Below are 115,343 nucleotides of genomic sequence, written 5' to 3' on the forward strand. Positions count from 1 at the left end.
CCTTCAAGATCGGCCAGCTGATCTACCGTGATACCTGCCGAATTCAAGCTCTCCAGAGGGGGCAAGTCCGCCTCAGTCTGGACACCCGCTACCAGCGGATATTCATAGGTTTGACCGGCAAAATACTGCTGAGCCACCGGGGAGAGCAGGAAATTGATGAACTTAAGGGCATTTTCCTCATTTTTACTGGTGGCAAGTCTCCCAATTCCCGAAACCATCACCAGCGAGTCCGGTCCGCCGTTGTTCATGAAGTGGTTGCGGGCTGGGAACGAATTGCCTTGCTCTCTCAAAAAGCGGTAAAGATAATAATGATTGACAAACCCCACTTCAATCTCTCCGCTACCGACTGCTGCTACAACCGCTGTATTCCCATCATATACAACCGGCTGGTTTGCCAGAATACCCACCAGCCATTGGCGGGTCTTCTCTTCGCCCCACATCTGACGCATGGCCGTCACCATCGCCTGAAATGAAGCATTGGTAGGAGCCCAGCCGATCTTGCCTTTCCAACGCGGCTCGGTAAAACCGAACAAATCGGCCGGTAAATCCTCCGCCTTCAGGAGCTGGGTGTTGTACACCACCACCCGTGCGCGGCCGGAAATACCGACCCACAAACCCTGAGCGGAACGGAAACGGCTTTCTACTTTGTCGAGCGTTTCATTGGGCAATTCAGCCAGCAAGCCCGCATTGGCAACTGCACCCAATCCACCCGGATCCTGGGCATAAAACACATCTGCCGGCGAATTTTTTCCCTCTTCCAGCAGGGTAGCCGCCAGCTCGGAGGTATTCCCATACCGCACCTCCACCTTGATTCCGCTGGCCTGAGAAAACTGTTCGATGATCGGCGCAACCAGACTTTCGCTGCGCCCGGAATAAATCACCAGCCGGCCGGCATCCTGAGCTTGGGAAGAAGCCGAAAACGATGCACAACCTGCCAGAATTGCTGCCAAAAGCAGCAGAGTCAACCAATATCTGGTCTTAATCATTCAATCACTCCTTGAATGGGTAAGGTTAGGGTTGGGACGGGCTATATATACCCAATAAGGTGATTTTTGTCAATATTTTAGAAAAAATTCATATAAATTACCGGGGTAGCCCTGAAATCAACCTGTGCAAATATGCAGCAGGGAACCTGCGGCTATCCCGCAGCGTCTTGAAATATAAGAATGAAAATGACCATGAGGACGATCTGACAGACCAACCAGTGGAGGAATTGAGCCATGCCAAAAAGCTGGATTCTGATAGTGATAAGTAGTTCCATTTTGCTGCTTGCTGCCTGCGCACCTGCCGCTGTACCGACTACGCCGTTGCTGCCCGCTCAGGAGCAAACCCAACCCCCTGCAACTGAACCAACTTTCCCGCCAATCCCGGAGCAGGTTACCCCCCTCCCCACCATCGGTATAATCATAGATCAGGAAGAGGCTGATATGATTTTTGAAAAAGTGCGCCCCCTGATTGCTGAACAAATCGGGGTGACACCCGAAGCGATTAAACTGATCGAGATGACACCGGTTGAATGGCCGGACGGCTGCCTCGGTCTGGCATCTCCCGATGAGATGTGCCTTCAGGTCATCACGCCCGGTTACCGCTTATTGATCGAGGTCAACGACAGCACGCTTGAAGTACGCACCGATCAAAAAGGTAATCAGGTGCGGGTCAATCGGGGTACGGTGCTGCCCGATGTCCGCGTATCAGAAAAGGAAGTTCCCGCTCGCTGCCAGCAGGAAGGCATGAAAACCCTTGTGGATTTTACGGATGGTTATTGCTTTGCCTACCCGGATGATTTTATCGCCGATTCCCGTGGGTTGGCAGCAGTCTACGCTCAAACCGAAAACTCCGCCAATCCAGAAGCGGTTGTCGCCCGCCTGGATGTTTTCAGCAGCCCGGCAGCACCGGACGCCACGCTACAAAAACTGGTCAGCGAGTTCCGCAAACAATTTGAAGGGCTAAATCCGCCGGTCAACCTGCGCCAGACGCAAATAACGCTGAACGGACAACCTGCCGAGGTATTGGAACCGGTGCCCGGACGGCTGAGTTCGCGGATGGTCTTTGCCCTGCATAATGGGTTTTTCTATCAATTGATTTTCTTCCCAATTGACGAACCCAGTGTCGAATCCGATCTCAACCGGCTATACGAAGCAGTTATCTCCACCTTCACCTTCATCCCCTGAATGGTGAAGCCAGCCTCCCGCCAAAAATGGCGGGAGGCCCTTTTTCAAAGATCAGGTACTAATTCCCTCAGCCGTTGCAGCGAAACGCCGTTCAAATCGGGCAAATGATAATCAGCCGAACTCACCCGCTCAATTGGCCCCAAGCCCAATGTGCGCATCCCGGCGGCTTTTCCGGCGGCAATGCCGGCCTCGGCATCCTCAATTACCAGACATTCTGCCGGTTCAACCCCCAAACGTTCGGCTGCCAGTAAAAATAAATCCGGAGCCGGTTTACTGCGAGCAGCAGCGTTGCCGTCCACAACCGTATCCAGCCACTCGCCAATTTGCAAACGCTCCAGTACCAGAGGGGTATTCTTGCTGGATGACACAATCGCCACTTTGTAGCCGGCCTGATGCAATTCTTTGAGCAATTCCAATGCCCCCGGCAGTAAATTTTGAGGGGTCATTTTGGATACATACTCCATATAGTAGCGGTTTTTTCGCTCCATCCACTCGTTCATTTCCTGCTCCGTCGCCGGGCGGCCATCCAGCAGAATCAACAGCGACTCTCGACGGGAAACTCCCCTCAAGGCTTCGTTTTTTTGCCGGTCGAATGGCAAGCCCAATTCATCCGCCAGCCGCTTCCATCCCAGATAATGAAACTCGGATGTGTCGGTCAAAACCCCATCGAGATCGAATAATATTGCGCGAATCATCCTTCAGCAACCCCCGTCTGCGGATTGCACAGGTCAAATTCATAAGGCTGCCCGCGGTATCTAATCCGAAAAACCAACCGCCGCCAGTGACGGGGCAAACAGGGGTAGGTTTTCGGGCCGTCAGGCTCAAATCTGAGCCCTCCAAAGCCGAATACAATCGCCTGCCAGATACCACCCGCCGATGCCGCATGAATGCCGTCGTGGGCGTTCCCGCGCACATCCTCTAAATCCGCCAGTGCAGCGCGCATAAAGTGTTCATACGCCTCATCCGGTTTTCCTACCCGACAGGCAATGATGGCATGAATGGCCGGCCCCAATGACGAGCCAAAAGTGTGATCCGTGCGGGCGTTGTAATACTCATAATTGACCCTCAGCGTTTTTTCATCAAACAGTTCAGGCAGTAGATAGGCCAGCATGACCACATCTGGCTGCTTGAGAATGTTGGCTTCATTAGCGCCTTCAATTCCCAACAGGGATTGAATGGACTGGGTACGCGGCTCAAGGGCTTGCAAATCAATCTGCCGGCGCTGGAAATAGCCCTCAAACTGTTCAATTAAACCGTTCGACTCATCCTGCTTCCAGTAAATTTTTTCGGCCACCTCGCGCCAGCGGGTCAATTCACTTTCGTCCAGTTCCAGCGAACGACGCAATTCGGCGGCTTTAGTCGGATAGCGTCCTTCCAACCAGTCCAACACCTTCAACGCAGTTGACAACTGCCAGCGAGCCAGTGCATTGGTGTAGGCGTTGTTATCCACATGGTCATGGTATTCATCCGGGCCGATGACATCGGTAAACTCGTAACAGCCGGTTTCACCATTCCATTCCGCCCGGCTGGCCCAAAAACGAGCCACATCCAGAAAAATCTCCGCTCCGCGATGGGCCATGAAATCATCATCACCGGTTGCCTGCCAGTATTGCCAGATGGCATAACAAACATCCGCCGAAATATGAATTTGAATATCCCCCGTCCAGATGCGAATCAGTTTGGTTCGGTCGGTGGGATGGGGCACCCAGGTGGGTGTTACTTCTTCGCCGGTCGCAGCACTTTCCCACGCAAACTGAGCTCCATTGAAGCCGTTTTCACGGGCTTTTTTACGTGCCCCCTCCAGGGTGTGAAAGCGGTAGGAAAGCAAATTTCGAGCAATCTCCGGACGGGTGTAGGTAAAGAAAGGCAGCATAAAAATTTCGGTGTCCCAAAATACATGCCCGCGGTATCCATAACCAGAAAGCGCCTTTGCCCCGATACTCACCCGCTCATCCTGACGGGGAGCGGCTGCCAGTAATTGGAACAGGCTGAATCGCACTGCAAGATGGGCACGGTCATCTCCCTCAATCACCACATCGCAGGCTTCCCACTCGCGTTGCCAGGCGCGGGCATGGCTTTCCATTAACCCACTCCATGCTCGTTTCGGGAGCGTTTCCAATGCCCGCCGGGCAGCCCCCTGCGGGTCGGTGGTTTCACGGGATGTGTAAAAAGCGGTTATTTTCTCGATCTCCACGATATCACCACTTTTCAGCTCGGTTGTAACCACCAGCGTTGGGGCATTCCGGGTATCCCAGGCAGTGTGTTCAAGATTTTCACCGCCATCAACCGTAAGGCGTGTGGCAGCCCCCAGTTCAATTCCAGAAGAACGGGTACGCAGATGAAGCCAGGTGTTGTTGTGTTCAAGTCCCTGTCCAAGCCAGTCCCAGTGCTTGTAATTCAGGTTATCCGTATCGCCGCTCAGTGTCGCCCGTGCCTCAACAGTCGTGTTTTCGAATGCCTTTATCGTAACCCGCTGACACAGCAGATGCGGGTTGGTCAGGCTGGCAAACCGTTCAAAGAGCAGTAGCCAGCGCGCACCCTGCGGACTGCGCCACTCCACCCGTCGGCTCAACAAACCGTTGCGCAAATCTAACTGGCGCTGGTATGAAAGAATCTCGCCTTCGGTGAGCGAAAACCACTCCCCGCCCAGCCGCAGGGTCAAATCCAGCCAATCCGGCGCATTGACCAGCTCGGTAAATACGATGGGAACATCATCGAAGACCCCATGAATGAAAGTGGTTCGCTCCTCGCCCGGGTAGTGCTCTTCGTGCGTGCCGCGGGTGCCAAGATAACCATTCCCAATCGTAAAAATTGTTTCCGCATGATTCTGGCTTTTGAGATCAAAGCAATTTTCGGTGATAATCCAGTTGCGTTGGTTAAGCATAATCCAATCCCTCTACCTGCAATATTTTGTTGTGAAATTAACCCTCTTTCAACCCGGTACCCGCGATACTCTGGGTGAAGTAACGCTGGAAGATAAAGAAAATAATCAAAATCGGCAGGGTGTTGAACAGGGAACCTGCCAGCACTTTCGAAATCAGGGTGTAGTACTCGCCGCGGAACCAGTTCAAACCGATTGGCAGAGTGAAGTTTTCCGGTGTGCGCAGAATGGTCAACGGCCACATAAAACTGTTCCATTCACCCTGAAAAGTCAACAACGCCAGCGTCAGCAGTTGCGTGGTGCTGATCGGCAGGACGATACGGAAGAAGATGCCAAACCGTCCCAACCCGTCCATCATTGCCGCTTCTTCCAGTTCCTTTGGAATGCTCTTGTAAAACTGGGTCATCATGAAGATGCCAAAAGCCGCCACAATGCCGGGCAGAATCACCCCGCCGAGGTTGTCCATCAGCCCAAAACCGGTTGGAATGGTCAGGTCACCGATTTTCAACCCGCCGCGGATGATACCAGGCCCCACCACCAGGAAATTCGGAATCAGGGTTACCTGACCGGGAATCATCATCGAGATCAACAGCGCCGTGAACAAAAACTTCTTCAGCGGAAACTCCATGCGGGCAAAAGCGTAGCCCGCCATGGCGCAAAACAACACTCGTGCAAAGGTTACCACTAACGAAATGATGGTACTGTTCAATAGCCAGCGCGGGAATAGCGGCAAAGCGCCAATCACATCCCGAAAATTTTCCAGACTGAACGGAATCGGCCAGAACAGCGGCGGGTCATAGACATTGGCAACCGGCTTGAGGCTGAAAACGAGCGTAAAATACAACGGCGCAATGCACAATACCGCCCAGCCAATCAAAATAAAATAAAACACCGGTGTTTTGATGCGGTCCAAAACCACAATCAGCCTATCCGAAAGGGTTGCTTTTTTAGAAACTGTTTGAGAGATAGTTGCCATCATTCCACCTCATTTATGCCGAACCCACACTGCCGCTGCCCTCAATAATCCGTCGTTGAATGAGCGTGAAGACCAGAATGATCAACGCCAGGATAAAGGATAGAGCGGCTGCCTGACCCATTTTGACGGTAGTATCCCGGAAAGCCCATTTGTAAATCAAGTAGGCCACCGTCGTGGTCGAATCCAGCGGCCCGCCCGAAGTCATCACATAAATCTGGTCGAACACCTGAAAACAACCGATCAACCCCACGGTGACCACAAAAAACACCACCGGGCGCAGCATGGGAATGGTGATGTAACGCAGTACCTGAAACTTGTTAGCGCCGTCAATCGAAGCGGCTTCGTAAATCGCAGTCGGAATATCCTGCAAGCCAGCCAGAAAGATGAGCATCAACGTGCCACTGGTGGTGAAAACATTCAAAATCATGATGGTGTAAAAGGCATAACGCGGATCGTTCAACCAGTTGATATTCAGGTTGAAAATCTGATTTACGATCCCCAACGGGCTGAACAACCACACAAAAATCAGCGAAATGACTACTGAGGATGTGACCGACGGCAGGTAGTAAATGGTACGAAACAACCGCCGAAAACGCAACTTTTGATCCATGGCAAACGCCAGAATCAGGCTTAGGACGGTTTGGGTTGGCACCACAATCAAAGTGTACTTGACCGTGTTGGGTAAGGCTTTCTTGATGAACAAATCATCGCACGTCAGAGGGGGCGCATCTTCAGCCCGCGGCATCAAGGCTTCAAGGCACAGCACCCGGCGGTAGCCCTCCAATCCCCACCACTCCGGCGGACGCAGCAGGTTATAGCGGGTAAAAGACAAATAAAAAGCGTAACCGATCGAGAAAACAGTAAAGGTCAAGAAAATAAACAAATACGGCAATAAGAAAAGATAAGCGGTAAGCGCTTCACTGCGTTTTTTGCGCTTTTCGGGGTTACTCCCCCGCCGAAACAAACCCGCCGGGCGATTGGACACCATCTCTGCCATCTTTCCATCCTCCACGATTTCACGAAGAGGGTCAGCCTTGAAGCGGCTGACCCTCTTTTTTTACAACCGCCTTACTTCACTTCGGCAATTTTCTGGCGGATGACCTGCGCCGCCTGCTTCAGGGCAGCATCCACCGGCTGATTTTCCAGATAGATGCGTTCGAGTGCCTTACCCATTTGTTCGTTGACATCCGAGCCGACCAGCCCCCATACGAAGGGGCGAGCCCCTTGCAGCGCACCACGAAAGATGGCGCTGGAAGCCGGATTGGTCTTCAGGTATTCGCTGTTTTGCAGCGACAGACGGGTTGGGAGGGCAAAACCACTTTCCAGCACCTTGGTCTGGGCTTTCTCACCGGTCAGGTAGTTGATCACCCGCATGGCTGCTTCCGGATTCTTGCTGTTGCGCGAGATGACATACGCCACGGTGAAGATCAGGTTGCCCTCGCCTTTGGGGCCAGCCGGCGGGGTGACCACGCCGTAATTGATGTTGGGAAATTGCTGCTTCAGGTAGGGAATCAGCCATCCGCCTTCGTAGACCATGGCGAACTGACCCTTACCGAAGACCGTCCCCTGCCAGCCCTCACCGACATCCGCCGGAATAGCGCCACTCTGATTCTTGCGGAAATCGGTGTAGAAAGTGGCCGCCTCAATCGCCGCCGGGGAGTCGAGCAGGGTATCGCTGTAGTCATCGGTCATAATCGAACCGCCGTTTTGGAAGACAAAGATGGGGAAGCGTCCCGGATCTGCCGGTACGCCCAGCCCGTAGATGTTATTGGCAGGATCCGAAAGTGCCTCGGCAGCCGCTTTCAAATCATCCCATGTCCAATCGTCGGTTGGTTCGGCAATCCCCGCCTGAGCGAACAGGTCTTTGTTATAGAACAGACCCAACGTATTGAAGTCCTTGGGGATACCGTACGTAACCCCGCCCTCGGAGAAAGCATCAATCAAAGAGGGGATAAAATCATCCCGCTTGACACCCTCTTTCGCCATCAGGTCATCAATCGGCAGCAAGACTTCATCGCGCACAAAAGCCGGGAACTGGAAAATATCCATGTAGAACACATCCGGTTCAACGCCGGAGGCAATCGAGGTTTTCAACTGCTGCCAGTAATCGCCGGTGATGGGTTCATACTTGACCACAATATCCGGATTTTCCACCGTGAAGTCCAGCAAAATGGATTGCAGCAGAGCGGTTTCCTCCGGACTGGCCGCCCAGCCGGAAAGGCGCACCACCGCACGCTCAGCCGGTTTTTCAACCTCAACCGTTTTGACGACCTCTTTTTCCTTCTCCACCGTAACCGTCTCGATCACTTTTTCGGGGGTGGGGGTAGCCGCTGGCTGGCAGGCCGCCAGCAGCAGGCTGAGAACCATCAGGGGGACAAACCATTTCAATAGGGTTTTCATGACCTTTCTTCTCCTGAATTGTGATTGGAAAATTGTGATTTCCTCAAAAAGTGTGTGATATACTCAACGCGGGAGGGCTGACAAAAGCCGCCCCGTCGAAGCCACCCCGACTCTATCCCTGGCAGGAGCGCGGAGGGGTGGCTTCATTTGTCGCCATAAAGAAACAAGGAAGCATCGGTCTTTCTCTCGCTATGGATCTCTCATCACCTCCTTGGGAATCAAATCGGGCTGGTCCGCCTTTCGGCTGGAAGCACGAACGACCAGCTGCGGTTGCATCAGGATCGTTTCAAATTCTTGTGCGGTTTCCTTGGCTTCCAACAAGTTCAATAAAAGCGCAATTAGACGTTCACCAATCTCCCAAACCGGCTGACGAACAGAAGTCAGCGGCGGGGTCAGGTACTGGGCAATCGGCGTGTCATCGAAACCGGTAATGCCAATTTGACTGCCCACCTGAAAACCGCCATCCTGAACGGCTTTAATCGCCCCTACGGCCATGTAATCGTTCAGGCAGACCATCGCCGTTGGGCGAATTTCCGCCGGCAGAGCCAGCAGTCTTCGAGCGGCCTCGTATCCAAAAGCGTAACGGCCTTCCCCGCGCTGAATCCATTCCGCCATCGTCTCAATGCCGGCCACACGCATGGCGGAAAAATAGCCTTCCATGCGGTTATTGCCCACCCGTGATTCCTCTGGCCATGCCAGTGCTGCAATCCGGCGGTGACCCTGAGCCAGAAGATGCTCGGTTGCCAACCGCAGCCCATAACCGCCGTCCACATCAATTGAAGGGAAATGCAAATCGGGATTGGAACGCCCAAAGGCAACAAAAGGGAATTTTTGTTCAAGCAGGAACAGCACCCGCGGATCGTTGTATTCGACCCCCGAAAGCACAAAACCATCCACCCGGCGGGTTTCCATCAATTCACGATAGGATTCGATTTGCCGCTGGGTATCGGAATGGTAGGGGAAGCACAACAGATAATAGCCGCGCTGCTCAGCGGCATGGAACATGCTCTGCAAGAAAGTATCCAGAATCGGGTTAGCCTGATCAGGGGGAGAAGGCCGCCAAGAGTAACCAATCGTAAAACTGCGCTGGGCGCGCAGACTGCGGGCGGTGTAATTGGGGCGGTAATTCAATTCCCGTACAGCCTGCCAGATGCGCGCTTCGGTATCCGGCGCAACCTGCACCTGACCGTTGATCACCTTCGAGACGGTCTGGTAACTGACACCGGAGCGTACAGCAACTTCCTTAAGGGTAACTCTGCGGGACATGGGAAGATTTACAGGGACAGGGATGGGCTTGGTTCATTGCGAACGTTCGTGCGAACGTTCGCATTATTAGTATAGAAAATTTAATCGGCGTTGTCAAGTCCTTTTTTCTCCAAAATCACCCCTTTGGAGGATAGCCGGAGTTTCACTCTATGGTATATTTACTAAACGAACGGTCGGTAAGCAACTTCGGGAGGTGTATAGTCTATGCTGCAAGAAACCAAACAACGCAATCAATTGCTTTTTCTTCTCTTTTTCGGTGTGTTGATGGGTGCACTGGATATTGCCATCCTTGGCCCGGCTCTCCCCTCCATCCGCGCCGAATTCCGCGTGGATGAACGCAATCTGGCCTGGATGTTTAGCAGTTATGTCCTTTTCCAACTGGTCAGCACGCCACTCATGGCAAAACTATCCGACCTTTACGGCCGCCGCTGGATTTACATCCTGGATATCGCTCTGTTCGGGATGGGGTCACTCCTGGTAGCCACTTCAACCAGTTTCACCGGTGTACTGATCGGACGTGCCATTCAGGGGTTTGGAGCCGGCGGTATTTTTCCGGTTGCCAGCGCTGTGATCGGCGACACCTTCCCGCCCGAAAAACGCGGCAGCGCCCTCGGCATGATTGGGGCGGTTTTCGGCGTGGCGTTTTTGATCGGCCCGCTGCTGGGAGGTGTCATTCTGGCAATTGCCAACTGGCACTGGCTGTTCCTGATCAATCTGCCCATCGCCGGTTTGATCATTCTATTCAGCCTGCGTCTGCTGCCCGCCACCCGCCCGGCTACCAGCCGCCGGTTGGATGTGGCTGGCATGATTTTGTTAGCCCTGTTCCTCGCTGCGCTGACCTTTGGACTGAATCAACTCGACCCCAGCAATTTACCGGACAGTCTGCTCACCCCATCCGTGGGTGGCGTGCTTGCGCTGGCGTTGGTTTTACTGGTCATTCTCATTCAAGTCGAGCGGCGAATCAGGTTGCCGATGCTGCCCGCTCACTTGTTTAACCGGCGCCAGCTGGGGCTTGCCTATCTGCTTTCCGCCGGAGCCGGGCTGGCAGAAGCCAGTCTGGTCTTTGTTCCACTGATGGCAGTAACCGGTCTGGCAAATCAGGGCATCAACGAGAAAAACGCCACATGGCTCCTGATTCCGGCCATTCTCGCCATGGCAATCGGTTCACCCCTCGCCGGACGGCTGCTCGACCGGGTTGGTTCCCGGAATGTGATCATGGGCGGTACGGCATTGATGAGCGCCGGTTTTCTCATGCTCAGTCTGCTGGGTGGTCATTTGATTTTCTTTCTGCTTTCGGGAGTATTGATTGGCGGCGGCTTGACCGCCTTGCTTGGGGCGCCGATCCGGTATATTATGTTAGGTGAAGCCTCAGCCGAGGAGCGTTCGTTGGCGCAAGGGCTGGTTACCCTCTTCACCAGCATTGGTCAGTTGATCGGTAGCGCGTTGATCGGCGCACTGGTTGCCTCTTTTGGAACAGCCAACCCCTTCAGAGGGTATCAGACCGCCTTTGCATTGATCACCTTCACCAGCCTGATCTTGTTTGTCAGTGCAACCATGCTGAAAACCCGTCAGCGAGAATTGGAGACCCTGGGAGGAAATGAAGCCTTCAGCCGTGGATAATGCACCGCCTTCGATGCGTGATAAGATCCTTCACCAAACTACCCGCCTGTTTGTAGAGCGCGGCTACGATGGTGTGTCCATCCGCGAAATTGCCGAGGCTTGCAGCATCACCAAAGCCGCACTTTACTACCACTTTGTGGACAAAGAACGGCTATTGATTGAAATTCTGGAAACGGGACTGGACGCTTTTCATCAACTGTTGGAGGATGCCCGACAGAATTACCAAAGCGCCCAGACCCGTATTCGTGCCTTCGTGTTTTCTCTTTTTACCCGTCTGCCGCCTGAAAACCGGGCCGTCATTCGGCTGGCAACTCAGGAGATGGGCAAGTTGCAACCCGAACTGCGCACCCAATTTGCCCAACATTACCGCGAAAAATTCCTGCAACCCCTGATGGACATTTTTACCGAAGGGCAAAAAGCTGGCGAACTGCGGCCACTCTCGGCAGAACTGGCGGTGTGGGCTTTATTGGGAATGCTTTACCCCTTCATGAGCGGCGAATCCGCTCTCCGGCAGGAACCGAGTCCTCAACAATTGGAGCAGTTGCTGGATATTTTTTGGATCGGAATTGCCAGCCATTCCAGATGAAAAGCCCAACGGGAGCCGTCCGAGTCCTGCTATAATCAGGGCATGCCGCCGCTGGTCTGGACGAAATTTAAAATTCCGCCCCTGCGCGCCAAAAGCGTGCTTCGTCCACGCCTGCTGGATAATCTCAATCGTGGCCTGGCAAGCCGGTTGATTTTGATTTCTGCTCCGGCCGGTTTTGGCAAAACCACCACAATGATTCAATGGTTGCAGAGCCAGCCTCTGCCCGCACTGTGGGTAGCACTGGAAGAAACCGATGATGATCCCATCCGTTTTTTCAGCGCATGGATCACCTGTCTGCGGCAAATCATCCCCTCTTATAGTGATGATCTGCTTCAGGTTCTGCTTTCTGCCCAATTACCCGCCGGTGATTTGCTCTCGGCGGAATTGATCAACCCTCTGATTCAATTAAACCAACCTGCCATCCTCGTTCTGGATGATTTTCAGCACATTCAAGACCGGAGTATCTTACGGTTTATCCAGGATGCGATTGCCTATCTGCCGTCAGAATTTCACCTCGCCATCCTCACGCGGGAAGACCCCGCCCTGCCATTAGCCCGCCTGCGCTCACAAAACGAACTGGTTGAAATCCGCACCAATGATTTGAGATTTGACCCGACAGAGAGCGGTCAGCTGCTCACCGAGATTCTGAACATCTCGCTTGAACCTTCCCTTGTTACCGCCCTGACCGAACGCACCGAAGGCTGGGCAGCAGGTTTGCAATTAGCCGGTTTATCGCTGCAGGGCAGCCTTCAACCGGCCGATTTAATTCAAGATATGGCTGCCGGCAAGCGGTTTATGTTGAACTATCTGGCAGAAGAAGTTTTGAATAAACAGCCCCCGGACATTCAGGATTTCCTTCTCAAAACATCCTTGCTTACCACATTAAACGCCGAACGTTGCAATCTACTCACCGGGCGAGAGGATAGCGCCGAGCTGTTGGAGAAACTGGATAAAAGCAATCTCTTCATCCAACCGCTGGATGAGCAATTGCGCTTTTACCGCTTTCACGCTTTGTTTGCCGAATTGCTACGCAACCGGTTGAACCGCCAGGGAGAGGAAGAAGTCCGCAATTTGCACCTGCGAGCTGCTCAAGCCCTGCTAGCCGAAGGGTTAGTCACCGAGAGCCTTTCCCACTTTCTCGCTGCAAAAGATTATCCGGCAGTTGTGGCATTATTGGAAAACCACATTTGGGAATGGATCAACCACATGCCGGCGGCCCAACTGGAAGGGGTGCTTTCTCAAATCCCGCCAGAAATCCAGTTTTCCCACCCGCGCCTGTTATTGGGGCTGGGGTGGTTGTATCTGTTGCAGGGGAATTTTCCCCGCCTGGCTGGCATCCTTCAATCACTGGAAAGTCGGCTGGTAGAAAACAAACCGGTTTCAGACGACTTGGCTCTGTTACGCGCCGAGTTCCTTGCTCTGCAGGCAAACTTGCTTCAGGTTCAGCAAAAATTCGACCAGGCCATTCAGTCCGCCCGGCAATCTCTGGCTCTGATAGAGCGTAAAAATGACCGGATTGCCTCGCTGGCTTTTCTGGCATTGGGAGGGGGGCTGCGTCAAAAGGGGGATTACGAAGAAGCTCGCACTGCCCTGGAAAATGCCATTCAGCTCAGTCGCAGCAACGATGATCCGGTAACGGATATTCTGGCTGTTTCGCATTTGACATTAATGGCGCTGGAATACGGTCAATTAGAAATGGCCGCCCGCGTCGCACAGGCGGCAATCCAGCATCTCGAACAGCACCCGAACGGTTATCCGGCGGTATTGGGCGCGGTTTACGGAGCATTGGGTTGGGTTTACTACCACCGCAATCAACCCGAACTTGCCGCTCAATTTATACTGCGGGGGATTCATCTGGCGGAGTTGAGCGGACACAACGCTTCAGCGGTCTATTCGCTGGCGGGCATGGCCCGCCTGCACATTGCTCGGGGTGACCTTGATGCAGCCCGCCAATGCCTGCAACAGGCCGATCAATTCTTTCAGAAAGGCGCACCCGGCTGGGTTTTGCCCGAATTGATTTCCTGCAAGAGTCGTTTGGCGATTATCGAAGGAAACTGGATGGAAGCCGAGGCAATCCTCACCGCCAGCGGAGTGACGCCGGATTCCGCTCCTACACCCTATTCAGAACCCCTGCTGATCGCCTGGCTGCGGTTGGCAATTGCTCAGGATACTCTCGAAACCGGGCATGCAATTCTCGAACTCGTCCAGCGTGTTTTGGAATTTGCTCGCACCAGCCGGCGCAATTACACGCTCCTGCAAGCGCTGGTCGCCGGAGCGATTCTTTACTTCAAAAACGGAGATACTAACCAGGCCGGTCAATGGCTAGAGGAAGCGGTTCAGCTGGCTGCATCCAGCGGTTACCACAGTATCTTTTTGGAACACCGGCAAGATTTGCTTCTCATCTTGAAAACAATCCACAGTCCGGGGCTGGAAGCCTTACTCACCCCATCTGACGAAATTCCGTTGCCCTCCCCCTCGCAAAGTCCGCTCACAAGTGCAAAAAACCTGACGGGTATCGCATTGACCGAAAGAGAGCTGGAAGTTTTGCACCTGCTCGCACAGGGGTACACCTATAATCAAATTGCCGAACACCTGGTGATCAGTCTCAACACTGTGCGTTTCCATGTCAAAGGAATCTACGGAAAATTGGGGGTTACCAAAGTCAATCAGGCGATTGCAGAAGCCCGTCGGCAGAGCTTAATTTAATGCCGGCGTCTTAGATGCGGAACTCCCCAAAAAATCTCCCCTGCGGATGAAGGAAATGTGATCAACACGGGGGTTAAAACTACATCCTCCCGTCCGGCCGGACTACATCTCCATGTAGTCCGTTTTGATGTTAAAAGCCCTAAACTAAAGACATGAAAAATAATGCTTTAACTCAACCCCAATCAGAATCTTACCGCATCATTGTCAAGGGTGTAATGGAGGAGGAATTTCTCCACGATTATTGCCCGCCCGGTTTTACGCTGAGTTACAACAATGGAAGAACAACACTGGTGAACCTGCAAACGGATCAGGCCGGCATGTTGGGTTTGATCCGCCAGTTACACAATCTTGGCGTGACGGTGATGCTGGTAGAACTTCAATCCGAAATGGAGGATACCCAATGAGTGAGAAGAAAGTTTCCCGCCGTGAATTTTTGAAAATCGCTGGTGTTGGGCTGGCTGCAACCGCCTTCGCCTGCTCTGGATTAGGATGCGCAGCCACCCGCCAATCTCAAATTAATTTACCCGAAATGAATTTAGGAAAGGAAAATGCTGTGAATAATATTTTGGTTACTTACTCAACCCGTGCCGGTTCAACTGCCGAAATTGCTGCGGCAATCGGACAAACTCTCGCTCAGCGCGGTTACACCGTTGATGTCCTGCCGGTCAAAAAACAGCCCAACCCTTCAGATTATGACGCCGTGATTTTGGGAAGCCCAATCCGCATGGGAAGCTGGCTGCCGGAAGTGATTGGTTTTGTAAAGGAAAACCGTGCCCTGCTAGAGCAGATACCCGTTGCGGCCTTTACCGTCCACATGCTCAACGGCGGGGACGACGAACAGAGCCGGGCTAATCGTCAGGCTTACTTGAACGCGGTTCGTGAGTGGATTACCCCTGCTGAAGAAGCCTTCTTTCTCGGCAAAATGGAACTGGCAAAACTATCTTTTCTTGACCGGTTTATCTCCAACGCGATGAAAGCCAAAGACGAAAATTTACGCGACTGGAATGCCGTTCATGCCTTTGCCGAATCGGTTTTTGCACGGGTTGAAACGCAATGAAACCCCCTGCCGCCTTACGGATACTTGTGCCGTTGATTTTGCTTCTGGCTTTGATTGCTGCTGGCGGCGGCTTGTTCCCCGCCGCCGGTCAGCCTTTTACAGTGGTCAATTTCCGCGGCGAGGAGGTCACCATCAATGCCCGCGGACTCTACTATTGGGATACGCTCAGTTCTGCTGCCCAGATGCAAGCCAATGACGCAGTAACCCTTTTCCTTGCATTACCATTGCTGACCATTTCTTTCTGGCTGACTCAAAAAGGCTCATTGCGCGGTGGATTACTCATGACCGGAACGCTTGGTTTTATCCTGTACACCTACATTACCATGTGTTTTGGCGCCGCTTACAATCCCTTTTTCCTGATTTATGTAGCCCTTTTCAGCCTGAGCCTGTTTGCCTTCGTTTTGAGCATGATGTCCTTTGATGTGAAAACCCTGCCGGCGCGTTTTTCCCAAAAGCTGCCTCGTAAATGGATTGCTGGCTTGTTGTTATTTGTGGCTGCCTTTCTCTCTCTGGCGTGGATAGGACGAATTGCTCAGACCTTTACACCCGGCGCTATTCCGACCCTTGAAAATACGACCAGCATGTTCATTCAGGCGATGGACTTGGGAATTGTAGTGCCGGTGTGCCTCCTCTCGGCAGTCTTATTGCTGCGGCGCAGCTCTTGGGGCTACCTTCTTGCTTCGGTTGGTCTGGTTAAATTCCTCACCCTCGGCACCGCTGTCAGCCTGATGGGGTTGAACATGGCCCGAGTGGGTGTTCCTATCAGCCCGGTGGAGTTAATCGTTTTCAGCAGTATGGGCCTGGCTGGCATCATCACCACGTTTATCTTTTTGAAGAATGTGATGGATTAAACCATGACCCTGCTTCAAAAAAATCATCAACGTTCGGTTGCAATTCTGGTTTTGCTGGGAATTGGATTTCTGGTACTGACCCGTTTGATCAGTGAAATTTCTTTTGTACTCGCCAGGCCTATTTACCAATCGCTGAAGTTTCTCGATCCGGATGGGAGTTTTCTTTACATTTCCATTCACCACATCTTTCAGGGCATCCTGGCGTTACTCGCCATCTGGCTTGTTTCAAGAATCTGGCGAATTCCCTTTGCAGATTTCGGTTTCAATACCCGCCAGTGGCAAAACGCCTTACGCTGGGTGTTCCAGTTTTGTCTATTCTGGTTTATCCTGCAAATCAGTATTGGGTTGTGGCTGGTGTTTTCCGGCAGCGCCTTATCCAATTTTCCCTTCCCGCTGAACGCTCGAAACTTTGGTGGTTATTTTGCTTTTCAAATCCTGCTTTCTGGCACCGGCGAAGAACCCCTTTTTCGCTCTCTGGTGATGATGCCTCTGCTTTTCTACGGCAGGAAAATTGGTTTAAGCAATCAACGCAATGCTGTCATTGCTGCCGGTATTGCCACCCTTATTTTTATGTTTGCCCATATCAACTTTGCCCTTAATCCGCTAGGGGTTACGTACTTCAACCCCCTCCAGCAATTAACCTGCCTGACTTTTGGTATCTTCTACGCCTTTCTTTTCCTGCGCACAAAGAGCGTTCTTGGGCCGATTCTTGCTCATAATCTGCTCAACGCGGTCATCATCACCAGCGGGTTGATTCTCATTTTGAGCTTTGGTTGATTGTTCAGAAAAGGATAAAAAATGACTAAGACCTCTTTTGTCATCCGCGCATCCTACCTGATCGCATTATTATCCGCAATTTTTTCAACGATGGGTTTACTTTTGCCTTTGGATGGCCATACCATGATGGCGGTAACCCCTCAGCGAGAGGAAATCACCCTCTATGGAAAAGGCTTGTATCGCAACGACAGTGCATTTAAAGCCGGCATACTGCGGGGTACGGATGCGGTCACCCTCTTTGTGGGTGTTCCAGCGCTCCTGGCAGTTACCCGCCAGGTATCCCGCGGGGGCATAAGAGCAAAACTGGCATTACTTGGTCTTCTAGCCTATTTTACGTACAACAGTGCCTCGCTTGCGCTGGGTGCTTACTGGAATGAGATGCTCCTGATGTACATCATTTGCTTTTCTTTGAGCCTGTTTAGTTTTATCTCGTTATTCCAGTCCATTGAGATATCCTCTCTTGCCTATCAAATCCGCCCGGCAATGCCGTACCGCGTACTGGCTGGTTTTTGCGCCTTCAGTGGTTTATCCCTGCTGGTTTGGCTGGCAGACATATTCACAGCGCTCACTCAGGGAAAACCGCCCGCTCATCTGGATCATTACCATACCGAAATTACCTATGTTCTGGATTTAGCGATCCTTTTACCCGCCATTTACCTGGCAAGTTTCCAGTTATGGAATCGCAATGTGCAGGGGGTTCGACTGGCTGCAATATTACTCATTCTTCTTGTGTTTACTGGTCTTGTAGTGGCCGGGCAAAGCATCGTTCAAGCGCTGGACGGCATCATTCACAGCCCCCAGGAATACGCTGCCTATGTAGCCCCCTTTATTTTTCTCAGCCTGATTGCAACAGGACTGACCTTTGCAATATTCAGGAATATTGCAAAGACCTGAAAGGGCTACTGCTACGTATTCCTTACAATCCGGTAAATCTCATTCGGGTAACATCAGGGGTTAGGATGCCCCGATTTAGTCACGCTGGTTTTCCTTTGACATTCTCGCCCCGCACAGATAAAATGAAGTCAGAATCCATTTTATTTCAAACCAAACAGGAGACAGGGTGAGTCACTGGGCGGGTAAATATGTCATTGGACTGACCGGCAACATTGGAACGGGCAAAAGCGTGGTGCGGCGCATGTTGGAGCATCTCGGTGCGTATGGTATTGATGCCGATGCACTGGCACACCGCGTGATTGCCAAAGGGGCACCCGGCTACGCGGCAGTGGTGGACTACTTTGGCAAGTACATTCTCAAACCGGACGGCGAAATTGACCGGGGACGGTTGGGTAGAATTGTGTTTGGCGACCCCGAAGCACTGGCAAAACTGGAAAGCATTATTCACCCGCTGGTGCGACAAGGCGCCGATTATCTGATTCGACGGGCTACTCAACCGGTCATTGTGATTGAGGCGATAAAGCTGCTCGAATCGAGCATGGCAAAGCAATGCGATAGTGTGTGGGTCGTGTATGCTCCGCCGGATATTCAGCTGGCACGCCTGATGAAAAACCGGGGGATGAACGAAAAGGATGCCCGCCAACGGATCACCAGTCAGCCGCCGCAGGAAGAGAAAATTGCAGCCGCTGATGTGGTGATTCGAAATGCCGGCACATTCGATGAAACCTGGAAACAGGTTATCACAGCCTGGCGAAAGTATGTTCCGTTGGTTGAAGAAGCTCCCCCTCAAGCCGTGCAAGCCCCAAACATCAAGGGACAAATTCAAATCGAACGTGGCCGTCCGCGTCACTCCAATGAGATTGCCGGCCTTCTAAATCGGCTTGATAAAAAAGGCAAACCCATGACCAGCGAAGACGTGATGGCCGCCTTTGGGGAAAAAGCCTTTTTGTTACTGCGCTTGGACGAGCAACTGAAAGGTTTAATCGGCTGGCAGGTTGAAAATCTGGTCGCCCGAACCACCGACATTCATCTGGATCCCACCTTGCCGCTTGATGAAGCCGTACCCGCCCTGATTCAAGAGATGGAACGAGCCTCAAGCGACTTACAATGTGAAGCATCGCTGGTGTTTGTGCCGCCGTCCCTGGCAAGACATGATGGGTTATGGCGCAAGTTGGGCTACCAGCGCACCTCTCCCGAAGCATTAGAAGTGCAGGCCTGGCAGGATGCCGCCCGTGAATCCATGCCTCCCGGTAGTGTTTTACTTTTTAAAAAATTGCGTGAGGATCGGGTACTGCGCCCAATTTGATCTTTATTTGTGGGGTTTCCCAGCGTGACTGAGTTACTGAATGAACTCACCTTCATTTTCCAGCGCTTCAACTGGTTGAGCGCCCTGGACCTGTTTCTGGTCACGCTGGTTTTTTTTGGGGTGTTGTTACTGGTACGGGACACGCAGGCAATGGTACTGCTGCGCGGTGTTTTACTGCTGGTGGTTGCCCTGAGTCTGTTGACCAGTCTGGTTAGCCTGCCGGCCTTTTCATGGCTGATCCAAACTATTGCCCCAACGCTGGTACTGGCTATACCGGTCATTTTCGCTCCCGAAATCCGGCGCGGTTTGGAAAGGCTGGGACGGGCGGGTTCGCCAGCGGCTATCTTCTGGCAGCAAAGCGAAAAAGACGTTTCCACAATGCGCGAGACGATTCAGGCGGTTGTCAGCGCCTGTGCCCGGCTTTCTGCACGCCAGCATGGCGCATTGATCATCTTACAGCGCGGCGACAGTTTGCAGGAATACATCCGCACTGGCGTACGTCTGAACGCCAAGGTAACCCCGGAATTGCTTCTACAAATCTTTTATCCAAACACCCCGCTGCATGATGGGGCTGCAATCATCGTCCGCGATCAGGTTGCAGCAGCCGCCTGCGTCATGCCGCTTTCTGCCAGCGGCATTCTCAATCGTTCACCGGAAAGGCAAATGGGGTTACGCCACCGGGCTGCCCTGGGCACGTCTGAAGCTACGGATGCGATTGCAGTGGTGGTCTCGGAAGAAACCGGCTCAATTTCGATTGCCCATGGTGGTCGGATGATTCGCCGGTTGGACAGCGAACGGCTGGAAAACATTTTGATGGCTTTTTATCAGCCACCTCCCAAAACGAGCAGCCTGAGTGATTGGTTCAGGAGAAACCGAAAACCACCGGCTTTCCGTGAGGATATTGAGCGATGATTGAGGTTTTACGCCGACTGCTTCGTCTTTTACCCTCCCTGATTACGGCGTTCGTTTTAGCGCTGGCAGTTTGGATTTCGGCAGTCAGTTCGAGCGACCCGCTGGTTGAACGCACCTACCCCAATCCTTTGCCCATCGAAATTATCGGGCAGGATCCGGGGCTGGTTATCACCTCACCAGTTCCAGGCTCGGTAACCGTGGTCCTCAGCGCACCCCAGTCCATCTGGAATCAACTGACCACCGAAACAGGATCAGTGCGTGCCTTCCTCGACCTTTCTGGTCTGGAAGCCGGCAGCCATACCGTGCCGGTTAAGATTCAAATCGCCGCCCGGCCGGTTCGCAAGATTGCCCAATCTCCTCAGACGATTACCATCACACTGGAACGCCTGGCCAGTAAAGAATTTCCGATCCGAGTGGTGACCCGCGGCAGCCCGGCGGTTGGTTACACTGCTGATACCCCCACCCTCAGCCAGACCTCCGTGACGGTCAGCGGACCGGAATCGCAGGTCAATCGCGTTGCGGAAGTTCAGGCTATTTTGGATATCAGTCAGGCTACCGAAACCATCAGCCGGACGGTCAATCTGGTTGCGGTGGATGCCAATGACAATCCGATCAACGGCTTAAGTTTATTGCCCGACCGGGTAACCGTTCGGCAGAATATCTCCCAGCGCTTTGGCTACCGCAATGTGGTCGTCAAGGTTGTCGTACTGGGTCAGGTTGCCAGCGGCTATCGCCTCACGAATATTTCGGTGTTTCCGCCGGCGGTTACGGTCTTTTCGGCTGATCCGCAAGTCGTCAGTGATTTACCCGGTTTTATCGAAACCGAACCCCTCAACATCAACGGGTTGAAGGATGATCTGGATATTTCCCTGAGTCTCAATCTGCCTGCAGGTGTTTCTGTGGTTGGGGATCAAACCGAAGTACTGGTGCGGGTCGGTGTTGCGGCTATTGAAAGCAGTTTAACCCTGCCCAACATCCCGGTGGAAATCACCGGCTTACAGCCGGGACTGAGCGCCGAAATCTCACCGGAAACGATCACGGTAATTATTTCCGGCCCGGTTGCCTTGCTTGACCGCTTGCGCGCCACAGATGTACGGGCTGTGGTTGATTTGAGCACGCTGTCCGAAGGCACCTACCAGATCGAACCGGAGGTCGAAATCCTGATCGCCGAGTTGAAGACCGAATCGCTCCTGCCGGAAAGCGTGGAAGTTATCATCACTCGGACAACCCGTTCAAGCAGTGGTACAATCACCCCTTGAGGTGAACGATGCGCAAACCGATTGTTGCTCTGGTCGGGCGACCGAACGTAGGAAAAAGCACCCTCTTCAATCGTCTGGCCGGTGAACCGCTGGCGATTGTGGATGATACTCCCGGCACCACCCGCGACCGGCTGATGGCCGAAGCGGAGTGGAATGGGCGTTACTTCTTCATTGTGGATACCGGCGGTATTGACCCCTCCACCGGCGGGAAAGAGGCCCTCTCCGTCGGGTCGGCCGACTATATTCAACAAATTCGCCAACAGGCCGAGTTAGCCATTCGAGAAGCGGACGTCGTTTTATTCCTGACCGATGCCATTACCGGTGTTACTCCTGCTGATCAGGAAGTTGCTCAAATTTTACGCCGCAATCAGAAAATCATCGAAGGCAAGCCGCACCCGCCTGTGCTGCTGGTGGTCAATAAAGCCGACAACCAGACCTTTCGGAGCGGCGCGGCTGAATTTTACGAATTGGGTATCGGTGAGCCTTACCCCATTTCGGCCCTGCACGGTACCGGCACCGGGGATTTACTGGATGATTTGGTGGCAGCATTCCCATCCGATACCGAGGAAGAAGAGGATGATTCGGTCAAAATTGCGATTGTGGGCAAGCCCAACGTTGGGAAGTCCAGCCTGCTGAATCGACTGGTTGGGGAGGAACGTGCCATCGTCAGCCCGATTGCCGGCACCACCCGCGATGCGGTGGACACAAAAATTGTCTTTGAAGACATCGAAATCACCCTGATTGACACAGCCGGCATCCGCCGGCGGGGCAAAATTGAGCCGGGAGTTGAAAAATACAGCGTCATCCGTTCAATGCGTGCCATTGAGCGCGCTGATGTTGCCCTGCTGATGATTGACGCCACCACCGGCATTACCGCCCAGGATGCTCACATTGCCGGTTATATACTGGAAGCCCAGAAAAGCACAGTGGTGCTGGTCAACAAATGGGATGCGGTCGAAAAAGACAATTTCACCATGCAAAATTACACCAGCCGCATCCGGCAGGAATTGAATTTTATGGATTTTGTACCGATTTTATTCATCTCGGCAAAAACCGGCCAGCGGGTTGATCAGGTGCTGCCACTGGCTTTAAGAGTGCAGGAAGAACGGCTGGCGCGGTTAACTACCGGACAGCTAAACCGTATTCTCCAAAACGCGCAGGACGCCCACCACGCTACCTCGCGCACCGGTAAGTCGCTGCGGATTTACTATGGGACTCAGGTACGCAGTGACCCGCCAACCTTCCTGATTTATGTCAACGACCCGAAACTGGCTCACTTCACTTACCTGCGTTATTTAGAAAACGCCATTCGGAAGGAGTACCCTTTCACCGGCACACCCATCCGGCTTGTACTGAAACCGCGACGTTAGAAAAAGGTTAGAAAGCCAACCCCAAGGGTTGACGATCAAACGAGGTGTGGTAAAATACAAGACACGATGCGGGGTAGAGCAGAGGTAGCTCGTCGGGCTCATAACCCGGAGGTCAGTGGTTCGAATCCACTCCCCGCTACTAGAGTCAAACCCTTTACAGGGCGCAAGCAGCCAGAGTCCGTCGGGCTCTGGTTTCATTTTTCTTGACTTGTCAATTTTTCATATCGCCTTCCTATTTACTTGGCGGTGTCTGATCAATATCTTGCCAATTTGCTCGGCCTTTGATGGTTACCAGTGACTTTGAAAATCGTCAGTTGCTGAAAAATTGTTTATTTTTGAAATGATAGATCGGCTTTACCTGATCTTTTCTCACCATCCGACTATTCCTTTTGACGTTGGTCGGATCAACTCACATGGCCTCGTTACGAATCATCATGAATCCTCGGAGATCAGGAATAAATACACCAAACCAGCATAGGGGTGCGAGATGATCGCCTATGGCGATTGGGGAGATCCTCATGCCATTTCTCCGCAATTGAGTGACAAACTGGCAGGAAATGGGAATGGTAGAAGCAGATAATGCCCTGACAAATTATCTTCATGATATTCTTAAATGAGAGCAATCAGCCATTGCCGGGGTTGAGATTCATTTCACCATCTTCAAAAAAATCAACCCTGACACGAAGAGGCGCAAAAATGCCGCACATCCGCGTCAATAATCTGGACCATTATTATGAACAAACCGGGCAGGGTGCCGTACTGGTATTCGTGCACGGCGCATTTGCGGATGCTCGTATTTGGGAACCTCAATGGAAGCATTTCTCAACAAAATACCAGCTTTTGCGCTATGACCTGCGTGGTCATGGAAGGACGGGGGCTTCCGATTTGGCTCATTACTCTATGGCAACTTATGCAGATGACCTGTCTGCCCTGCTGGATGCGCTTGCCATCCGTTCACCCATCCTGTGTGGACTATCCTGGGGAGGGAGCATCGCCCAGACGTTTGCCGTGCGCAACCCAGAACGACCCAGGGCATTGATCCTGGCGGGTACAGCTGTTTCGATTGACTTAACTATGCTGGATAAGCTACTATGCTATGTACTGTTCCCCAGGTGGATGATGTCCCTGACCATCCGGATGATGAGCGTTGAGAATTTTACCCGTTTCTCTTTTCGGCTGGCTCGCCTTACCCGCGGCAAGCATTGGCTGAGCAGGGATGAAAACGCCCAGGCTTATCTGGAGCAATGTATGCTCCGCATGGAAAAAAGTGAATATCTGAAGATTTGGAATGCAATGTATGGTTTCCACACACTTCCATTGGAAAAAATTACCTGCCCCACTTTAATACTCAATGGGGAATTTGAACCCAAAAATACCTTCCGACACACGGAGGAAATTTTACGCCGGATTCCGCAAGCCAAAGCAAGGATTATCCCATGTGCAAGTCATGCCATGAATTTAGAGCAAGCGGAAACCTTTAACAATTTTGTGGATGCTTTTCTGGATGGCGCCGGCTGAATTCCCTAAAGTGCAACACCGCCGCCAGAGCACCTCGTACTTCTCCCTAGCAGCAGGTATCATCAATCCTCAAACCAAAATGCTTCTTAAGACTTTTTTATAATTTCGAGTCGTTTGTTGACTTAGTCAATATTCGGCGTATAATTTATTTAATAACGTAATTAAGGATCAGGTCCTCATTACGCTGAACTTCGTCAGTTAGTTAATGTGGATGCGTTGATCCGATAACCTGCGCAGGTCGCAAGCCTTCACATTGAGGCGAGATTATCGGGGAGCGAAAGCGATACCGGCCACATTGGCCGGTTTTTTGTTGGAAGGTTGGCAATCAGGCTGGGAAACTGGTTCGAAAATTCTGCTCTTCTCTAAATAACTGAATTATTCATCACAAAGGGTAATCAATCTTTACCCCCACAACCTTAGTCTTATCGGCATTTGCTTCAAAGTCATTAACGTAAACAACGATTTATCGGTAGAGGATGGTTTGATTTCTCTTCCGATTATTTTTAATGTCGGAACGGCGGAGCATGCCAGTAAAAATAAAAGGGAAAGCAATGAATATTCCTTCTGATCTAAGTATCCAGTGGTTCTTTCAAATCATCAAACGCCGCCTGTCACTGATTGCGAGTCTGGTGGCGGTGGCAATTGTTGTCCTCTTCATTGTCATGAAAATAGCCCCATCCACCTATCGCGCCTCCGTCACGCTTTTGATCCAACCATCCGATGATGAAAAAACCAGTGAAATCAATACGCTAATGGCAGGCGAAAGGTTAGCACTGACTTACAGCCAATTAATGACCAGCCGCCCAATCCTCGAAAAAGTCCTCAATCAGAATCAATTGGATCTTTCGGTCAAGGAATTGGAGAAAAGGATCTCCGTGCAACCCATTCGCGACACGCAATTAATTCGCCTTTCGGTGACCGATTCCTCCCCATCGCAGGCTCAATTACTGGCAAACTCTCTTGCAGCAACATTCGTTGAATATATTCAGTCTCTTTCTAATGAACAATTCACTGCTTCTTTATCCGAATCTCAGCAAAAAATCGAGGTGAAACGGAATGAAATAGCCCAAACTCAGCACGAAATAGGTGCTGAAAACCAAGCAAGCGTCGAATACGAAATTGAACTTCTTCGCCTGAACATGTTGATTTCAGAAAACAGAGCCGCCTATCAATCCATTCAGTCCTCACTCAAAGATTTACAGTTTTCGCTGGAACAAGTTTTGAATGAAGTTGATTTGGTTGAATCGGCTCAATTACTCGATTCGCTCAATACTCCGCCCTATACTGCTGTATTGACGGTATTATACGATGAGCAACTTTTTAGCGGTGGTGGGGGTTTTTCAAATCCCCAAAGTGGAATCACCCGCATGGCTGATGGTTCCTTGCAACTCCGTCCCGCTATTCTGGAACAAGTCATTGCAAAACTTGACTTGAACGAGTCATCTCAATCCCTGCAATCCCGTATAACGCTGACCCCCCTAACCGAAACCCGCTTGATCCGGTTAAGAGTAAAGGATAATGACCCCCAACAGGCGGTTCAAATTTGCCAAACAATTGGAGATGTGTTGATTACACAGACCCGGAATTTTTTGAGCGAACCTTATCAAAAGCGTATTAACAGTATGGAAAATGAACTCAAGGGGTTGGACCAGCAATTGGAAACCTATCAAAGCGAATTGAGAGATTGGACAAAGAAGAAAACCCAAAGCGATCTTAACCTGAAAACGCTGGAAAGCGAACTTGCCACAAAGAATCTGGAATTGCGTGATCTGTTGAATAACCACGATCAACTTGTTCTTGAGGCGACAAAAACTGCCAGCCTGATCTCGATCACCGAACCGGCGGCTTTACCGGATGAACCAACCCAAAACTGGCTTCTTTACGGCGCTTTAGTAGTTTTGGTTACTTTCTTCATTGCTTTTGGGCTGGTTTTTTTCCTTGAAATTTCCAGTAATCCGGTCGTCACCCCTCAAAATGTTGCTGAGCTTTGTGACATTGAACCGGTGGGGATCATTGGTCACAATCGGCATGCGGAAGAAAAAATTGTGATTGGCTCAGAAAAATCCCCTGAAATTGCAGAGGACTTCAAGAAACTGGCTGCTGAAATTCAGATTGAAGCCCAACGGGTTCCCCTGCACACACTATTAATCACCAGTCCGGCGCCGCAGGACGGTAAAACCTTTGTTGCAGCCAATCTGGGTTTGGCCCTCTCCCGTGCAGGAATGGGAATTATTATCGTGGATGCCGATCTTCATCTTCCCCAACTTCACCGTGTATTCGGTATTGAAAAAGAGATTGGGTTGGCCGATGCCCTGAGTCATCCCAACCATTCCGAGTGGTTAAAAAGCATTCAAAATCACAACTTGAAACTGATGACCAGCGGTGAGATCCCCGCCAATCCGGTTGAATTACTCAGTTCTCCCCGGTTGCAGGATATTTTGAAACGCATCTCCAAAGAAAGCAACCTGGTCTTAATTGATTGTCCCCCTTTGCTGGCACTGGCGGACGCTTCCTATCTCTCTGCTGCGGTTGATGGGGTTCTCCTTGTGTTGCGCAGTGAAAAAACCAATCAAGTAGAAGCGAAAAAAGCCCTTTCCATCCTCAAGAAAATGGATAAGAAATATATCGGGATTGTCCTGAATGATGCGGCAGGACATTTCAGCCATTATTACTGGCATTACCGGCAAGCCGCATTGGAAAAGTAATCGGAAAAAGACCAGAATTTTGAAAACTCACCTGTGGTTTTATTTTTTTAAAACTATTCTGCTCATCACCCTGGGAGCGATGTTTGTAATCCTCCTTGCTGAAAACAGTGCAAATTCGCCACCTCAAAGAGCGGCGGAGAAAAACGAATTGACTGCTTCCCTTACCCCCTCAATTACTAAATTGGATGTACCAAATGTGGTTTTTCTGCCACTGATAGCCAACGCAGCAAGAAACACCTACTATGTTTCACCCGACGGTTTGGATACAAATCCGGGCACCATTACCCAGCCATGGCGCACCATCAGCAAAGCCGTCCGAACCGTAAAAGCAGGCGATATCGTTTACATCCGTCAGGGCACTTACATGGAACAGGTGGAAATTATCGCCTCCGGTAGCGCTGATTCGCCAGTTCAATTACTGGCTTATCCGGGTGAAAAAGTCATCATTGACGGGAATAACCGCCTTCCTTCTTCCTACACCGCCCTGTTATCGCTGCGTGGCTCATGGATCAAAGTAGATGGTTTGGAAGTGATGAATTCCAAATACATGGGGGTTGGCTTATTTGGAAGGCATAACTCGGCAAACAATCTAAATGTTCATCACAGCCAGCATACAGGCGTCCTGATCAGCGGGGATTATGGTCTGGTTGAAAACAGTCAGATTTGGAGAAATTCTCTCGACAACGAGTTTAATAAAGCAGAGATCCATGATTCGGGCATCAGCGCTGCCCGCGACCAGATAGACGGCTTGACCGAATATGCCATCATCCGCGGAAATACGGTTTGGGAAAACTGGGGGGAGGGGATTTCTTCCTTTGAAGCCAGCCACACACTGATCGAAAACAATATCTCTCACGATAATCTGACTGCCAACATTTATATATCCGACTCGACTTATGTGGAATGCAGCCGTAATTTTGTTTTTATGAGTACAAACAGCTACATTTTTGGTTACGATGCTCATGTCGGCATCATGATGGGCGATGAAAAGTATCAGCCGCCTTCGGCTCACATCAAGGTTTTCAACAATCTTGCTTACAACAATCATCGCAATTTTTACTGGTGGCGCGGCATACGGGGAGGGGGGATGAATGATGTCCTGATTGCTCATAACACCTTTGTGAACAGCTTTGAGACCGCCGGCGTTGTGATCGGTAATGGCAGTCACTCCAATGTCCGTTTCTTCAACAACATTGTCCAGCAAGATGGGACTTTGCCACCAATTATAGTTACGACAAGCCCGGGCATCATTTATTCCAACAATCTCTGGTCAAAAATGCCGGCAAGCAATGTGATCAGCCAGGGAGATGTGATTGCCGATCCCCAATTGAGCAAAACCGGCCTGGCCTCTGAAGCCCCCTGGTTCAACTTGAGTCAGAGTTCACCCGCCATTGATAAAGCTCTACCACTGGCAGAAGTACCTCGCGATTATGATAACCTCCTGCGTGATACAAAGCCGGATATCGGCGCTAAGGAATATCATCCCTGAGCAAGTTCCTGCTTGATGACTCACAAATTCGTTTTACCCCTTCCCGCCACACCAAAACCCTCAGCTGCAAAACTGACCCGGATTTCAGCAGCTCAGTCGGTTGATGTGGCTCTCTCGACGGATAACCACCTGATCGGCAATGTTTTTTCGAACGTGGTTTATACCTTCATCGCTGCACTTGCCAATCTCTGGTTAACCCCCTTTTTGATCACCAATATCGGCATTGCCGCCTTTGGGATGATTCCCCTGACCAATTCAATTGTGGCTTACGCGGCAATCCTGACAACGGCTATTTACAACTCGGTCAGCCGCTTTCTGGCAATTGAACTGGAAAAGAACGACTACACTGCCGCCAACAAGGTATTCAACACGGCCATGTTTTCCCTCATTGGTCTGCTGGTCGGGTTCATACCTTTGGTGATCGTCATTGCTATCATTTTTCCGGCAATCTTTCACATTCCGGCTGGCTGGGAAGCTGACGCCTCGTGGCTGTTTGTACTGACGGCAGTTTCTTTCTTCATCACCCTGATCGGAACGAATTTTTCTATTTCACCCTTTTTGAAAAGTCAGTTCATCCCCATTAACACCATCAATTTTGGGGGGTTGGCTCTCAAAATCGGCGTCATTATTCTTATTTATACCTTCCTGCCGCATAAATTATGGTATGTCGGAGCGGCGTCTGTGCTGGGGGCGGTTGTTATCCTGGCAGGTTTTGTAATTCTCTGGAAAAAATTCACCCCCCAACTTCATCTAAACATACACGACTTTTCCCAATCTCAACTGGCATCAATGGCGGGAATGGCGGGTTGGGTAATGGTCAACATGGCGGGCGCAATGCTGCTCAGCCGTGCCGATTTACTCATTATCAACCGTTACTTCGGGGCTGTAATCACCGGAGGTTATGCTTCCATCGTTCAATTATCCATGTTATTGGAATACGCTGCAAATGCAGCAAGCATTGTCCTTCGTCCGATGATCTTGAATCAATACGCCCGTCAAGATTTTCAAGCCTTGCAGAATACGTCCTATCTGGCAGTCAAAGGATTGGGGTTGCTGCTGGCACTGCCCGTTGGCGTCATGTGCGGTTTTGCAGTGCCGCTTTTGAAATTGTGGTTAGGAGGAGATTACACCTTTCTGGCACCTTTACTGGTGTTGGTAATCTTCTATCAGGCTTTGAGCCTTTCGGCCCGCCCGCTCCTTTTTGTACAAAATGCCTGTGATCGGGTCAAATGGCCCGGCATCATTACCCTGATCAGCGGGACTGGTGCAATTGTGTTAGCCATCCTTCTGTCAAAATGGGGAACTTGGGGACCGGCCGGCATTCCGGTTGCCATCGCGCTGGCAATGATACTTAAAAACGGCATTTACATGCCTATTTACACCGCTCGCATTCTAAATCTCCAATGGTGGAGCTTCCTACCGGCATTGATTCCGGGCGTTTTATACAGCGCGGTAACCGGAGCATGTACTTTTGCAGTGAACTATATTGCCCCGCCCGCAAGCTGGTTATGGCTTGGGGCTTATTCCGCCATGATCTTTGTGTTGCTGGGCTTTTTGGCCTGGTGGATCGGGTTTAAACCCTCAGAAAAGCAATTCATCAAAACTTACTTAAGGTTTGGCTGGTAATCAACCGGTGGTAAAAGAAAGTCCTGCGGGGATGCGCCTGTTTTGTGTTGGGGATATCGCCATTTGCGAGGATCTTAGCCGGAACGGCAGTTGGCCGCCGCCAGCCGGCATCCAACTCAATGAGCACAGCCGGATCCTCTTCAATTTTGAGTTCCCTATCGGTACGCATCTCAACCCCAGCCCGCGCGCCAGTGGAGAACGCTTCATGGCCGACCCGCATGCCATTCAGGCACTTAAGGGATGGGCGCCGGCGTTCGTCACCCTTGCCAACAACCACATTTTAGACGCCGACTCCAGCGGCCTGATGCGAACCTGCCAATCCCTAAGTGCTTGTGGATTCAAACCACTTGGTGCAGGTTTTTTAGACGAAGAGAATCGCCGATATCGAATCTGGGAAACCGTCCACGGAACGCTGGCCATTTTGAATTGGGTCTTTCCCGAAACTCACCCCGACCCGGGTCAAAACCCCGGAGCAAATTGCTGGCAAGGTCTCGAAGAAAGCGCTACCCTCATTCAAGTTTTGAGAAAAGAAGCGGATTGGGTGATTGCTGTTCTTCACTGGAGTGATGAATTGTTTGGCTATCCCCGCCCGGAAGACCGCATGATCGCGGCTGCGCTGGCAGATCAGGGAGTTGACCTGATCATTGGTCAACATCCCCATGTCGTTCGAGGTTGGGAAATTTTTAATGGATGCCCGGTTTTCTACAGCATTGGCGATTTTTACTTCTCCGACATTCAGGACGGTTCCGGAAAGTGGATTCTCAAGGAAGCTCCTCTCAACCGGGCAAGTCTGGGAGTTGACATCCGCTTTTCAAGGGGGAACAAACCGCTCATTTCCACCCATTCGTTCTGGCGGGTTAAGGGAAAGACCATCTCAGACCCCCTCAGACGCGCCGAAAGGCAACTACTCCACCTTAGCAAACCACTTCAAAAATACCCTCTCTACGATTATGCAGAATGGTATCAAAAAAAACGGCGTTGGTTTGACCGCGTCGGTTACCGCCTCCAATTCCGGCTGCATCAGATAAGCCCCATTGAATTCATGTCCATCACCGCCCAAAAAATTCGAGGTTTGTTTTCTGCGCGAGTTAATCCTTGAAAAATAATCCAATCCATCAAAAATTGAATTTCAATTTCTCTTATCAATTGCCATAAGAAGCTTTTTGGGGATGAAAACAACCGCAATGGGTATAAAGAACTACCTGAGACAAACACTTTATTACACCCTGTTTGGGCTGCGCGGTTATAAAATCCGGGAAACTTATGAACAATTTCTCAACCAATATCAACAGGGTATCCCGCCTGACCTGATTAAAAACCGTCTGATAGCGCTTTTCCACCACGCCAGACTCAATGTACCTTACTACGCCGAAATCATCGAGAAGATGGGGGATAGTTTTTATGAGGAACCCTTTGCCTATTTGTCCAATTTTCCCATCCTGACCAAGGACATCCTCCGTAATGAATTCGATCGTTTAACCTCCACTGACCTGGCGCATCGCAAGTGGAAATTGAACACTTCCGGCGGTTCAACTGGTGAACCGGTTTGTATTGTGCAAGATGCGCGATTCCAGACGACCTCCAGAGCCATCTCATTGTTATTTTCCAGAATAATCGGGAAGGAACTGGGTGACCCCGAAGTCTATTTATGGGGTTCAGAACAAGATATTCTACGCGGTAGCCAAAAGTGGACGGCTGTTCTTTTAAACCGCATTACCAATACGGAATTTATCAACGCATTCCGGATGAGTCCCTCGACACACATGAAATTTGCCGATTTTCTGAGAAATAAACGACCTTCCATCATCGTTGCCTACGCCGAATCGATTTACGAAGCAGCCCTTTTCTTTGAGCAACATCAAATCAAAGTCCCGCCGCCCAAAGCGATCATCTCCTCAGCCGGCACCTTGTTTCCTTACATGCGTCAAAAAATTAAAGAGATTTTTCAATGCGCAGTTTACAACCATTACGGCTCACGTGAAACCGGCGCAATCGCCTGTGAACTTCCCAATCAGACCGGCTTATGGGTTGCCCCGTGGGGGAATTACCTTGAAGTTGTAGATGATACCTTGAAACCAGTACCGGAAGAAACCCGCGGTGAAATTCTGATCACCTGTCTTTCCAATTTTGCCATGCCTCTCATTCGTTATCAAATTGGAGATGTCGGGCAATTGAAAAGCCCATCAGCGCATAACCCTACTCAAACCCTGCTTTCCCTTGACGGCAGAATCAACCAGCTCTTCCTGTTGCGTGATGGGACAATGGTAGATCCGGGTTATTTCGAATTCCTTTTGTACTTCAAAACATGGATACGAAAATTTCAGGTGATTCAAAAGGATTACTCCACTCTGGTCTTTCGTTTTATCTCCTTGGACAATTTGCCTCACCAAGAAGATTTAGAAGAGATTCGGCAAAAAGCCCAAGTATTAATGGGCCCGGACTGCCGCATTACTTTTGAATATGTGGATGAACTCCCCCCTACACCCTCCGGAAAATTTCTATATATGTTTTCGGAAATTTCTGACAGGAAATAATTCTCGAATATTAAGTAAAAACATGGAAAAAAGCAGGCCTTCGTTTTGGAACCATCTCCTCTCCCGTCCGGTAATTGCTATTGGTGTGGCGATCGGATTAATTATCACCAGCGCTGGGCTGGGCTTGATCATCCCCAATACCTTTGCCCCCCTCCTCGTTGCAGGAGGGGTGGCCGGCAGCCTGGTATTCATCCTCTGGTTGAAGAAACCGATCACGGCTTTTTACACGGCGGTCTGGCTGGTTTTTCTCCCCTTAGGCCTGATTCCAGCCGAAATCCATTCATTTCTCAACCGCTTCACGGTTGTTGCTGCATTCATAACCTGGGGTATTATGACGATATTATCCCGTCAGCGTGTTGTGCTGACCCCCGCGGCGATCAGTATGTCGGTGTTCTTGGTTTGGGGATTAACCACGCTGGCCTGGTCTTCTGTTCCATCAGTAACCTTTTACAACTTGCAAATCTACGCTCTCCGCTGGATTCTCTTTTTGATTTTAGGAGCAAATTTCCTGAATGAACGTAATCATCAAAAATCCTTTATGCGGGTGCTCACGTTCAACGGATGGATTTTAATCGCCCTGTTTTTATTCACCCTGATAACCAGCGGTTACAACCCCGGCACAAGGCTCAAAATTGCCGGGATGAACGAAAATGAAACTGCAACGCTTGCCATCATTCTTTTACCCGCCATCTTGTGGGGAAACTCTTCTCAACCCAACAAAGGTTTCTTTTCGAAACATGCTGCTCCGGTTGTTTACATCCTGTTGACGTGTTTATTGACCGTGATGAGCGGTTCAAGGGGCGGTCTTCTCTCTTTGGTCGTAGTCATGCTTGGTTTTTCCTTTCTGCGGGAGACACGTTTATACCCCCTATTAGGAATCGGGTGCACCCTCTTAATCATTCTCGTTTATCCCCAACTATTTGCCACCTTTTTCTATCGCTTGACGGTCGAAAGTAGCCAATCTTTACTGGGGGGCAGAGAAGCCATCTGGAAGGCTGCGATGATGATGATCGCCGACCATACCTGGTTTGGAATTGGATTGGGGAATGCTCCCACAGAGATTCTTTCCTACCTCAGATTTTTTACACCAGTTTCCAGCAATTACGTCGCATTGCACAATCCGCTATTGACTTTGTGGGCAGAAACGGGCGTGATTGGGCTTTTACTCTATGGCAGTGTTTTTATAAGTTCAGCTTTTGTTTTCCTTAGCCGTTTCTACCACGCCCTAAAACTGCATCTATCCTCAGCCATCACCAGATATAGCATCAATGGCATCGCAGTTGCTGCTTATCTCGTCTCGTGGATCAAAGGCGGGGGAGCCGAATCGACCTACACCTTTTTTCTGGCCCTGCTTCTGCTCAACCTGCCAATCCTGTCAACTGGCTATTCGGAAACCCAGCCGACCGGTTAATCACAACTTCCGGTATCTGACTAAGAACCTGAACAAATGGCCAATTCAAGTAATCCAAAGCACAAATTTCTGTTTGTGGTAGACAATCTCAGTACGGGCGGCTCTCAACGCCAACTGGTCAACCTTGCCATCGGACTGAAGAAAAGGGGGTATCAGATTGAACTCTTCTGCTACGCGCCGGGCGATTTACTCGCACAACCCCTTTATGACCACCAGATTCCCATCCACTGGCACTTTAAAAAGAGCCGCTACTCGCCGGATGTCATCTTTCGGCTGGTAAGCCTGATTCAAAAGGAACACTACGATTTGCTCCTTTCCTTTCAGACCACGCCCAATTTCTACATTATCGTTTCTGCCATGCTGAGCGGTAAATGGAAAACCCCCATCATTGTTTCAGAACGTTTATGTGACTACCCCGGCTGGGTCAGCCGCCAGGAAGTTCTGATCCGGCATCTCTATCGCCTCTCAACCTACGTTGTCACCAATTCTCACAACCAGCGGTTTCAACTGGCCAATCAATACCCTTTCCTAAATGATCGGCTGCGCACGATCTACAACGGTTATGATTTAGAATTTTTTTATCCTCCTCAAAGGGAACCTGAAAACCATCCCCCCCGCATTCTGGTGATTGCCAGCGTTTCGTACTTTAAGAATGGGATTTGTCTGGTGCGGGCGTTAAAACTGCTGCGCGACAAGCACAATTTGTTCCCCCACGTGGATTGGGTTGGGCAACGAGAAGTAACCGGCCACAGGCTGGAGGCACTGAAAGAAATGGAAAGGGAAATCCAGGAATATCATCTGGAGGATCAGTGGCACTGGCTGGGCCAGCGGACAGATATCGTTCAACAGCTCCACCAGCATGATGTACTGGTTCATCCTTCTTTTGTGGAAGGCCTTCCGAATGTTGTTTGTGAGGCGCTGGCTTGCGGCCGCCCGGTGATTGTCAGCAACGCTTTAGACCATCCCAATCTGGTGCAAGATGGGATCAGTGGTCTGCTGTTTGATTGGCGAAGTCCGGAGCAACTGGCAGCAAAAATTCGAACTCTCCTTGAAATGCCAGTCGAACAGCGACACATCATGGGAAGAAACGGCCGCGCCTTTGCAGAACAACATCTGGGACTGGATCGGTATGTAAATGAGTTCGAGGAATTAATTCAGACAAGTTTGAAGATGAAATCAGTATGAACCCGCTGAAATATGTGTCTCTTGGAATGGTGCTGATTCGCCTGCTTTGGCGGCGCTTTTGGATGATCCTGCTGCGTCCGGCCTTTAGAAAATGCGGTAAGCACGTCCTTTTTGATCCGGCCGACCACTTCACTTTTCAAAACGTCGAATTGGGAGATTACGTTGCCATCGGCAAAGGAGCAACCTTTTTAGCCACCGAAAGCCGCATTATTTTAGGGAACAAAGTGATGCTCGGCCCAAATGTAACCATCATCGGCGGAAACCACAACACCTCTGTGGTGGGAAAGTACATGTATGACGTTCTCGAAAAGCGGCCGTGTGATGATGAGGATGTGGTTATTGAAGATGACGTCTGGGTCGGCTCGAATGCAATCATTTTGAAGGGGGTTACCATTCGGCGCGGGGCAATCGTTGCCGCCGGAGCATTGGTCACAAAAGACGTACCGCCTTATTCGATTGTTGCTGGTGTTCCGGCGCGGGTGATCAAACTTCGTTTTGATAGTTTAGAAACCACTCTTGAACATGAGCGCATCCTCTACCCGCCTGAACAACGTTTGCCCGTAGATGTTTTGATTGAAAGTGTTCAATCCGTGTATGAAAAAGGCTGAACCCGCCAGCAAATTATCTGTAATGCTCGCCGGTCATTTACACCCACCGGTCGGGGGAATTTCCGCTTACTTTGCTGCATTGTTGAGTTCCTCTCTCCCCCAACAGGTCGAACTCCACTTTGTCCAAACCACTTCACCGCAGCGACCGTTCCATCAGGCAGGAAAATTCACTTTTCCAAATCTGCTTACGGCTTTAACCGATTGCTACCAATTTACTCAGGCTGTTTTTTCCGTCCGACCTCAAATTGTCCACATCGCTACGGCGTTCGGCTGGTCGTTCATCAAGCACTCATTCTGCGTGCTGATTGCCAAAGCGGCCGGCTGCCGGGTTCTGCTTCATCCCCATTGCAGTTTTGCCGCCATGTACAGCAATCATTCGTCCATTTGGAAGTTCATCTTTCGTTTTCTCATCCGCTTCCCCGATGCAGTGTTGATTCTTTCGTCGGAGTGGATGCAGCTCCGCGAAATATGCCCAGCCTGCAAAACCTATTTGCTCCACAACGCCATTGATTTAAGGCCATATCTGCCGCTTGCCAACGACCGAATCACCCAGCCCCATACCTCTTCACCAACTCAGATACTCTTTCTGGGTCACATTGGAAAGGCGAAAGGTTCTTTTGTGCTGGTTGAAACCGCCAGGATCTTAAAGAAAAAAGGAGAGGTCTTCTTCATCCATCTGGTAGGGTCAGAACTGACTAAAGGTGAAATCGTTTACCTGCAAAAAGTGATTGAAGAAAACCAGATGGAGGAGGTAATCCAAATTCACCCGCCTGCGTTTGAAGAGCAAAAATTTGAATTTTTCAGGCAGGCGGATGTGTTTGTTTATCCCTCCTTCCACGAAGGCATTCCCATGGCTGTCATCGAGGCAATGGCTTGTGGGCTGCCGGTTGTTGCAACCCGCGTTGGCGGACTACCAGATTTGATTCAGGAGGATGTCAACGGATTTTTAGTCCCGCCCGGTCGGCCTGATGCACTGGCCGATAAAATTGCTCTTTTGATTCGGGATGTCCCTCTCCGCCAGAAAATGCAGCGCGAGAGTTATCGTCTGGCTCAAAATCAATTTGAGATAGAGCAGCATGTAGAGAAACTGGTGCGTATCTATCGTACGCTTTTGCAAACAAACCAGCAATAACCCAATTCAACCGATTCATCTTTTCTATAAACAATTGGACTGGAAATTGAAAATCCTGATGCTCGTTCCCCATTATGAACCCGACCTCGGCCCCAGTGCGCCGTTATTCACCCTGCTAAGCACCGAACTGGCCAAGCGAGGTCATCATGTCTGTGTGCTGACCACTGTTCCCCATTACCCCAGCGGCATCGTCCCCCCTTCTTTTCGGAAAAAGCCGATTCAGCTCTCCATCGAAAATGGTGTGGAAATTTATCGGATTCGCGTGCCTTCCATGGATCGCTCCCGTCTGACCGCCCGAATGCTGCAATTCATTGCCTTTCAATGGGGTGCGACCATCAAGGGTTTATCGCTTAAGTACGATGTGGTCTTTGCTGCTAACCCGGCATTGTGGGTCTGGCTTCCCTTTACCTGCCTTTCCGTTCTACGCCGAAAACCGGCTGTCTTTTCCGTTTATGACCTTTACCCAGATGTGGGAGTTCAATTAGGAATCTTTCGCAGCCAACTCGTCATTGAGATGGTTGGATTGCTGGAAAAATTTTGTTTGCGTCATTCCGCCATTGTACGCATCATCTCGGAATCTTTCAGAAGTAGCATCCGCCGCTTTGGTATCCCGGACTCGAAAATCCGCTTGATACCGGACTGGGTGGACACGGAACTTATTCGCCCCCTGCCGCATCAAAATTCCTTCACAAGCCAGTACGGTCTGAACGGCCGCTTCATCATTCAGTATGCCGGTAACATCGGATTTTCGCAAGGTCTGGAGCAGATTCTCGAAGCTGCCCAATCACTGACAAAGTATCCGGAGATTCTGTTTGTGCTGGTGGGAGATGGCAGTGGTAAAGAAAAACTTCAGCAGGATGCACAAAAGCGCAACTTAACCAATCTTCGCTTCATCCCTTTTCAACCCCGCCAACGATTAGCCGAAGTGCTGGCAGCCGCAGACGTGTCTCTGGTTGTACTAAAACCAGGGGTAGCCTACACCGCCATGCCCTCCAAAATCCTTTCTATTTTGGCAAGCGGCAGACCCATCATTGCCTGTGTGGATCAGGACAGCGAAACATGGAATTTCATCCAGCGGACGGGTGCAGGGCTGTGTGTTTGGCCTGACAAGCCTGAAGAATTTATTCAGGCTATCCTGACTCTCCACTCAAATCCTGATCTGCGCAGCCAAATGGGCTGCATCGGCAGACAATGGGTATTGCAAAACCACACCCCTGCCGTTGCCGCGGCAACCATGGAGCGTCTGTTTTTATCCATACTGCGCTATTCTCACCCAAAACCCCAAACCATTTCCTCTTGAATTCTCTACGCCGCCTGAAAACCCTTAGCCTGGCATCCTCATCTGGTTCTACCCTTGAATAATCCCACCTTAGCCAGAACTTCTTTCTGGATCTTATGGAGTTTGCTGATCCTCATCTTTGCTTCGCTGCTTGTTTTCTATCCTGTTTTTTTGAAAGCAATCGGGGAATTTCTGATTATCGAGGACCCGCTCACCCATGCCGATGTGATCCATGTGATTGCTGGTGAGGACTACCGTACCCAATACGCCATCCAACTTTATCAGCAAGGATACGCCGACTCTCTGTTTTTCACCGGAGGTTGGTGCGATAAGCACCAGTGGGAGCACGGCGTACATGCCCGGCAAATGGCAATTGCGCAGGGCGTACCCCCTCAGTCCATTGGAAGCGACGATTCACCGGTGACGAGCACCTATTCTGAGGTGCAAAATCTTAAGAAGTGGGTCATCTCCCAGCCGGCTTCGCTTCACACCATTATGGTAGTCAGTGATCCCTATCACATGCGCAGGGCAAAATGGACTTATCAGATTGTGTTTGGAAAAGAATTCACCATTCTGATGGCACCGGTACCATTCGACCAGACTCCCTATCGGCAGGAATGGTGGAAAGATGCGGAAACCCGACATTTTGTCATGGAGGAATATCTCAAAATTTTGTATTACCTGCTTCGCTACGGATTGTCCATTCAATGGCTTGAAATTCTGGATACGGAATAAACATGAACGTTGAGATTTTTGCTGAATGGCTGCGCCGTCAAGGCCACCATATTTACCAGACTGCCAGTAGTTACTGGTACGATGCCGGCCCGCGAGTACTGCAGTCTTTTCCATATCACTGGTTAATTCAACCATCTTCCCGTGAAATTCAAGACCTGCTGTGGAAGAAGAACATCCTCGCCGTGCGCTTTTCTGCGCCGGTAAACTCCCCGACCGGAATGATCAGTTATCACGTTGTGCTGGAAGATCCAGAATATTGCCTTGAAAAACTGAAACCTCAGGCTCGCAACGGCATCCGCCGGGGTCTGGAAAATTGCCGAATAGAACAAATTTCTTTTGAGCGTCTGGCAGATGAGGGCTGGCAGCTTCAACGGGACACCCTGGAAAGACAAAACCGATTAAACAGCATGAAAAAAGAGCAATGGCAAAGGATTTGTCTGGCAGCGATTGGTTTGCCCTCTCTCACAACCTGGGCGGCACTGGTCAGCAGTGAGCTGGCCGCCGCCATCATCACCTGTCGGTTGGCTGATAAGGTATATGTGCCGTATGCGCTCAGCCGGAGTACCTTTTTAGGACTGCATGTCAACCAGGCTCTCTTCTACACCGCCTGTCGCGAGATAATGAGTGAGCCGGGTATAACCGGCATCTTCTTCAATCTCCATTCGCTCGATGCTCCCGAAAGCGTGGACGAATTTAAGTTCCGTCTCGGCTTCACTGCAAAACCCGTTCGCCAGCAAATCATCTTCCACCCATTGGTGAAACCGTTGATTAACAAAACAACCTATCGAATCATTGTTTCACGCATTGAAAAAGATCCGCAAAATACTTTCTTGAGGAAAGTGGAAGGGATGATGCGTTTTTTCCTGCGGGGCAAACAACCGCTGGCAGACCAACCATGGCCGAAATGTCTTGAAAACGCCAGAGAGGAATGGCAGCCTATTCAATAAAAACCAGCCGGATATTTATGCTTAAGTGAGATCAGAACAGATGTTTAACGACCCGTACAGCCAGTGTCAGATTCCCGCTTTATCCAAAATCGCCGAAGGCGAACAAAAAGACACTTCCCTGCCTTTCCTCGTCCGCTTTAAGCGCCGATTCGCGAAGGTGTGGAATTACACAGTCAAGAACCGCCTGAAAAAAATTGATAAAACGCTCTCCAAAAAACACAAACTGAACACCACTGCCACAATTTTCCCGGAAAAGTTACAGGCAGGTGATTGGGTAAGGGTGCGACCGGCCGAAGACATCCAATCCACACTGGACAGGTGGCATGAGTTGAAAGGATGTGCTTTCCTTTCCGAGATGTGGCAGTATTGCGGCACAACCCAACGGGTATTGGTACGCATGGAAAGATTTTTGGATGAGCGTGACTATAAGGTTAAAAAATGCAATGGAATTGTCCTGCTGGAAGGATTGATGTGCACGGGAACCCCGGTGTTTGGCCGGTGCGATCGGCGCTGTCACTTTTTCTGGCGGGAAGAATGGCTGGAAAAAATCAACTCAGAAGATCCTGTTTATGAGGCTGCCAATTCAAGCCGGAATCGAGAATAACTGTTGAAATTTTCAATAAACCGATCTAACACCTTCCCCCACAGAGTACACCATAAAACCATAGAATCCCGATTTGGTCATTTTCTTTACCTTACACCTTCAAAAGAAAGACTTACGCAAGTGGTGCAGAGAACAATTTACCGCATCTTAAAACGAGCCATAGATATCCTGGCATCCGGCTTTGGTTTGCTGCTGCTTGCGCCCTTCTTTGGTTTGATTGCGATCCTCATCAAGCGAGATTCGCCCGGGCCGGTTTTCTTCTGGTGCACCCGCGCCGGCAGATATGGAAAACCGTTCCGCATGTTGAAATTTCGCACCATGTACGAACAGCCGAGCAGTTACCTGGGACCGCCAATCACCTGCCACGCTGATGAACGCATAACACCCATTGGCCGCTGGCTGCGGGACAGTAAAATCAACGAACTCCCCCAACTCTGGAATGTCTTGATCGGCGATATGAGCCTCGTTGGGCCGCGCCCGGAGGATATTCACGTTGTGGAGCATTGGCCAGCCGATGCAAAAGATGAAATCCTCTCTATACGCCCGGGCATTACCAGCCCGGCAAGCATCCTCTATCACGATGAAGAACATCGAATTCGATCCGACAATGTAATGGGGGAATACCTCCGGCAAATTCTTCCAGACAAAATGCGCCTGGATCGGCTCTATGTCCGCAACCAATCACTGACCGCAGATCTGGACATTATATTCTGGACGCTGGCTATATTTATACCCATCCTTGCCAAAGCAAAAATACCTGAAAATCTTCTCTTTTTTGGCCCACTCTCCCGCCTTGTTCATCGTTACCTGAACTGGTTTGTGTTAGATCTCATTGTTTCGCTGTTTGCGTTTACGCTGGTCGGATTGATTTTCCAAAGCCAGTTGCCAGATTTTTGGGGTCTCCGTCAATTGTTCATTCTAGCCATCATCATGGCACTGACCTTCAGTGGGATCAATTTCTTGTTGGGATTCAATCGAATTGTCTGGCGATATGCCACTGCAAATGACGGTATTAACCTTCTGGCTGCTACCTCCTTGTTATCTCTGGTGGTCTTGATCTTCAATCACCTCCAGGGAATGTACCGGTGGTTCGCTTTTCCGGCGCTGCCGTCGCAATTGATTTTGATCATGTGTATGCTGGCACAGATCGGTTTATTGACCAGCCGTTACCGGCTAAGATTGCTTTCGTCAATCTCGAGCCGATGGCTGAAATGGCGAAGATACTCCACCGGTATTGGCGAAAAAGTGGTGATTGTCGGCTTGGGAGGAAGTTTCCATACGGTGGTTCAATTATTGAGAAGTGAAGCCTTTCGTTATGTGTTTCAAACTATCGGTGTAGTGGATGATAACGCCACCTCCGAGATTGGGATGTGGGTGGAGGAATGTCTTGTACTGGGCAGGACATCTGATCTACCTGACTTGATTGAGAAACACGACATTGGCATCCTTTTTGTGGCGGATGAAAATATACCGGATGAAGTAAAGCAAATGATCTGCGGTCTGCGCCATACTCACAGCGACCTGCGAATTGCAATAGCCTCACAAATCCTTCAAAGGCTGGAACAACAAATGATTCAAGCCAGCCGCCGGCTGCCTGATCAACTTATCTGGTCACCCGATTCCACCTTCTACTTAACCCTGCACGATCCGTTAACGGAACTGCCCAACCAATACCTGTTTTGCAAAGAGCTTCAACACGCCCTGGCATTCTCATCCAGATACCACACCACCCTGGCCATTCTTTTGATTCGACTGAATACAACTCTCCCGCGGGAGATCTGTCTCACCAAAGCAGAGACTTCATCGTTGATGAAACAGGCAGCCCACCGGCTGATGACCCTCAAAAGAAAGAGTGATACCCTCGCCTGTCTGGGAGAGAACGAGTTCGGCTTAATCCTCGAAAATCTTCTCAGCCCGAAAAACGTTATCCAAATTGCTCGTCGGATTAAACAAACACTCGCCGAGCCGGTCATCGTAAACAATCATTGTATCCAGTTGAGTGCTGAGATCAGTCTTTGCTCCAATTTCGAATCAGCCGAACAGATGGAACTGCCCAACCAACTACTCGACTGGATCTTGAAGCACCGTAAACCCCTTTCGTTTACCCAGGAGGGCGTTTATGAACTGGGCTGATCAAACAGTACTGGTAACTGGCGCTGGCGGCTTCATCGGAAGTCATCTGGTGGAAACGTTAGTTGGCAGGGGTGCTACCGTGCGGGCATGGGTGCGTTACAATTCCCGCGGCGACCCGGGGTTACTTAAGCTTTTATCCGGCGAAACTTTATCAAAAGTTGAAATTTTCAGCGGGGATCTCCTCAATCCCCATACTGCTCTCAATGCCGTGGAAGGATGCCAAATTATCTTTCATTTGGGTGCTCTCATTTCCATTCCATACTCCTACGCACACCCCGATGAAGTCATCCAGACCAACCTTTTAGGGACATTAAACATTCTGATGGCGTGCCGGAAATCCGGCATTGAAAAATTGATTCATACCTCCAGCAGTGAGGTCTATGGAACTGCACGCTACGCGCCTATCAATGAGGAACATCCCCTGCAGGCCCAATCTCCCTACGCTGCCAGCAAAATTGGCGCGGACAAACTGGTTGAAAGTTTCTATCGCGCCTATGGCCTTCGGGTGGTGACTGTGCGGCCATTCAATACCTACGGCCCCCGCCAATCAGCCCGGGCGGTAATTCCTGCCATCATCACTCAGGCACTGGTCAACAAAAAAATTCATCTTGGCAATGTAGAAACCAGCCGTGATTTCACTTTTATTACCGACACTGTGGCGGGGTTTATCCGCGCAGCCGAAACAAGCGGCATCGAAGGAATGGTGATAAATCTGGGATCCGGGCGAGAGATCCGCATCGGTGACCTGGTGCAATTAATCATTCAGAAAATTGATCCATCAGTTGTTGTGGCAGTTGATCCGGAAAGGCTCCGACCGCTGAAATCCGAAGTCTTCCGGCTGATCTCCGACAATTCTCTTGCTGGCAAAGTTCTAGGCTGGCAGCCAACTGTATCCCTTGACGAGGGAATCAGCATAACAATTGATTGGATAAAACACCACCTGTATCTCTATCATATCGGAAGATATGAGGTTTAAGAGGTGAACGATGAAAGCGGTCATTTTAGCGGGAGGTAAAGGAACACGGTTGGCACCCTACACCAAAATACTGCCAAAGCCGTTGATGCCGATTGGGGATATGCCCATTCTGGAAGTGATTTTACGGCAATTAAGTTGGGCCGGCATCCATGAAGTCATATTGACAGTTGGGCACCTTTCTGAATTATTACGTGCTTTCTTTCAGGATGGGAGTCGTCTGGGCATTCAAATTGAGTACTCTTATGAAGATACCCCTCTGGGAACTGCCGGCCCATTAGCGCTGGTTGAGGGTCTGGATGAAACCTTTTTAGTGTGCAATGGGGATGTACTTACCGACTTGAATTTGTGCGAACTGATTCAATTCCACAAGAAAGAAAAAGCGGTGGCTACTATTGCAGTACATCATCGTCAGGTCAAAATTGACTTTGGAGTCATTGAATGGAACGAGAAACCTCATATTGCCTGTTACATTGAAAAACCAACCATCGATTACATGGTCAGCATGGGAATTTATGTGTTTGAGCCCGCAGTTTTGAAGTACATCCCACGCGGTCAGTATCTGGATTTTCCAGATCTGGTCAAAATTTTATTGGCTGCCGGCGAAAGAGTGGTCGGTTATCTGTTCGAAGGATACTGGCACGATCTTGGTCGGCCAGATGATTACGAACATGCAACCGCTGATTTCGAAAAGATGCGTTCACAGTTCTTTCACGAGACAAATCCATGAATTGGAAAGTACCGCTTGCCGACCTGGATATTGGCACCGATGAGATTTTGGCAGTTCAAAAAGTGCTGGAAAGCCGTTGGCTGACCATGGGTTCAGTCACCCAGCAATTTGAACAGGAATTTGCCAAAAAAATTGGTGCCCGTCACGCTTTTGCCGTAACCAATGGCACGGCCGCTCTGCACCTCGCCTGTCTGGCGCTGGGACTTGGCCCGGGAGATGAGGTCATTGTCCCCTCACTGACCTTCGTGGCTTCCGCCAACGCCATTCGTTACACCGGTGCAACCCCCGTTTTTGCCGAGATTGTCAGTCCAAAAGACCTTAACATCTCACCGGTTGCCGTCGAAAAAAGGATCAACCCGCGCACCAGGGCAATTATGGTCGTTCATTATGGCGGTTATGCCTGCGACATGACCGCCATTCAGACCATTGCCGAAAGACACAATCTAAAAATCATCGAAGATGCCGCTCATGCTGTGGGTGGTGAATTGGAGGGGACAGCGCTGGGATGCTGGGGAGAGATTGGATGTTTTAGTTTTTTCTCCAACAAAAACATGACCACCGGCGAAGGCGGCATGGTTGTGACCAATGATGATGAACTGGCTGACCGGCTGCGCTTATTACGCTCTCATGGCATGACCACCCTTACGTGGGATCGTCATCAGGGGCGCGCCATAGATTACGATGTGGTGATGCTCGGTTACAACTATCGGCTGGACGAAATTCGATCCGCAATTGGGCTGGTTCAATTAAACAAACTGGAGAAAAATAACGAACAACGCCGAAAGCTCACCAGACACTATCACTCCATGCTCAAAAAGACACTGCCACAAGTGGAAACACCCTTTGAGAATTACCGCGGAAAAACTTCTGCTCATTTACTGCCGATTTTGCTGCCACAAGCCGCAAACCGCCGTAAGATCATCGAATTTCTCAAAAGCCGCGGAATTCAAACCAGCATCCACTATCCGCCTGTTCACCAATTCTCCATCTACCAACCGGATACCCGTCCTAACAATCCGGCACTTCCGATTACCGAAGAAGTTGGCCAAAGGGAATTGACTCTGCCATTATACCCGGCCATGACCGGCGAGGATGTTGCGCTGGTGGTTAATACTCTTGGGGAGGCTCTGGAAGCCTTTAAGTAAACACTTTTTTTACCCCCCACAGGCAAAGCCTCAGCGCCCTTACGGGCGTTTTTTCTTAATAAATTGGCGTCGAAGTTGCAACTGTGATACATTACATCCATGAATACCTGTTTCCAAAACAAATCAGATTACAGGTGGCCGCATGCCTTTTCACCAATGGTTGAAACTTTTTATCCTGACCTGCCTCGTGGTGTTACTCACTGCCCCAGCACCACCGCCCTTGCAACCGGCCTCCGAGTCGGTCCAAAACGACCTGTGGTTCGCATTCAAGCAGCGGTTGGGTGGCGATGCAGTCAGCCGACCTCTGGCTTTCGACCTGTTCACCCCGGAGCTGGATACCGCCTTCCTGACGGCTGATGGAAAAACCGCTGTTCTCTGGCTGGCACTGAGGGATGACTACGGACGGCGGCTGGCAACCGAACCCGCCCTGGCTCTGGCGCGTCGAACACCGACCGGCTGGCAGATTTTACTGCCTTCTGACCCTGAATGGCAGACAGCGCTGGCTTCCCTGCCCCCTCAATCGCTCCCCGCTGAAATTCAACCTGATCCAGCAAATTTACTCAACGAAAATATCATCAACGCCCCCTTAACCGGTTATTACCTGCCCTACGCCGCCGGTACAGCCCGCTGGATGGAAGGTTCGATCAGCCATTTTCAATCCATCCCAGAATTGGGGTATCCATCATGCAGCCAGGTTTATTGCCGTTACGCTTACGACTTCACCGATTATGCCCCCTTTCCGTTGCTGGCTTCCAAAGAGGGTTATGTCCTGGCTTCGCGCGACTCGTGCCCGGACGGCAGCCCGACCTGCACCAATTACATCGTCCTCCACAATCGTGATGAAGATACCTATCAAATTTACCTGCACCTTGCCCACGGCACAATTCCGGATAAACTGACTCCAGGCACATTCGTCCAGCGTGGCCAGTACATTGGCGACAGTGATGACACCGGTTACAGCACATCCCAGCATGTTCATTTCATGGTGGTTCATAAAAACACCCTCTACTTCAGCAACAGCGGTTATTACTGGGGGCAGTCAATAGATATTCGATTTGCAGATGTACCGATCAACAACGGCATCCCGCGCAATTGCTACGAGGTGACCCGATTCCCGATTTATGACGGCGCAACCGAATGTCTGGGCAACAAACTCGACCCGCGCAACCCGGCCAATGACTGGTACGTGTCCGGTAACGTTGGGGCGTTCCCGCCGACGGGTAGTCTAACCCGCCCAACCAGCGGAGCAACCCTGTTGCAAAACACCGATTCAAAGATAGATGTCACTGCAACCGCCACCGATGATGTGCTTGTCACCGCTGTCAGCCTTGTGGTAAAGGTCAACGGTCAATGGATGGAAGCCGGCCCGAAAATCACCAACCCGGCCCAGCCCGGAGTGTATGACTGGGATGTAGATCTTTGTTCTGTCGGCCCTTTGAATGGCGAGGTCGAAGTTGCTCTACGGGTTTGGGATCACGAAGGCAACGTTGCTCCCGCCCTCAGTCCGCGCAGCGTGTTTGTGGATCACGCCTGCCCGCCCTCCGCCAGTCAGTTGAAACCAGCGGAGGTCTTTGATTCAACCGCCGTGCAGTTAACCTGGGACGGATTCGACAATGGGGCTGGTTTTGGCGGATTTGATCTCCAATGGCGGCCTGAGCCGGGAGGATGGGAGGATGGGAGGATGGCGGCATCATCCATGTGCCTGCTCACCGGCGTTCCATCTGGTTTGTGGGCGAGCCGGGTCAAACCTATGCTTTCCGTTTGCGCGCAATGGATATCAACGGGCAACTGGAAAATTGGCCGGCCGGTGATACCGCCGAAACATCCGCAACCATACCTTCATCCTGTCAGCCGGATGATTATGAATCGGATGATACACCTGCTGAGGCAAGATTACTGAACATCGGCGAGCCGGCCGTTGGCAACCTGTGCCCGCAGAACAACGCCGATTGGTTTCGCATCGTCATCAACCAGCCGGACAATTACTTGATCAGCGCATTTTCTCAAAGCGGCGGGGCGGCAGTGCAGCTGCGCCTGTTTGAAGAGGATGGGCTAACCGAAGTGGCTGCCGTTCAAGCCCCCGCTGCTGGAGAAAACACCCTCCTGCGCTTCCGGCCACCCGCCCCGGCAATCTATTACCTGAAAGCCGAACCGTTTCAGCCGAATCTGTTCGGTTCACAGGCAGTTTATCGCCTGACCTTGTGGCCAGTGCAGGATACTTTTCTACCGCTGATCTCGCGATAATTGCGCCACAATCGAATCAGAAATTCCCGCGCCAACCCACAAGCGCGGGAATTTCTGATTTTCCGTTTCACCGGGCAACAGATTGAAGTGGATTCACGGAATCTGGAACAAACCCAGTTCCTTGATTTCCTCTTCAGTTACTTCAGGCAAGCCTAAGATGACATCTACCTGACGGTCAAAGGTATCCGGCAACTTGTATTTCAGGTAATCGGCCGTCATGATCACGGCTTTGCGCGCAGTCTCTTCAGAAATGCCCAGTTTTTCGGACATCCGCTTGATCAGTTCTTCCATATTCCATACCTCCTTTCAGTCAACCCCGTTGTTGACTGTTTAAAGGATAGCACGGAAGTGTAAGATTTTCGTTAATCGTCCATGTGATGGATTACGGCATCGCCAAATTCAGAACATTTAAGCAGGGTCGCGTCTTCCATCAGACGATGAAAATCATACGTCACCGTTTTGGCGCTGATTGCGCCTTCCATGCCGCGGATGATCAGGTCAGCGGCCTCATTCCAGCCCAGATACCGGAACATCATCTCACCGGAGAGAATCACCGAACCCGGGTTGACCATATCCTTATCGGCGTACTTCGGGGCAGTACCGTGGGTGGCTTCGAATACGGCATGGCCGGTATCGTAATTGATATTGCCGCCCGGCGCGATTCCAATCCCGCCCACCTGTGCCGCCAGCGCATCGGAAAGGTAATCACCGTTCAGGTTCATGGTCGCCAACACATCAAAATCTCGGGCACGGGTGATGGTTTGCTGAAAGACGATGTCCGCAATTACGTCCTTGACCAGCAGTTTACCGGCCTTGAGGGCGGCATCCTGTTCGGCATTGGCGGCTTCTTCCCCTTTGACGGCTTTGGTGCGCTCCCATTGCGCCCAGGTATAGACCTGATCGCCGAATTCCTGCTCGGCCAGTTCATAGCCCCAGTTGCGGAATGCGCCTTCGGTGAACTTCATGATGTTTCCCTTATGCACCAGCGTCACACTGCGCCGTTTGTACTGTAATGCGTAACGCAGAGCGGCCCGCACCAACCGATGAGTACCTTCTTTGGAAATTGGCTTCAAACTGAACGCAGCCGTCTTGGGGAAGCGGATTTTCTGGTATTCCTGCGGAAAATGCTCGCTTAACAGGGCTTTGAAACGCTCGTTGGCTTCTGTCCCCAGTTCAAATTCAATACCGGTGTAAATGTCTTCGGTATTCTCGCGGAAAATGACCATGTCCACATCTTCCGGCCGGCGCACCGGCGAAGGCACACCCTTGAAGTAACGCACCGGTCTCAGACAGACATATAAATCCAGGGCTTTACGTAGCGCCACATTCAAGGAACGGATTCCGCCGCCCACCGGCGTGGTCAGCGGACCTTTAATACCCACCAGATACTCCCGAAAAGCTGTCAGGGTCTCTTCCGGCAGCCAGTTACCGGTCTGTTGAAAGGCTTTCTCCCCTGCCATTACCTCCAGCCAGTGAATCTTGCGCTTCCCGCCGTAGGCTTTTTCTACCGCGGCATCGAACACCCGCTGCGAGGCCCGCCAGATGTCCCTGCCCGTCCCATCACCTTCCACAAAAGGAATGATCGGCTGATCCGGTACGATCAGTTTGCCCTCTTCCATGCGTATTTTTTCACCCTGATGAAATGCCTGTCCTGCGCTCATTCAATTTCCTCCCGCAATTCGAAATTAAGTTTATGATGAATTATCCCGATTATATCAAAATTAAAATCCCCTGTTGAAATAAAAGCCCCAAACAAGGTTTGGCTATAATTGATTCATCCACCTCAACATAAGTTTTTAAGAAAAAACATGATGAAGAAATCATCGCAATGGATTGCTACCCTTTCAGCATTTCTCATCCCCTTGCTGGTCATCGCCGGTTATTACGTAACCCACAAACCATTTGATCTGTCTTTTGCGCTTGCTTTCACGCTGATAATTTGGCGGCTTCTGCTGGCGGGATGGATTCTCTCGCTGGCTGGTGGCTTGGGAGCCCACCTCTTGCACCGCCTCCCCCTTCACCCGTTGGCCGCCCTCACCGTCCAGGCTACCGCCGGATTGGGTCTGCTCGCTCTGATCATTTTACTCACGGGTGCCTTAATCGGCACAGCGCTTGGGTGGATGGCTGTCTTGATGATTGGCCTGTCCTTTCTGCTGCGCCGCTCGATCCGTGTTTGGCTTTTGGAATGGAAGGCCTGGCGCGAGGTCATTCAAGCCAGCAGTCCGGCTGAACGCTGGATCGGCGTGCTCATCGGGATTGCTCTTTCTGCTTCTCTTTGGACGGCACTTGCTCCGCCGGTCAAGTACGATGCCCTTGTCTATCACCTGACCCTGCCGCAAGCCTACCTGGCTGCAGGTAAAATCACCCACGTGAGCTGGCTGATGATGAGCGGTTACCCCCAGAATGCAGAAATGCTCTACCTGCTGGCAATGGCACTGGGGGGCGCCTCGGCAGCCCCTGTTCTGGGGTGGGGTTTTGCTCTCCTGGGACTGGCTGGCCTTTTAGGCTGGCTGGTCGAAGCATGGGGCAGCCGGGCTGCCTGGACAGCCTGCGCCGCTTTATTTGCCGGCTCGACACTGGTTCTTTCCAGCGGCTGGGGTTATGTGGACTGGCTGGGTTTGTTATTTGGGCTGGGGTGTCTTATCTCGCTGGATATCTGGCAAAAAGAGGTTCGCCAAAGACGCTATTTGATGCTGGCTGGTGCATTCAGCGGCATGGCTATCGGCACGAAATATCCTTTTGGGATGCTGGCGCTGGTCGGGCTGGTGGTGATTGGGTTTCTCTTCCGCCGCTCGCTCCGCCAAATCTTTCGGCACTCATTGATTTTCTCGCTGGGGGTATTTTTGTTCGTCCTGCCGTGGCTGGCAAAAAACTATCTGTTTACCGGCAACCCGGTTTATCCCTTCTTCTTCCCGGCCGCCGATATGGACGAAATTCGCATTGCCATTTATTTTGAAGATGAACCCTACGGCGACTGGCGGGACGTGTTCCTGTTACCTTTGCGCGCCACCATTTGGGGAGTGGAAGGCGGGCCCGGCTACGGAGCCTCCATCGGGCCGTTGCTGCTGGGATTTGGATTGCTGGCCGGGCTCAACTGGCACAAGGGCAATGAACCACAAAGGCAAATCCTTCAACTGACAGCGGTATTTGTCCTTGCCACATGGTTCTTCTGGGCGCTGGGCGGGCGGTACACCGCCTATTTTCTTCAGACCCGCATGTTCTACCCCATGCTGCCGGCTTTCGCCGCCCTGGCTGGTATCGGTTTTCTCGCCGCCAGTTCGGTTCAAATTGGCTCAATACGTCTTCAGCGCGTCCTCACCGCCATGGTCATCATGGTACTGGCTTTCACCGCGCTGGAGGTTCAGCTGGATTTGCTCCGCCGATTCACGCCGCAGGCAGCCCTGGGTTTGCTGGAAACCGAAAAGTACCTCGAAAGAAATACCGGCTGGTATCAACCGGCCATGGAAGCCGTCCGCAGCCTGCCAGAAGACAGCCATACCCTTCTGATTTATGAACCGCGCGCATTCTACTGCCGACCCGTCTGTACACCGGATGAAAATCTCGACCGCTGGCGGCGCGACTGGACGCGCAACCGTGATTTCAACGCCATTCGGCAGCAGTGGCAACAGGAAGGATTCACCCACCTGCTCGTCTTTCGTTCAGGTGTACAATTTATGAAAGAAAACCCCGATCCCAAACACCCCATGGCAAGTCTTACGGCGCTGGAAGAATTTCTCACCACCCTGCCGGTTGTGGAGGATTTTGGGGAGGTGTATCAGTTATACTTGTTGAAATAAATCCAGAGGAGGACTTTAACCATGGCGCTTTCTAAGGACGGCCTGTTTTATCTGGGCAAGCAATACGACCCGGTCGAGAAAAAACTACTGGATCAGCCCATTCTGTACGAGCCAGCTGATCTGACCACCCACGCTGTCGTTACCGGCATGACCGGCTCCGGTAAGACCGGGTTATGCGTGGGGTTACTGGAGGAAGCCGCTTTGGAAGGCATCCCGGCTATCATCATTGACCCAAAAGGTGATCTGACCAACCTCCTCCTGCACTTTCCAGATCTGCTGCCGACCGACTTTGAACCGTGGATTGACCCCGAAAACGCCCGGCGCGAGGGAAAAACCACTCAACAACTGGCTGAGGAAACCGCCGAGCGCTGGAAAAACGGGCTGGCAGAATGGGGCTTAGGCCCCCAGCAAATCAGCGAGCTGAAAGACGCTGTGGACTTTGGTTTGTACTCCCCCGGTTCATCGGCAGCAACACCGGTCAACATTCTTTCCTCGTTCGAGTCTCCGGATCTGCCATGGAACGAGAACCGCGAAATCCTGCGCGAAAAAATCTCCACCATCATTACCGCACTGCTGGGGCTGATTGGATTCAACGACATAGACCCCCTGCGTTCCCGCGAGCACATCCTCCTCTCCAACATCCTGGAACACGCCTGGAGCAGTGGCAAATCGCTCGACCTGACCGAACTGATCTTACAAACTCAAAAACCGCCATTTGACCGGCTTGGAGCTTTTCCGGTGGACAACTTTTTCCCCGAAAAAGACCGCCTCTCGCTGGCGATGCTGCTCAACAATTTTCTCGCCTCGCCGTCCTTTGAAATATGGCGCGAAGGCCAGCCCTTGAGCATCGAAAGGCTGCTCTACAGTCCGGATGGCAAGGCGCGCCATAGTATCTTCTATCTGGCCCACCTGAGCGAAAGCGAGCGGATGTTCTTTGTTACCCTTTTGTTTGCCTCAATTGAGTCGTGGATGCGCAATCAGCGCGGCACGGGCAACCTGCGTGCCATCATTTACATGGATGAAATTTACGGCTACCTGCCGCCGCTGGGCAACCCTCCCTCGAAAACCATCATGCTACGCATGTTAAAACAGGCCCGCGCTTTTGGGGTGGGGCTGTTGCTCGCCACTCAAAACCCGGTGGATGTGGACTATAAGGGTTTATCGAATGCCGGCACATGGATGATCGGCCGTCTGCAAACTGATCAGGACAAACAACGTCTGTTGGATGGACTGGACTCAGCAGGCGGCGGCGTCAATCGCCAGGAGATGGACCGCCTGATTTCCACGCTGGGCAAACGCGTATTTGTCCTGCACAGCGTTCACGCCAAAAAACCGGTTTTGTTCCAAACCCGCTGGGTGCTGAACTTCCTGGCCGGCCCGTTGACCCGCGCTCAACTGCCAGCTCTGATGCCGCTGACCAGCACACCTCCGACCCCAACGGCAGCATCGCCACAGACCGGCGGCGAAACTGCCGCCAAACGACCCGGTACGCCCACAGCCGCTACCTCAACCTCGACTTACACGGCCGTCCGTCCTCCCGTTCCCAGCGGAGTGGAGGAATATTTCCTGCCCAATGATCTACCCCTATCCGAAGCCATCCGGCAGGCGGGTATTCCGGCCTCCGCCCAGATTGAGCAAAAAGGATTTGTCTACCATCCGGCCTTGTTTGCACAGGCGACCATCAACTACCTGGCGCGCAAATACAACCTCGAACTCAACCGTGAGGTTACCGCGCTGGTGCAAGAACCGCGCGGCCGCTCGATTGAGTGGGATGACTGCCCGTGGCGCAGTTTCCAACGGAGCGAAATCACCACCGACCCGCTGCCCTCTGCCCAGTATGCTCCCCTGCCGGGTTGGCTGACTGATGCCCGCCAGTTGAATGCTTACCAGCAGGAATTCATCGAATGGGTCTACCGGAACGCCACCATCCGCTTGCGCGCCAATGAAAAACTGAAAGTCTATGCTCCACCGGAAGTCTCCACCGCCGAATTTCGCGAGCAATGCGCCCAGGCAGCCCGCTCGGCTCTGCAAGGTGAAGTGGATAAACTGGAAAATCTCTATCAGAAAAAAATCGAAGACCTGAATCGAAAAATCGAGCGGGCAAAGAGCGATGTGGATGATAAGGAAAACACCTACAAACAGCGTCAAATGGAGGAGTTAGCCACCCACGGACAATCTTTGATGAACCTGTTCGGAAAGCGGCGCGCCACTCTCTCCAGTTCTATGACCAAACGGCGTCTGACCAGCGAGGCCAAAGACCGGCTGGAAAAAGCCCGGCTGGCTCTGGAACAATTACAAAAACAGCTCAAAGATGTCGAAGCCGAGAAAAACCACGAAATAAAACAACTTCAAGATCGCTGGGCAGATGTCGTCAACGATGAGATGGAAATTCCGCTCACCCCTTACAAAAAAGATATTTTCGTCCAGCATTATGGTATCATCTGGATGCCGTATTATACCCTGCTCGTGGACCAGCAGGTAAGGGAAATCCCCGCTTTCCGCAAGCCTGCCTGAAACGATTTTCACAATTTTAGAGGTAAGCCATGCCACCTGAAGCCACTCGCGACCGGGTTGACCCCGAAAAGTTCGATACCACCCCTCTGCGCCGTCCCTCCTGGATTCGCGTTCGCGCCCCAAGCGGTGAAACTTTTGAACAACTCCAACAATTAATGCGCCGTAAAGCACTGCACACGGTGTGTGAGGAAGCCGGTTGCCCCAACATGGGCGAATGCTGGGGTGCCGGAACGGCCACTTTTCTGATGATGGGTGACGTTTGCACCCGCACCTGCGGCTTTTGCGACATCAAACGCGGCCGCCCGGATGCCCTAGATTGGCTTGAACCGGAGCGGGTTGCTCAAGCCGTCAAAGCCATGAACCTTCAGCATGCCGTGATCACCTCGGTCAACCGCGACGACCGCAAAGACGGCGGCGCGCCGATTTTTGCCATGGTCATCCGCCGCATCCGCCAGATTCATCCTGGCTGCTCGATTGAGGTGCTCATTCCCGATTTCAAGGGTAGTGTCGAAGCGCTTCGTATCGTGATGGATGCCCGACCGGAGATTCTCAATCACAATGTGGAAACTGTACCACGCCTGTTCAAACTGGTGCAACCGCAGGACCGCTATGAGTGGGCCAAAGCCACCCTGAGTAACGCCAAAAAACTCGATCCGGATGTGCTGACCAAATCCGGTATCATGGTGGGGTTGGGCGAAACAATTGACGAAGTCAAAGCCGTCATGGAAGATTTGCGTTCGTGGGGCGTTGAAATACTCACCATTGGCCAGTATCTCCAACCCAGCCGCAAACACCTGCCGATTGCCCGTTATTACACCCCTGAAGAATTTGCGCATTTGCGCGAATTTGGCCTGAACATCGGCTTCAAATGGGTGGAAAGCGGTCCGCTGGTGCGTTCATCCTATCATGCGGCAGAACAGGTGCGCGCCTTGAGCGTGGTTCACCGCCAGTTGTACGGTGATCCGCTCAGCAAATAGGCTATACGCAACGGGTTTCACTCATCCCCAAGCGAAATTCCCATCTCCCGCGCCGTTTGAATGAGGTCGCTATCCAGGCTGACCCGACGCGGCCTTGCCAGCGCTTCCTCCAGCGATACATCCACCACCTCGCCGCCGCGTAGAGCCACCATCCGACCAAAACGGCTGGCTGCCGCCAGCCGCACGGCTGCTCCGCCCATCCGCGTACACAGGACGCGATCGAAGGCAGTTGGGCTGCCACCGCGCTGCAAATGTCCCAGCACGGTTACACGGGTTTCCACCCCGCAGGAAGCCGCCAGCGCCTCAGCCACCTGTTGACCAATACCACCCAGGCGCGGCAGAAACACCTGATCTCCCTCCATGCGGTAAACCCGCTCACCCCCGGCGGGGTGCGCCCCTTCAGCCACCGCAATGATGCTGAAAAATGCCCCCGCCGCCACTCGATCCTGAATTTTGGCGCAAACTGACTCGATGTGGAAGGGAATTTCGGGTATCAGAATCACATCCGCGCCACCGGCAATCCCGGCATACAGCGCAATGTAGCCAGCGTCCCGCCCCATCAATTCCAGAATCATCACCCGGTGATGCGATTCGGCCGTCGTATGCAGCCGGTCAATTGCCTCCATTGCCGTGTTTAAGGCCGTGTCAAAGCCAAAAGTAAAATCGGTGCCGTTAATGTCATTGTCAATCGTCTTGGGGACACCAATGACCGGTACACTTAACTGCTGATACAGTTTCAGCGCAATGCGCAAGGTGCCATCACCGCCGATCACAATCAGGGCATCCAGATTCAGGCTCTGAATGCGCTCAATCACCCGCTGGGAGGTGTCCTCAACGACCTCAACCCCATCCCGCATCACTTTACGGGCAAATGGATTACCCCGGTTAGCCGCGCCGAGTATCGTGCCGCCGCGCGGTAAAATACCGCGCACATCCCCGAGCGTGAGGGGGAAGATACCACCTTCGTCCACAAACCCATCAAAACCGTTGCGTACCCCCAACACCTCACAATTGTAGCGCAGGATGGCCGTCTTAACCACAGCCCGAATGACAGCGTTCAAACCGGGGGCATCACCGCCGCCCGTCAATACGGCTAATTTTTTCATCCCCCTAATTATAGACCGGATTCTCAATTACCTTCTACATTTTATGAGGCTCGCAGATGGGCAGGGCATATAATTGAGATGAAAATTGTTTCGAGGTCTTTCCCCATGCCCACACATATCTGGTGGATTCGCCGCGACTTGCGGTTGAAGGACAATCCCGCCCTCCACAGCGCCCTGCAAGGCGGGCACAGCGTCCTGCCGCTCTTTATCCTCGACCCGCGTCTGCTTAACACAGCCGCCGAAAACCGCCGGCACTTTTTGTTTAATGGCTTGCGTAGGTTAGACGAAGACCTGCGTTCGCGCGGCAGCCGATTAATCGTCCGCAGCGGACTGCCGGAAGAGGTCCTGCCGGCTGTGGTAGCCGAAACCGGCGCCGACGGGGTATTCGCCGAGGAAGACTACACCCCCTATGCCGTTCGCCGTGACGCGAACCTTGCCAGATACATCCCACTCCAGCGGGTTGTCGGTGTAACCGTCCACCATCCTGCGGCGGTGGTCAAGCCGGATGGCAGCCCCTACACTGTGTTTACCCCCTTCAGCAAAGCCTGGAAAGCCCTGCCGCTGCCCAAGCCACTACCTCCCATCCCAGACCATCTTCCCCCGCCGCCGTTCCTGCCAAGCGATCCCATTCCCCCAGCGCCAGAAAATGCTTACTTTCCGGCTGGCGAGGCCGAAGCCGAACGGCGATTATTGGAATTCCTGGATTCGGCTGTGTTTGCGTACGCCGATGACCGCAACCGGCTGGATGTAGATGGCACATCCCGTCTTTCCCCCTATCTCCGGTTCGGGATGATTTCCGCCCGCCGCGCCGCGGCCCTGACGATGGAAAAAATTCAACAGACGGCCGATCCCGCCGGGCGTAAAGGCGCCGAAACTTTCCTGAACGAATTGATCTGGCGTGAGTTTTACAACGCCATTCTCTACCACTTCCCTCATGTTCTGCAAACCGCCTTCAACCCCGCCCTGCGCAATATCGAATGGCGGCATGCACCCGCAGAACTGGCTGCCTGGCAACAGGGCTTGACCGGTATTCCGGTTGTGGATGCCTGTATGCGTCAATTGCTCACCATGGGCTGGATGCACAACCGCGGACGGATGATTGTGGCCTCTTTTCTGGTCAAAGACCTGCTGATCAACTGGCAGGAGGGTGAACGCTGGTTCATGCGTCATCTGGTGGATGGCGATCCGGCGGCCAACAACGGCGGCTGGCAATGGACGGCTGGAGTCGGCACGGATGCAGCTCCTTACTTTCGCATTTTCAACCCCATCCTGCAAAGCAAGAAGTTTGACCCCTACGGGCATTTCATCCGCCGCTGGCTGCCGGAACTGGAGCGTTTGCCGGATGAATACCTGCATGAACCGTGGCTAACGCCAGCCGAAATTCAGCGCAAAACCGGCTTCAAACCCGGCCGCGACTATCCGCTGCCGCTCGTAGATCACGCACAGGTGAAGGAACGCACCCTGCGCGCTTACCAACAATCCAAACCACGGGAGGGAACATGATCCGCAATCAATGGTATGCTGTTCTCGAATCCAGAGAAGTGCCGAGGGGTAAACCGCTGGGGGTCACCCGCATGGGAGAAAAACTGGTTTTCTGGCGCGACCGGCAAGGAAAAGTGCACTGCCTGAGTGACCGCTGTGCCCACCTGAGCGCCAGCCTCAGTCAGGGCAAAATCACCGCCGAAGACCGCCTGGCCTGTCCGTTTCACGCCTTTGAATACGATTCCAGCGGACAATGCCGCTACATTCCATCGCTGGGACGCAATGCTGAACCGCCCAAAGCCATGCGGGTTCACAGCTACCCCACCTGCGAGGCGCATGATCTCATCTGGATCTGGTGGGGAGAACCCCGCCCCAACTTAACCCCGCCGCGCTGGTTTGACATTGACGAAACCTTCTCGTACAGCGGCTACCACGAACAGTGGCCGGTGCATTACTCCCGCATGATCGAGAATCAGATGGATGTGATGCACCTGCCCCACGTTCATTACAATACGATTGGGCGCGGCAGGCGGGTGGTCGTGGACGGGCCGATAGTTACCCTGGAGGATGACATCATCCGTATGTGGGTTTACAACCGGGTGGATGACGGAACGCCGCCGCGCAAGCCGGAAGAATTACCCCCGCCCCAACGCCCGCCGTTTCTCGAATTCATTTTCCCCAACATCTGGCAAAATCGGATCAGCAACGATTTACGCATTTTCGTCGCCTTTGCGCCGGTAGATGAAGAAAACGGCATGTTTTACCTGCGTTACTATCAACGCATGGTTCGCGTACCGGTGATCAAGACCCTCATCAACTGGGTTGGGGTGCTGGGAAGCCGTTATATCGCCAATCAGGATAAGCGGGTGGTCAGCCGGCAGGATCCCAAAAGATCCTCCTTGCGCAATGGAGAAAAATTTGTGCAGGGCGACCGGATCATCCTCACCTACCGGCGAAGACGGGAAGAACTGATTGCCGAAAACAACCGTACCTCCGCTTCCCTATGAGGCTCACTTTCCTCATCACCATGTGCGATCTTTCGCTGGCGGAATTGAAAAATTATCCGCCATCCGAAACTCGCATCCTGATGATTGAGTCACAACGCAAGTGGCAAGCCCTCCCATTTCACCGGAAAAAATTAGTGCTCGGCATTTCTGCCATGCGCCATTTCAAACTGGAATTGGAGCGGGCCGGATACGAGGTGGACTACCGCCATGAAGCCGATTTTGCCAGCGGTCTATGGGCGCATTGGCGGCAATATAACCCGCAGCGGATTCTGGCATTTCAGCCACGCGAATGGGGAATGCAGCAAATCCTGAGCAAACTGGCGCAAGACCTGCCTCTTGCTCTGCTCCCCAATCCGTTTTACATCCTTCCGCGCGAGGAATTTATCCGCTGGGCAGATTCGCAGAAAGACTTGCGTATGGAAACCTTCTACCGCTGGATGCGCAGGCGGGAAAACATCCTTATAAAGAACGGTCAACCAGTCGGCGGAAAGTGGAACTTTGACAAGGACAATCGAAAACCTCCACCGGATCGAGCCTACCCCGAACCGCCCTTTGTCGAGCCGGATGACATTACCCGCACCGTAATTGGAATCATCGAAGGTCAGCCGGGGTTATGGGGCAGTGCCACGGATTTCCGATTACCGGTCACCCGCAGTGCGGCTTTGAAGTGGATGGAGCATTTTTTCCGCTGGCGCTTTGCCGACTTCGGGCCGTACGAAGATGCCATGCGGCAGGGTGATTTCATCCTGACCCACTCGCTCCTTTCGGCTTTTTTGAACCTGGGACTGCTCCACCCCAGCGAGTTGATCGAACGTGCCATCGCAGCAGCAGATGAGTACGCCGTACCATTGAACTCGCTGGAAGGATTCATACGCCAGATTCTCGGCTGGCGTGAGTACATTCACGGCATGTACTGGTATAAAATGCCCGAATATCGTCAGGTCAATTACTTTCAGCATCAACGGGGTTTACCCCGCTGGTACTGGGACCCAGAGGAGTGTGAACTGGCATGCCTGCGGGACTCTATTGAAATGGTCAAACAACACGGTTTTGCTCACCACATTCATCGTTTGATGGTGCTGTCCAATTTTGCGAACTTAATCGGCATCCATCCCTTGCGGCTCTCCGAATGGTTTTGGGCAGGCTTTGTAGACGCATATGAATGGGTGGAGCTGCCCAACGTCCTCGGCATGGCCACCTATGCGGATGGTGGCCTGCTGGCCAGCAAACCCTATATTTCGAGCGGCAGTTATATCCATAAGATGAGTAATTACTGCGCTTCCTGCCGCTTTGATGTGAATCAAAAATACGGTGAGAATGCCTGCCCTTTCAACTACCTTTACTGGGCTTTTCTGGAAAAACAGCGGGACAAATTAATTCACAATCCGCGGATGGCGGTCATGTACCGAATGCTCGATCGTAAAACCGCTGAGGAAAGAGCAAGCATCCGCCGGGAAAGCGAGCGCTTTATTGCCAGTCTGCCGGAAGAAGATCCCCGTTATCATTTTGAGTATGACGCCGGCTAAGTTGCATTTTCATTGCAAGTACCACAAAATGACCGGAAAACTCTTGCCAATTCAATCCAATTGTATATAATAAACATTGTCAATCGCCTGGGTGCCCCCCTCACCCCGGCGATTGATTATTAGCGGTAATCTTACCGGTAGAACCCACAGGAAACGAGAAGAGCCAGCCGATCGGCTGGCTCTTTTTCTTTTACAAGCCACAAAAATTATTACAGGTCTTTGAGTCGGGTATACAGCCTTTTGAGCGAAGCCCGCACCAGCAAGGGTTTGCTAAAATCCGCGCGATGCTTCCAGATCGAAAGAACCAACAACAACACCCACACCACCCCCAGTAACCAATCAGGATGATACAGCCATAAAAACGCCCCCAGCACCCCCTCAGAGAAAACGACCACCCAACCGCTGTTCTCAAAAATTAAGTAAAAAAGCCCCATGGCCGCCCCCAGAATAAGAGGGGCTTCAAACAGGGTCAACCCGGTCCAAACCCCAAAAATGGAGGCAATGGCTTTACCGCCCTTCCCCCTCAAAAATGGTGAAAAAGCATGGCCGAGCGCTGGAGCGACAGCAATGGCGGCCATCCATGGCAAGCTCGGACGATCAAACCAGTAAACCCACCCAACCGGAACGGCGGCCTTCAATCCATCCAGTAAAATTGCCAGACCGCCCCACCATCCCCCTCCGGCACGCACCAGGTTGGTAGCGCCCGGATTGCCATCCCCAAACCGGCGAATGTCGCGGTTCAGAAGAATTTTACCCAGCAACAAAGAATAAGGCACACTGCCCGATAAGAAGGCAAGTGCCAGCCAGAGCCATTCATTCATGCCCCTATACCTGTGCCAGCAGCGGCGGTTTTAAGCGCATCACCTTCCAAAGAATACCCGGCAGCAACGCCAGTTTTTGCAATGCACCGGTATGCGCCCTGCGGGCATATACATTGTAGTTCAAAGCCTCAATTTCATCCAGAATTGCCGCGTACAACAGCGCAGCCGCACCAACCGCCGGACGTGCGCGCCGCGAAAGCAACGCAATACCCGGAAGAGCCTCTTTATACAGGCAGCGAGCTCTTTCAATTTCAAACTTCATCAAGGCAATGAACCGTTCGTCGTACACCTGATCGCGAATGTCTTGCAAGGTCAGCCCAAAACGCGCCAGATCTTCCTCCGGGAAGTAAACCCGCCCGCGCCGCGCATCTTCTCCGACATCCCGTAAAATGTTGGTCAGCTGTAAAGCAATCCCCAGTTGAATGGCATAGGGTGCAGCCTGGTCAAAGGTGACCCCCTCAGCCAGTCCGATAATTGGCATGGAAAGCAACCCAACCGTCGAAGCGACCCGGTAACAATAAACTTGCAGTTCCTCCCAGGTGGCGTAGGGCTTAAAGTGAACATCCATGCACACACCGTCAATTAATTCGCGTTCGTACTTAAGGTCAACCCCGTAGCGTTCGCGAATCAGTGACCAGGTCAGCAGAACAGCATGGGTTTGCTGTTGGGGAGGCAGAGCCGTTTGCGCCCGCCAGTTTTCAATATCAGCGAGGGTTGCCTGATCCGAATCGACCAGATCATCCGTCGCCCGGCAAAAAGCGTACAGGGAACGAATTGCCCGACGAACCGAAAAGGGCAGCAACCCGGTTGCAAAATAAAAGGTTTTGGAATGCTCCCGAATGACCTGCTCGGTGGCGCGAAAAGCCGCCTGTAAATTCGGCGCAGTCAGATGAAGTTCAGCAGATTGCCATGACATTCGGGAGCCTCCCATGGAATTAACTGATTAACCCTGAAATCATCAAGCCGTTTCGCAGATGAGATTTTCCACGATTTTTGACGAGGAAAGCACGCCCGGCAAACCAGCACCCGGGTGAGTGCCTGCCCCGACGAAGTAGAGATTATCAAACTCTTCCGAGCGATTGTGCGGGCGGAACCAGGCTGACTGGGTCAAAATGGGTTCAACCGAAAAAGCCGAACCGAGATAACTGTTCAGGGTATCCCGAAAATGGAGCGGGTCAATATAATGTTCGGCAACAATGTTGGCGCGCAGATCAGGCAGGTAATTCTTCTCCAAAAACTCAATAATTCGGTCACGGTACGGTCGGGCTTGTTTGGACCAGTCAATGCCCGAGCCGAGGTGTGGTACCGGTGAAAGCACATAAAAAGCTTCCATGCCCTCCGGGGCCATGCTGGGATCGGTCAGCGTGGGCATGTGCAGGTAAAGCGAAAAATCATCTGCCAGAATCTTTTTGTTGAAAATATCGTCCAGCAGCGGTTTGTAGCGGCTGCTCAAGATGATATTGTGGTGTGCCAGGCGGGAGTCCAGATAGCGCCGTTTGGTGCCAAAGTAAATCACGAACAACGACATGGAATAGCGCATCCGTTCAATCCGACGGTTGGTGTATTTTTTCCGGTAAACTTCCGGAATCATGTAGCGGTAAGTGCTGGCCACATCTGCATTGGAAACCACCATGTCCGCAGGGTGAAATTCACCGTTCCGCAGCCGAATACCGGTCACCTTGCGATTTTGAACGGTGATTTCGGCAACATCTGCATTCAGATGGATTTTTCCGCCCAGTTCGACAAACAGACGACCGAGGGCATCCACAATTGCGCCGGTTCCGCCGATGGCGTAATGAATGCCCCACTGGCGTTCAAGATAGTGAATTAACGCGTAAATGCTGGTCGTATCAAATGGATTGCCCCCAATCAGTAGAGGATGAAAAGAAAAGACCTGTCTGAGAAAATCATTCTTTACAAATTGAGACACGTATTGATAAACGGTTTTGTAAGATTGCAACCGAATCAAATCCGGGGCAATTTTGAGCATATCGGTGAATTTGAGGAACGGCTTGTCAGCCAGTTCCACAAACCCTTTTTGAAAAATCGCTTTGGTGGTTTCAATGAAGCGCTGGTAACCCTCCTTGTCCTCCGGATTCCACAGGTCAATTTGAGATAGGATGAACTGCGGGTCACCGTTGTAATCAAAGCACTTTCCCTCGTGGTTGAAAATGCGATAAAAGGGATTAACCGGCACCATCTGGAAGTAATCTTCCCGCCGTCTGCCGGCCATTTCGAAAATCTCATCAAACATGAAGGGTGCGGTGATAACCGTCGGACCACCGTCAAACTTAAACCCGTTAATTTCGTACACGTAGGCTCTGCCCCCCAATTTGTCGCGCTTCTCGAAGATTTCAACATCAAAGCCGTGAGCGGCCAGTCTGACTGCTGCGCCCAGCCCCCCAAAGCCAGAACCGATCACAATAATTTTTTTGGACATATTCCCTCCAGAAGATTTGGTATGCGAAAATGGGATCGCACGGATATGTTTGATTTTGACACAAATCCACCCTCAGGACAAACGATTGTACAAACTATGTAGAATGCGACATGTCTCGTTTCAGATGAATGATGGTTTTCGCCTTCCGCCGTTCAGCGTAATAATCCACCACCTGACGGGCAACCCGGATCGCCCCCAGAGTAACCCCGGCAGTGGACTGCCCCGGAAAAATCGAATCGCCAACCAGCCAGATGTTGGGAATGCCCGTCCACGACCCACGGGCAGCCAGCAGAGAAGTTTGCGGAAATCCTCCAACCATACCGTAGGGGCGGCGGGTGTAAAATGCAAACGTTCGCGGTGTGCCCGGCAGACACAAGCGCACCGCCCGGCGGATACCCGGCAGCGCCATTTCGGCCGTCGCCAGCATTTTTTCCGTATAGAATTGCCGCTTTTCTTCATACGCCGAACGGTCGTCAAACCACCAATCCTCAACAGGGGTATGGGTTGAGAGCGTGGCTGCCCGCATCCCTGGGGGAGCTCGCAGGGGGTCATCTTCCGGCGAAAGCGAGATGAAGACCGAGTTTCCATCCCCCAGAGGCCGGTTGACATCCACAATAACCTGAAAGTGATCGGTGGGTAAATTGTTCAGGAAAGACCGTTCCAGGCCCAGATACAGGGTGAATGCTCCCCAGCCCTTGGGTCGCGATTGCATCTCATCTTGTAAGCGTCGGGGAAGATGCTCACCCAGCACTTCGGCAAGTCCCCACGGCGTCAGATTGGCAACCACGCCATCGGCTTCTACTTCAAGTCCTTTGCGGGTTTTCACCCGAATCCAACCGTCTTCTCCGAGTTGGATTCGCTCAACCTGTTGGCGATAATACAGCCTTGCGCCGTTGTCGGTCAGCCATTTCGTAAGAGTCCCGGCAAGCTGCCCAATGCCGCCCCGCACGTGATTCACCCCCCTGCGCGGCAGATCGAGCGCTGCGCTGCCATAAAGCGCATTGGCAAATGGTGAGGTGGTCTGTGCCGAGATCAACAATTGCGAATCCACAAAAACCTTCAGGCGTTGACTGGCACGACGCGGCATTAAATGACCAATGGTCAGCAGACCAAACGGAGCCGCCAGCAGGGTTGTTGGCCGCAGCGCAGCCGCCAGTCGTCCAAGTTCCTGCAAGGACTGGGGAGGATATGGAAAATCACGCGCCGAAACCTGCCAGGCCTGTTCAGCCAGCCATTCCTGTATTCTCCAAAACGCACCGCTTTCGGGAAAGTTTTGCGCAATTTCCTCCCGCCACCGCTCTCGATCAGCCCACTGAAAAACTGGCTTTCCCTCAATCAGGGTTACCCAGGCCGGGTTAACTGGCTGAACTGGCCAGGTGATACCCAGCATTTGTCCAATTCGTTCGTGCGGGCCGCCCGGGGCGAACCCGCCCGCCAGTGTCGCGCCGGCATCGAAACGGTAGCCTTGATGGTAAAAAGTTCCTGCCGAACCACCCGGGTAAACATGGGCTTCAAACACCGTTACCTGTAAACCGACCTTGACCAGTAAAGCCGCAGCTGTCAGACCCCCGACACCTGCACCCACCACGACAATGTGCGGGTCTTGACGGGTTTTCATGAAGCCCGTTTCCTCCGTTCCAGGATCCATCGTGTGATTTGACTGCGGTAGAAGAACAACAACCGCAGGGCAATCGGTGAATAAACCAGGCGGGTCCACCAGCCGGCGATGCCCGGCGGATATTCAAATTCGATTTCTTCTCTGATCAGCGTCCTTTCAGGTTGAAGCGCCTTGAAGGAATGGCGGTGCTGCCAGAATCGCAGCGGGCCTTTGACCATCGTATCGGTAAATCCACTCAGGAAATCCACCCGGCTATGAACCGCCCGCCAGCGTACCGGGAAGGGCCCAAACCACAAGGTAAACTCCGCCACCGAGCCTTCCGCTATTGGCTCAAGGTGGTGAAACTGCACCCAGATTGGCGGTGGAGTCAGCCAGCGCAAAGCGCGTGTATCGCGGTGAAACTCGGCAACCGCTGATTGGGAAGCACCCACCTCAAATTGATAGCGGAAGTGGCGCATGAACCGATCCTCATCGGATTGGGGGCGTTACCACTGCCGCCAGTTGTGCCGGGCGGTAAACATAACGGTAAACGTAAGTTGCCAGCCAGAACAGGAGCAGCGCTGAAAACACACCCGGCGCCCAGGTACCTATGGTATCCAGCATTAAACCCGCCAGCGTGGGTGAAAAGACGCGTGTAAGGCTCTCCAGTGATGCCGATAACCCCAGCGTACCACCCACCTCCAACGGGGTAACCGATTTGCTGATGGCGCTGTTGATGACCGTGTTCAGCACGCCTCCCCCCAGAGCAATGGGAATTAAGTCCAGCAACAGGGTGGGAATGGTGGAGACCAGCGCCCACCCCAGCAAACCGATCGCCATCAACACGGTGGCTGAGAAAATCAGGAACGGCTCGCTGAACCGGCGGGTCAAACGCCCAATCAGGAAGCCCTGCACAAAAGCCGAAAGGAAACCAACATAAGTCAGCAGGTAACCGGTTGTCTGGGCGGTCAGATTCAGCCGCTGCAAGCCCCACAGCGCAAAAATCGTTTGGAAGGTAGAAAACGCGATCGCAAAGAAGAAACGAGTATGCAGCAGAGGCCCTACCACTGGCTTACGCAGGGTGGAAAGCAAGGCTTGCAAGGTAAACGGCGGACGTTTGCCCCGTGCCATAGTCGCACGGCGTTCAGCCGTCAGTGATTCGGGCAGCCAGAAAAACACCATCACGAAGTTGACTGCCGAAAGCACGGCGGCAGCAAATGAAGGCACCGCAAAGCCAAACCGGCTGAGCAATCCGCCGATGGCCGGGCCGAGAATGAAACCCAGTCCAAAAGCCGCCCCAATCAACCCCAGCCCACGGGCGCGGTTGCTCTCATCGGTCACATCGGTAATATAGGCCTGGGCTACACTGATATTACTGCCGATAATCCCCGCCAGGATGCGGGCAGCGAAAAGCATCCACAGGTTAGCTGCCAGCCCCAGCAGAACAAAGCTGAGGATATTCCCCGCCAGACTGATCAATAAAACCGGACGGCGTCCAAACCGATCCGAAAGGCGGCCAAAAATCGGGGCTGCCAGGAATTGCGCCAGCGCGTAAACCGCCACCAGCAAGCCAATTTCAAAAGAACTGGCATTGAACTGCTTGGCATAGTAAGGAAGCAGGGGCAAAATCAGACTGAAACCCAGCAAGTCAATAAAAATGATCACAAATACGGTTGAAAGTGCCTTGTTCTTGAACATAAAAAACTCCTTGCTACAAAATTGCGCCTGATTTGAAATCAGGCGCGTGTTAAACCAAAATGAAAAAGTGCCGTTTCAGATTAATCACCGACCATTAATTGCTCAATGCGCGCCACAATTTCGGCCGGCGTACCGTTGAGATAGACCGCCGGAATTTCCTCCGGCAGCTGATGATCCAGAAAAGCCCGGCCGCCCAGCACCACGATTGGCTGCGGATCGGGGAATTGTTTTAGGATGTGGGGCAACTGGCTCAATTGAACTGCCGAATCCCTGCGTGTGGCGGTGAACAACAAAAGACGCGGTCTGAGTGGGAGCAACGCCTCTTCAAGGCGATCTAACGGTAGATCCTGCCCAAAGTACTTGACATCCCACCCGCGCCAGCGCAACATCACGACCAGCATGAGCAAGCCAATCTGGTGCAGTTCCCCCGGGGCGCAGGCGGCAACTATCACACCCGGGCGAGCCGGCGGCGCAGAAGCCGAGAGCATACTCATCAGGTACTGCATACAGAACTGAGTGGCATAATGCTCCACCGCAATCGGCAATTCGCCGCGGTGCCAGCGTTCTCCCAATTCAACCAGCACCGGGGTAATGATGTGCACCAGCACCTGATCCACCGAATACAACGAGAACGAACGCCGTAAAATTTCTGTGGCAGACTCCTCGTTGAAATTGATTAAGGCATTCAAAAACTGGTGGGAAAGCGCCTCCAAAGAGGCCGAGCGCTCCGGCTGAACGACCGTCTGCTCGGCGAGAGGGTCTTTCCCCATTGCACGCAATTCATTGAGGTACTCGACCGCCCGTCCAATGCTCATGCCAGCATCCACGTGGCGCTTCAACCATTGCAACAGGCGCAGATCATATTCCGAGTACAGGCGGTAACCCTGATCACCCCGCGAAGGGCGTGGCAAACCGTAGCGCCGTTCCCAGGCGCGTAAGGTTACCGGCAGCAAGCCCACCAGCCGCGAAACCGCTTTGATGTTATACACCGGGACATGATGAGGATTTACCAGCGCCGGATCATCCATTCCATAATTTACCTTTTCTTTTTCCACAATCTTCACCTAATTTATCTATAATAATGAAACGGGCTGGAATTTACAATATCGGTTCAAGGTTTGTACAACCTCTCGGCAGCGCTTTACCTCAGGCGGTTTCGGCAACTGGGCTGCGCGAGGTGACCTTGCGGCTGTGGGAAAGCAGTTCGCCTACTTTTTCGACCGCCTGCTCAAGCGTCTCGCCGAGGAAAATACCGGCTATTTGTTTTCTCAATTCCGGTTTGAAGTTAAATGCACTGCCGCCGTAGCCAAACAGGGGTGTTGGGCGCAACCGGTTGACCTTTTCCTGCATCCGTCTCATTTCCAACGCAGCCGATTCCATGCTGGCGCTGAGGATGATCATGTTCGGTTTTTCGAATCGGGCATAATCCACCAGATCATCCAGCGGAATATCCGGCCCAAGATACTCGACCCGATAACCCTCGCTTCGCAGCAGCACCGCCATCATCAGCGCACCGATTTCATGTTGTTCGGTGGGTGCGCCGCCAATCAGCAGATGGGGAGCCCCGCGCCGGCTGGGATAGGACTGCAACAAAGTAAGCAATTTACCCCGCAGATAAGAACTGGCAAAGTGCTCGGTGGTAATACGGATGTCACCGCGGTACCAGGCTTCACCAATTTCAACCAGGGCAGGCCCAAAAATTTGGGTACAGACCGTCATAATATCATACCCCGCCAGTACTTCTTTGACGATTTCTCCGCTACGCGCTTCGTCATGCTTGATTAAAGCTTTGTACAACTGCTCGGCGTAGACTTCCGGCGGGGTTTCCGGACGGACCCGCTCAATTGTCGGCATAGCCGGTACGGCTTCCGGCCACACTCCATTGCGGGTCATGCTGCGCAGTTCAGTAATCGCATTACTGATCGAGACACCTTCATCAATCCGTTTTTTCAACCAGCGCAAAATGGCCACATCCCGGTCAGAATACAAGCGATAGCGGTTATCGGAACGGTGCGGGGTGAGCACCTCGTGCCGCCGTTCCCATGCTCTCAATGTAACCGGGCGAATGCCGGTTTGGGCAGCCACTGCTTTGATCGTGTATTTTGGGTCATCGGGGAAATCGGTTATGGTTTTCATGCCAGCGTCCTTTCATGTGGGGATTACTCAGGCCGTGTTCGAGTCGTAAAGTTGTACTAACCTTGTACACACTAATAATATAGCAGGTTTTACAAGGTTTGTACAGTACCCTTGTACAATTCTAATACAACTCTTAACTTTTTATATTTTTTGCAGACGCATGGGCAAGCCATGATGCGGACGAAGAGTTACCAGCGGATCGGCCTGAACCGCACCTTCGACGGCCAGTTTCAGGCGGTAGCGTTGGGTAATCCCCGCCAGAATTAAGACCCCTTCAATCATGGCAAAATTATTCCCGATACAAAGCCGTGGGCCGCCCCCAAAAGGGATATAAGCAAAACGGGGAATCGAGCGCTCCCGCCCACCGGTAAAACGCTGCGGTAAAAATTCCTCGGCATCCTCCCAATACTGTGGATGACGATGTATCACATACGGACTGATCACAATCAATGCACCTGCCGGGATCTTGTAACCGTTCAACTCATCTTCACCCAGAGCCTTGCGGGTAATCAACCAGGCTGGCGGATAGAGACGTAACGCCTCCGAAAAAACTGCCGCGGTAAACGGTAACCGTTCCAGATCAGGATAACAGGGAAGGCGGTCATCAGGAAGTCGGGAAACCTCCTCCCGCATTTCCTCCCATACCTCCGGATGTTGAGCCAGCAGATACCACGACCATGTCAGCGCGCTGGCCACTGTTTCGTGTCCGGCAATCAGCAGGGTAATGATTTCATCCCGAATTTGTTGATCGGTCAACCGTGAGCCACCGCTTTCCGCATCTCGCGCATCCATCAGCATCCCCAGCAAATCATCTCGTTTTTCGCCGCTACGTCGCCGGCTTTCTAAAATTTCATAAACCGCCCGATCCAGTTGGCGCAATGCTTTGCGGAAAGAAAGATTTTGCGGAATCGGCAGCCAGTCCGGCGGAGCAAACGGGTTCTGCGCCCGGTAGATGACGTGGTCGAGCGCCGTCAGCACGGCTTGTGTCAAACGGGGTGCGTCTGTGCGCAGGTCAATTGAAAAGAGCGCCTGCCCGACAATCTCCAGCGTGACCGCCATCATCTCGCGGTCAATATCTACCACCGCATCCTCAGGCTGCTGCCCCCAGCGTACCAGCATGGCTTCGAGCGCCGGCGCAATCACCTGATCCAAAGCGGCCAGACGCGAACGAGAAAAAGCGGGTTGTTCCATCCGGCGGTGGCGCAGCCATTCCTCTCCATCACTGGTCAGCAATCCCCTGCCGGTGATCGTGGCCAATGTGTTATATTGAATCGTGTCCTTGGAGTAGTTATGGTGATTATCCTGCAGCACCCGGCGAATCAAATCGGGATGGTTGATGAAAAACACTCTGGTGCCGCCAACCGCAAATTCGACCAGATCACCGTAACGCCGGGAACATTCCAAAAGGAAGCCCGGCGTATCTTTGCGAATTTTTGATAGATGAGGAAGTAAATCTTTGCCGCTGAGAATTTGCACGTTCGACCTCTAAGGCGTGGGATTTTCCCAATATCTTACCTGATCCACTTTGATGGTGAACTTTTCTGTATCACGTGCGCCGACAAACACCCCAAAATAACCCTTGCTGAAAGTGTTATCCCGCGCTTCCCCAACCAGTTCGCCATTGACATACACGATTAATCGGTCACCGATGGCCATCAACCCCAGCCGATTGGTCTGGTTCGAGCCAACCTTAACGGCCGATTTGGCGGTCCAGGGGATGAGGTTGAACATCTCGCCCTTTGCTCCAACGGTGGCGTCCCAACGGCGTAAAGAAACTTTTCCATCGCAGGTCAATCCCACCAGATAACCCCGGTCGGGATTGCGGCTTTCCGGCACACGCACAATCATCCCGTAACGGTCATTTGCGGCGCACTCACCGGTCTGAAAGGTCATTTCCAGGTAGAAATTGGTCAGTTCCGGCCAGGTCAACCGCCAGCCGTCGGTGGTGGTCAGTCCGGTCAACAACATCACCCCGTCTCTAAAGGAGATCTCGGTGAATTTGTCGGTGCCTGTTGGCCAGTTATCATCCTTATCCATGTTATCCGTCCAGCTGGCCGGCCCTAAACGCGCCACCGGATCGTTGGGTGAGGGCGTGAAAGCAATGGTCGCCGTTGGCTGCGGGGTTGGGCTGGGCGGAGGTGTTTCAGTCGGGGTAACCGTCGGTTGCTCAACCGCTTGGGTTGGCGAGGGAATCACCTCGGTTGGCGGGGTGGTTTCAGTCGGGAGGGGGGGAGTCTCGGTTGGCGGTATGGTCGGAAGCGGCTGAGTTGGCTGCCCTTCCGCTTCTCCGGTTGCAGTCGGCATGGTGGTCAAAATCGCCGCCACCTGCGTGGCAATTGTATCCTCATCCGGAGTCGGCATGGGCTGAAACAGTCCGCCACAACCGGCCAGTAACAACATTGCAAAGAGGGCAGCAATCAACTTTTTCATTTTTGTTCAATCCTTCCCATTCGAAATTGGCGTTTCAAGACAGGCTCAAGACGTAGTTCAAGCTGCAGGGGTTCCCTGCCTGCCTTACCCCGTCTCAGCCGGCCTTGTAGCCAATCTGGCGCAGGAAGTTCTTCCGCCAGGCAATGTCTTCGGCGCCTTCAACACCCTTGGGGCTGTAACCGTCAATCACGCCCAGAATGCCGCGTCCCTGCTCACTTTGAGCAACGATCACCTGAGTCGGATTAGCGGTTGCGCAAAAAATTCGGCAAACCTCCGGCACATTGCGCAGCGCATTCAGCACATTGATCGGGTAAAATCCGTTGCCGAGGAAGAGAATAAACGAATGTCCGGCGCCAATTTTCTGGGCGTTCTTCTGCGCCAGTTCAATCATCTGTTCATCGGTTCCACTCCAGCGAATCAGGCATTTGCCGGAGGCTTCGCAAAAGGCCAATCCAAAGCGGATGCCCGGCACGGTGCTGACCAGCGCTTCGTGAATGTCCTCCACCGTCTTGATGAAGTGCGACTGTCCCAACACAAAATTGATCTCTTCCGGTTTTTCAATGCTGACCAATTCCAATTCCATTGCCCGATCTCCTTTCTGCTTTAATTTTACCCATAAATGGTAGAATTACCGAAGTCAGACAGAGGAAATCCTGTTGAAATCCAATCCATGAGCAGGTAAGGTCTTTAGGATTTTATGCAAAACGAAACCAACCGCACATACCGTTACTTTGACTGGGTCATGGCTTTGTTCGTCACTGTGCTGATCATCAGCAACATCGCTTCCTCAGCCAAAATTATAGACTGGGGGGTTTCAATCTTTGGACTGCGTTTAGCCTTCGATGGCGGTACCATCCTTTTCCCGATCTCGTATATTTTCGGGGATGTCCTGACTGAAGTGTACGGCTTTCGGCGAGCCCGCCGCGTCATCTGGACGGGGTTTGCCATGCTGGCGCTGACCGCCTTTGTCCTCTGGCTGGTGCGGATCATGCCCGGCGAAGCCACCTGGCAGGAATATGCCGGCCAGACCGCCTACGAAGCCATTTTGGGCGGCATCAGCAGCGGCGGGATTGTGCTGGCTTCTCTGGTGGCTTATCTGGCGGGCTCATTCAGTAACTCCATCGTCCTGGCGCGCATGAAAGTCATCACACGCGGACGTTTTTTGTGGATGCGTACCATCGGCAGCACACTGGTCGGTGAAGGGGTAGATACGCTGATCTTTATCTTTGTGGCAACGCTGGCGGGAGTCTTCCCTTGGGAATTATTCGCCACCCTGACTTTGACCAACTACATCTTCAAGGTCGGCATTGAAGCCTTGATGACCCCCATCACTTACCAGATTGTCAACGCACTCAAAAAGGCTGAAAACGAGGATTACTTCGACACCCACACCCGCTTTACGCCTTTTGCAGTCAGGTAGATTTGCCCGCAATCACCACCACATATTCCCCGCGGATTGGCTCTTTTTTGAAGATCTCGATCAGTTCGGCTAATGTGCCGCGATATACGGTTTCAAACATCTTGGTCAGGTCGTTGGCAACCGCAGCCGGGCGGTTGCCATATACCTGCAGCGCATCTGCCAGGAAGGCTTGCAGGCGATAGGGACTTTCGTAAAAAATCAGCGTGTGCGGGCTGTCCTGATCAACAGCCAAAAAACGCTGGCGCGCCCCGGTTTTGCGCGGTGGAAAACCCCGAAAAGTAAAACTATGCACCGGCAAGCCGGAAAGCACCAGCGCGGCAATCAGGGCGGTTGGGCCGGGAATGACCGTCAGCGGCAGGTTCTCCTCGATCACCCGGCGCACCAGCAAATAGCCGGGGTCAGAAATGGCCGGCGTGCCGGCATCGGTCACCAGCGCCAGCGAACTGCCCTCTTTCAATAATTCCACCAGGCGCGGCAAGGCGCGCTCCTCGTTATCTTCGCGAAAGGAAATCTGCCGCTTGTGAATGCCAAAATGCTTCAGCAGCAGGCCAGTTTTGCGGGTGTCCTCGCTGACCACATAGTCCACCTGCTGGAGAGTTTCCAGGGCGCGCTGGCTGATATCGCCCAAATTGCCAATCGGCGTCGAGACTAAATACAACACCACGGAAACGCCCCAACTTGCCGGTTTATTCGATCACCACCTGGCTCAGGTCTTCTTTGGGCTGGGGAAATTGCATCTTCAAACCTTTGAGTGCATCCACCAGCACACTGGCAATCACCAGATTGCGGTACCACTTCTTGTTGGACGGGACGATGTACCACGGTGCAAACTCCGTGCTGGTTTTGTTCAGCACATCTTCATAGGCTTGCATGTAATCGGCCCAACGGGCACGTTCTTTCAGGTCGCCCACGTTGAACTTCCAGTGCTTGGTGGGGTCGTCCAAACGCGCCTGCAGGCGTTTTTTCTGCTCCTCCGCATCAATGTGCAGGAAAAATTTTAAGATAAGCGTCCCTTCCTCAGCAAGCATACGCTCAAAGTCGTTGATGTGGGCAAAGCGGCGTTTCCAGACTTCCTCCGCCACCAAACCGTGAACCCGCACAACCAGCACATCCTCATAGTGGCTGCGATTGAAGATGACGATTTCCCCTTTGGCCGGTGTCTGGCGATGAACGCGCCACAAGTAATCGTGATCCAGTTCCTCCGGGGTTGGTACTTTGAAATTGGCAACCCGCACCCCCTGTGGATTCACTCCTTCAAAAACATGACGAATGACCCCATCTTTACCGCTGGTATCCATTCCTTGCAGGACGATCAGAACTTTATGCTTGTGCTCGGCGTATAACAACTCCTGCAAGGATTCCAGTTCCCGGTTCAATTCCTGCAGCCGTTCTCTGCCCTCGTCTTTGCCGCCATCAAACGAGTCAGTTTCATCGGGATCCCAATCCTTCAAACGGATCTTCTCTTCCGGTTTTACGCGGTATTTGTCCATCGCCGCTGCCTCCCAATTGAAATGATGAGTTGATTATAGCCTCAATCCAGTGGAAAATTGAAATAAAAACGGGATGGGTCTCTTTCCCATCCCATCCGGTATTCACCCCTTTTCCTCTTTCCAAAAATTCACGGCCGGGCAACAAAATCAAAGGTCAGTTTGACCTGATCTTCCGTGTTCAACACACCCAGAATGGAGATTGGACCAACGCCAAAATCGCTCATCAAAATCGTCGTCGTAGCTTTTCCGGTCAGGGTTTCGCCCTGCAATTGCGCGGTGATTTCGAAGGCTACCTCACGGGTCACGTCTTTAACGGTCAAATTACCAATGACCCGAAAGGCATACGGCGTAGCCTCATTGTACGACTGAGGCAATCCTTCAACCCGCAACGGCTCAAAACGGGCAATCGGGTAGCGCGCCGATTCCAGCCATTGATTGCGAATCACCCCATCACGACGGGAAGAGTCCGACTTGAACTGGCTGATGTCCACCTCGATTACGCCGATGCTGCTCTCCGGCGGATTGGAAAGATTGGCGTACACCTCACCGCGCACCTCCGTTGTCACGCCCACCGCAATCGCAAAGCGGTTATTTTGATTGATGAAGGTCTCACCAACTTCGTAGGTTACCCGAGACTCACCCGGCACAATTTTGAAAACCCTGGTTTCGGCCTGCTCGCCCCCAGCCGGCTCAGCCTCGCTCGTTTCGGTGGGTTGTGGGTCGCTGGGCGCTGGCGTCGGCTCGACGACAGGCGGTGAGGTTGGAACGGCCGTTGGTGGATCTAATTCAGCGGTCGGTTCTGGAAGCGGGGTCGCGGCGGGTGCGCAGGCAGAGATAATCAACAAAATCAAGACGAACCAGACAGTTACCTGTTTTTGCATGGTTATACTCCTTCGGTTGGGACAAGGTTTTGTCCGTAATGGTCTGATACGATAGGATAAAGTTTATCCTATTAGTATTAATTCAACATGAAAATGAATAACCCCCGCCGGACAAAACCAACGGATGTCAGGAGCCCAATTCCTGCCGTCCGGCCAGAGCGCGCAGCAAAGTGTTTTGATCGGCGTACTCCAGATCTCCCCCCACCGGTAAACCACGCGCCAGACGGGTGATGCGCACCTTGCTATTGGCCAATTGCTGCTGAATATACAGTGCGGTAGCATCCCCCTCCATGCTGGGGTTGGTCGCCAGGATCACTTCCCTGACCTTGCCGCTTTTTACCCGTTCCAGCAGCGGTTTGATTTTCAAATCATCCGGCCCAATTCCCTCGATGGGAGAAAGCACGCCGTGCAAGACATGATAGCGCCCAAAGTAACCGGCCGTCCGTTCCAGCGCCAGCACATCCAACGGTTCTTCCACCACACAAATCACCCCCTCGTCGCGCTGGGGACTGGCGCAGATATCACACACCTCTTGACCGGCACGGGTGATATTGAAACACACCTGACACAAACCGGTATCACTTTTCAGCGCCAGCAGCGCTTCGGCCAGCGAACGGGAAATCTCCTCCGGCGCTCGCAGCAGATAAAAGGTCAACCGCGAGGCAGTTTTTGGCCCAATGCCGGGTAAACGCTCAAAAGCCAGCGTCAAATTTTGAACAGCATCCGGTAAGATTGGCATTCCAACCACTCAATCAAAGACCCAAACCAGACAAACCGCCAGCCAACGGGCCCATGCGTTCCTCAGCCAGTTTTCGCGACTGCTCCAACGCCAGATTGACGCCGCTCAGCAGTAAATCCTGCAACATTTCCACATCGGCGTCTTTTAGGAGTTCAGGGTCAATTTCAATCGCCTTACAAACCTGCGCGCCGGTCATGGTAACCTTGACCGCCCCGCCGCCTACCGAAGCCGTAACGGTTTCCACCTCTAACTGAGCTTGCGCAGCTTCCATTTGCTCCTGCAACTTGCGAATCTGGGCCATCATTCCGCCGCCCATGCCGCCCGCCGGAGCAGCACCGCGATTAAATCCTTTTCCTTTTGCCATTCCTGCCTCCTTGATTTTCCTTTACTTTCAATTTCGATTATTCCTTATGCACAATTTTTCCACCAAGTCGTATTGCCGTGCTGACCATTCCATCCGCCTCAATATCGGCATCCAGTTGGATTTGACCGCCTTTACCCTGCACGACAATGCAGGCGATTTCGATTTCTACTCCCAACACATCCCGGATGGCTTTGCGGGTGATTTTCAAGTTATTGCCTTTTTCCATCATGGTTTTCAGCACTTCACTGCCAAACCCCAGCTGAAGCACACCGTTTCGCATGGTGATGGACTTGCAGGAATTGAGCAGCCCATCCACCGGTGAACTTTGGGATTTAACCCGCTGGCGGATTTTTTGCCAGTTTTCGAGAATGGTTTGCAATTCCACTGCTGGGCTGTTTTGCGTGGGTGCAGACGGCTCAACAGCAGACGGCTCAGCCTGCATTTGTGAATCAGTGGGCCGCTCCGCAGACATTTCGGAGAGGGGCGATTGTCCGCCCGGCTTCGGGGCTGCCTCCGTTTTGGATACGGCGGCTTTATCGGCCTTTCCCACGCCGTGTGAAGCGGTTGGCGTGGAAACGGCTGGTTCAACTGTTCGACCCACTTCCTGTCCGGCAGGGGCGGAGCGCTCGCTGACCAGTTGCGCCAGGGCCATTTCCAGCGGCAAAGCCGGCTGCCAGGCACTCCGCTGATCGCTGGCAGCCAGATTGAAGGCCTGAACCGCATCCAGTAAAGCCGGGATCGTAAATCGGCGGGCATGGTCGCTCATCTGAGCCTGCTGTTCTGGGGTAGCCTCGATCATGTCGCCATTGCCCAATCGTACCAACAGCACATTGCGGCAATAGTCCACCACCTGGCGGGCAAACTGGCGCGGGTCGCTTCCGCTATCCAGCGCCATATGAATGGTATTCAGCCCTCTGGCCGCATCCCGCTCCAACAGGGCTTCCACCAGTTCAATGACGGCTTGACCGGCAGCCGTCCCCAGCACCTGCTGGGCATCCGCCAGCCGGATTGGCCCACCTGTAGAGGCCAGTTGATCCAGCAGCGAAATGGCGTCCCGCAGACTGCCGGTTGCCTGACGGGCAATCAAGGTCAGGGTTTCCTCATCCACATCCACCTTCTCCTGCCGACATAAGTGTTGCAGATGCTGCACAATCAACCTGACCGGGATGCGGCGGAATTCATGCCGCTGGCAGCGGGAAAGCACGGTTGCCGGTATTTTGTGAATTTCGGTCGTCGCCAGAATGAAAATCGCATGTGGCGGCGGCTCTTCCAATGTCTTGAGCAGGGCGTTAAAAGCCGCCGTGGAGAGCATGTGAACTTCATCAATGATGTAGACCTTGTATTTGCCCTGAGTGGGAGCAAAATTGATCTTGTCGCGCAGATCACGCACATCATCCACGCTGGTGTTGGAGGCAGCGTCTATCTCGATCAGGTCGAGAAAACGACCGTTATTGACCGCCTGACAATGCTCACAACGATCACACGGTCGTTCCGCTGGCGATTCGGCAAGACAATTTACCGCCTTGGCCAGCAGACGAGCGGTGGTGGTTTTACCGGTACCGCGCGGCCCGGCAAACAGATAGGCGTGTCCCACCCGCTCGCCGCGAATGGCGTTTTGCAGGGTTTGGACGACATGATCCTGCCCGACTACCTGATCCCACAGGCGGGGACGCCACTTTCGATACAATGCTTGAGACATGGTAACCTGCTTTTCAAGGGTTCTGGTCTTGAACGGACTGCGCCCGTTCCAATTCTCGTTCAAACTTCAAAGGCGGCACATGAAAATGATCCGAGGGCGCCCCTAAATTGTACCGGAAAATTCGCCGGTTCAAGCGGTCAATTTGGTTTTTCACCCAATCCATTCTGGCGATTGGATTGCCCTGCCGGTACAACTGGGCAAATTGAGTGCGAAATTGTTGTACTTCGCTTTCAATTTCTTTGCGTTCTTCCAGCCACGGCAAACTGAAGCCGTTCCGTCGCAGCAGTGAAAATGCCATGCGCCATTCGGCGGGTTCAAAAGGATTTTCCTCCCATTGTAACGGTTTACCTTTGCCGGGCAAATTGTCCCATTGACCGCTTTCGATTGCCGAGCGAATTTTTTGTTCGGCGATCCACTCCCAAACGTTCATATACTTCTACCTGCCATCTCATTTACGGTAAGGTATAAGCAGCTCGCAGGTTGCCCTGCCAGTCATATAAGGAAACCACATCACCGCTGCGGAACACGGCCTGATTCGCCCCCCAGTACAGCTCCATGACGGTATTATTGCCCGCCCGGCTGTACAGGCGGACGGCGCCGTTCTTGTTCAGCAACAGGTAAGGGAAAGTGTACTCCGCTCCGCGTCCATTGGTGAGTTTCCAGCCGGTCAGCAGCAGCTCGCCTTCACCAACCCGCCTAAGCAGGACAGCCTCGTTCTGCAAATCGCCTGCACCGATAACCGTTTCAATCAGAATTACCGGCTCCTCCAACGGAGGCAAAGTAGCCTCACCCCCCGGCTGAGGCTGCGGGGAGCTCAAAGCCGAAGGAATGCCACCGCTGCCCGCCACACTGACCGGCAAAGGCTGGACAGGACGCAGGTTACGGTCCCACAACAACAGAACCGTCAGCGTGGTAGCCGCCGATATGATGATATTCAGGATCAGAAAAGGAATGACTCGCTTCCAGCTTTTCATATGTAAAAAAGAAAGGTACTTCTTTTAACGATGGGATGAAGGTTATCCGTTGCATAGAATCATAGCATACTTTTCCGGTAAAATGAGGATAGAGGAAGCACCCAATGCCCTATTTGATTGACGGTCACAACCTGATCCCTCGCATCGGCGGCCTGCGGCTGGACAACCCGGATGACGAACAGCGTTTGATTCGCCTGCTGCAGGCCTTTGCTGCGACCCGTCGGCAAAAAATTGAGGTGTTCTTTGATCGCGCCATGCTGGGCAGAGCCGGCCCGCAGACCTTTGGACAGGTAACCGCGTATTTTGTGGTACGCGGTTCCAGCGCCGACGCCGCCATTGCCGCCCGCCTGAAACAACTGGGGAATTCGGCAGCCGGCTGGACGGTGGTCAGCTCTGACCATGAGGTTCAGGCGGCAGCCCGCCGCAGCCGAGCGCGCTTCGTTTCCAGTGAAGAATTTGCCGCTCAACTCATCAACAGCCAGCGCCGGCCTCCGCAGGAGGAAAAGCCCCAGCCCAGTGCAGCCGAAGTGGATGAAATGCTGCGCCTGTTTCGGAAAAAAGGCGGACGAAAATCGGACTGAATTTTAAGAAAACTCTTATAGATTTTTAATACAATTTGGACAAAATTAGTGTATATTAGCAATGACACCAACACTTACTGGTAGATGGTGTCAATCCACCGAACAGGCGGTTCAGCGTGTCCCCCCCACGTTGAATCACAACCCTGAGGTGGAGTTCCCTCCCTGAGGATCGGCAGGCGTGTCCCCCCCACGCCTGCCGGTTCGTTTACGCCAAAGGCGCAATTCTCTTGCCACTCCCTTTTTGCAATGCTATAATCCCCTCTGAATGACGCCCCCGTAGCTCAAAAGGACAGAGCGAGGCACTCCTAACGCCGAGGTTGTGGGTTCGACTCCCGCCGGGGGCACCAGGCAGAAAAGAAAAACCCCGCTTTGTGCGGGGTTTATTTTGAACGGTTGAACCCGGGTTTGGTTAACTGCCGAACTCGCCGCCCTCTTCGTCGTCATCGAGATCAATTTCGATCTCGGTCTCTTCATGCTTGCGGCGTACCCATAGCAACAACACCTGTCCCTGTTCGGTTTCCACCGACTGAGCCGCCATGATCGGCACACGCTCTTCCATCCCCAGCGGGTTTCGGTAGTGCAGGTAAATGTGGTTTTGTTTATGCCATGCCCGATGGCAACGTTCAACCAGGGCCGCGCCGTTGAAGGTGCGCAGGCGGGTCAATGCCAGATCGTACAACGACGGACTTTCATTCAGTCCCAACGCCCAGCCGTCGTCAATGGTTTCAAAATCGGGGGTCGGCCCTTCAATAATTGTGATTCGATCGTCCATTTTTTCTTACTCCAAGCCGCAATCATACCACAATTTTCGTTTACAGGCTTTTCAATTTTACAAGGTTGCCAGGGGGATTAAAGATTTTTCCAGGCATACTAATAAAAGTTTTACATTCTTCTGATCAAATATCAATAAAAAATATCTAAAATCGGCGTATAACCTCAAACAGAGGTAACGATTCAAACCGGAGGATTGAAATGAGCATTTACTGGATTAACCCGTATGCCCGGCGTATGGCCCGCCGCCATTGGATGGAACGGCTGAATGAAGAATGGCCGTCCGAACAGGGAGAAGTGATTTTCCCGGTGGATGTACTGGCGAATGAGAACGGCTACACTATCACCGCTTTACTGCCCGGCGTCAAAGCCGAAGACCTCAATATCCAGGTGGTGGACAACCGTGTGTCCATTCAGGGGACGCTCAAAATTGAACGCGACGAAAAAGCCGAATACCTGCTCGCCGAACTTCCCAGCGGTCGCTTTTGCAAGACGATTGACCTGCCTGAAGCCGTGGATTCCAACAAAGCGGAAGCCAGCCTGAAGGACGGTGTGCTGACCCTGTTTGTCCCCAAAGCCGAACACGTCCGTCCGAAAACAATCAAAGTAACTGCACGCTAAATTGCCCGCAACGAAACAGCCGCCTCTTTACTGGAAGGAGAGGCGGCTGTTTCGTGTACAATTAAAGGGTGATTCCAAAGGATTTACTCCTATACCTCGAAGGCTTGCCGCTGCCGGAAGTGCGTTTCTACGCTGAAACCGGCTCGACCAATCAGGATGCCCTGGACTGGGCGGCTCAAGGTGCGCCTGAATTGGCCCTCGTAGTTGCCGATCATCAAACTGCCGGGCGCGGCCGGTTTAGCCGGCAATGGTTCACCCCGCCCGGAGCAGCGTTGGCTTTCAGCATCGTGCTTCGACCGGTTCAGGTCTCCACGGCTCACATTCCCCTCTATTCCCCACTGGGAGCCTTGAGCGTGGTGCAGGCGCTGGAAAATGCTTATCATCTGAAGCCGCAAATCAAGTGGCCCAACGACGTTCTCCTGAACGACCGCAAGGTTTGCGGTGTGCTGGCCGAAGCGCTCTGGCAGGGCGAGGCTTTGCAAGCGATTGTGCTGGGGATCGGCATTAATGTTGCACCCTCCTCAGTGCCGCCCGCCGATCAAATCCTCTTTCCCGCCACCTGTGTTGACGAAGCCGTCGGCAGGTCAATCAACCGTTGGGAATTGCTGGCAAAGGTCCTGAAAGTCCTATTGGAATGGCACGGTAAAATTACCACTTCTGCGTTTTTCGCCGAGTGGCAAAAACGGCTGGCTTTTGTCGGTCAAATGGTGCGGCTGGAAAACCCCGGCGGCGATTCTTTTGAAAGTCTGTTACTCGGTGTCCATACCAACGGACATCTACGCCTGCAATTGGATGACGGCAGCGAAAGAAGTTTCGCCATCGGCGATTTGAAATTAAGGCCGCTCTCCTGACCGTCTTTCTGAATCGGAGGTTTTGAATGTTAGACGACTTGCGCAATTCGGCTTTTCAAGAATTACCGGAGGAAGAAGACCAGACCCCCCTGCTGGAACAAATCAAACCCACTCGCACCATAGCAGCCAGGCGAACATTTTTAGGGATGACCGCCCCCCAGCGGTTTGTCATCGCCGTATTGCTGCTGCTCATGACCTGTGTCTTGGGAGTCCTTTGTCTGGTGCTTACCGGGCGGGTTTGGGTTTAGGCCTCAAACGCCGCTCTCTCCGTTCTTTTCCTCTTCTGCCCGTTGAAGATCCCGTGCTGAAATTCTAGCCACCGAAGCCACATTGTCATCATCTGCCAGAACCATCAGGCGTACCCCGCGGGTCGCGCGGCTGGTACGGCTGATGTTTTTTACCTTCATGCGGATGATCAAACCGCTGGACGAAACAAGGGTGATATCATCGTTTTCTTCCACCACCCGCACGGCGGAAATTTTTCCGACTTTTCCCAGATTCTTCTGGTCTATCGTGGCTATACCGCCGGTATTGCGGCTCTTGACCGGATATTCACTGAGCGGGGTGCGTTTACCAAAGCCACGCTCGGTAACGACCAGTAAATCGGCATTCGGCTGGACGACTTCCATGCCCGCCAGTTGATCTCCTTCGCTCAAGCGAATTCCGCTGACGCCAGCGGCTTGCCGCCCCATGACACGGACTTCATTTTCGTTGAATCGCACTGCTTTGCCTTTTGCCGTGACCAGAATGAGTTCATCTTGACCAGTGGTAATCCGCGCCCAACCCAGCTCATCGCCTTCTTCCAGGCTAATCGCAATCAGGCCAGAGGGACGCACACTGGCAAACTCGCCCAGGGCAACCCGTTTGACCCGCCCATTCACGGTAGCCATGGTGCAAAACTGGGCAGCCTCAAAGTCGGGGACGGCAACTGCGGCAGTGATTTTTTCATCCGGACCAACCGAGAGGACATTTACCATCGGAATGCCACGGTCGGTGCGCCCGGCATCCGGTATCTGATAGACCTTTTCGGAATAGACTTTACCCTTATCCGAAAAGAACAGGATGGTATGCAAGGTGCGCGCAGGAATGACCATCAGGGTTTCGTCTTCTTCTTTCAGATTCTGACCGGTTACCCCGCGCCCGCCGCGCATCTGTGTGCGAAAAGCCCGCGCCGCCACCCGTTTGATATAACCACGCTGGGTGATCATGATCAAAACATGTTCATCGGCAACCAGATCTTCTTCATTGAAGGCTTCATTGGCTTCGGCAAGCAGATGAGTGCGGCGCGCATCGGCATATTTTTCGCTGACTTCTTGCAGGTCGGCCTTGATCACATCCAGAATTTTATTGGGGGAAGCCAGCAAATCCTCCAGATAGGCAATCCGTTCCAGTAGTGAACGATGTTCCTCTTCAATTTTTTGGCGCTCCAGGGCTGCCAGGCGGCGCAATTGCATATCCAGAATCGCCTGCGCCTGCGTTTCGGTCAGATTGAAACGAACGATCAACCGTTCCCGAGCGGTATCTGCATCCGCTGATTGACGGATGGTCTGAATCACCTCATCGAGATTGGCCAGTGCAATCAGCAGTCCTTCGAGGATATGCGCCCGCTGACGAGCTTTTTCCAACTCATACTGAGAACGGCGGGTGATCACTTCGATCCGGTGTTCAATGTAAATCTGCAGGGCTCGTTTGAGGGTCAATAAACGCGGTTCGTTATCCACCAGCGCCAGCAAATGCGCTCCAAATGTGGTTTGCAGCGGCGTGTATTTATACAACTGATTGAGCACCTTGCGCGGTTGTGCACCGCGGCGCAGTTCAATGACAATGCTCATTCCCCGCCGGTCGGATTCATCGCGCAAGTCGGAGATTGCATCCAACCGTCCTTCCCTGGCCAGTTCGGCAATCCGCTCAATCAGGCTGGTTTTATTGACCTGGAAGGGTATTTCCGTGATCACAATTTGATACCGCCCGCCGCGCATTTCTTCGATATGCGCCTGTCCGCGCACGGTCAGTCTGCCGCGACCGGTGGTGTACATCTGGCGGATGGCCTCCTGACCAACAATCACACCACCGGTGGGAAAATCCGGGCCGGGCAGAAAACGCATCAGGTCTTCAATGCTGACCTCGTCCATCTGGTCATAATGGTCAATAAGGTAGATCAGGGCATCACTCAATTCGCGCAGGTTGTGGGGAGGAATGTTGGTTGCCATGCCCACGGCAATCCCGGCCGAACCGTTCAAAAGCAAGTTGGGTAAGCGGGCAGGCAGAACGACCGGTTCGCGCAACGAGCCGTCAAAGTTATCGGTGAAATCAACCGTATTTTTGTCAATATCCACCAGCATTTCTTCGGCCATAGCATTCAGCCGCGCTTCGGTATACCGCATGGCAGCCGGGGCATCACCGTCTATGGAACCGAAATTACCCTGGCCATCCACCAGCGGATAGCGCATCGAAAAATCCTGCGCCATACGCGCCATGGCATCATACACCGCCATATCCCCGTGCGGGTGATATTTACCCAGTACCTCGCCAACGATACGAGCCGATTTTTTGTAAGCACTGTTTGCCCGCAGACCCAGTTCCTGCATCGCATACAGAATGCGCCGGTGTACCGGCTTGAGGCCATCGCGCGCATCGGGTAAGGCGCGCGCCACAATCACACTCATCGCATAATCCAGATACGCCGAGCGCATCTGTTCATCAATATCTACCGGTTGGATCGTACCGATATCCATAATGCTTTCCTTCTAAATCCAGAATGATAACCCTCTAATTATACCGCATCGAGTCCATTTTACCGGCCGGCTAACGCATCTCCCGTGCATGGCTTTCCCACCCCAAATCTCCTCTCCAATCCTGTTCTCTCTACAAGGGTATGGTAGCGAAGATTTACCGATGAGACCGACTTGCCCGTTATGACGATTTTCCCGAAAATTGGTGATTAAATTTATTTCGATGATTAAATTTCGTTGAACTTTCTCGTTTATAATTTATTCAGACATGAAAAGAGATTGTCTTGGCATCCTCGTTCTCATCACCAGCATCGTCCTGACGGCGTGCACCGCCGGTCAATCTCAACAAACCCCACCACCTTCAACCTATATCCAGAATAAAGGGTCAGATACCATCGTCAATCTGGCGCTGGCATGGGCAGAGGAATACCAGTCGCTTCATCCAGAGGTGCGTATTTCAGTCACAGGCGGCGGCAGCGGCACGGGTATTACCGCCATGATCAGCGGGACGGTGGATATTGCCAATGCCTCACGCCAAATCAAAGATGAGGAAATGCAAGCCGCACTGGCTAATGGTATTGAGCCGGTGGAACACGTTGTCGCCAGGGACGCCATAGCCGTGATTGTTCACCCCCAAAATCCCGTGGATCACCTTACGATTGATCAAATTTCTCTGATTTATCAGGGCGTCATCAATAATTGGCGGGAGGTAGGGGGTGAAGACCGCCCGATTGTCCGCCTTTCGCGCGAGACCAACTCAGGTACGCACGTGTATTTTCTCGAAGAGGTCATTCGCAAAGGGGAGAAGGGCAACAAAGCCATCTTCTCGGCAGACACCCTGTTGCTGCCTTCTTCCGAAGGCATTATTGCCGAAGTCAGCGACAACCCGAACGCCATCGGCTATGACGGGTTGGGTTATGTTACCGAACACGTCAAAGTACTGGCAATCGGCACCCAGCCAGAAGGGCCGTTTGTCTTTCCTTCCATTGAGACCGTTAACAGCGGTGCCTATCCGATTTCGCGCGATTTATACATGTACACCCGTCGAGATGCTCCGCCCCTTGTCAACGAATATCTGGAATGGATTATCAGCCCTGAAGCACAACAAATCGTTACTCGCTTAGGGTTCGTTCCTATAATTCAATCGAGCGCAGGAAAGTGACTCCATGAAAGCCCAGCGAGCCGCTCTCAATGAGAGAATCATCAATAGCCTGATCAAACTTGCCGGTTACTCCAGTATCGTATTTGTCGGTCTGATTCTGATTTTCCTCGTGCGGGAAGGTTTGCCGGCGCTCAACGATGTTTCGTTGAAGGATTTATTCGGATCACGCTGGTATCCGATCGAAGGATATTTTGGGATTCTCCCGTTGATTAGCGGTTCTTTACTGGTTACGGTGGGCGCCATCCTGATTGCCATCCCCTTGGGTATTGGCACAGCCGTCTTTCTGTCCGAATTTTCACCATCCTGGCTGAGAAATCTCCTCAAACCAATTATTGAAGTTCTGGCAGGCTTACCATCGGTTGTTCTGGGTTTTCTCGGCATTCAAATCGTTGCCCCGTTCTTCCGGCGCTTCCTGGATCTTCCCACAGGTCTGACCGCGTTTACAGGTGCGGTATTGCTGGCTCTCATTTCTTTGCCAACGATTGTATCCATCGCTGAAGATGCCCTCAACACCGTACCACCGGCGTACCGTCAAGGAGCGCTGGCACTCGGTGCCACCAACTGGCAAACCGCCTGGGGCGTGACTGTGCCAGCCGCTCGTTCCGGCCTGCTGACCGCCCTGATGCTGGGAATTGGGCGCTCAATTGGCGAAACCATGGCGGTGATGATGGTAACCGGCAATGCGCCGGTTCTGCCTTCGGGTTTGAATGCGCTGTTCCTGCCAGCCCGCACGATGACTGCAACCATTGCCTCCGAAATGGGAGAAGTAGCCACCGGCTCTCCGCATTACCATGTGCTCTTTTTTATCGGCATCATTCTGTTTCTGATTTCACTCGTGGTCAATCTAACCGCTTCGTCCCTATCACTACGCAGCCGAAAACGGGCGGAGCGCCTGCTTTCGTGAGGTTTTCCGATGAACTTACCCGAGTATTCCCGCAAAATGAGGCAGGTAGAGGTGTTGGGCATCAATTTACTGCGCCTGATCACCCTGCTGACTGCTGTACCGGTAATTGGAATCATTGTTTTCATTCTCATTCGCGGTTTACCGGCGATCTCATGGGAATTTTTGACTCAAATGCCGCGCGATGGGATGCGTGCCGGTGGAATATTACCGGCAATCATTGGCACGGTATACCTGACTTTGGGGACGGCTATCTTTTCGGTTCCATTGGGAGTTGCCGCCGGCATTTATCTGGCTGAATATGCCAGTGATAACGCTACCACCCGACTGATTCGGATTGCCATCATCAATCTCGCCGGTATACCCTCTGTAGTTTATGGCTTATTTGGTCTGGGCCTGTTTGTGCTGTTTCTACGCTTGGGCACCAGCATCCTGGCAGCCTCGCTAACGCTGTCCATCATGACCTTGCCGGTCATCATCAGCACGACGGAAGAAGCGCTGCGTTCGGTTCCAAATGCCTTTCGGGTGGTCAGCACCTCGTTGGGTGGTACACGCTGGCAAACGACCTGGCGTATCACCCTGCCCCAGGCCATGCCGGGTGTGATTACCGGGATCATTCTTGGCCTGGAACGGGCTGCTGGTGAAACTGCCCCCATATTATTCACCGGGGCTGCCTTTTTCTTGCCACGCCTGCCGGCTTCCCCGATGGATGCGACCATGGCGCTCCCCTACCACATCTTCGTCATTTCCACTTCTGTGCCGGGCATGCCGCTCCAAATTCAGTACGGGACAGTTTTGGTACTGCTGGTATTCGTGCTGGGGATGAACCTGCTGGCAACCCTCATTCGCAACCGCGCCAGAGCCCGTCGTCAATGGTAAAACCAGATGCAAAGTAAAATTTCTGTTCAAAACTTGAGCCTGACTTATTCCGATGGGGTTGAAAGCCTTCATGAGATCAATGTAGAAGTCATCGCAAACGCGGTGAATGTGTTCTTTGGCCCCGCCGGCGGCGGAAAATCCTCCCTCCTGCGCGCCTTCAACCGGTTAAATGACCTGGCCGATGTGCGCCACTTGAGTGGAGAGATCTGGTTCAATGGCAAAAACATTCTGGAGCCGGATACCGACGTCATCGAACTGCGCCGTAAAATTGGCATGGTGTTCTCCCGCCCGGTGCCCTTGCCGTTGACCCTCTGGGAAAATGTGGCTTACGGTTTGCTGCTGATGGGTGAAAAGCGTAAAAACCGACTGGATGAGGCTGTGGAGAAAGCCCTGCGTTTGGCCGCGCTCTGGGATGAAGTCAAAGACCGCCTGAACGACCCGGCCAGTGCCATTTCGGGCGGTCAGCAGCAGCGCCTGTGCCTGGCTCGCGTGCTGGCACTTGAACCGGAGGTCATTTTATTGGATGAGCCGACCTCGGCCCTCGATCCGGTATCTACCGCAAAAATCGAATATTCCCTGCTGGAATTAAAGGAACAATACACCATTGTGCTGGTTCCTCACAACGTACAGCAGGCGGCCCGCGTTGCCGATTATGCGGCATTCTTTTTGCAGGGGCGGCTGGTAGAATACGGGATTGGCAAACAATTGTTTGTTTCTCCCAAGGTCAAGGAAACCGAGGATTATGTTACAGGTAGATTTGGATGAAAAAATCTTGCCTGTCGTGGAAAATCCTGCTATAATCGAGGTTATTCAGGGCGCGTAGCTCAGTTGGTCAGAGCGCACGGTTCACATCCGTGAGGTTCGGGGGTTCGAGCCCCTCCGCGCCCACTGCATCGCAATTTTCACCGTTGCCGTAAATAATACCGAGCCTGGCCGGCCGTGCGCGTGACCGGAAGGTGAGCAGATCAGACGCTGGCACGTCTGATCTGCGTTTTTATTTTCCTATCATTAACATCAACTTCCGCATCGTGCTGATGTCCATCTCCTCTGGTAAGTCATCAAGCTGGATGGTTGACAAAGTAACCGTTACTTTGCTGTCCAGCAACTGCTTCATCTCTTCAGTAAATGACTTCACATTTTCCTGAGGAATGATGATGTCACCGTTCTCTCCCGCCCTGCCGTACTTTTCCAGCATTGACTTTCGCTGGCTCTCGAATGCTTCGAAGTGGGGTCGCAGGATATTGGCGTTTGACACAATATAAAACGCAACGTTGCGCTTAAACTTCTGATTGTCTGTTAAATCGAGAGTCATAAATTCTACAATCTCTTTGATGGTCAGGTCTTTCTGCATTTCACAACCTTTCTGACAGAATTTGCCGGATGGCTTTCAGTTCATCCAGTATTTGTTTCAGCGTGTCCGCTTCTGGCGCGGGTGTCGGCTCTGGTTTGGGAGCAGGCTCTTGCGGTTTCAGGCGTGGTTTGATTTCTGTAAGGAAATCTTCCTTATCACCGAGATAGTACTCAACGCCGATGTCAGTTGCAGCGCCATCAATAACTACATCCTGACTGCCCAAGTCCCAATAAGACAGTGATTTTTTGCGGTGACTTGTCCAGCCAAAGATTGCCGGTGCTGCGACATTTACTTTGTACTTATTGAGCAGTTCAGAAATAGTTGGTGCGGTTGTGGACAATTTTATCCATTTCGGAGCATGGATGTACAGTTCCGGTCTAGCACCAATTGTGGACTCAAGGCTCGGATTGGCATTGACAAAGTCCGCCCGTGAGTACACACCCAACTTAAACGGCAGCAAGACACCCGCCCGCTGTAACATAAGCAGGCGGTCAGTTATATCTCGCAGGGCAAAGCCGAGCCAACTATCCGTAACCTGCCCAGAGCCGGTAATGAGAGACATTTCGTACAAGCCCACGCTCATGAACGAGACCGCCTTATAGCGCAACAGGTTGACCAGTTGCGAAACAATCGGGTGCTTGTCGTTGGGCATTCGGTCAACATCCTGCATGGTGTAGCCATTGTGTAGCCAATAACCCACCCACAGGTCGTAGCGCACGCCGATTGCAAGACCGGCATCATACGCTTTCTGCACCATACCGGCAAAGACAGAGGGATTGATGAATGCCAGTTTGTTATCTTCGCTCTTTCCGCCGATATGGATGGTAACAAACTCCGCACCTGCATCCCGCAAAGATTTGAAATTGATTGCGCTATGCGACTCGTTGAGCAATAAACCTTTTAGATTGGACATGACAAATCTCCTTTCTGTTCAAACAATTCGTGTCCATGATAATACTGGCGTAAAACTACCAGTCAAAACATTTAAAGAACTCCCGCTGTCTTGATATGCTCCTAATTCGATATAATCTCCACTGTTTAATATCCTTAATACACTTAAAGTAATATGTATTGGATTTGTACTTGTTGCAGGATGCGATTGTAAAGCAATCTCCGTTGAGCCATTAAGATATATTCGTCCTATTCGTCTGCCTGTTGCGTTACCGGCAAAACTCAACTGTCCTGTAATAAGATATAATCCGCTTACTTGACAGGTTAATCTGGTAGGTGTGCCAGATGACCACTGGTCTGAAATCCCAGATGGATGACTATCCCAACCAACACCGGAAAAAGAGATTGTAGTCCATGCTCCACTTGATATAGGTTGGTCGGTGCTTCTGTATGCACGACAAGCAATTGCAGTAGATTTTGCAATATATCCAGTAATTTCTACATTTGTTGTATTACCTACCTCAAATGTTTGTGGTTCTAGTCTAATAGTATCTGCCTCTAAATCAATAGCATTAGAATTACAAACGATGTCATAACTACTTATAAATACAGCAGTTGCCGCTTGAATAGCCAATTGCCCATGATACCACATTCCAATATCGCCATATTTTGTTGAAGTTGAAAAGTCAATAAATTTTAAAGTTAAAGAATTATGCGGAATACCATCGTCCGCAACATTTAGACTTATTCCATTAGCATCAATTATTACATTTCCACCACCAGCATACAACTTTCCATCGCTTCCGAAGTATGCCTGCCTGACACTTGCGTTGAGACCATACAAGCCCGTCCTGTCTATCCACAATCCCGTGCCTGCGGTGGACGAAGTGGGCGGCGGGTTGCCAATAGCGATAGCACTGGAAGTACCTGCAATTTTGAGTACATTCTCAATTGTTGCATCCGTGCCGGATAACTTGATGACATCCGTAGCATAATTGCGGATACGGATAATACCGTCCTGGTCAATGGTAATGTTGGCTTTCCCGCTGGCATACTCACCAATAGCCACGCCCCACTTCTGTGCACTATACCCCCAATTGCCGTTAAGATCGCCGATGCGGATGATCTCTGTTTGCGCGTTATAGGTTGCGCCTTGCCGGATCAATTGTATCCGCGGCGTATCATACGCATTGAGTTCTATCCGCCCCTGCCCGCTCTGACCTAAGACCGCAAACGGCGTCCCCGATGACCATGTGTTTGCTCCGCTGCCGTCCAGATTGCGAGTAACATTATAAGTCGTGCCGCCAACCAGCGTTCCGACCCGCATGTACTCAACCTGACCGGCAGCGCGGATTAAAACAAAATCGCCCGGCGTCATCGTCTTGCCGAAATCAATCTGTGTATCTGCCGGCGCGACATTCGCAGCCAGCGCCCCCTCATCTTTGCTGATGAGCAGCCAACCGCCCAACAACGTAACGGTGTTTTGCGAGAACAAAATTGCATCCAGCTCACTCAACCAACCCTTACGCCAGAGCAAAGTCGATGAGCCGAGATCGTATGTGTCAGTTAACTCAGGATATAAATGGCGGGTTTTAGTCAATCCTTGAAACACATGATCGTTCGTCCATGTAAAAGCCGCAGCCGTATTGATTCGTAGGCCATTCCCGTCAACCGACAAGCCAGACCAGGAAGCATTAAGTAGCACACTCAAGGTCTGGTCAGTTGTCAACAGTCCGCCGCCGGTCAGTCCGTTGCCAGCCAGGATTGATCTATTAAGCCGTCCGGCCTCATATGCTCTTCGCGTCCCGCTCCCCTCGGCGTGTGCATAGATTGTATGCGCATCCGTGATCAGATGCGCATCGTATGCCGCCGATAATGCCGATATGTCAACGCCGTCAATCGTAATCCCGTTGGCCACATTCAGGTTGCCAATCAGGTCGCGCGTTCCGTCTATCTTGAGAAATTGTGGCGCCTGATTATCATCCAAACTTCCCGTATGGTGCGGAGAGTTGAGCCCGTGCGGTGTTGGTGCAAATGGACCCGTTCCGCCGCCGATGGTATTAATCAGTTCCAGGATGCGTGGCTTGAGTTTTGCGTATAACTCGCCAATGCGTAATTTATCCATCCATCATCCTCGTACCAATACTGAGCGGATTCCTTTGTAACCGCGCAGCAGGCAAATACCTGTTCATCTGCACGTCGAACTCCGCCTCCTCGATAAATAACATGGTCGGATCGGCGATCAGACCGAGATCAACAGAGCCCGGAATCACATCTTTCAGCCGGGCCCACACGCCCACCGGACAGGTCGTTGCGTGGTACGGATCGCCCCAGATGTTTTGCACACTCCCGTCCGACAGTAAATAAATCTCCGGCTTATACGGATCAGGATCGGGCTCTGGATAAACAATCAATCGTCTATCCCTTGTTACGCTTGCCAGCAAGCGCTTGCTGCCGCTGCCGGCATCCAGTAAATCAAGTAAATTATGCAGTGCCGTTGTATCGCCGTTGCGGTCAGGGTCAGATGACGGAGTACTGATTGTCCCGCGCCACTCTATCCCCGTCAGAAACTGACCCGCATTGTTAACAATATTCTCAATCTGTATTTGATTGCTCAAATCACCCGACCCGGTGTACGAATAATACTTCCAGTCCAATGTCTCAAACCACCCCGCGCAGGTAATCGTTGCGGATAATGCCTCACTTTCGGAAATATCGATTGTTGGTATCGGATATTTCGCCGCGTTGAGTAGATTGGATTGATATGCCAGCGCGGTTGCTTCGTTTGCATCCGATAGCGTTGCAACCAGTTCTTTGACTCCGTAAGTGGCTACGGAGTTACTATCAAACGCAAATGGCGTGATTGCTTTTGCGTTGTTCACGGTATATATAACCGCAATCTGGTTGTACATTTCGTCCAGACTCACTCCAACCTTCAGCCTTCCAACGTTGATTTCGATTTGATTGATGTATCCCCACCACACGCAAGATTCGCGGTCATCAAAAATCTCAACCGGGCAGCGTAAATATTCAATCAGTTCCCAGATCGCCCGCTCGTTGGTCCCCCTGACCTGTATAATCGCCGATTTCGGACCGCCGATTGCATGGAACGAATACCGCTCAGGAATAAATTCCACCGGTGGAAGTGTCAGCGGATTTTGAAAACCGCGGTCCATGATGCGAATGCTGAAACTCATAATCCGCATCTCCTCGGCCGGTAGTATGCCTTGACCGATAAAACACGCATGATATCCGCATCACCGGTATTGCCTTGCTGCAAAAAATAAATCCTTTGCAGCTTGCCCGGCACGATCTGAAGTGGTTTGCCAATGCTGGTATAATGCCCTGTTTTCCCGCCCTCCGACCATCCATCCGTGTACAACTGCTGATTGATACCATCATCCACAATTCGCACGCCGTAAGCCGCCCCGTACCCGCGTGGGATGAGGACACGATAGCCGTCAAGTGGCGATATTTGCAAAAAATCTATTTGCATATTCGCTGTCCCGCTTTTTTGCCCGTAGATCACCAGATCAACCGGTGCCAAGTCTCCGCTCGAAAGCAGCCAGGGCGGTATCTGTATTTCGCCAATCTCCTGTATCCGAGCGCCGCTGAGTAGAACCTCTTGCGAAGAAGCCACGGTAGTCAATATTGATCCAGCCGGAAACATGATTTTTGTCTGCAACCGGATGTCTTGCTGAACAGAACTCGTAAAAACACACAAAATCTTGAACCAGCGTTTGTTGGCAGCATTCAGATAAGCGGTATTCAGCTCGAATCGCACGAGAGGTATTTGATACGAATTGGACCATACGAAATCTTTCACATATCCACCGCTATACCCGGACGCAGCCTGGTTGGTAATACCACCTTGCAATGCAATTCCTGCTTCACCCTCAATAACATGCTGGAATGTCGCCGGCGTCGAATAAACATTGTGAGAAATCCATAATTCCGATAACCGTGCGCTGGAGTTGAACTGATTGGTCATCTCCAGCCGCACCGGAGCCGGCAAATCGCCAGAAATAGCATTGTCGGCAATTTCGATGTAATTATTGCGTTTGTTCGGTGCACTTCCCGCGCCGTCATTCGCGTTGTATACATTTAGACCGCTGGTATTGTTCGTACCGTTCCCATTTGTCAGTGGTATTTGTTGTTCCGGTCCCTCCCAAAACGGATCACGCTCAATAAAAATAGTAGCCCTGATCACACCCCTGCGAAACTGGCTGTACAGGCGATTGTTGTAAGAAATCATCCCGTTATAGATTCTCGACCGCCACGCTGTACCACCGTCAATTGAAAAATAAACCCATACCCCATTTGGACCAATCGTATTATTGCGCGCATATTCAAAAAAACGATTGATAGATCGTATCTTATCGACGGCCAGAGCACCCTTGACCATCACATCAAACGACTCGCCGATTCGCTGTTCCAAATCAAGTGCAGTTTCCGGAAAATAACCATCCAGCAGCACAATATCCCCGCTATTGAGGTTAATTTCGTTTGCCGATTCGTCAATCAGTTTGAGTGTAATCATCTGCCGCGTGCCCTCTCAATCTTCTTCACCAGCGTTCTGGCCAGCACTTCCATGTCCATATTGTTGTTGACGTTTGCCTGCACAACAATGTTGATCGGCACCGCTGCCGTGCCGCCCAAAAGCGCGCTCCCATTTCCGGGTATGCTCACCGACATCGCAGTTTCCGCGGTCATTCCCCTGATTACCCGATTAATATCCTGTTCAATATCGCGAAATTGGCTCGAGAACCCCATTCCAAGCCCCAGCGCCATATTCTCGCCGATTCCGGCAAAGACCTGGGATGGACTTTGAATCTTGAGCGCGTCCTTGACACCATCAATAATTCCGCCAATAAATTTCTCGACCTGCGATCTCAGCCATTCCGCCCGCTCTTGAATACCACTCCATATTCCGTTCACGATATCTTCACCGACCTGGAGGATCGTCCCCATCAGGCGGTCAATGCCGTCCACAAGTGCAGTAATCAAATCACCGGCTGCCTCTCCCAGCACCGGGAGCATTGTTCCGATGCCGTCAATCAGCGCGAGCACCAGTTCGACGGCTGCTTCCGCAATCATGGGAAGCGAGACGATCAACGCGTCCACAATCGCAATGACGATCTCCGGGATATACGGCAGCAGCACCGGGATTGCCTGAATGATCCCCGTGGCCAGCGCGAGAATCAATTGCAGGGCAGCATTGATTAACAGCGGAAGATTACTGATCAATGTCAAAACAATTTGCGGGATGATTTCGACCACAGCCGGTAACAACTGCGGAATTGCTTCGGCAATGCCGGTGGCCAGCGCGAGAATCAATTGCAGGGCAGCATTAATGATCATCGGCAGCTGCGACAAAATGCTTTTTACCAGCGCCAGCAAAATATTTATTCCCGCGGGAAGCAATAACGGCACACTCTGAATAATGAAATTAACCAGCGTGGTCAACATGTTGACTGCTGCCGGTATCAACGCCGGCAGTTGAGCAACAATCGCACTGATGATTCCCTGAAGGATTCCCAGCCCCGCTTGCAGCATTTGCGGTCCCTGTTCGGCTGCATCGCCGATGATTTCTCCGATCAATCCGCCAATACCGGCCGCCGCAGCGCCGAGATCGCCGTCCGATTCCTGCACGATTCCGACAAGGCGCGAAAGATATCCCTGCAAAGTATCGGCCAACCCGCTAAATCCGGGCAGGAAACTTGCCGCCAGATTCCGAACTGTTCCCTGCAAACCCAGTTTTAGAGTAGATAATTTATCGTCAAATGCTTCGAAAGCCCGGACGTTTTCTTCTCCCATCACCGCGCCGACCTTGTGAGCCTCTTCTGTCAGCGCAGCCATTTCATCCGCCCCCGCTTTGATCAGCGGATTGAGTTCCATCGCGGACTTGCCAAATAATTGCATGGCCAGCACATCGCGCTTTGTCTCGTTTTCGACGCCACCAAGTGCGGATATTGCCTCGAAGAACACTTCTCGCGAATCGCGCAATGCGCCGTTTGCATCTCGAATCGGTACGCCTAAAGCCCGGAATGCTTTGGCAGCATCATTATTGCCCTGGCTGGCTTCACCCATCGAACGGGTTAATCGGCTCAAAGAACCGGTCATCGTATCCAGATCGGTGCCGAGCATCGTGCCGACGAAATTCAATTCTTGCAGCTGCGTAGTGCTCAATCCGGTAACATTGGACAAATCCAGTAGTTCGCCGGAGAACTTTGCGGTATCCACCATCAGTTTGGTGACCCCCAGTCCAATTCCAGCCACAGCTGCCCCAAGCGCGGCGATTGCCGCAACGCCGATTTTTGCTGCCCCGCCCAAAGCGCCCAAAACGTTTGACAGCCCGCGTGTTTTTTCGGCTGTTTCAGCCTGGGCGCGTCCCAGCTCTTCAACTTTTTTTCCTGCGTCCTGCGATTCTTTACCCATCTGATCCAGCGCAGTTTGAGACTGTTTGAGCTCAAACTGCATTCTGTTCAGAGTTTCAGTTTCGCGGTTCAATTTGATTTGTAAATCCTGCGCCGCGCGGGAATTCTCCCCCTTCTCGGCAGCAATGCGCCGATACTCATTCTGTAAAGCCCCAACCTTTTTTTGTTGGAGGTCTATCTGACCGGTCAGCGCCTTGATGCGCATCTGTAATCCATCCGCGCTTTTTGACCAGTCCCCGAGAGCGGCGGCTGAGGCGCGGAAGCCGGATTCAATGATGCGAATATCCCGATTCAGGGCAGCCACCGCCGCCTTGAAATCGGTAGTATCCAGACTGATTTTAGAACTCAGCGGATTGTCGCTCATGTCATCCGGCCTCCGATTTACCAGCCATCTACCTGATCACAATACATTGTCTTGCCTGAACTGGCATCGCTCAATCTCGCGACCACCGGCAGTAAACTCTCGATGTCCGTATCATCAATGTCTCGCAGACTCCAGCCAAATGCCTTAATCAGCGATATTTCGAAATCAAGCAGCCAGTCATCCTCAATTTCCTCCGGGGCATTTACAGCCCCGGAGGGGTAGGGTTTGAGGGCATCAGCCCGCGCGCTTTGTTGATGATTGTTTGCAGCACGGTCACCATTTCGCTGACGTCAGCGCCGTTGTTCAGGTCTTCAATCGAGAACCTGTTTCCGAACGCCTCGACGACCAGCGAAGCCAGGGCATCGATATCGTTTTCAGTCATGTTGTTGACATCCATGCTTTTCGCCATACGCACAGCTGCCTTGAGGATGCGCCACGGCACAAAAGCGCGGGTGTAGCTCGCTTTGATCTCGTCGTTCTCGTCGTATAGCGTAATTGTGAGCGGTGTACCGACGGTCATATTGTCACCTTATGCAGTCGTAAATTGGATCGCGCCATTGAGTGTTTGACCGTAAATATCCATCACGGCGTATGTCAACAGGTAGTTCGTGGATGCGGTCAGGTTGCTGGTCGGATCAATGGTGATGATCTTCTTGGTAGCATCAAGCGAATTAGATGTGGTAATGACCGTACCATCCGACGACTTGAGGAGCACCACACCGCTGGTGGCGAAGTCCTTTAGGGCATTGTTGAAGGTGAGAGTCAGATTCGCGCTGACCGAAACGCCCGTCGCGTCATTGAGCGGTACGCTGCTCATCAGAGCAAGAGCAGAGATCGAGCCGACACCGGGCACCTGAACAGCGTTGAACCAGTTTGCCCCGTTGAAGTTCGTTGTGTCTTCATCGCCAACCACTCGTTTGACGCTGTCAAAAACGCCGCCGCCAAGATCAAACTTGTAAACCGTTTTGATTGCCGTGAAGGTAAGCTGCAAGGTTTTTGGCTCAGGTTTTTCGCCTTTGGTGGCGGTTTCCTCTTTAGGCATATCGAATTTGCCCTTGAGGTACTGATAGTAGCGGTACTTGCCATTCGACTTCAGGCTGCGAAAACTGAGTGCAAAGTACGGTGCAACTCCCGCATTATCAAACATGCGCCCGGTAGTCGGGTCGAAAACCCGTCCGGTGATTTTGGCCAGCATTTCGATGGGCATGCCGGTTACGGTCAGATTGATTTTGGTATCGCCCTCGCTGGTCATCACATCATAAGGCTGGTCATCCGCATATTGAATTTCGAACGATGTGGTCGGCTCCTGGCTCGCTTCTGCCGCCGGAGCAAGATACTCAGGAGTGTCGGCTGCATAACCGAGAGCATCGTCTTGCGTGACCTCGGCAACGTATAACGAACTCAAGCCAATTTTAGATTTGTATTCTCCAGGGTTTGCCATTTCTTTACTCCTCTTCCAGGTAGTTGAAATCCATCGCCAGACCGTAATGCCTGGTCTCTGGATTGTAGGGTAGTTCGCGTCTCGCCCCTTGCGTGAATCCGGCTGTTTTCATCGCTCCCGCAATATCCGGTAGATTTTTTAGACCATTGCGGCTGTAAACGCTAACCTGCACAAGATATGAGCGGAGCGTTTCGTTGTCGTCGGCGTGCTGGACCGGAGGCGATGAAACCAGGAAGTACACCAGATAGGTGTCCGGGCGCTCCGATTCGCTGTCCACGATCATTGCCCCGGCCGCCATAGGCAATCCGAGAGGGGCAAGCGCATTGTATATCCGTTCCCAGATCGTCATAATACGCCGCTCTCCTCAAGGCTTTCTTTCATAGCATCCCGTGCTTTTTTTCCATCTTCTGCAATCGTTGGCCGTATGTAAGGCTGGGCAGCCATTGAGGATGTTCCGTACTCCTGGGCATTGCCGTAACGGGCAGTATCTGCATCCGTCCAGCCGCGCCTGTGGATCAAACCAACCTCGCAAAACACGAAATTACCGTCCCATTCGGGTCCGAAAATACGGATATTTTCACGCAAATTGCCGGTTCTCACCGGGACGCGATTCCTCATACCCTCTTGCAGTACCTCAGCACCTGCCAGCACGGCTCTTGCAGCTGCCTCATCCACGTCTTTCCCGGCTGCGGCTATTTTTTCGAGATATTCATCCAATCCTTTGAGTGTCAATGTCGCTTTTGTAGCCATTTCAGCCTGCCTTCAATCGCTTTACCTTGATCTCAAGATATTCATTGCGTTCCATGATGTTGTCGATAGATACAATCTCGAAAATTTCGCCGTTTTTATCCACCACCCAGGATTCATCGATGTCAGCCAGATAGCGGATAAGCACAGTAGCAGGAGCAATGGCGCCGGCCATGTCCGCGGTCCATACCTCTCTGCCGTGAGCGTTCTGCCACCTGGCATAAACAGTTGCAACATTGGTATAAACCTCCGTTTTGAATCCGCCGGCATCGGTTGTTACCGTCCGCTTCTTCAGCGTTATTGGCGTGCGCAACTCTCCTGGATTGATCGGCTTATCGTTGATTCTCATAAATCACCGGGTGGAATGATATGCGCTCGAAACCATTTGCCGCTCAGATCACTCGCCACTTGCTTCAGGTGATCATCCAGGCTGATTACAGTTTCGAAACTGGCGGATTGATCACCGCTCAAGCCGATGATTCCCGTTACACTGGCAACAACATCTCCCCTCTTCACGCCCGGCAAAGAAATATATCCTGATCCGGACAATCCTTCGAAGGTGTGATAATTGAGTGCCATTGCTTCGAGCTGGACCAGCGCAGCAGTAAGCCCGTGATTGAGTGTGGCGATACCGGATGCAATCATGCCGGGATTTTCGAACCACAAGACCAGCAGCATGCGCGCGGCATTTTTCGCCTCAGGCGCGATAACCGGGTCTGCGGTCCAATCCCGGCCCGTCGCCCGCTTGATGTAAGCGTCCACCTGCGGCAATAGCCGCAGCATTTCCTCGTTATCGATGGTGCAGCGCAGCACACTGGCCGCTTCAGCAGTAGTCAGTATATTTGCCACAGGTGGACCTCCTCATTAGCCAAGCAGAGTAGCAATCGCTTCCGGTTTGACTGCCTTCACGCCCCAGGCCAGTGCCACCTCGTACGCAATCCGGCGCCGCTGGCGGTACATGGCCACCTGGAACGATATGCCGGTCTGCGGATCGGTGATCACAGTCACATCATCCGCAGCGTCACCGCCCAGGGGCATGGCCGGAACGCGCATCAACAAATGAATGGCAGACCGGCTGAAACCGAGATTGGGAGTGTAGTTATTACCCACAGTGACGGCATTGTTATCCGGAATTGCAACACGCAATCCGGGTTTAGCAATCTTAAAACTGCCGCCAGAAAGCGCAGAGGTAACCACATATTTATTGGCGGTGTCGGCGGCAAAAGTCACAATATCGCCGGCCAGGATGGTGCCGCTGCCGGTGTCAACCGGGATGGTGGTCTCGCCAACCGCCAGACCGGAACCACTGTTTACAAGATATCCCGTTCCGGTGCCTTTGGTATGCAATCCAATTTGTGCACTCTCGCGAATTGCGAAACTAAATACATCCAGCAGGATACCGCGGCGCAGCAAATCAGTGCTGCCGGCCTCGTTGGCTTTGGTCAATTGGGTGAGAGTACGCAGTTTGGCACCGGCTGTGGTATTGATGACCAGCTGCAAATCATTGGTGGGTGCACCGTTATCTTTCAAAATTTTGAGCAAATTTGCAGCGTCGCTCAAATCGGATGCAAACGGCGTGGTGCCGGCCGTGCCGTGTGCCCGGCTCGCTGCCACATAGAGAGCCGCAAGGTCAGTCTCAACTTCATTGGTCAGGGTGCGCATCGCCTGGGCAAACTGGTCGCGCAGGATGATGTCATACAGGCCGCCGAGGGATTTCTGTTCCTCTGCCTCCCAGAAGAAGGTCACCGAACGTACCTTGCTGATAGTCATGAAATCCGAACCGATTGTCACCGCGGACGGATCGGGACCGGTCGCAGCCGGGACAATATCACTTGCAGCATTGGCAGGTACGATCGGGTAGCGCAGCGCCTGGTCTTTGGCGACCTGCTCGCCGCTCGCATCCAGCGTAACCGCCGGAATGAAACCGGTCAGCTCGCGCATGACGATGTCAGCAGCTGCATAGATGGTTGGAATTAAATTGGTGAGTGTATTACCCATTTTGAGCCTCCGTTTTTAGTCTTCGATTTTTCCGCCGGAGCGAATGAACCGCGCTCGATCCACAAGCGACATACGGTCGTACTCCTGACGTTTGATCACCGTTGGTTGATTGTCCACAACCGCCGAATCGGTGGACGAAACAGGAATGAAGTTTTTGGCAATATCATTAGGGCGATTCGCCCGCTGCATTGCTTCATAAAGGGCAACTGCCTCTTCGTGCTTTTTCTGTGCTTCGTCCAGCGCCGAGCGCAGTTCAAGCGCGGCAATTTTCCCTTCTTCCGTCCCGGATACGAAGTGTTCGTGGATTTGATTGGCAATCCGCTGCACTTCTTCTTCAGCCGCAATTACGGCATCGTAAAAAGGTTTCAAGTCTGGCATTACCGTACTCCTTTCTTCAAAATGTTTTGTACTCGCTCATAAAGAACCTGAGCTTCATGTTTCATATCCTCCGTCAGCGCGCTGGATTCCGACGGCAAGATATTTGTGTTTTCCAGGGCTTGTGCAATTGGGGTTGGGAGATTGCTGTAATTGCGCAGGGCATTTACAACAGCTGCGCCCTGAGGCAGCTGGATTGGAATGGGTTTTTCATAGTGGATGATCTCATCTACGAAACCGAGATCAAGTGCCTTTTGCGCATCCATCCAGGTTTCCTCGGTCATCAATCTGGACAACCGTTCTCGCGAGAGACCGGTTTTGCTCACATAGGCATTGAGGATTCCTTCTTTGATGGCTTTCAAAGCATTTGCCATACGGGTGAGGTCTTCGATGTTTAGTTGAGCCATCAGAAACACTACACTGGGATCGTGCACCATGAAGTATCCGGTTTCCTGTATTCTGACCACATCCCCGGCCACGGCTACAACAGTGGCTGCGCTGGCGGCAATGCCGTCAATCTGCACAGTGACTCGACCGGGATAATCGCGAATGATGGTGTGCATCAGACTGGCAGCAATCACATCCCCGCCGTAGGAGTTCAGCCGGATCGTGACAGGACCGCCACCGCCCGTGCGGTATAAATCATCTTTGAACATTTTGGGAGTGATATCGTCATCGAACCAGCTGTATTCGGAGATATATCCGTACAATTCGATCTCCGGCTCACCGGTTTCGCTGTTTTCCGCATTGACAATCCGCCAAAACGGCTCATAGGGTTTTGCATTTCCCTCAAAGCAGCGAATAGGCTGCCTGGTATTCGGTTTGATGTTCTCCACTTTGTCTTCCAGCCCGGCGTCACGCCGGTGGGCTCTCAAATGCGCCTCAACCCCGGCTCGATCTGCATCGGGAATATCCGCCTGGCTCAGCCTGGCTAAAGCGTTGTTCACAGCATTGATATTGGCTGGTGTGTCCGTTCCTGCCTCATGGTGCGGAAATTTATAACTGGTCTTTGCATCAGGGTCGCCTTCATCATCCACCCAGGCGTGCATATAGCGCAAAACATCAGCATCATTCGGCGCCTCGGCCACTTCGGCAGGGCCGTCCCAGTCCGATTCGGTATCCACAGGGGTTTTATGCGGTCTTATTGCTCCCATTTTCACCTTCCTTTTCTCCATCGATTACATCAATGGCCTGGTAATTCATCGGCATGTAATGGCGGTCACCGCCCGGGTAAGCGCTCATATCGTCCTTCTCGCGGGCTTCGTTGGGCGTCATCATGCCGTTCTGAATGCGGATGGCCATTGATTCTGCCCGCGCCTTACTATCCATTCGTAAGAGCGCCTCGCGAATAAACTTGAAATAATGCGTTGCCTGTTCCTCTTGGGACAGCCAGCGAATCCGTGCCGCTTCCTCCCACGGGACCAGATAAGCATCCAGCGTGCCTTGCAGATACTCCAGATACTTCTGTTCGTTAGAGTTGTAGGCTTCCTTCCCGCGATTGAGCATGTGCTCAGGCAGTCCAAAGAAATTACAAATGTCTCGATCGGTAGCATCAATGGATTCAAGAAATTGAGCGTCTTTCAGCTGGATGTGAATCGGCTCGAACTTGGTAATCTTGTTATCGAAAACTGCCAGCCGGTAAGCGTTCTCCGCACCGCTCATCGCCCGTTCGTATTCAAGACGCGCTGCCTGGCGCGCTTCTTTGTTCAATTCCCCTGCAAACTGAATATATGCGGCCGGCAACATACCCTGCGAGTACAGTTTCGATTCGGCCTTGTAAGCCGCCAGCTGCCGGCCAAACGTCTCCCGGGCAAATGTGATCACTCCGCGGCCGACAAAACCAGTTGCGTCCGGATTGATCAGCAAATGTAGCACCTCCACGGCCGGGATGTAACCTGTAGAACCATTCGAAAAAGTGTGGCGGTACCACAGTTCGCCGTCCAGTGTGAAAACCGGCATGGTGCGATCCGCCGGTAATACCAGTAATTGACGCGGTCCAACAACCGGGGACCAGATATAGGCGTTCCCGTAAAACAACAGCCATTCGATCACTGCCTTTTTGAATTGAAACGGCGTCCAGCCCCAAATATTGGGAGATACCTGTAACAGATAAGCGATATTGCGTGTAACCGGATCAGGCTGTATCTGCTCAACCTGGCGGCCGTTTCGGCGCATTACCTGAAACGGGAGTTTAGCCACATCGTCTGAGATAATATTTTTCGCCCGATAAGCGGTAGCTATTGAATGTGCGCGATAAACCGTTACCTGCTCTCCGGCTTCGGTGGAATATCCATAGGACGGCACGTATTCATAACGCGGCTGCTCTTGAGCCGGCGCCTCTTTCACATTTGCACTCTTCAAAAGTTCTCTAATCAGCATATTTCGCCATCACCTTTCCGATCAGCAAACTCCAGCCGATCAGCATCAGACCACCCACAATCCACGTAACGATCACCGACCAGAGTGATAGGCCATACAGGATACAAATGCACCCGGCCAGCAAAAGCAGATCATCAAAAAATTTGAGTATCTTCATCACATGCCCCATTCTGGATCGAGTATTTTGGCGCTCAGGTCTTCATTCTGGTAATAACGCGCTCTGGCCATCGCAATCACCCACGCGGCCACGTAGTCAATTCGTTTCGTGCGGTCCAGCGATTTGCCTTTATTTTCTTTCACGTATTTGATCAAGCCGCTGCCATTTTTGGCTATGGAAGTATTACCAAAGCACCACGCCGCAACCGGATTCGGTTCGTGGCTGATCTTTTTTTCTTTCAACAGCACCTCAATCTGATTCATCGGGTCGGTCAATTGCACAAATGTTTGCGGAATGCCCACGACGGTCAGCCCTTCCTGCTGTAATTCCTGTAACAACATGGTCGCAAACGCCGGATCGGCATCAACCTCTTTGATGTTGTACAGCGCCTTGAACTCCAGTATCTTGTCACGAATCCGGGTGTAATCTACTACGTTGCCGGGAGTTGGGGTAATCCAGCCTTGTGCTGCCCACTGGTCATACGGCACTTTATCTCTTCGGATGCGGTCTTGCATGTTCTCCTCAGGTATCCAGCCTTCCCAGATGACGCGCCATTCTGAAAGCCCGGGTTGCGGCGGAAAGACCAGCGCCAGTGCGGTCAGATCGGTGGTTGAGGAAAGGTCCAGCCCCATGTAACAATCCATGCCGATCATCTCCGCCCTGCCCCAGCTGCCATTCGTGGAATGGAATAATTCCAATGGCAACCAGCTGGTGAGTTTATAGGTCGGCCACTGGTTTAGGCGTAACCAGCGGAACAGACGCTCGTCCGCAGGGCGCTCTTTCGCCTTCATGGCCGCTTCGCGTATGGTATCAATCTGTATAGTCACCCCCAGGCTCGGATTAGCCTTCTTCCAGTTTTCCTCGTTGTAAATATCATCTCCGTCGTAGGAGTAAATCACTGCGTACCAGGTGGGATCAACAATCTCACCGGCAATGATTCGCCGGGCATATTCGTGCTGTTCCCAGCAAATTGAGACCCGATCCGGGTCATCACCCGCAGTAGTGATGATCCACCAAATCGGCTGCTCGCGCGCATCACCGGCGCCAAACGTCATCACATCCCATAAGTCGCGGTTTGGCTGGGCGTGCAGTTCATCAAATATACAGGCCGAAAGATTCAAGCCGTGCTTCGTATATGCCTCGGCGCTCAGCACCTGATAAAACGTACCGGTCACCTTGTCAATCAGGCGTTTCTTGCTGAGCTGCAACTTGGTGCGCTTTTTCAAAGCAGGCACCTGGTCGATCATGTCCACCGCAACATCAAAGACAATTGAAGCCTGCGAGCGATCGGCGGCGCAGCCGTACACCTCGCCGTTAATTTCGCGATCCGCAAAGGTGTGATACAACCCCGCGGCGGCCGCAAGTTCGCTTTTGCCGTTTTTCTTGGGTATCTCAATATAGACGTATTTGATGATACGTTTCCCGCGCTCATCAACCGTCCCATACACATCCCGCACGATCTGTTTTTCCCAATCAAGCAGCTTGAACGGCTGCCCGTAAAACCGGCCTTTGGTGTGCTTAAGCGATTCGAAAAAGGTAATTGCCCGCTGGGCATGAGCTTCACTGAACATCGAACCTCCGCCTAGCAGGAATAGAAAGAAGAGAATAAATAATCCAAATCGCTTCATGTAGTGCCATTCACAAAATCGCTTACATCATCGAGGAGCTTCTCCAGTTCGTCTTTCGGCTCATCCGGCTCTTTTTTCGCCGGTGCAACTCCAGCCCTTGCTCTAGGAGTCAAGTACAAAGACTGCCGTATCTGTAAGAGCAGTGCGCGCTTGCGATCAGTCCGCGAATCCAGCTTAACGACTACATCGTATGCCTCGACAAGTGTTTCTTCGGATGCCTGTTCAATTTGTAAACTTACCCAGCGGTCATAAGCTGCTTTTCTCATTGCGTCCAGCTCGTGAACCTGCTCGGTTAGGATACAGTAATCCACCAGCAGATCGAAATCCAGCCTGGTTACGATCTCGCCCTCAAGCGACATAAACTCACGCATCAGACGCCGCCAGGTTGCTTCGGCAATTTCATGCCCGCGCAGCCGAGCCGGAGCACTGAGAGGTAAATCACGATTCGGCCGCATGGCCATCTCTCGCGATTCGCGCTCGGTTTTTTCCGCCGCGGTCTCATGTCGCACAATCAGAGCTCTTGGTTTTCTTACCGGCATGTCAGGATTCCTCACGTTGGGATTTTTTTTCGCGCGGATGCCCGCCTGCGCTCGACACCCTCCCATTCAAAACTTTTTCAGCCCCCCTCCCTTTGATTTCTTCAAGCGTCTTACGTGAGTGACAGGACTTGCACAACGATTCAAGAGGAGAATTGAGAAATATTTCGATGTTCCCGCGATGTGGCACAAGGTGATGAACTTCGGTTGCTGGAATATAAAATCCCTGCTGCAAGCATTCCTCGCACCACGGATGATGAGTAAGCCACTGCTCGCGCCGCTTCTGCCACCGCCGGTCATACAACCGCTGATAATCACTCTGCCGTTTCTGTGGAAACGGCTTGTGATCATCGCAGTACCCCTCTATTACCAATTCGGGGCATCCCGGATAACGACAGGGTCTCAAAGCAGCCTTTGGCATGATCACCTCAAATCAACCAGGGTCTGTCCATTGTGCTTTACTGCCATCCAGCCCTCGATCTGGACTTTTGCCCAGACGTTATTTCCATCCTGCTTGATCTCAATAATCTTTCCCTGTATCCCTTTGGGCAGCTGGGTAATTACAGTATGAGTGGTTACTTGCGGCATCGTTCGGAAATTGATTCGGTTGATCCGTACAACCGCTGTTTCGGCTGCAATAGGCTCATCCGACTGTTGTGCGTGGGAGGGCAGGGCAATCAATGCGTCCCACACGCCACTCGATGCCAGGGCAAGCGCATTCTGCAACGACCACCAGCAAACCCCAGCCGCACCGAATTTGACGACTGCCTCGTAAAATGCCGTGATGGATTCCGGAAACACAATTCCGCCGTCGCCATGATACGCTCTGCCAATGGGGACAATCGGTTTATCGGTCACAGCGCGCCACTGCTTCCAGCTCTCTTCGGCATAGCGCACTGCACTGAGAGGATCGTCTCCCCAATTCCAATACATCATCGGCATGCCGAAATCCGCAATGGCCATCGCAGAACGCAATACGGAAACCGGATGCCATACACCTCTACTGGATGGCGACTGGTACATTGCCCACCAGCACCATCCGATCCTGGCGCCGGACTGTTCGCGAAACTTTTGTAATAACTCCTCGGCAGCATGATCAGAATTCGGAACAGCATCAAATTTCGATTCCGCATCGAAAACAAACGCCGACAGACCATAATCATTACAGATGTCCGCAGCCGCAACCGCCTCACCGATTGGATCTGCTCCGTAAACAGCCGCGCCTCCAATGGTCTCAATACCGGCGTCTTTCAGTGCGGATATCAAATCAACCCTCTTTTGGTCACGCCAGTAAACGAGATTGGATGAATGCAATACCGCAGAATCAAAACCGGCGTTTTTTAACTCGGTTGCAATTTTGCTGACTTTACCGCCAAAGCATGAATTGACGTCCCAAATATAAATAGACTTACCGATCATCACCGCTCCCGCTCCACTCGTCCGGTTCCCAGCATGGTTTTTCTCCGAGTTCACCGATCTGCTTGATCAAGTTCTCAATTCCGCGCATAAGCACAATAATCCTGTCCGCGTATCGGTCAACTTGCCTGCGCAGATTTGCAATTTCGTTTTCCTGTTTCTTCACTTTTGCCTCAAGTTCTGCCAGACGATCTTTGAGAGGATTGATCAACGCAAGAGCTGCATCGGTAACCGCATCAGCAGCATCTGCCTGATTCTTTTTTCGGCTTGCAAGATAGACAATGATTCCGCCGGCTACCGTGCTGAGCGCACCCAGAATAGCAACAACGATTCCGTCGGACATTTTCTTAGCCGCGCACATCATTCTTGGAGGGGAAATACGTGCTGATCATCTGGTGGATGTATCCAGCCCCCATCCCAATAGCAATACCCGTGATCACCACGCCAAAAGTTGTCTTTTCCACCGGTGACTCGACAAATCTGCCGGCGAGGTAAATCAAATCGAATTGGTAAACAAAAGCCCCGCCAATACCGGCTGCAACTGCAAAATAGATCAGCGCCCATTTGTATGGCTGAAGCGCCGGAATGTGATCTACGATACGGCCAAATAAAGCCTCAATCAGCGTCTCGCACATAAACGCAAGCAGCAGCAGTAACGTCAATGTGCCAAAAATCTCTCCCGCCATTTTGAACCTCCGGTTTAATAAAAAAAGCCGGTGCTTTCCGCGGCCTCGATTAAAAAATCGAAACCACAGAAAGCCCCGGCTGGTCTGGCCAGCTCCCGACGAGCTAGTTATTTATATTATACAGATAATTGACAAAATTACAACCGATTTTTGATTATTTTTTTTTGGCACTCTCAGATATTCTGGTTTCGATATATACAATCTCCCCGTTTTTTATAACCAGTGATACTTCGCCATGTTTGTGTTCTTTGACAGCCTTTATCCTTTGAGCTAGCTTGATCAGGCGGTCAAGATCGATCACCCCCATGACTTCGTTGATTTGTTCTTCTGTGATTTCTTCCATATTATCAAAATCGAGAATCGCAATACACATATTCTGTAATGCTTTCGGTTGGATCGGTTGATTGAGTATTGATCGCCCAAAAGCCCAGCATATCCAGTTCAATCGTCAATGCAAAAACACCGGTGGCGGAATGTACGACTCGCGGATCGTTAGACAGGATGGTTTCTGATGTTCTGTCCGGCTTTTGCACATTGAAGACGATTGAAGATGGATCAACAAGATTTCCCGCGGAATTGCGAATTTCAACCGTCTTGGTGATTTTAGTCTGTATACGATAGATGTCCATCTGTTACCTCCGCTGTGATTTTCCATTCTGATTGATCGTTTTCAAAATGCTGCCTTTTACCGTCCGCATCATGATTGTTCCTGTTTCATCAATCGTTCCGGCCAAGTTGATTTTATCTGCCCAATTGATGTGCACAGCGTTACCCGGCATGACATTATGCTGCTGGCCGATATTGATAATCTCACATCCCTGTGCCTGCGCAGCATTCATCAAAGTTAGTTCGGTAATTGTGGTTATCTGTATCGTTGAAGAAATCTGATCATGCGCCGTACCGGCAATTGAGGTGGCATGCTGCTGAATTACCTGAACGGTCGCGGCAATTTGAATGCCCGCAACCGCGGCGGGTAAAACCTGCTGGGCTTGCGTAATGGTCATTAGTCCAGAGGCCTGCTGCTGGTATGAATTACTGATTATTGAAGCATGTATCTGTGTTAAAGATATTTGTTGTGATACCTGCTCCTGCCGGACATTGTTCAAAGTCAGTGCACCTGATGAAAGCACATCGAATGATCGGGATGTAGTCCAGTTTCCCCAGCTGTTTGACCCTGCTGGGTCCATCCCGCGCACCCGCCAGAAATGCGTACCTAAAGATGGCCATGAGGTTGTCAGGCGTATTGTATCGCCGCTGTTAAATGGGTCTGTATCGGCTGGAGTCGTCTGATTCGCAAAGCCAGAATCAACATTAGACGTTACCATCGTCTCGGCAAGCACCTCGCGGACGCGGTACCAGGCATCATCCGTAATGCGAGGGCCGTTATTCGTCGAGTTGGCGCCGTCCAGGTACACATTACCCGCGGATGTCGCGGCAGACGTGCCGGCCGTTGTGATGGCAAGGGCGTTGTTTGTATTTGTGTCGTTTGGCCGCCAATCCAGAACGATGATGTAAAACTTACCCGGTTCGAGGCGAATACGGTTTGCACCGGTAAAGGCAAGCGTTTTCCAACCAAGATCGGCCGCACCGGGGTTGTATAGATATATTTCGGATTGTGCCAGCCAGCCCGGCGTCGGTGTGTTCGCCGCATCGGCCGCTCCTACCGGATAAAGACCCGGCAAGGCCTCCCAGGTAACCGTACCATCCGTTACTTCAGTTCCAGATGGTACCGTCTTCCACGCAACACCGTTCCCCGGCCAGGCCGGCTCTGATGCCGCACTTGTTCCCGCAATTTTACAGCGGTAAACAAAGTGCAAGTCGGCATTGGCGGTGCTGGTTGGGCGAACAATCTGTCCGACCGTATAAGCGGTGGACGGCGACCAAACCGGCGGAACCGGATTTACCGGATAACCGGCTGCCTCATATACTCTGGCCAGGTAATAGCCGTTGGTCAGCTCCGGCGTGGTTTCGTGCGGTCCAAAACGGAAGTCCACCGAATCCAGAATTCCACCGGCTGCCTGGAATCCCATACCCAGACGGTCATCAACCTGCCAGTACCCTTCCCACGTTGTTATGGCCACCGGGTTGGGATGTATGGTTGTTCCCGCTCCGGATGGTTGCTCACTCGTTACAACCGTGCCGCTCTGGAAAAGAGCATTATCGGCTATCTCAACCTGATATGTGATGCTGTCGTTATCCGGGTCTGTGCCGGCAAAGTCCAGCTGCACCGGCGAACTTAATTGTGCCTGATCGGGTGTGATCAGGGATACATCAGGAGGAAGGTTGGGCGGTGCCTGCTGCTCCGAGACGGCAAAGAGAATTCCGATCCAGGTACTGTTATCGATGGCTGCCGTTTTGTTTCCCGTTGCTCCGGCGGTGGATTGTAAGACGTGAGCTCCGGCAAGCCGGTTGATGGCCAGCGTCGTGGTCATGCCGGACGGCGTAAAGTTGACAGAGTTCGCTGACCAGTTCGCCGCCATCATCACCAGGCTGTTATTGTGCGTGGTAGTAATTCCGGTCGCTGTGACGGTCGTTCCAGTCCCGATATTATCGGACGGCGTGCCGTCGATCGGCGTAGTCGAATCTGCTCCCGAAAGGCGCACCATAATTCCGCGCCGCGACGATCCGGTTACATTGATGTTGAAGGTGTGCGATGATGGCTCGCCCACCTGAGCAATACGAACTAACACGGCAAGGCCCTGCTGATTGTTGGAGTGCTGCCGCTGCCGCACAAGAGTCCATCCCGAAGCAGAGGCACTGAACGTTCCTGAAGTAAATGCACAGGAAACGAATGCAACCAGCACCTCGCCAGCCTGCACGCCAGCGGGAGTATTGACGACTATAGTCGTACCGCTTCCGCCGGGTACAGCACTGGATGTGGACTCAACAACAATGGCCATTACGAGTTGACCGGATCGCGATTCTCGATCTTGAACGAGGGAATATTCACGGTATTGCCGGCATAAATTGTCTGCGAGCCGGTCTCGTCAACGTAATATAAAAGACGCTGGTTGACAGTATCCAGTAGTGCGCACACGACCGGGTCTCCCGTTACATCCACCGGTACACCGCTCTTGGCGGCAACGGTAATCTTGCGTCCTGACACATCGCCGTTGGCGATAGTGAAATCCGTTGGGCTCATGGCTACATCGGCGAGGGCGTAGGTTACGTTCGCTTCCGTGAAGGTAGTCGGCACCTGGCTGCACAACACCATCTTATTGCACTCCGTGCGGATAGCGTCAAGCAGTTTGTCATGAAGGTAGGGATTACAATACGGCATCTCAATTCTCCTTTCTTTTACCCATATTATTACAAAACAACATTTGTTTTTATTAAAAAAGCATCTATCTCCGCTCCGCCGGATTTACCAATTTCAAACCAAGCGCCGTGAATATCCCAGCTTCTGTGCCGTCATCAATTCGTTCCTCTCCACGGAAAATCCCATAACCGGCACGATACTGCAATCCCAACCGCATCGCTCGAACTGCTAAGTTCCTGTTGAATTCCGCACTTCCTGTGCGCAATTGCCATAATGCCTCGAAGTTTGACCCGTCATGCTCGCAAATATATAATTCCACAGGTATCTCGCCGTATTGGACGTATTGGAAATTGAGTTTGCGAGGATATTCTTTCGGATTGAATGTTCCCCATCCTTTTTTATCGAATAGTTGCAGCAGCCGGCCAGGATAAATATTTACAATGCATTCGCCTTGTCCAAATAATCCGATCTGCTCAATACGCAGCGTTTCAACAATTGGCCAGATGACAATGTCTATGTCGTGAACTTTATTGCATTCCCGGCGAATACTGCCGGCGATTTCTACACGATGGCAAACCGGCCGCAGTATGTTGGCAATCTCGTTAGCGGCCTCTTGTGCATCTTTCAAAGTAAATTCTTTTTTCACGCTGCCTCCGTTTCCACAGAAACACTCAACAACCGCTCTTCAGGAAGACCAATTTCTTTTGCCAAACCAAGTGCATATTTTTTCGTTGCCTCAACGCCCTGCATACGCACATTGCCAATAACACATTGCAGCAAATACCAACCAAGCCGCGTCATCACTTCACTCCGATAATTTTCGTCACCCGGCTTTACTGCTACACCCAGACGGATAGCACGAATTAGAAATTCGATTGATCCTGTATTCCATTTCCCAAACAAATAACCGGCAAAAATTGGGGCGATCTGATTGATATACTCATCCGCCTCCTCTAAATTACGGATTTGCCGCTCCTGTTCCTCTACCCATCTTTCGTCATCTTCCCGGATGGATTCCAGTTCGGCTGCGCGTTGAATTACCGCCGGCTCAACACTGACGATCTGTACCACCGGCGATCCGGTATGAGTTGTATACGCATTACCACCGGCGTATCCCTTCAATCGCAAATGCGGTGATTTCTCCTGAATGGCACTTTTGAAATAATCACCCAATTCACCCCACGAAACGTACTGGACAAATTGATTTCCATCCTCGATCGGATCGTAAATCGAGATACCCGTTTCCGTGGAAACGCGCTCCAGTTCCAGTTCGATCCATCGGGCTTTCTTGCGCTCATAACAGACCTTACGCCCGCAAAACCCCTCACCGGCGATAGTCAGATAAAACGGACATTTACTACACGTCGGCGGATTCTTCAAATGATTGTAAACTTCTACGGCCTCCGGCAATTCCTCGGCTAGCTGGTTGGCCAAAGCAGCGTTGATACCCTCTGCCTTAGCCGAAGCCAATAAGGAAATTTGTTCAATGTCCAGAGTTATGGTCTCTTCGGAGGATAAAACGCTCTGATAAGGCAGGGTGATTTCTGCCGGCCCGCGGTAGCACTTCTTGAAATCACTGATGGTAACCTGATAATTGATTTTTCCAGATTCCCAGTCCAGCGGAAACAGATCATTGGCTTTCCCGTTATTCTGCCAGTAAGTATGTAGTCGCTGGATGTGCTTCTCTCCGCTGATTACCGCGCGAATGATGTTGTCCACCTGCTCCGGTTTGTCATAGTGATTCGCGGCAATTTCATCGGCCAAATACTCGATGCGCTCGGCCGGCAGTATCTTCTGCACGCTCAACAGCCGGCGCGCAAAATGTTCGGTGATTACACCACCGGCCAGATACAATTGCACTTTTTCCGGCAACTCCAGCAGACGCATCTTGTTGCGTACCGCACTTTCACTAATGCCGAATAATTCCCCGATCTCCCTGCTGGTTTTGCCGAACTCCTCCCGATAGCGCCGCATTGCCCGCGCCTCTTCGATGGGCGTCAGGTCGCGGCGCTGTATATTCTCACTCACTGCCAATCGGAACATCTCTTCATCGCTGATGTCCTTGATTCTCACCGGCATTTCCCCCCACTGTCCATTGTCGCAGCGTTTGTCTAGCAACCGGTATGCCGCCAGCCGGCTGTGACCAAATGCCAGTTGGACATCGCAGCCAAGTTTTTCGAAGATTTCACGCGGATCGTTGATTCTTGTCATTACCTCGCGAACCGATACCGGCTTGCCGCTTGCATCACAAAGCCGCCCAACCGGCTCTTGCAGCAATCCGTCTGCGAGAATGGACGCCGCCAGTGCCTCTATGTGCTCCGCGTCCTCTTCTGTGCGCGGCTGCCAGGGGTTTGGAAAAATGGAATAAATCGGGAATAGCATTCGAAGCATGAAATCACCTCACCTCACCAACCTGATCACAATCTCCGGCAGCAGCACGATAGAAACTATCACCAGCACCCAGGCCAGAATGCACACCAGCAGCAAATCGAACCAGCCGCTGATTTTTTTTGGTTTGTACGGATTGCTCATTTTCATACCCTCACCACATCAATTTTTTCAACGTCCGCCGGTCGCGGTCCACAATTGCAAGATTGTTGTAATTGTCCTTCATGATCAGCCCCGGCGGAAACACGCCCATTTCCAGACCATTTTTGACATCGCGGATCGGCATGGATTTGCGAACGAAATCCCAGTACTCGTTCACATCCACCCCCGGAAACATCACATAGCCGCAGAAGAAGAGCTGATTTTCAGCCATAATTTCATTCTTCAACAAATCTGAACGCCACTTTGCAGTCGAAACAATTCCGGCGGTGACCGAAATAGTGCTTGAGTAGATTGTGAATCTCGTTTTTTCGTTGCGGTGTCGGATCGTCCTGCTGTTTTGCCAGCAGATTATCCAGATCGCGGTCTATTTCTTCGCCAACCGGGCACAAACTTTTCTCGATGATTACACCGTTCATGCTTTTGACTCTTTCCGATCGGAAATCTCGCGCAGTTCCGCCAGCATCGTCTGGCACTGCGGACAGCTGCGCAGGTGGGAGCGGTAACGCGTTATGGATTCGACATACGGCGGATATTCTTCCTCGTCCACCTGTTCCAGCCGCGCCAGGGTGATCTGCCGCTCCACCTCGCAGAATAACCGCCATGCTTCCGCACACCGTCCTGCCATCTTAAAATCTCCATGCAAACGGACGGCGCTGATACAACCAGGCATCTCCGGCCTGATGCAGGCTGGACACGCCGGCAATCCGCTTGGCCATCTCGGCCACATCGGCTATGGTCGGAACGCTGGTATAGCGGTGCTGATACAATACTTCGTTTACCGCCAGTTCCAACAGGCCGAGGGGCAGCATCCCCAGCGCCTGCTCGTAAACCAGCAGCTGCCGCTTATCTACTTCCCGCCCAATCGCAACCCACAGCCGGGACAACACTGCCAGCCATTCACTGCGTGCATGTTCGTGTATCTGTTCGTTGGTCAGATCGCTCATGGTCACACCTTTGGATTTTCAGAGATATACTCGCGGATGATCTCGTCCACATCCTGCTTTTTGCCGTTTTTCGGGGCGCGCTGACGGGACCGGAAAACATTCACGCCGTTCAGAATCGACCAGGGACCGGCAATTTTGAGCCCCTGCGCCAGCATCTCCCGGCAGGTTGCGTCAATTTCCTCCGGTGAAGCGCGCATCCGCATCAGCTCCAGCATCGCATCATGCCAGCGGCGGGTCTGGCCTCCGCCGCCGATAGGCGCATGGATTCCCGTTGCGGCGCTGAAAGCCTGAATCAACGGTTTCATCGTCGGTGAAAAATAATCGTCGTCAGGTTTTTGGTCGCCGCCGCTTTTTGCTTCTGCATCTACTTCTACTTCTTTTTCTTCTTCTTTTTCTTTATCTTCTTCTATTTCTTCTTCTACGTAACGTTTCGTTACACGTTCGTTTCTGTTTTTGTAACGTTTCGTTACATCTTTGCGGTGATTGGCAACGCGTTCGGCCGGCGTATCAGCATCTTGACGCTCCGCAAAATGAGTCACAACCCAGACACCAGGCTCC

112 protein-coding genes, 3 tRNA genes and 1 pseudogene (2 of these 116 running past the window's edge) are annotated in these 115,343 nt (G+C 52.1%); 50 read left to right on the forward strand and 66 right to left on the reverse strand.

Translation table 11 applies throughout. The features are described from left to right. Positions 1-986 carry the 5' portion of an iron ABC transporter substrate-binding protein gene (locus tag AC812_RS11695; protein WP_061918670.1) on the reverse strand. Its footprint begins 40 nt before the window's first position, so the window shows 986 of its 1,026 coding nt (coding positions 1-986); its start codon is at positions 984-986; its stop codon lies off the left edge, out of view. A gap of 234 nt (positions 987-1,220) precedes the next feature. On the opposite strand from AC812_RS11695, the gene AC812_RS11700 reads away from it, so the two are divergent. Next, positions 1,221-2,171 carry a hypothetical protein gene (locus tag AC812_RS11700; RefSeq protein WP_061918672.1) on the forward strand — a complete coding sequence of 317 codons (951 nt, stop codon included), beginning with the start codon at positions 1,221-1,223 and terminating at the stop codon, positions 2,169-2,171. Positions 2,172-2,215: 44 nt separating this feature from the next. Here the strand turns inward: AC812_RS11700 and pgmB are convergent, their stop codons facing one another. The 6 genes from pgmB to AC812_RS11730 form a co-directional block, all read right to left on the reverse strand. Next, complete coding sequence (gene pgmB / locus AC812_RS11705; RefSeq protein WP_061918673.1) at positions 2,216-2,866, reverse strand: beta-phosphoglucomutase; 651 nt, start codon at positions 2,864-2,866, stop codon at positions 2,216-2,218. After that, positions 2,863-5,055, reverse strand: coding sequence for a glycoside hydrolase family 65 protein (locus tag AC812_RS11710; RefSeq protein ID WP_061918675.1), 2,193 nt, complete (start codon positions 5,053-5,055; stop codon positions 2,863-2,865). Before AC812_RS11710 ends, pgmB begins: the two co-directional genes overlap by 4 nt. A gap of 37 nt (positions 5,056-5,092) precedes the next feature. Continuing rightward, a complete protein-coding gene (locus AC812_RS11715; RefSeq protein ID WP_211261484.1) occupies positions 5,093-6,031 on the reverse strand; it encodes a carbohydrate ABC transporter permease in 939 nt (312 codons plus the stop codon). 10 nt (positions 6,032-6,041) lie between these two features. Beyond that, positions 6,042-7,025 (reverse strand): carbohydrate ABC transporter permease, encoded by a 984-nt coding sequence (locus AC812_RS11720; RefSeq protein ID WP_201797730.1) that lies wholly within the window; start codon positions 7,023-7,025, stop codon positions 6,042-6,044. A 71-nt stretch (positions 7,026-7,096) separates the two neighbouring features. Further along, positions 7,097-8,428 carry an ABC transporter substrate-binding protein gene (locus tag AC812_RS11725; RefSeq protein WP_061918677.1) on the reverse strand — a complete coding sequence of 444 codons (1,332 nt, stop codon included), beginning with the start codon at positions 8,426-8,428 and terminating at the stop codon, positions 7,097-7,099. A gap of 189 nt (positions 8,429-8,617) precedes the next feature. Then, the gene (locus AC812_RS11730; protein ID WP_061918680.1) at positions 8,618-9,694 is read right to left on the reverse strand and encodes a LacI family DNA-binding transcriptional regulator; all 1,077 of its coding nucleotides are present in this window, start codon (positions 9,692-9,694) and stop codon (positions 8,618-8,620) included. Positions 9,695-9,898: 204 nt separating this feature from the next. Between AC812_RS11730 and AC812_RS11735 the strand changes: the two genes are divergently transcribed. The 32 genes from AC812_RS11735 to AC812_RS11890 all read left to right on the forward strand — a co-directional run bounded on the left by AC812_RS11735 (position 9,899) and on the right by AC812_RS11890 (position 47,686). Further along, positions 9,899-11,314 (forward strand): MFS transporter, encoded by a 1,416-nt coding sequence (locus AC812_RS11735; RefSeq protein ID WP_114676121.1) that lies wholly within the window; start codon positions 9,899-9,901, stop codon positions 11,312-11,314. Next, positions 11,292-11,900 (forward strand): TetR/AcrR family transcriptional regulator, encoded by a 609-nt coding sequence (locus AC812_RS11740; protein WP_061918682.1) that lies wholly within the window; start codon positions 11,292-11,294, stop codon positions 11,898-11,900. The genes AC812_RS11735 and AC812_RS11740 overlap by 23 nt, the downstream gene beginning before the upstream one ends. Positions 11,901-11,942: 42 nt before the next feature. Further along, the gene (locus AC812_RS18285; RefSeq protein ID WP_061918684.1) at positions 11,943-14,606 is read left to right on the forward strand and encodes a winged helix-turn-helix domain-containing protein; all 2,664 of its coding nucleotides are present in this window, start codon (positions 11,943-11,945) and stop codon (positions 14,604-14,606) included. A 152-nt stretch (positions 14,607-14,758) separates the two neighbouring features. Further along, complete coding sequence (locus AC812_RS11750) at positions 14,759-15,010, forward strand: hypothetical protein (RefSeq protein WP_061918686.1); 252 nt, start codon at positions 14,759-14,761, stop codon at positions 15,008-15,010. Beyond that, the gene (locus tag AC812_RS11755; RefSeq protein WP_061918688.1) at positions 15,007-15,663 is read left to right on the forward strand and encodes a flavodoxin domain-containing protein; all 657 of its coding nucleotides are present in this window, start codon (positions 15,007-15,009) and stop codon (positions 15,661-15,663) included. The genes AC812_RS11750 and AC812_RS11755 overlap by 4 nt, the downstream gene beginning before the upstream one ends. After that, a complete protein-coding gene (locus tag AC812_RS11760) occupies positions 15,660-16,514 on the forward strand; it encodes a hypothetical protein (protein WP_082149184.1) in 855 nt (284 codons plus the stop codon). Before AC812_RS11755 ends, AC812_RS11760 begins: the two co-directional genes overlap by 4 nt. A gap of 3 nt (positions 16,515-16,517) precedes the next feature. Then, the gene (locus tag AC812_RS11765; RefSeq protein ID WP_061918689.1) at positions 16,518-17,291 is read left to right on the forward strand and encodes a CPBP family intramembrane glutamic endopeptidase; all 774 of its coding nucleotides are present in this window, start codon (positions 16,518-16,520) and stop codon (positions 17,289-17,291) included. A 21-nt stretch (positions 17,292-17,312) separates the two neighbouring features. Further along, positions 17,313-18,185, forward strand: a complete 873-nt coding sequence (locus AC812_RS11770) for a hypothetical protein (RefSeq protein WP_061918691.1) — start codon at positions 17,313-17,315, stop codon at positions 18,183-18,185. 166 nt (positions 18,186-18,351) lie between these two features. Continuing rightward, positions 18,352-19,491 (forward strand): dephospho-CoA kinase, encoded by a 1,140-nt coding sequence (gene coaE, locus AC812_RS17215; RefSeq protein WP_082149185.1) that lies wholly within the window; start codon positions 18,352-18,354, stop codon positions 19,489-19,491. Between the two features lie 24 nt (positions 19,492-19,515). After that, positions 19,516-20,403 carry a diadenylate cyclase CdaA gene (gene cdaA / locus AC812_RS11780; protein WP_169787303.1) on the forward strand — a complete coding sequence of 296 codons (888 nt, stop codon included), beginning with the start codon at positions 19,516-19,518 and terminating at the stop codon, positions 20,401-20,403. Further along, positions 20,400-21,662 (forward strand): CdaR family protein, encoded by a 1,263-nt coding sequence (locus AC812_RS11785; RefSeq protein ID WP_061918694.1) that lies wholly within the window; start codon positions 20,400-20,402, stop codon positions 21,660-21,662. Before cdaA ends, AC812_RS11785 begins: the two co-directional genes overlap by 4 nt. Before the next feature lie 8 nt (positions 21,663-21,670). Further along, positions 21,671-23,032, forward strand: a complete 1,362-nt coding sequence (gene der / locus AC812_RS11790; RefSeq protein WP_061918696.1) for a ribosome biogenesis GTPase Der — start codon at positions 21,671-21,673, stop codon at positions 23,030-23,032. Positions 23,033-23,099: 67 nt separating this feature from the next. Then, a tRNA-Met gene (locus AC812_RS11795) sits at positions 23,100-23,171 on the forward strand. Between the two features lie 557 nt (positions 23,172-23,728). Next, positions 23,729-24,550 carry an alpha/beta fold hydrolase gene (locus AC812_RS11800; RefSeq protein ID WP_061918698.1) on the forward strand — a complete coding sequence of 274 codons (822 nt, stop codon included), beginning with the start codon at positions 23,729-23,731 and terminating at the stop codon, positions 24,548-24,550. Positions 24,551-25,101: 551 nt separating this feature from the next. Beyond that, positions 25,102-27,255: a polysaccharide biosynthesis tyrosine autokinase gene (locus AC812_RS11805; protein WP_061918700.1), complete on the forward strand. Its 2,154-nt coding sequence runs from the start codon at positions 25,102-25,104 to the stop codon at positions 27,253-27,255. A gap of 148 nt (positions 27,256-27,403) precedes the next feature. Continuing rightward, a complete protein-coding gene (locus tag AC812_RS11810; protein WP_169787304.1) occupies positions 27,404-28,744 on the forward strand; it encodes a right-handed parallel beta-helix repeat-containing protein in 1,341 nt (446 codons plus the stop codon). A 15-nt stretch (positions 28,745-28,759) separates the two neighbouring features. Beyond that, positions 28,760-30,370 (forward strand): lipopolysaccharide biosynthesis protein, encoded by a 1,611-nt coding sequence (locus AC812_RS11815; RefSeq protein ID WP_061918704.1) that lies wholly within the window; start codon positions 28,760-28,762, stop codon positions 30,368-30,370. Between the two features lie 31 nt (positions 30,371-30,401). Next, positions 30,402-31,469, forward strand: a complete 1,068-nt coding sequence (locus AC812_RS11820; RefSeq protein ID WP_061918706.1) for a CapA family protein — start codon at positions 30,402-30,404, stop codon at positions 31,467-31,469. A 70-nt stretch (positions 31,470-31,539) separates the two neighbouring features. Further along, positions 31,540-32,904, forward strand: a complete 1,365-nt coding sequence (locus AC812_RS11825) for a phenylacetate--CoA ligase family protein (RefSeq protein ID WP_062158906.1) — start codon at positions 31,540-31,542, stop codon at positions 32,902-32,904. 22 nt (positions 32,905-32,926) lie between these two features. Next, positions 32,927-34,315: an O-antigen ligase family protein gene (locus AC812_RS11830; RefSeq protein WP_061918710.1), complete on the forward strand. Its 1,389-nt coding sequence runs from the start codon at positions 32,927-32,929 to the stop codon at positions 34,313-34,315. Positions 34,316-34,351: 36 nt separating this feature from the next. Then, complete coding sequence (locus tag AC812_RS11835) at positions 34,352-35,500, forward strand: glycosyltransferase family 4 protein (protein WP_061918712.1); 1,149 nt, start codon at positions 34,352-34,354, stop codon at positions 35,498-35,500. Next, a complete protein-coding gene (locus tag AC812_RS17220) occupies positions 35,497-36,108 on the forward strand; it encodes an acyltransferase (RefSeq protein ID WP_082149189.1) in 612 nt (203 codons plus the stop codon). The genes AC812_RS11835 and AC812_RS17220 overlap by 4 nt, the downstream gene beginning before the upstream one ends. Next, entirely contained in the window at positions 36,095-37,240 is a 1,146-nt protein-coding gene (locus AC812_RS11845; protein WP_061918714.1) for a glycosyltransferase family 4 protein, read from the forward strand. Before AC812_RS17220 ends, AC812_RS11845 begins: the two co-directional genes overlap by 14 nt. Positions 37,241-37,298: 58 nt before the next feature. Continuing rightward, positions 37,299-38,540 carry a glycosyltransferase family 4 protein gene (locus tag AC812_RS11850; RefSeq protein ID WP_061918716.1) on the forward strand — a complete coding sequence of 414 codons (1,242 nt, stop codon included), beginning with the start codon at positions 37,299-37,301 and terminating at the stop codon, positions 38,538-38,540. Positions 38,541-38,594: 54 nt separating this feature from the next. After that, positions 38,595-39,254: a YdcF family protein gene (locus AC812_RS11855; protein WP_061918718.1), complete on the forward strand. Its 660-nt coding sequence runs from the start codon at positions 38,595-38,597 to the stop codon at positions 39,252-39,254. Positions 39,255-39,256: 2 nt separating this feature from the next. Continuing rightward, positions 39,257-40,201 carry a hypothetical protein gene (locus tag AC812_RS11860; RefSeq protein WP_061918720.1) on the forward strand — a complete coding sequence of 315 codons (945 nt, stop codon included), beginning with the start codon at positions 39,257-39,259 and terminating at the stop codon, positions 40,199-40,201. Positions 40,202-40,241: 40 nt separating this feature from the next. Further along, complete coding sequence (locus AC812_RS11865; protein ID WP_061918722.1) at positions 40,242-40,805, forward strand: hypothetical protein; 564 nt, start codon at positions 40,242-40,244, stop codon at positions 40,803-40,805. Between the two features lie 123 nt (positions 40,806-40,928). Continuing rightward, positions 40,929-42,938 (forward strand): sugar transferase, encoded by a 2,010-nt coding sequence (locus AC812_RS17865; protein WP_169787305.1) that lies wholly within the window; start codon positions 40,929-40,931, stop codon positions 42,936-42,938. After that, the gene (locus AC812_RS11875; RefSeq protein ID WP_061918724.1) at positions 42,925-43,914 is read left to right on the forward strand and encodes an SDR family NAD(P)-dependent oxidoreductase; all 990 of its coding nucleotides are present in this window, start codon (positions 42,925-42,927) and stop codon (positions 43,912-43,914) included. Before AC812_RS17865 ends, AC812_RS11875 begins: the two co-directional genes overlap by 14 nt. A 10-nt stretch (positions 43,915-43,924) precedes the next feature. Then, a complete protein-coding gene (locus tag AC812_RS11880; protein ID WP_061918726.1) occupies positions 43,925-44,641 on the forward strand; it encodes a nucleotidyltransferase family protein in 717 nt (238 codons plus the stop codon). Beyond that, on the forward strand, positions 44,638-45,786 hold the full coding sequence (locus AC812_RS11885) for a DegT/DnrJ/EryC1/StrS family aminotransferase (protein ID WP_061918728.1): 1,149 nt from the start codon (positions 44,638-44,640) through the stop codon (positions 45,784-45,786). The genes AC812_RS11880 and AC812_RS11885 overlap by 4 nt, the downstream gene beginning before the upstream one ends. A gap of 142 nt (positions 45,787-45,928) precedes the next feature. Further along, positions 45,929-47,686, forward strand: coding sequence for a peptidoglycan DD-metalloendopeptidase family protein (locus tag AC812_RS11890; protein WP_061918730.1), 1,758 nt, complete (start codon positions 45,929-45,931; stop codon positions 47,684-47,686). Positions 47,687-48,123: 437 nt separating this feature from the next. On the opposite strand, the gene AC812_RS11900 is transcribed toward AC812_RS11890, so the two are convergent. Both AC812_RS11900 and icd read right to left on the reverse strand, forming a co-directional pair. Next, positions 48,124-48,321, reverse strand: a complete 198-nt coding sequence (locus tag AC812_RS11900) for a hypothetical protein (protein WP_061918734.1) — start codon at positions 48,319-48,321, stop codon at positions 48,124-48,126. 71 nt (positions 48,322-48,392) lie between these two features. Then, positions 48,393-49,691 (reverse strand): NADP-dependent isocitrate dehydrogenase, encoded by a 1,299-nt coding sequence (gene icd, locus AC812_RS11905; protein ID WP_061918736.1) that lies wholly within the window; start codon positions 49,689-49,691, stop codon positions 48,393-48,395. Between the two features lie 150 nt (positions 49,692-49,841). Between icd and AC812_RS11910 the strand changes: the two genes are divergently transcribed. Genes AC812_RS11910 through lipA form a run of 3 tightly spaced genes read left to right on the forward strand, consistent with a single transcriptional unit; the run spans position 49,842 to position 55,318 of the window. Continuing rightward, positions 49,842-51,827 (forward strand): hypothetical protein, encoded by a 1,986-nt coding sequence (locus AC812_RS11910; RefSeq protein ID WP_061918737.1) that lies wholly within the window; start codon positions 49,842-49,844, stop codon positions 51,825-51,827. A 21-nt stretch (positions 51,828-51,848) separates the two neighbouring features. Next, positions 51,849-54,341, forward strand: a complete 2,493-nt coding sequence (locus AC812_RS11915; RefSeq protein ID WP_061918739.1) for a helicase HerA domain-containing protein — start codon at positions 51,849-51,851, stop codon at positions 54,339-54,341. A 29-nt stretch (positions 54,342-54,370) separates the two neighbouring features. Next, positions 54,371-55,318, forward strand: a complete 948-nt coding sequence (gene lipA / locus AC812_RS11920; RefSeq protein ID WP_061918741.1) for a lipoyl synthase — start codon at positions 54,371-54,373, stop codon at positions 55,316-55,318. Positions 55,319-55,335: 17 nt separating this feature from the next. Here lipA and AC812_RS11925 read toward each other — a convergent pair whose 3' ends face one another. Next, on the reverse strand, positions 55,336-56,424 hold the full coding sequence (locus AC812_RS11925) for a 6-phosphofructokinase (RefSeq protein WP_061918742.1): 1,089 nt from the start codon (positions 56,422-56,424) through the stop codon (positions 55,336-55,338). 105 nt (positions 56,425-56,529) lie between these two features. Between AC812_RS11925 and AC812_RS11930 the strand changes: the two genes are divergently transcribed. From AC812_RS11930 to AC812_RS11940, 3 genes are read left to right on the forward strand one after another with little or no spacing between them, the layout of a single operon-like run. Further along, a complete protein-coding gene (locus AC812_RS11930; protein WP_061918744.1) occupies positions 56,530-57,927 on the forward strand; it encodes a cryptochrome/photolyase family protein in 1,398 nt (465 codons plus the stop codon). Next, on the forward strand, positions 57,924-58,913 hold the full coding sequence (locus tag AC812_RS11935; protein ID WP_061918746.1) for an aromatic ring-hydroxylating oxygenase subunit alpha: 990 nt from the start codon (positions 57,924-57,926) through the stop codon (positions 58,911-58,913). The genes AC812_RS11930 and AC812_RS11935 overlap by 4 nt, the downstream gene beginning before the upstream one ends. Then, the gene (locus tag AC812_RS11940) at positions 58,910-60,439 is read left to right on the forward strand and encodes a cryptochrome/photolyase family protein (RefSeq protein ID WP_061918749.1); all 1,530 of its coding nucleotides are present in this window, start codon (positions 58,910-58,912) and stop codon (positions 60,437-60,439) included. Before AC812_RS11935 ends, AC812_RS11940 begins: the two co-directional genes overlap by 4 nt. A gap of 209 nt (positions 60,440-60,648) precedes the next feature. Here the strand turns inward: AC812_RS11940 and AC812_RS11945 are convergent, their stop codons facing one another. From AC812_RS11945 to AC812_RS11995, 11 genes and pseudogenes are all read right to left on the reverse strand, one after another. After that, positions 60,649-61,260, reverse strand: coding sequence for a glycerol-3-phosphate acyltransferase (locus AC812_RS11945; RefSeq protein ID WP_061918751.1), 612 nt, complete (start codon positions 61,258-61,260; stop codon positions 60,649-60,651). A gap of 4 nt (positions 61,261-61,264) precedes the next feature. Continuing rightward, the gene (locus tag AC812_RS11950; protein ID WP_061918753.1) at positions 61,265-62,176 is read right to left on the reverse strand and encodes a phytoene/squalene synthase family protein; all 912 of its coding nucleotides are present in this window, start codon (positions 62,174-62,176) and stop codon (positions 61,265-61,267) included. 42 nt (positions 62,177-62,218) lie between these two features. After that, a complete protein-coding gene (locus AC812_RS11955; RefSeq protein ID WP_061918755.1) occupies positions 62,219-63,700 on the reverse strand; it encodes a phytoene desaturase in 1,482 nt (493 codons plus the stop codon). 94 nt (positions 63,701-63,794) lie between these two features. Further along, positions 63,795-65,318, reverse strand: coding sequence for a phytoene desaturase family protein (locus tag AC812_RS11960; RefSeq protein WP_061918757.1), 1,524 nt, complete (start codon positions 65,316-65,318; stop codon positions 63,795-63,797). Continuing rightward, positions 65,315-65,776: an SRPBCC family protein gene (locus tag AC812_RS11965; protein ID WP_061918759.1), complete on the reverse strand. Its 462-nt coding sequence runs from the start codon at positions 65,774-65,776 to the stop codon at positions 65,315-65,317. The genes AC812_RS11960 and AC812_RS11965 overlap by 4 nt, the downstream gene beginning before the upstream one ends. Before the next feature lie 10 nt (positions 65,777-65,786). Then, positions 65,787-67,052 (reverse strand): annotated as a pseudogene (locus tag AC812_RS11970) (MFS transporter); the annotation flags it as partial. 23 nt (positions 67,053-67,075) lie between these two features. Then, entirely contained in the window at positions 67,076-68,050 is a 975-nt protein-coding gene (locus AC812_RS11975) for a MerR family transcriptional regulator (RefSeq protein WP_061918763.1), read from the reverse strand. Between the two features lie 91 nt (positions 68,051-68,141). Then, a complete protein-coding gene (locus AC812_RS11980; protein ID WP_061918765.1) occupies positions 68,142-69,131 on the reverse strand; it encodes a MerR family transcriptional regulator in 990 nt (329 codons plus the stop codon). Positions 69,132-69,272: 141 nt separating this feature from the next. Beyond that, positions 69,273-70,607 carry a cytochrome P450 gene (locus tag AC812_RS11985; protein ID WP_061918768.1) on the reverse strand — a complete coding sequence of 445 codons (1,335 nt, stop codon included), beginning with the start codon at positions 70,605-70,607 and terminating at the stop codon, positions 69,273-69,275. A 9-nt stretch (positions 70,608-70,616) separates the two neighbouring features. After that, a complete protein-coding gene (locus AC812_RS11990) occupies positions 70,617-71,561 on the reverse strand; it encodes a 3-keto-alpha-glucoside-1,2-lyase-like domain-containing protein (RefSeq protein WP_061918770.1) in 945 nt (314 codons plus the stop codon). Between the two features lie 94 nt (positions 71,562-71,655). Continuing rightward, entirely contained in the window at positions 71,656-72,144 is a 489-nt protein-coding gene (locus tag AC812_RS11995) for an adenosine-specific kinase (protein ID WP_061918772.1), read from the reverse strand. Between the two features lie 114 nt (positions 72,145-72,258). On the opposite strand from AC812_RS11995, the gene AC812_RS12000 reads away from it, so the two are divergent. Next, on the forward strand, positions 72,259-72,981 hold the full coding sequence (locus AC812_RS12000) for a queuosine precursor transporter (RefSeq protein ID WP_061918774.1): 723 nt from the start codon (positions 72,259-72,261) through the stop codon (positions 72,979-72,981). Here the strand turns inward: AC812_RS12000 and rsmI are convergent. The 8 genes from rsmI to AC812_RS12040 all read right to left on the reverse strand — a co-directional run bounded on the left by rsmI (position 72,974) and on the right by AC812_RS12040 (position 79,128). Further along, on the reverse strand, positions 72,974-73,642 hold the full coding sequence (gene rsmI / locus AC812_RS12005; protein WP_061918776.1) for a 16S rRNA (cytidine(1402)-2'-O)-methyltransferase: 669 nt from the start codon (positions 73,640-73,642) through the stop codon (positions 72,974-72,976). The genes AC812_RS12000 and rsmI overlap by 8 nt on opposite strands. Before the next feature lie 25 nt (positions 73,643-73,667). Further along, positions 73,668-74,471, reverse strand: a complete 804-nt coding sequence (locus AC812_RS12010) for a polyphosphate kinase 2 family protein (RefSeq protein WP_061918778.1) — start codon at positions 74,469-74,471, stop codon at positions 73,668-73,670. 128 nt (positions 74,472-74,599) lie between these two features. Continuing rightward, a complete protein-coding gene (locus tag AC812_RS12015; protein WP_061918780.1) occupies positions 74,600-75,352 on the reverse strand; it encodes a YceI family protein in 753 nt (250 codons plus the stop codon). A 127-nt stretch (positions 75,353-75,479) separates the two neighbouring features. Then, positions 75,480-76,091: a recombination mediator RecR gene (recR, locus tag AC812_RS12020; RefSeq protein ID WP_061918782.1), complete on the reverse strand. Its 612-nt coding sequence runs from the start codon at positions 76,089-76,091 to the stop codon at positions 75,480-75,482. A gap of 13 nt (positions 76,092-76,104) precedes the next feature. Next, positions 76,105-76,455: a YbaB/EbfC family nucleoid-associated protein gene (locus tag AC812_RS12025; protein ID WP_061918784.1), complete on the reverse strand. Its 351-nt coding sequence runs from the start codon at positions 76,453-76,455 to the stop codon at positions 76,105-76,107. A gap of 37 nt (positions 76,456-76,492) precedes the next feature. Beyond that, entirely contained in the window at positions 76,493-78,154 is a 1,662-nt protein-coding gene (gene dnaX, locus AC812_RS12030; protein ID WP_061918785.1) for a DNA polymerase III subunit gamma/tau, read from the reverse strand. A 13-nt stretch (positions 78,155-78,167) separates the two neighbouring features. Continuing rightward, on the reverse strand, positions 78,168-78,584 hold the full coding sequence (locus AC812_RS12035) for a DnaJ family domain-containing protein (RefSeq protein WP_061918787.1): 417 nt from the start codon (positions 78,582-78,584) through the stop codon (positions 78,168-78,170). A gap of 22 nt (positions 78,585-78,606) precedes the next feature. Then, the gene (locus AC812_RS12040) at positions 78,607-79,128 is read right to left on the reverse strand and encodes a lamin tail domain-containing protein (RefSeq protein ID WP_061918789.1); all 522 of its coding nucleotides are present in this window, start codon (positions 79,126-79,128) and stop codon (positions 78,607-78,609) included. A 104-nt stretch (positions 79,129-79,232) separates the two neighbouring features. Here AC812_RS12040 and AC812_RS12045 point away from each other — a divergent pair, with 104 nt between their 5' ends. Together AC812_RS12045 and AC812_RS12050 are read left to right on the forward strand one after the other, a co-directional pair. Beyond that, on the forward strand, positions 79,233-79,709 hold the full coding sequence (locus tag AC812_RS12045; RefSeq protein ID WP_061918791.1) for an NYN domain-containing protein: 477 nt from the start codon (positions 79,233-79,235) through the stop codon (positions 79,707-79,709). Positions 79,710-79,979: 270 nt separating this feature from the next. Beyond that, positions 79,980-80,056 (forward strand) — tRNA-Arg (locus AC812_RS12050). 62 nt (positions 80,057-80,118) lie between these two features. On the opposite strand, the gene AC812_RS12055 is transcribed toward AC812_RS12050, so the two are convergent. Continuing rightward, positions 80,119-80,481 (reverse strand): hypothetical protein, encoded by a 363-nt coding sequence (locus AC812_RS12055; protein ID WP_061918792.1) that lies wholly within the window; start codon positions 80,479-80,481, stop codon positions 80,119-80,121. Between the two features lie 200 nt (positions 80,482-80,681). On the opposite strand from AC812_RS12055, the gene AC812_RS12060 reads away from it, so the two are divergent. The 3 genes from AC812_RS12060 to AC812_RS12070 all read left to right on the forward strand — a co-directional run bounded on the left by AC812_RS12060 (position 80,682) and on the right by AC812_RS12070 (position 82,200). Beyond that, complete coding sequence (locus AC812_RS12060) at positions 80,682-81,101, forward strand: Hsp20/alpha crystallin family protein (RefSeq protein ID WP_061918795.1); 420 nt, start codon at positions 80,682-80,684, stop codon at positions 81,099-81,101. A 104-nt stretch (positions 81,102-81,205) separates the two neighbouring features. Continuing rightward, positions 81,206-81,952 (forward strand): biotin--[acetyl-CoA-carboxylase] ligase, encoded by a 747-nt coding sequence (locus AC812_RS12065; RefSeq protein ID WP_169787306.1) that lies wholly within the window; start codon positions 81,206-81,208, stop codon positions 81,950-81,952. A gap of 26 nt (positions 81,953-81,978) precedes the next feature. Next, complete coding sequence (locus AC812_RS12070) at positions 81,979-82,200, forward strand: hypothetical protein (RefSeq protein ID WP_061918799.1); 222 nt, start codon at positions 81,979-81,981, stop codon at positions 82,198-82,200. Between the two features lie 3 nt (positions 82,201-82,203). On the opposite strand, the gene gyrA is transcribed toward AC812_RS12070, so the two are convergent. Then, the gene (gene gyrA, locus AC812_RS12075) at positions 82,204-84,687 is read right to left on the reverse strand and encodes a DNA gyrase subunit A (RefSeq protein WP_061918801.1); all 2,484 of its coding nucleotides are present in this window, start codon (positions 84,685-84,687) and stop codon (positions 82,204-82,206) included. Between the two features lie 265 nt (positions 84,688-84,952). Between gyrA and AC812_RS12080 the strand changes: the two genes are divergently transcribed. From AC812_RS12080 to AC812_RS12100, 5 genes are all read left to right on the forward strand, one after another. Beyond that, a complete protein-coding gene (locus tag AC812_RS12080) occupies positions 84,953-85,846 on the forward strand; it encodes a PstS family phosphate ABC transporter substrate-binding protein (RefSeq protein ID WP_061918803.1) in 894 nt (297 codons plus the stop codon). Between the two features lie 4 nt (positions 85,847-85,850). Then, positions 85,851-86,750, forward strand: a complete 900-nt coding sequence (gene pstC, locus AC812_RS12085; RefSeq protein ID WP_061918805.1) for a phosphate ABC transporter permease subunit PstC — start codon at positions 85,851-85,853, stop codon at positions 86,748-86,750. Between the two features lie 9 nt (positions 86,751-86,759). Further along, the gene (gene pstA / locus AC812_RS12090) at positions 86,760-87,626 is read left to right on the forward strand and encodes a phosphate ABC transporter permease PstA (protein ID WP_172460301.1); all 867 of its coding nucleotides are present in this window, start codon (positions 86,760-86,762) and stop codon (positions 87,624-87,626) included. 6 nt (positions 87,627-87,632) lie between these two features. Beyond that, entirely contained in the window at positions 87,633-88,391 is a 759-nt protein-coding gene (locus tag AC812_RS12095) for a phosphate ABC transporter ATP-binding protein (protein WP_061918807.1), read from the forward strand. Positions 88,392-88,439: 48 nt separating this feature from the next. Continuing rightward, positions 88,440-88,514: transfer RNA gene (locus tag AC812_RS12100), tRNA-Val, on the forward strand. 106 nt (positions 88,515-88,620) lie between these two features. Here AC812_RS12100 and AC812_RS12105 read toward each other — a convergent pair. The 35 genes from AC812_RS12105 to AC812_RS17635 all read right to left on the reverse strand — a co-directional run. Beyond that, positions 88,621-88,977, reverse strand: coding sequence for a hypothetical protein (locus AC812_RS12105; RefSeq protein ID WP_061918809.1), 357 nt, complete (start codon positions 88,975-88,977; stop codon positions 88,621-88,623). Position 88,978: 1 nt separating this feature from the next. Continuing rightward, positions 88,979-89,890, reverse strand: coding sequence for a hypothetical protein (locus tag AC812_RS12110; protein ID WP_061918811.1), 912 nt, complete (start codon positions 89,888-89,890; stop codon positions 88,979-88,981). A gap of 18 nt (positions 89,891-89,908) precedes the next feature. After that, positions 89,909-91,993, reverse strand: coding sequence for a hypothetical protein (locus AC812_RS12115; protein WP_061918813.1), 2,085 nt, complete (start codon positions 91,991-91,993; stop codon positions 89,909-89,911). After that, a complete protein-coding gene (locus tag AC812_RS12120) occupies positions 91,986-93,065 on the reverse strand; it encodes a hypothetical protein (RefSeq protein WP_061918815.1) in 1,080 nt (359 codons plus the stop codon). The genes AC812_RS12115 and AC812_RS12120 overlap by 8 nt, the downstream gene beginning before the upstream one ends. After that, positions 93,062-94,345 carry a hypothetical protein gene (locus tag AC812_RS12125; protein WP_169787307.1) on the reverse strand — a complete coding sequence of 428 codons (1,284 nt, stop codon included), beginning with the start codon at positions 94,343-94,345 and terminating at the stop codon, positions 93,062-93,064. Before AC812_RS12125 ends, AC812_RS12120 begins: the two co-directional genes overlap by 4 nt. A gap of 59 nt (positions 94,346-94,404) precedes the next feature. Then, positions 94,405-96,669: a phage tail protein gene (locus AC812_RS12130; RefSeq protein WP_061918819.1), complete on the reverse strand. Its 2,265-nt coding sequence runs from the start codon at positions 96,667-96,669 to the stop codon at positions 94,405-94,407. Positions 96,670-96,871: 202 nt separating this feature from the next. Then, entirely contained in the window at positions 96,872-97,189 is a 318-nt protein-coding gene (gene gpG, locus AC812_RS12135; protein WP_061918821.1) for a phage tail assembly chaperone G, read from the reverse strand. A gap of 9 nt (positions 97,190-97,198) precedes the next feature. Further along, positions 97,199-98,110: a major tail protein gene (locus AC812_RS12140; RefSeq protein WP_061918823.1), complete on the reverse strand. Its 912-nt coding sequence runs from the start codon at positions 98,108-98,110 to the stop codon at positions 97,199-97,201. A gap of 4 nt (positions 98,111-98,114) precedes the next feature. Next, the gene (locus AC812_RS12145) at positions 98,115-98,459 is read right to left on the reverse strand and encodes a hypothetical protein (protein WP_061918826.1); all 345 of its coding nucleotides are present in this window, start codon (positions 98,457-98,459) and stop codon (positions 98,115-98,117) included. Further along, positions 98,456-98,860: an HK97-gp10 family putative phage morphogenesis protein gene (locus AC812_RS12150; RefSeq protein WP_061918828.1), complete on the reverse strand. Its 405-nt coding sequence runs from the start codon at positions 98,858-98,860 to the stop codon at positions 98,456-98,458. The genes AC812_RS12145 and AC812_RS12150 overlap by 4 nt, the downstream gene beginning before the upstream one ends. A 1-nt stretch (position 98,861) precedes the next feature. Then, complete coding sequence (locus AC812_RS12155) at positions 98,862-99,206, reverse strand: phage head closure protein (protein WP_061918830.1); 345 nt, start codon at positions 99,204-99,206, stop codon at positions 98,862-98,864. Then, positions 99,203-99,706 (reverse strand): head-tail connector protein, encoded by a 504-nt coding sequence (locus tag AC812_RS12160; protein WP_061918832.1) that lies wholly within the window; start codon positions 99,704-99,706, stop codon positions 99,203-99,205. Before AC812_RS12160 ends, AC812_RS12155 begins: the two co-directional genes overlap by 4 nt. Before the next feature lie 15 nt (positions 99,707-99,721). Beyond that, complete coding sequence (locus tag AC812_RS12165) at positions 99,722-100,855, reverse strand: major capsid protein (RefSeq protein WP_061918834.1); 1,134 nt, start codon at positions 100,853-100,855, stop codon at positions 99,722-99,724. Positions 100,856-100,870: 15 nt separating this feature from the next. After that, positions 100,871-101,233, reverse strand: coding sequence for a hypothetical protein (locus AC812_RS12170; RefSeq protein ID WP_061918836.1), 363 nt, complete (start codon positions 101,231-101,233; stop codon positions 100,871-100,873). Further along, on the reverse strand, positions 101,233-102,384 hold the full coding sequence (locus tag AC812_RS12175) for a head maturation protease, ClpP-related (protein WP_061918838.1): 1,152 nt from the start codon (positions 102,382-102,384) through the stop codon (positions 101,233-101,235). Before AC812_RS12175 ends, AC812_RS12170 begins: the two co-directional genes overlap by 1 nt. Continuing rightward, the gene (locus AC812_RS12180; protein ID WP_061918840.1) at positions 102,362-103,609 is read right to left on the reverse strand and encodes a phage portal protein; all 1,248 of its coding nucleotides are present in this window, start codon (positions 103,607-103,609) and stop codon (positions 102,362-102,364) included. The genes AC812_RS12175 and AC812_RS12180 overlap by 23 nt, the downstream gene beginning before the upstream one ends. Next, positions 103,599-103,766: a hypothetical protein gene (locus AC812_RS17630; protein WP_157235457.1), complete on the reverse strand. Its 168-nt coding sequence runs from the start codon at positions 103,764-103,766 to the stop codon at positions 103,599-103,601. Before AC812_RS17630 ends, AC812_RS12180 begins: the two co-directional genes overlap by 11 nt. Then, positions 103,766-105,337 carry a terminase large subunit gene (locus AC812_RS12185; protein WP_061918844.1) on the reverse strand — a complete coding sequence of 524 codons (1,572 nt, stop codon included), beginning with the start codon at positions 105,335-105,337 and terminating at the stop codon, positions 103,766-103,768. Before AC812_RS12185 ends, AC812_RS17630 begins: the two co-directional genes overlap by 1 nt. Before the next feature lie 53 nt (positions 105,338-105,390). Beyond that, a complete protein-coding gene (locus tag AC812_RS12190) occupies positions 105,391-105,933 on the reverse strand; it encodes a hypothetical protein (protein WP_061918846.1) in 543 nt (180 codons plus the stop codon). A gap of 1 nt (position 105,934) precedes the next feature. Beyond that, positions 105,935-106,351, reverse strand: a complete 417-nt coding sequence (locus tag AC812_RS18465; RefSeq protein ID WP_061918848.1) for an HNH endonuclease — start codon at positions 106,349-106,351, stop codon at positions 105,935-105,937. Positions 106,352-106,353: 2 nt separating this feature from the next. Next, a complete protein-coding gene (locus AC812_RS12200) occupies positions 106,354-107,349 on the reverse strand; it encodes a hypothetical protein (protein ID WP_061918850.1) in 996 nt (331 codons plus the stop codon). After that, positions 107,339-107,689, reverse strand: coding sequence for a hypothetical protein (locus AC812_RS12205; protein WP_061918852.1), 351 nt, complete (start codon positions 107,687-107,689; stop codon positions 107,339-107,341). The genes AC812_RS12200 and AC812_RS12205 overlap by 11 nt, the downstream gene beginning before the upstream one ends. 4 nt (positions 107,690-107,693) lie before the next feature. After that, positions 107,694-108,032 (reverse strand): hypothetical protein, encoded by a 339-nt coding sequence (locus AC812_RS12210; RefSeq protein WP_061918854.1) that lies wholly within the window; start codon positions 108,030-108,032, stop codon positions 107,694-107,696. Positions 108,033-108,186: 154 nt separating this feature from the next. Then, a complete protein-coding gene (locus AC812_RS12215; protein ID WP_061918856.1) occupies positions 108,187-108,375 on the reverse strand; it encodes a DUF2292 domain-containing protein in 189 nt (62 codons plus the stop codon). 4 nt (positions 108,376-108,379) lie between these two features. Then, positions 108,380-108,661: a hypothetical protein gene (locus tag AC812_RS12220; protein ID WP_061918858.1), complete on the reverse strand. Its 282-nt coding sequence runs from the start codon at positions 108,659-108,661 to the stop codon at positions 108,380-108,382. 3 nt (positions 108,662-108,664) lie between these two features. After that, the gene (locus AC812_RS12225; RefSeq protein ID WP_157235463.1) at positions 108,665-110,722 is read right to left on the reverse strand and encodes a hypothetical protein; all 2,058 of its coding nucleotides are present in this window, start codon (positions 110,720-110,722) and stop codon (positions 108,665-108,667) included. 209 nt (positions 110,723-110,931) lie between these two features. Beyond that, on the reverse strand, positions 110,932-111,312 hold the full coding sequence (locus tag AC812_RS12230) for a hypothetical protein (protein ID WP_061918865.1): 381 nt from the start codon (positions 111,310-111,312) through the stop codon (positions 110,932-110,934). Positions 111,313-111,376: 64 nt separating this feature from the next. After that, positions 111,377-111,937, reverse strand: coding sequence for a nucleotidyltransferase family protein (locus tag AC812_RS12235; RefSeq protein WP_061918867.1), 561 nt, complete (start codon positions 111,935-111,937; stop codon positions 111,377-111,379). Further along, positions 111,934-113,682 carry a ParB/RepB/Spo0J family partition protein gene (locus AC812_RS12240; RefSeq protein ID WP_061918869.1) on the reverse strand — a complete coding sequence of 583 codons (1,749 nt, stop codon included), beginning with the start codon at positions 113,680-113,682 and terminating at the stop codon, positions 111,934-111,936. The genes AC812_RS12235 and AC812_RS12240 overlap by 4 nt, the downstream gene beginning before the upstream one ends. A 9-nt stretch (positions 113,683-113,691) precedes the next feature. Continuing rightward, complete coding sequence (locus tag AC812_RS18290; protein WP_272897787.1) at positions 113,692-113,823, reverse strand: hypothetical protein; 132 nt, start codon at positions 113,821-113,823, stop codon at positions 113,692-113,694. Positions 113,824-113,833: 10 nt separating this feature from the next. Next, on the reverse strand, positions 113,834-114,052 hold the full coding sequence (locus AC812_RS12245) for a hypothetical protein (protein WP_061918871.1): 219 nt from the start codon (positions 114,050-114,052) through the stop codon (positions 113,834-113,836). A 4-nt stretch (positions 114,053-114,056) separates the two neighbouring features. Further along, positions 114,057-114,257, reverse strand: coding sequence for a hypothetical protein (locus tag AC812_RS12250; RefSeq protein WP_061918873.1), 201 nt, complete (start codon positions 114,255-114,257; stop codon positions 114,057-114,059). Further along, positions 114,254-114,466 (reverse strand): hypothetical protein, encoded by a 213-nt coding sequence (locus AC812_RS12255; RefSeq protein ID WP_061918875.1) that lies wholly within the window; start codon positions 114,464-114,466, stop codon positions 114,254-114,256. The genes AC812_RS12250 and AC812_RS12255 overlap by 4 nt, the downstream gene beginning before the upstream one ends. Position 114,467: 1 nt before the next feature. Then, positions 114,468-114,785 (reverse strand): hypothetical protein, encoded by a 318-nt coding sequence (locus AC812_RS12260; protein WP_061918877.1) that lies wholly within the window; start codon positions 114,783-114,785, stop codon positions 114,468-114,470. 2 nt (positions 114,786-114,787) lie between these two features. After that, positions 114,788-115,343, reverse strand: the 3' portion of a protein-coding gene (locus tag AC812_RS17635) for a hypothetical protein (RefSeq protein ID WP_148667154.1). Its footprint extends 173 nt past the window's final position; the window shows 556 of its 729 coding nt (coding positions 174-729); the start codon falls outside the window, past its right edge; the stop codon is at positions 114,788-114,790.

This window comes from Bellilinea caldifistulae (genome assembly GCF_001306055.1).
GTDB classification, from domain to species: Bacteria; Chloroflexota; Anaerolineae; order Anaerolineales; family Anaerolineaceae; genus Bellilinea; species Bellilinea caldifistulae.

What these genes read in the sequence shown, in the direction of transcription:
- AC812_RS11725 (WP_061918677.1), bottom strand. Translation starts at nt 8,428, where the DNA reads ATGAAAACCCTATTGAAATGGTTTGTCCCCCTGATGGTTCTCAGCCTG.
- AC812_RS11860 (WP_061918720.1), top strand. Translation starts at nt 39,257, where the DNA reads ATGAACGTTGAGATTTTTGCTGAATGGCTGCGCCGTCAAGGCCACCAT.
- AC812_RS12120 (WP_061918815.1), bottom strand. Translation starts at nt 93,065, where the DNA reads ATGAGTTTCAGCATTCGCATCATGGACCGCGGTTTTCAAAATCCGCTG.
- AC812_RS12130 (WP_061918819.1), bottom strand. Translation starts at nt 96,669, where the DNA reads ATGAGCGACAATCCGCTGAGTTCTAAAATCAGTCTGGATACTACCGAT.
- dnaX (WP_061918785.1), bottom strand. Translation starts at nt 78,154, where the DNA reads ATGTCTCAAGCATTGTATCGAAAGTGGCGTCCCCGCCTGTGGGATCAG.
- AC812_RS11735 (WP_114676121.1), top strand. Translation starts at nt 9,899, where the DNA reads ATGCTGCAAGAAACCAAACAACGCAATCAATTGCTTTTTCTTCTCTTT.
- AC812_RS12095 (WP_061918807.1), top strand. Translation starts at nt 87,633, where the DNA reads ATGCAAAGTAAAATTTCTGTTCAAAACTTGAGCCTGACTTATTCCGAT.
- AC812_RS17630 (WP_157235457.1), bottom strand. Translation starts at nt 103,766, where the DNA reads ATGAAGATACTCAAATTTTTTGATGATCTGCTTTTGCTGGCCGGGTGC.
- AC812_RS12000 (WP_061918774.1), top strand. Translation starts at nt 72,259, where the DNA reads ATGCAAAACGAAACCAACCGCACATACCGTTACTTTGACTGGGTCATG.
- AC812_RS12215 (WP_061918856.1), bottom strand. Translation starts at nt 108,375, where the DNA reads ATGGAAGAAATCACAGAAGAACAAATCAACGAAGTCATGGGGGTGATC.
- AC812_RS12165 (WP_061918834.1), bottom strand. Translation starts at nt 100,855, where the DNA reads ATGGGTAATACACTCACCAATTTAATTCCAACCATCTATGCAGCTGCT.
- AC812_RS11915 (WP_061918739.1), top strand. Translation starts at nt 51,849, where the DNA reads ATGGCGCTTTCTAAGGACGGCCTGTTTTATCTGGGCAAGCAATACGAC.
- AC812_RS12220 (WP_061918858.1), bottom strand. Translation starts at nt 108,661, where the DNA reads ATGGACATCTATCGTATACAGACTAAAATCACCAAGACGGTTGAAATT.
- AC812_RS11885 (WP_061918728.1), top strand. Translation starts at nt 44,638, where the DNA reads ATGAATTGGAAAGTACCGCTTGCCGACCTGGATATTGGCACCGATGAG.
- AC812_RS12245 (WP_061918871.1), bottom strand. Translation starts at nt 114,052, where the DNA reads ATGGCTGAAAATCAGCTCTTCTTCTGCGGCTATGTGATGTTTCCGGGG.
- AC812_RS11960 (WP_061918757.1), bottom strand. Translation starts at nt 65,318, where the DNA reads ATGAAAACCCGTCAAGACCCGCACATTGTCGTGGTGGGTGCAGGTGTC.
- AC812_RS11785 (WP_061918694.1), top strand. Translation starts at nt 20,400, where the DNA reads ATGATTGAGGTTTTACGCCGACTGCTTCGTCTTTTACCCTCCCTGATT.
- AC812_RS11925 (WP_061918742.1), bottom strand. Translation starts at nt 56,424, where the DNA reads ATGAAAAAATTAGCCGTATTGACGGGCGGCGGTGATGCCCCCGGTTTG.
- AC812_RS11900 (WP_061918734.1), bottom strand. Translation starts at nt 48,321, where the DNA reads ATGGAAGAACTGATCAAGCGGATGTCCGAAAAACTGGGCATTTCTGAA.
- AC812_RS11720 (WP_201797730.1), bottom strand. Translation starts at nt 7,025, where the DNA reads ATGGCAGAGATGGTGTCCAATCGCCCGGCGGGTTTGTTTCGGCGGGGG.
- pstC (WP_061918805.1), top strand. Translation starts at nt 85,851, where the DNA reads ATGAAAGCCCAGCGAGCCGCTCTCAATGAGAGAATCATCAATAGCCTG.
- AC812_RS11995 (WP_061918772.1), bottom strand. Translation starts at nt 72,144, where the DNA reads ATGGAATTGGAATTGGTCAGCATTGAAAAACCGGAAGAGATCAATTTT.
- recR (WP_061918782.1), bottom strand. Translation starts at nt 76,091, where the DNA reads ATGCCAATCTTACCGGATGCTGTTCAAAATTTGACGCTGGCTTTTGAG.
- AC812_RS12060 (WP_061918795.1), top strand. Translation starts at nt 80,682, where the DNA reads ATGAGCATTTACTGGATTAACCCGTATGCCCGGCGTATGGCCCGCCGC.
- AC812_RS11875 (WP_061918724.1), top strand. Translation starts at nt 42,925, where the DNA reads ATGAACTGGGCTGATCAAACAGTACTGGTAACTGGCGCTGGCGGCTTC.
- AC812_RS12040 (WP_061918789.1), bottom strand. Translation starts at nt 79,128, where the DNA reads ATGAAAAGCTGGAAGCGAGTCATTCCTTTTCTGATCCTGAATATCATC.
- AC812_RS11700 (WP_061918672.1), top strand. Translation starts at nt 1,221, where the DNA reads ATGCCAAAAAGCTGGATTCTGATAGTGATAAGTAGTTCCATTTTGCTG.
- AC812_RS12110 (WP_061918811.1), bottom strand. Translation starts at nt 89,890, where the DNA reads ATGTCCAATCTAAAAGGTTTATTGCTCAACGAGTCGCATAGCGCAATC.
- AC812_RS12205 (WP_061918852.1), bottom strand. Translation starts at nt 107,689, where the DNA reads ATGTCCGACGGAATCGTTGTTGCTATTCTGGGTGCGCTCAGCACGGTA.
- AC812_RS12240 (WP_061918869.1), bottom strand. Translation starts at nt 113,682, where the DNA reads ATGCTTCGAATGCTATTCCCGATTTATTCCATTTTTCCAAACCCCTGG.
- AC812_RS11850 (WP_061918716.1), top strand. Translation starts at nt 37,299, where the DNA reads ATGCTCGTTCCCCATTATGAACCCGACCTCGGCCCCAGTGCGCCGTTA.
- AC812_RS12170 (WP_061918836.1), bottom strand. Translation starts at nt 101,233, where the DNA reads ATGCCAGACTTGAAACCTTTTTACGATGCCGTAATTGCGGCTGAAGAA.
- AC812_RS12150 (WP_061918828.1), bottom strand. Translation starts at nt 98,860, where the DNA reads ATGGCTACAAAAGCGACATTGACACTCAAAGGATTGGATGAATATCTC.
- AC812_RS12025 (WP_061918784.1), bottom strand. Translation starts at nt 76,455, where the DNA reads ATGGCAAAAGGAAAAGGATTTAATCGCGGTGCTGCTCCGGCGGGCGGC.
- AC812_RS11805 (WP_061918700.1), top strand. Translation starts at nt 25,102, where the DNA reads ATGAATATTCCTTCTGATCTAAGTATCCAGTGGTTCTTTCAAATCATC.
- AC812_RS11965 (WP_061918759.1), bottom strand. Translation starts at nt 65,776, where the DNA reads ATGCGCCACTTCCGCTATCAATTTGAGGTGGGTGCTTCCCAATCAGCG.
- AC812_RS11990 (WP_061918770.1), bottom strand. Translation starts at nt 71,561, where the DNA reads ATGAAAAAGTTGATTGCTGCCCTCTTTGCAATGTTGTTACTGGCCGGT.
- AC812_RS12175 (WP_061918838.1), bottom strand. Translation starts at nt 102,384, where the DNA reads ATGGGAGCAATAAGACCGCATAAAACCCCTGTGGATACCGAATCGGAC.
- AC812_RS12080 (WP_061918803.1), top strand. Translation starts at nt 84,953, where the DNA reads ATGAAAAGAGATTGTCTTGGCATCCTCGTTCTCATCACCAGCATCGTC.
- AC812_RS12230 (WP_061918865.1), bottom strand. Translation starts at nt 111,312, where the DNA reads ATGCCGTATTGTAATCCCTACCTTCATGACAAACTGCTTGACGCTATC.
- AC812_RS12035 (WP_061918787.1), bottom strand. Translation starts at nt 78,584, where the DNA reads ATGAACGTTTGGGAGTGGATCGCCGAACAAAAAATTCGCTCGGCAATC.
- AC812_RS18290 (WP_272897787.1), bottom strand. Translation starts at nt 113,823, where the DNA reads ATGAGCAATCCGTACAAACCAAAAAAAATCAGCGGCTGGTTCGATTTG.
- AC812_RS11955 (WP_061918755.1), bottom strand. Translation starts at nt 63,700, where the DNA reads ATGTCCAAAAAAATTATTGTGATCGGTTCTGGCTTTGGGGGGCTGGGC.
- AC812_RS12180 (WP_061918840.1), bottom strand. Translation starts at nt 103,609, where the DNA reads ATGCTGATTAGAGAACTTTTGAAGAGTGCAAATGTGAAAGAGGCGCCG.
- pgmB (WP_061918673.1), bottom strand. Translation starts at nt 2,866, where the DNA reads ATGATTCGCGCAATATTATTCGATCTCGATGGGGTTTTGACCGACACA.
- AC812_RS11820 (WP_061918706.1), top strand. Translation starts at nt 30,402, where the DNA reads ATGCGCCTGTTTTGTGTTGGGGATATCGCCATTTGCGAGGATCTTAGC.
- AC812_RS11740 (WP_061918682.1), top strand. Translation starts at nt 11,292, where the DNA reads ATGAAGCCTTCAGCCGTGGATAATGCACCGCCTTCGATGCGTGATAAG.
- icd (WP_061918736.1), bottom strand. Translation starts at nt 49,691, where the DNA reads ATGAGCGCAGGACAGGCATTTCATCAGGGTGAAAAAATACGCATGGAA.
- AC812_RS11710 (WP_061918675.1), bottom strand. Translation starts at nt 5,055, where the DNA reads ATGCTTAACCAACGCAACTGGATTATCACCGAAAATTGCTTTGATCTC.
- AC812_RS12250 (WP_061918873.1), bottom strand. Translation starts at nt 114,257, where the DNA reads ATGAACGGTGTAATCATCGAGAAAAGTTTGTGCCCGGTTGGCGAAGAA.
- AC812_RS11815 (WP_061918704.1), top strand. Translation starts at nt 28,760, where the DNA reads ATGACTCACAAATTCGTTTTACCCCTTCCCGCCACACCAAAACCCTCA.
- lipA (WP_061918741.1), top strand. Translation starts at nt 54,371, where the DNA reads ATGCCACCTGAAGCCACTCGCGACCGGGTTGACCCCGAAAAGTTCGAT.
- AC812_RS11980 (WP_061918765.1), bottom strand. Translation starts at nt 69,131, where the DNA reads ATGAAAACCATAACCGATTTCCCCGATGACCCAAAATACACGATCAAA.
- AC812_RS11845 (WP_061918714.1), top strand. Translation starts at nt 36,095, where the DNA reads ATGAAAAAGGCTGAACCCGCCAGCAAATTATCTGTAATGCTCGCCGGT.
- AC812_RS18285 (WP_061918684.1), top strand. Translation starts at nt 11,943, where the DNA reads ATGCCGCCGCTGGTCTGGACGAAATTTAAAATTCCGCCCCTGCGCGCC.
- der (WP_061918696.1), top strand. Translation starts at nt 21,671, where the DNA reads ATGCGCAAACCGATTGTTGCTCTGGTCGGGCGACCGAACGTAGGAAAA.
- AC812_RS12055 (WP_061918792.1), bottom strand. Translation starts at nt 80,481, where the DNA reads ATGGACGATCGAATCACAATTATTGAAGGGCCGACCCCCGATTTTGAA.
- AC812_RS11830 (WP_061918710.1), top strand. Translation starts at nt 32,927, where the DNA reads ATGGAAAAAAGCAGGCCTTCGTTTTGGAACCATCTCCTCTCCCGTCCG.
- AC812_RS11935 (WP_061918746.1), top strand. Translation starts at nt 57,924, where the DNA reads ATGATCCGCAATCAATGGTATGCTGTTCTCGAATCCAGAGAAGTGCCG.
- AC812_RS12010 (WP_061918778.1), bottom strand. Translation starts at nt 74,471, where the DNA reads ATGGACAAATACCGCGTAAAACCGGAAGAGAAGATCCGTTTGAAGGAT.
- gyrA (WP_061918801.1), bottom strand. Translation starts at nt 84,687, where the DNA reads ATGGATATCGGTACGATCCAACCGGTAGATATTGATGAACAGATGCGC.
- AC812_RS11715 (WP_211261484.1), bottom strand. Translation starts at nt 6,031, where the DNA reads ATGATGGCAACTATCTCTCAAACAGTTTCTAAAAAAGCAACCCTTTCG.
- AC812_RS11930 (WP_061918744.1), top strand. Translation starts at nt 56,530, where the DNA reads ATGCCCACACATATCTGGTGGATTCGCCGCGACTTGCGGTTGAAGGAC.
- AC812_RS12070 (WP_061918799.1), top strand. Translation starts at nt 81,979, where the DNA reads ATGTTAGACGACTTGCGCAATTCGGCTTTTCAAGAATTACCGGAGGAA.
- AC812_RS11835 (WP_061918712.1), top strand. Translation starts at nt 34,352, where the DNA reads ATGGCCAATTCAAGTAATCCAAAGCACAAATTTCTGTTTGTGGTAGAC.
- AC812_RS12115 (WP_061918813.1), bottom strand. Translation starts at nt 91,993, where the DNA reads ATGGATAAATTACGCATTGGCGAGTTATACGCAAAACTCAAGCCACGC.
- AC812_RS11770 (WP_061918691.1), top strand. Translation starts at nt 17,313, where the DNA reads ATGACTAAGACCTCTTTTGTCATCCGCGCATCCTACCTGATCGCATTA.
- AC812_RS12045 (WP_061918791.1), top strand. Translation starts at nt 79,233, where the DNA reads ATGCCCTATTTGATTGACGGTCACAACCTGATCCCTCGCATCGGCGGC.
- AC812_RS11865 (WP_061918722.1), top strand. Translation starts at nt 40,242, where the DNA reads ATGTTTAACGACCCGTACAGCCAGTGTCAGATTCCCGCTTTATCCAAA.
- AC812_RS12260 (WP_061918877.1), bottom strand. Translation starts at nt 114,785, where the DNA reads ATGAGCGATCTGACCAACGAACAGATACACGAACATGCACGCAGTGAA.
- AC812_RS11910 (WP_061918737.1), top strand. Translation starts at nt 49,842, where the DNA reads ATGAAGAAATCATCGCAATGGATTGCTACCCTTTCAGCATTTCTCATC.
- AC812_RS12185 (WP_061918844.1), bottom strand. Translation starts at nt 105,337, where the DNA reads ATGTTCAGTGAAGCTCATGCCCAGCGGGCAATTACCTTTTTCGAATCG.
- AC812_RS12105 (WP_061918809.1), bottom strand. Translation starts at nt 88,977, where the DNA reads ATGCAGAAAGACCTGACCATCAAAGAGATTGTAGAATTTATGACTCTC.
- AC812_RS12200 (WP_061918850.1), bottom strand. Translation starts at nt 107,349, where the DNA reads ATGATCGGTAAGTCTATTTATATTTGGGACGTCAATTCATGCTTTGGC.
- AC812_RS11880 (WP_061918726.1), top strand. Translation starts at nt 43,925, where the DNA reads ATGAAAGCGGTCATTTTAGCGGGAGGTAAAGGAACACGGTTGGCACCC.
- AC812_RS11950 (WP_061918753.1), bottom strand. Translation starts at nt 62,176, where the DNA reads ATGTCATGGCAATCTGCTGAACTTCATCTGACTGCGCCGAATTTACAG.
- AC812_RS12145 (WP_061918826.1), bottom strand. Translation starts at nt 98,459, where the DNA reads ATGACGATCTGGGAACGGATATACAATGCGCTTGCCCCTCTCGGATTG.
- AC812_RS12210 (WP_061918854.1), bottom strand. Translation starts at nt 108,032, where the DNA reads ATGGCGGGAGAGATTTTTGGCACATTGACGTTACTGCTGCTGCTTGCG.
- AC812_RS18465 (WP_061918848.1), bottom strand. Translation starts at nt 106,351, where the DNA reads ATGCCAAAGGCTGCTTTGAGACCCTGTCGTTATCCGGGATGCCCCGAA.
- AC812_RS11760 (WP_082149184.1), top strand. Translation starts at nt 15,660, where the DNA reads ATGAAACCCCCTGCCGCCTTACGGATACTTGTGCCGTTGATTTTGCTT.
- AC812_RS11890 (WP_061918730.1), top strand. Translation starts at nt 45,929, where the DNA reads ATGCCTTTTCACCAATGGTTGAAACTTTTTATCCTGACCTGCCTCGTG.
- AC812_RS17220 (WP_082149189.1), top strand. Translation starts at nt 35,497, where the DNA reads ATGAACCCGCTGAAATATGTGTCTCTTGGAATGGTGCTGATTCGCCTG.
- AC812_RS12140 (WP_061918823.1), bottom strand. Translation starts at nt 98,110, where the DNA reads ATGGCAAACCCTGGAGAATACAAATCTAAAATTGGCTTGAGTTCGTTA.
- AC812_RS12190 (WP_061918846.1), bottom strand. Translation starts at nt 105,933, where the DNA reads ATGCCGGTAAGAAAACCAAGAGCTCTGATTGTGCGACATGAGACCGCG.
- AC812_RS12155 (WP_061918830.1), bottom strand. Translation starts at nt 99,206, where the DNA reads ATGAGAATCAACGATAAGCCGATCAATCCAGGAGAGTTGCGCACGCCA.
- AC812_RS11825 (WP_062158906.1), top strand. Translation starts at nt 31,540, where the DNA reads ATGAAAACAACCGCAATGGGTATAAAGAACTACCTGAGACAAACACTT.
- AC812_RS11940 (WP_061918749.1), top strand. Translation starts at nt 58,910, where the DNA reads ATGAGGCTCACTTTCCTCATCACCATGTGCGATCTTTCGCTGGCGGAA.
- AC812_RS11800 (WP_061918698.1), top strand. Translation starts at nt 23,729, where the DNA reads ATGCCGCACATCCGCGTCAATAATCTGGACCATTATTATGAACAAACC.
- AC812_RS12255 (WP_061918875.1), bottom strand. Translation starts at nt 114,466, where the DNA reads ATGGCAGGACGGTGTGCGGAAGCATGGCGGTTATTCTGCGAGGTGGAG.
- AC812_RS12015 (WP_061918780.1), bottom strand. Translation starts at nt 75,352, where the DNA reads ATGCAAAAACAGGTAACTGTCTGGTTCGTCTTGATTTTGTTGATTATC.
- AC812_RS11730 (WP_061918680.1), bottom strand. Translation starts at nt 9,694, where the DNA reads ATGTCCCGCAGAGTTACCCTTAAGGAAGTTGCTGTACGCTCCGGTGTC.
- gpG (WP_061918821.1), bottom strand. Translation starts at nt 97,189, where the DNA reads ATGACCGTCGGTACACCGCTCACAATTACGCTATACGACGAGAACGAC.
- AC812_RS11765 (WP_061918689.1), top strand. Translation starts at nt 16,518, where the DNA reads ATGACCCTGCTTCAAAAAAATCATCAACGTTCGGTTGCAATTCTGGTT.
- AC812_RS11755 (WP_061918688.1), top strand. Translation starts at nt 15,007, where the DNA reads ATGAGTGAGAAGAAAGTTTCCCGCCGTGAATTTTTGAAAATCGCTGGT.
- AC812_RS11750 (WP_061918686.1), top strand. Translation starts at nt 14,759, where the DNA reads ATGAAAAATAATGCTTTAACTCAACCCCAATCAGAATCTTACCGCATC.
- pstA (WP_172460301.1), top strand. Translation starts at nt 86,760, where the DNA reads ATGAACTTACCCGAGTATTCCCGCAAAATGAGGCAGGTAGAGGTGTTG.
- AC812_RS11945 (WP_061918751.1), bottom strand. Translation starts at nt 61,260, where the DNA reads ATGAATGAATGGCTCTGGCTGGCACTTGCCTTCTTATCGGGCAGTGTG.